We start from the raw sequence: 115,343 nt of genomic DNA, 5'->3' as shown, positions 1-115,343 counted from the left end.
GCATCCTCGTCGAGCGCTACAGCCCGCAGCGTCTGGGCCGCGAGTTCCGCGACCGCCTGCCGGAGCTGATCACCCAGGCGCCGGACATGCCGCGTCTGCTGCATGGCTGGCTCAAGCAGCAGGTCGAAGGCCGCCACGAACTGCGCATGCGTTCCGACGACCTGGCCGCGCTGACCGCGACGATGCAGGGCATGCAGAAACGCATGGTCGCCGCGATCCTCGGTGTCGGCCTGCTGATCGTCGCCGCAGTGCTGTATGCGCTGGAAGCGGGCGGTCCGAGTTTCGTCGGTCTGCCGGTGGCGACATGGGTCGCGGGCGTCGGTGGATTGTGGGCGCTACTGGCGGCCTGGCCGCGGCGCTCGCCGGTGTATCTGCGGGATTGAGTGCTCCGAAGCCCTCCCCCGTTCTACGGGGGAGGGTTGGGCGGGGGCAATCCGTCAGCGGCCGCGATATCGAATCGAGCAATAGATCGAGAGTCGCCTCGATCATTTCGATGCATGCGGACAGTTCGCCCCCTCCCAACCCTCCCCCGTAAACGGGGGAGGGCTCAAGAGCAGCGCATCAATCTTTGCGTTGCGCCCGGCACTCCGCCGCTCGCCCACCCAACCAGTCACGCTCCCGCGGATTCCGCGCCAGCGAGGCCGCACGTTCGAACGCCTCCGCCGCATCCCCATGCCGCCCGAGCTTCGCCAGCAGATCGCCGCGTACGCCCGGCAACAGGTGGTAACCGGCCAGCGCGGTGTCGCCGGCCAGCGCCTCGACCAGCGGCAGTGCGGCGGCCGGCCCCGCGGCCATGCCGATCGCCACCGCGCGGTTGAGGGCGACCACCGGCGAACCTGTCAGTGCCAGCAGTTGCCCGTACAGCGCGGCGATGCGTCCCCAGTCGGTGTCGCCGGCGGTCGGCGCGAGCGCGTGGCAGGCGGCGATCGCGGCCTGCAGCTCGTAGCCGCCGGGCGGCGCGTTGCCGCGCGCGGTCTGCGCCTGCGCCAGCGAGGCGAGGCCGGCATCGACCAGCCCGCGATCCCAGCGCGCACGGTCCTGGTCGGGCAGCAGCACGGGCTGCCCGTCCGCATCCACGCGCGCATCGAGCCGCGAGGCCTGCAGCGCCATCAGTGCGACCAGCGCATGCACGTCGGCCTCGCGCGGCATCAACATCGCCAGCACCCGCGTCAGTCGCAACGCTTCGGCGCACAGGTCCGGCCGTGCCCAGTCGTCGCCGCTGCTCGCGGCGTGGCCTTCGTTGAACACCAGATACAACACGTGCAGCACCGCCGACAGCCGCGCCGGCAACGCCGCGCGCTGCGGCACCTCGAACGGGGTGCCTGCCTTGGCGATGGATTTCTTGGCGCGGACGATGCGCTGGGCGATCGTTGCCTCCGGCACCAGAAAGGCACGCGCGATCTCGTCGGTGGTCAGGCCACCGATCAGGCGCAGCGTCAATGCGATTTGCGATTCGACGGTCAGCGCTGGATGGCAGGCCACGAACATCAGCCGCAGCACGTCGTCGCCGATCACATCGTCGAGTGCGTCCTGTGCGCGCGCATCGGATTCGCGCTGCGCCTGCTCGATCTCGCGTGCGAGTTCGGCGTGATGCGCATCGAGGCGCTGGCCGCGGCGCAGGCGGTCGATGCCGCGGTTACGCGCGGTCGTCATCAGCCACGCGCCTGGGTTGTCCGGCAGGCCGTCGCGCGGCCAGCGTTCGAGCGCGGCGAGCAGCGCGTCCTGCGCCAGTTCCTCGGCGAGGTCGAGATCGCGCACCACACGCATCAGGCCGCCAATGATCTTCGGCACTTCCTCGCGCCAAAGCGTTTCGATCGTGCGATGTAGGGCGGCTGTGTCCATGGGCGGCGATGACAGCACCCCGGCCGCCGCCGGGCAAGCCGCGCTGCGGCGCGGGCGTGCAAGGCGTTGCGGCGACGCGCACGGCACCGCACTCACGCCGCGGTGAACGCGGCCATGTCCATGTGCATCACTTCCCACAACTGTCCGTCGGGATCCTCGAAGGCGTGCTGGTACATGAAGCCGTGATCGACCGGCGCGGTCGGCACCGTGCCGCCGGCGGCGCGCGCCTTCGCGACGATCGCATCGACCGAGGCGCGGTCGGGCTGCGACAGCGCGATGATCGCGCCGACGTGTGCCGGCGCACCCAGCGGCTTGGCGGTGAAGGTCTGGAAGAACGGGCGGACCAGCAGCATGACGAAACTGTCCTCGCCGATGATCATCGCGGTGGCGTTTTCGTTGGTGAACCGGGGATCGAAGGCGAAGCCGAGCGCGGTGAAGAAACGCACGCTGCGGTCGAGATCTTCGACCGGCAGGTTCACGTAGATCTGGGGACGGTGCATGGCGGTGTGCCTGTGTAGTGGACGATGGGGGACGGCTCAGCAGCCCTGCTTCGAGCGCATCACCATCCAGCCGGTGCCGAAGCGGTCGACGACCATGCCGAAGCGGTGTGCGAAGAAGGTCTCGGCCATCGGCGCACGGACTTCACCGCCTTGCGACAGCGCGGCGAAGATGCGCTCGGCATCCGCGTCGCTGTCGACGCCCAGATTGACGAACGCATGGGGCGACGTTGGCAGCGGCGTGCCCGGCGGCACGTCGGAGGCCATCAGGAACTGGTCGCCGATCGCGAGATGGCCATACATGATGCGATCGGGCGCGGTGGCGTCGCTGTCGGGGCAGGGCGGCGCGTCGCCGTAGGGCATCAGCATCGGCTCGCCGCCCAGAAGCGCGGCGTAGGCGTGGAAGGCTTCGGCGCAGGTGCCGTCGAAATACAGGTAGGGATCGATGCGCATCGGATGTCCTCGAAAGGCCGCCGGCTGGCGGTGTTGCTGGAACGACGCACCAGTGCTCCGGAAATCGACATCGTCGTGATCCCGGAATGCAGACCTGCCCACACGGCGCGTTCCGGACCCGCCCGTTAAGCTGCCCGTCCAGTTCCGCACCGAGGAGACGCCGATGCGCCGCCCCCTTATGTTGCTGTTGCCGCTCGCCCTGGCCGCCTGTGGCGGGTCCACGCCGTCCGAAGACGGCGCCGCGCCGCCCACGCAGGCCGCCGCCGACGCGATTCCCGATGCCGCGCCCGCCGATCATGCGCAGACGCTCGAGGCGTACCACTGGCGTCTGGTCGATGCGACCGGAAACGGTGGTACGCGCATCGACGCGTTGCTCGACGGCGATGGCGCGCCGCTGCAGCTGGACTTCGCCGACAGCGGCATGAGTGTGTCCAACGCCTGCAACCGCATGGGTGCGAACGTCTCGCTCGATGACGATCGCCTGACCGTCGACCAGGTGATCTCCACGATGATGGCCTGCACCGACGCACAGCTGACCGCGCGCGAGCGCGAGATCGGCCAGCGTCTGCCCGGCACGCATCGCATCGCGTTGACCGGCGGCGAGCCACCGCGACTCACGTTGCAGCTCGACGATGGCGGCGTGCTTGCATTCGAGGGTGTGCCCACGCCGGCCACGCGCTATGGCGGCGACGGCGAGACGGTGTTTCTGGAGATCGCGCCCGAGCGCGTGGCCTGCAACCACTCGCTGATTCCGGATCAGCGCTGCCTGCAGACGCGCGAGGTGCAATACGACGACGAGGGCGTGCGCTCACCGGGCGACGCCGCGTGGGCGCCGCTGTACCAGGACATCGAGGGCTTCACCCACGAGGACGGCGTGCGCAACGTCGTGCGCGTGCAGCGCTTCGACGTGGCGGATCCGCCGGCCGATGCGCCGTCGCAGGCCTACGTGCTGGACATGGTGGTGGAGTCGGAGAACGTGGGTCGCTGAGCCCATCTGGGCGCCTGCCGTTGCTGACGACCGGCAGGCACACAGCGGCGCCGTGCCGGTGTCATCTGTACCCGCCGGACATTCCGGCAACCGTCATCCCCGCCTGCGCGGGGATGACGGTTCGATCAATGGATCAGACGTGCCGCGCGGTTGATCAGACCGCCGCAGCCTTCGGATGCAGCGCATAGCTGCCCCAGGTCGTGGTTTCGGCCAACACATGGCCCTGCACCGCGCGCAGCACGTCGCCGGCGGTGAAGCGCTCGGGCACGTCGAGTGTGGCGACATCAAGTGCGAACAGGCGGAAGAAATACCGGTGCGCGCGCAGGTCGTTCGGCGGCGGGTAGGGACCGTCGTAGCCGAACCAGTCGCCGGCCAGATCCGCATCGCCGGCGAACCAGCCGGTGTAGTCGTTGAGACCCTGGCGTGCGCCGTCGGGGCCGGGCGGATTGCGCTTGCCGCCCTTGGTCACGCCGTCACTGGCACTGCCTTCGGCGATCGTGCGCAGATCGGCCGGCAGATCGACCACCGCCCAGTGCACGAAGCTGCCGCGCGGGTGGTCGACCGGAATCTCGACGCCGGCCTTGCCCGCCAGTGACGGATCGGTCGGGGCGTCGGGATCGAGGCACAGCAGCGCGAACGATTGCGTGCCTGCGGGCACGTCGTCCCAGGCGAGATGCGGATTACGGTTGCTGCCGAAGCCGTCGGGCGCGCCGACGGCGAACGTCGCCGCGATCGGCTGACCGTGTTCGAAACTGTCGCTATGGAGTCGCATGATGTCTCCGCGGGTGGAAGGTCAGTCCTGACGGTAGCCCAGGCGCACCGCGACCGGTGTCAGCGTGGCGAACGGGCCGGCCAATGCCTCGCGATAGGCGAGCCAGCGACCGGCCGGAATGCGGTCGGGGCCCAGCAGTTCGCGCGGCGGGGTCGGGAACGCGGACACGCCGAGCGCCTCGGCGAACCGGGTGGCCAGGCGTTCGAGGTCCTCGCCAGGCGCATCGGTGCGCACGACCGTGTGCGGGAACAGGTCCTGCTCGATGATGTCGGCGATCTGCGACAGGTGCGCGGCCAGCCACTGGGCGGCGCTGTCGGCATCGGTGATGCGCAACGCCATCGGCGCGCCGAAGGCGAACCACTCCAGCAGCATGTCGCGCGGATCGCGCAATGCGAGCAGCAGTCGCGCGTGCGGCAGCTGCGGGCGCAGCGCCAGCAGCCAGGCGTTGTCCCAGAACGGAATCCAGTCGATGACCGCGCCGTTGGGGCCGATGCCGCGTGCAGGTAGCTGCGAAAGCCAGCCGACGACGACCTGCTCGGCAGTGAACGCGCCCTGCGCCAGGCGCGCGGGCACGTTGGTGTCCTGGAACGGATCCTGCACCGCGGTCGAAAACCGGTCGCCGCGGAATTCGGTCAGCGCGCGCTGCAGCACGTTGGCGATGCGATCGACCTGTGCGCCAGGCGCGCCGTAGAGGAACACCGCCGGTGCACGCGCGCCTTCGACGACGGTGCCCATCTCCGGCCAGCGCGCCGGTGGCGTGGTCGGTGCGGGGGGCGGACCCACCTGCGCGGTTGCTTCGGCAGTGCACGCGAGCCACGTGGCGATCGCATCGGCCGGCCGATCCGCCGCGTCCTGGGCCATGCCGATCCAGCGGCGCAGCAGCAAACGCGCCTGGGGGCTGGCGGCCGGCAGCAGGCCTTCGACGAACGTGACGGCTGCGGCGGGATCGCGCGCCAGCAGCCGTCTGAACAGCAGTTCGTTGGCGTTGCCGTGGCCGGGCTGCAGCGCGGTGATCCTGCGCGCGGTGACTTCCGATGTTTCGTGCGCGCCAGTGCCCGATTCCAGCGCGAGCTGCGCCTGAAGGGCCGGCAGATGGTCAGGACGCGCGGTGTTCCAGCGCGAGACGACCGTAGCCGCCGCCTCGCTGCCGAACGCTTCCATCGCCAGGCGCGCGATCCAGATGTGATCCCACTGCGCGTCCTGCTCAAGCGCGCCATCGAGCATGGCCTGCGTCTCCTCGGTGTTGCCGGTCGCCTCCCACAACAGCAGCAGGCCGTTAGTCGCGCGGCGCGAATCGGGGTGCGCCGCGAACGCGGCCTGCAGCAGCGGCCTCGCGCGGTCGAAGCGCTTGGCCTGTAGCTCGAGCTCGCCGGCGAACACCTGCAGCGAAGGCGTGGCGTGCGCGGGGTCGGCCAGCAGCACGGCGAGTTCGTCGGCCGCTTCGGCCGGGCGGCCCTGCTGCAGCACGATCTGCGCGAGCAGGCTGCGCAGTGGCGGATGGCCGTTCGTGTCGATCACGCGGCGGAACGCTTGCTCGGCGAATGCGAGGTGCCCTTTCGCGAGGTAGGCGAACGCCAAGGCGTTGAGCACCTGCAGATCGTCCGGCGCCCCCTTCGATGCCGTCGACAGCAACGTCAGCGCGCGGTCGTGGTCGCCGCGGCGCGAGGCCAGCACGCCTTCGAGCATCAGCGTCCACGGATGCTCCGGTGCGACGCGCGCGGCGAGTTTGGTCTGGCGCTCGGCATCGTCGAGATCGTTGCGGCCGATCGCCATCTGCGCCTGCACCACGTAGGCGCCGTACTGGTTGGGATCGAGCGCGATCGTCTGCGCCAGCGCGGCCTGCGCGCCGCCCAGGTCACGCGTGTCGAGCAGCATGCCGGCGCGCAGGAAGTGCAGCTCCGCGTCGTCGGGCATCTGCGCGATCGCCGCATCAATGGTCGACAGCGCGGTCTCGCGCTCACCGATCGCACGGAACGCGAGCGCAGCCGCGCTCAGCGTCCCGGTGTCCTTGTGCCCCTCGGCCAGCGCCTGGCGCGCGAGCGTGGCGGCTTCTGCATTCGCGCCGCGGCGCAGGGCTTGGTAGATCTGTTGCGACATGCTGGATATCCCGGCGCGAAGCCGACCAAAGGCAAGGCCGGGCATTGTAGCGGGCGGGGTGGGGCGGACTTGAAGCGCGGACCACGTGCGCGGCAAGCGACTGCTCGCGAGGGACGCCCGACGCCCCATCGCGCCAGCGCAGCCTGGCGCCCAGCTTGATCGTTGATCAGCAGTGGCGCGGGTCGGACCTCGCGAAGATCGCGATGGTGACCCGCCATTCGGCGGTCATTGGGCGCTTCCAGCCTGCGCTGGGACGGCGGATTGGGTCGAGCGTGTCACGGAGGCGAAAAGGCGAAGTGGTCCAGGAGAAAGTGCCGCCTGCACCCCACGACCCGATTGCGGGCGACGCGATCTACGCGGGATCAACCGCCCGACGCGCGCGTACTCGCGTGGATCGCCGTTGCCAGGCGGGTACGCTCCGACGAGGTCCGCGCGGCATCGGCGTGGGCATCGAGGCGCGCGGCGACCCAGCGCTCGGCGAAGCCGTCGAGATGGTGGTCGAGGAGGAAGCCGCAATGTCCGCCCCATCGGCTGATTTCCAGACGCGCATGCTCCGGCAGCGCCAGCGCGTGGAACGCATCGAGCGGAATCACCGGATCGTCGGCCGACATCAGGATGTCCACCGGCACCTGCAATGACGACAGGCGGTCGCCGATCACCGAGTAGCCGTCGAAGTAGTCATCGAGCGTGCCGAAATCGGTATGCGTGCGCACCAGCCAGTCGGTCAACTCGCGCATGCCGAGCTGCAGCGTGGCGTCGTCGAAGGCGAGGTGATCGGGGAACAGATCGCGCTTGCGCCGCAGCGAGGCGCGCCAGGTGCGCTCGAAGTGGCGGAGATAGAGCCGGTGACCGCGCTCCATCTGCAGCATCGTGCGCGCCGGGTCGATCACCGGACAGACCGCGGCGACGCCGGCCAGGTGCAGCCCCGCTGCGGGCGCCCGCAGCGCGAGGCGCAGCGCGAAATTGCCGCCCAGCGAGTAGCCGGCCGCGATCATCGGACGCGCGGCGAAACGCGCTGCAATGTCGACCGCCGCATGCACGACTTCGTCGATGCGGTTGGAGTGGAAGATCGCTTCGTTGAGATGGTGGCTGTCGCCGTGGTCGCGGAAATTCAGGCGGAACACCGCATAGCCGAGCGCCAGCATCTGCGCGGCGGTCTGACGCATGTAGCTTGACTCGCTGCTGCCTTCCCAGCCGTGCAGCAGCAGGACGAGCCCGCGCGGTTCGCGTCCCGGCACCAGGCTGTGCAGCCCGCGCAGACGCACGCCTTCGCCGCCGTCGACAAGATGCTCGGTGGTCATCGCGCCGGTGGCGGCGAGTGCCTGCGCGCCGCGGCGGCGTCGCCATTGGCTGCTGCCCAGCGCTGTCTGCAGATGCGGATTGCGCAGCCACAGCGGCGGTGCATAGTCGCTGCCACCCACGCGTATGTCGTCCGGGACGACAGGTGTGTGCGGTTCCGGCGACGGATGCATGGAATTCAAGCGCGTGCGTCCAGCGCTGCGACGATCCGCTCGCGCGAAACCTCGGCCAGATGCCGGCGACCTTCCGCGTTGCCGGGCAGGATCGGCTCGAGGAACATCACCTCGGCATCGCGCGCCGGCTCGCCGAGCAGACGCATGAAGTTGGCGAAGAAGGATTCGCGCGGACCGAAGGCGACGATCGCCTGCGCCGAGCCGTGGCGCCCGTAGCGCAGCGCGACCGGTTGCACTGCGACGTTCGCCTCCACGGCCGCCAGGAAGATGCGCGCATGGAACGGGCCCACCTGGTCTCCATCGCGCGTGCGTCCTTCCGGAAACACCGCGACCGGACGTCCGTCGCGCAGCCGCGCGACCATTTCATCGAGCACGCCGCCCAGCGATTCGGTACTGCCGCGCTGGTGGAAGATCGTCTCGCCGCGCGCGGCCAGCCAGCCGACCACCGGCCAGCCGGCGATCTCGCGCTTGGCGACAAACCCGACCATGCGCTGGCTGTGCAGGGCGACGATGTCGACCCAGCTCACGTGATTGGCCACGAACAACACCGCACCCGGCAGCGGTGTGCCGGTGCGCGAGAGACGGAATCCGAAGACCCACATCAAGCCACCCTGCCACCAGCGGGTCATGCGGTGATCGACGCGCTCGCCGCTGCGCAGCCTGCGACGGCCGATCGGTGGCAGCATCGACAGCAACAGGATCGGCAGATGGATGCACAGGTGCCACACCAGCACCGGCACGCGCACGCAATAACGCAACACGCGCGCCGGCATGTCGCCGGCGTCGGCGCGAATGGAAGAAGAACTCATCGGTGCACGATACCCAAACCCGGCGCCGCGCGCTGCGCGTGCAGGCTCACGGTTTGGGCACCACCGCGAGCGTGAGCCGCGAAATGCACACCAGCTTGCCTTTCGCATCTTCGATGCGGATCTCCCACACCTGGGTGCTGCGGCCGACGTGCAAGGGGCGCGCGGTGCCGGTCACCAGGCCGGCGCGCACGCCGCGCAGATGATTGGCGTTGATCTCGATGCCGACGACGCCGTGGCCGTCGGGCGCCGACAGACCGCCGGCGCTGCTGCCAAGCGTTTCGGCCAGCAGCGCGGATGCACCGCCGTGCAGCAGTCCGAACGGCTGATGGGTGCGGGCATCGACGGGCATCGTCGCGCGCAGATAATCGGGGCCGATTTCGGTGAAGACGATGCCCAGCGCGGCAATCGCCGTGTTGGCGGACATCGCGTTGAGCTGGTCGAGCGTCGTGTCGCTGCGGAACATGCGCAGAAGGCTCCGGGGGAAACCCGGCAGCTTAGGCCGTTGCGCGAGGCCGCGCAGCGCGACCGGCGGAATGGCGCGTCGCGATCACGGGCGTAACCGTCGCGGATTGGCGATAAGCAGTTGCCGCGGATCAGACAACGTGGAAGCGCGTCGGCATGGCGCTGTCGCGGACTTCGACGCGGAACGGGCTATCGGCGTGGCTGCGCGCGGCGCGGACCTGGGCATGAAAGCGCGCAGGCTGGGCGATGCAGGCCGGAACCGGGCCGTGTGTCTCGATGGAGCGGTGGGTGTGGATGCGCAACATGGCGGAACTCCTGAGGAATCGCGGGACGCTTCAGGCGCCGGAGCTGATCAGGTGATTGCGGATCAGGCGATGCGGAAGCGCGAGGGGCTGGCGGTGGTGACGTAGCTGCGCGGGGCGCCGTAGCTGCTGCTGGTGCCGTAGCCGGTACCGGTCTGGCGTGCGGGCCGGGTGGCGGCCGCGGGGACGAGATGGGCGGCGGCTTCGACGATGGCGTGCATGCGGGTCATGGCGGGTCTCCTGAGGGGTGTGGGTGGTGGATCAGGCGACGCGGAAGCGGGCCGGAACCGACGCGGTGGCATAGCTGCGGGGCGTGCCGTAACCGCTGCTGCGGCCGTAGCCAAGACCGAACTGGCGGGGCTGGCGAATCTCGACCGGCGGGGCGAGGTGGGCGGCGGCGTGGACGATGGCGTGCATACGGGACATGGCGGGACTCCTGGGACGTGTGGGCGGTGCGGAAGGGGTTAGACGATGCGGAAACGGGCGGGTGTGGATGCGCTGGCGTAGCTGCGCGGTGCGCCGTAGCTGCTGCTGCGGCCGTATCCGAGGCCGAACGGGCGGATGAGCGCGGCGTTGGCGGTGCGGGCGGCGGGGGTGGTCTGGGTCTGCATGGCGGTGTCCTCGGGGTTGGTGTGCTTTGGTGTGTTGGTAGACTACAACACCACTGTCCGATAACACCACGTGCAGGAAGTCATACCCCGCGAATTCATTAAGTCCGTTAACCAAACGTTCATGTTCGTAGCGCTCCCGCTTCCCGTTGTTGCAATCAGGACGTGGGGGGACCGCAGAACGTGACCGTGCAGACCGGTACGGCGCAGGCGCGCGCTGGCACAGGCCAGGCGCGCGTTTGGTCATTGGGACGCGGCGGCGGGTCCGCGAAGTCGCAGCGGATCGACACGCATGGCCGCCAGGCAGGGCACAGCGGCGCCGACCCCGCTGTCTCCGGCGCCGCGTGGCTGGAGGATCCCAGCGAGCACCTCAGAGAATCGGCACGAGCCCCGCGCCGAATGCGGTGAAGATCCGCGTCAGCAGGCTGCGGAAGCCCAGGCTCACTTCCGGAAAATCACCGACCGCCACATAGCATTCGCGGAAACCCGGCGCGTCCGGCGGCAGCGGCGCCGGACAATCGGGACCGGGCTGGAACTCGAAGCTGGTTGCGTAGCGGGTCGGCCACAGATCGAAGATCGGCAGCCGCTCCGACACCTTCGCCATCGAGTAATCGACGCCCGAGAACACAGGCGGCGGGTCCCGCCGCGCGATCGTCCAGGAATTCTCCGGCGACATGTCGCGCCGGATGCTCTCGGCCAGCCGCTGCGCGAAGCGCCCATCGTCGATGACCACGGCGCTTTCGGTATTGAGGTTGTCGCCGCGCGGGTCGAAGTTGTGCGTGCCGACCACACCGACGCGCGCGTCGATGACCAGCGACTTCGCGTGCAGGCCCATGCGCAGGCCGGTCCGGTTGAGCGGCACGCGCCGGTTCACGCCGATGCCGGCGTAGCGCAGCGCCGAATACTCGCGCGTCAGCGGTGGAGCACTGGCCGGACGCGAGGCGATGGCCTCTTCGCGGGTGTTCGCCACCCCTTCGGAACCACTCTCGTCGAGGTTGACGCTGCCGTCGGCGTTCCACGAGATGCCGACCGCGCCCGTCACCTCCAGATCGATCGGCGCGTCCTCCGGGAAGGGCTTGTACTCGTAGATCTGGAAGCCGAAGTCCCGCAGATGCCGGCGCTTGTACTTGTAGGACAGCGCGTAGGTGATGAACGAGTCGGTCGCCGCCAGGCTGTTGGTCGACACCACGACCTGGGGCGGGACAGCGCGCGCGCGCAGGTCGGAGAACATCTGCTCGGCCGGCTTGGACAGCACGAGGTAGGGCGTCTGCAGCAGCACTTCGTCCTGCGCCGATTCGATCAGCTCGCGCAACCGGGGGGTCGAGGCGCTTGCGGCCTCCGCCGCCTCGCGGTTGCGTCGATGCTTGGACGGCAGGTCGCCGATGAATTCGACCGGGCCGACCGGCAGCGCGGCGTCGACCAGGCGCTGGCGCACGAGTACCGCATCGCCGGCGTCTTCGAGGATCGCGGCCACTCGATCGGGGCGCTCGTAATCCTGGAACGAGACCGGCGGTACGCCGCTGCGCAGCAGCTGCCGGCCCACGTCGGCCAGCTGCTCGACCGGCGTGCTCAGGGGCGCGTGCCAGAACGCGACGAAGTTCTCCTCCATCGCTTCGACCACGGGCCCGGCAATCAGCACATCACGATCGCGGAAATTGAAGGTGTCGCTCCAGTCGAAATAGTCGTCCTGGTAGTTGCGGCCGCCGGTAATGCCGACCACGCCGTCGATCAGCAACGCCTTGCTGTGCATGCGCTGGTTGAGCCGGCGCCAGCAGCAGGCGGCGGCCAGCGCGTACTGCGGATAGCTGATGCGTGCACGTCCGAGCACGGGGTTGTAGATGCGCATCTCGAAATTGGTGTGCGCGCCGGCCAGCGCCGACAGCGTGTCCACCGTGCGCATCGCCGACAGCTGATCGACCAGGAGCCGCACCTGCACGCCGCGCCGCGCCGCCGACAGCAACTCCTCGAGCACGAGATGGCCCGCGTCGTCCTCGTCGAAGATGTAGGTCTGCACGTCGATGGTGCGCTGCGCGCCGCGGATCAGATCCAGCCGTGCGAGCAGCGCGTCCTGCCCATATTCCAGCAGCAGCGCGTAATGCTGCGGCGCAGCCGACGTACTGCGCGCCACGGCCTGCGTGCCGAGATCGCGCAACGGTGATGGCGCCGCGCAGGCGTCGGCGCGTGCGCACAGCACTTCGGTCGAGCGCGCTTCCACCGCGATATGCGCCGCCGCATCGCGCTTCGCGGGCGAGAGCGTGGTGCAGGCGGTGGTCGCCAGCGTCAATGCAAGCAGCAGGGCCCGGGTGATCGCCTGCATCAACGCGATTCCAGTGCGCGCATCCGCAGCGTGAACCGCACCTGGTCGGCGAGGGCGTAGCCCCAGCGGTCCATCGCGTACTGGCTGCGCCGTACATCGCCTTCGCCGACCACCTCGCAGTCCAAACCGGGTCGCGCGCATTCGGCGGCTGCGATCCGGAATGTTTCGCGGCGCTGCACGCCACGGATGCTCAGGATGCCGGTCATCTCGCCGCCATCGCGCGCCAGCGTGGCCGGGTAGGGATCGGAGACGAAGCGGACTTCCGGATAGCGCGCGACATCGAACACGCCGGGTCCGCGGGTAATGCGCGTATAGGCGCGACTGTCGATGATCTCGACGCTGTCGGCGTCCAGGATCAGCCGTACCTGATGGCGGCCGTCGGCAAGCACGGCGATGTCCCCGCGCCAGTCGTCGAAGCGGCCTTCGAGCTGTTGGCCCCAGCGGGTCTTGAGGCTGAATCCGATCTCAGAGCGCTTGGTATCGAGCGCCAGCGCTTGGCCGGGACCATCTGCGGACGCGAGCGCAGGCGCGATGCAGGCCGCCGACAGGCACACACCTGCCAGCGTACGCAGCAAGGCGCCGGCAGCAGGGGCCATGGTCAAAGCGGCGTTGGGCGATGCGGGCGCCGGTGCGCCTACGGCCACCAGAACGCCGACAGCTCGGCGACGGCAGGTTCGACAGCAGCGCCTATGGGCAAGGTCAGCACCGCGATGCCGGCCGGCGGCATGCCGCGGTACTCGCCGGTCTGGCCGCTGTGCAGCAGCGCGGCGAGGCGTTCCAGGCCGGGGTTGTGCCCGACCAGAAGCAGGCGGCCGGTGTCGCGATGCTCGTCTAGCAGCGTCGCCAGCGTGCCGGGCGTGGCCTCGTAGATCGCCTGGTCCAGACGCTGGTCGACGTAGCCGATCGCGCCGAGCACGGCCTCGAGCGTTTCGCGGGTGCGCCGCGCGGGCGAACACAGCACGCAATCGGGCACCAGATTCTTTTCGCGCAGCCAGCGACCCGCCGCCTCCGCTTCGGCCAGACCTTCGGCCGACAGGGGCCGGTCGATATCGGCTTGCCCGGGCAGGGCGGGATCGGCGTGGGCGTGGCGGAGCAGGATCAGTTCGCGCATGTGGAGTCGGCAGCCTCGTTTGGTGACTTCATGACGGGCGGCGCGTTCGGATGCGGTGAACGCGCCAGCGGGTCGCCTACTTCCGGACCCATTTCAGCAGCGGCGCCCAGTCGTCCTGATGGTCGCGCACCTGCGCCGAATGGTAATCGAACAGGCTCTTGCCCAGCCCGACCAGCATCACGTAGGCCTGGCTGTCGCGCAGCTGCGCGATGACGGGATACGGCCACTGCGCCAGCAGCGCGAGCGCCTGCTGCGAGGCATTGGTGTGCGGGCGCAGGCGGTTGGCGACCAGGCCTACGCGGGTCTGGCCGCGACGCACGCGCGGATGCTTGGCCAGCGTGTTGAGAAACCCCACGGTGGCATCGATGTCGAGCGCCGAAGGCAGCACCGGCACCACGATCGCATCGGCGATCTCCAGATACGCATCGAGATCGTCGGCCATCGCGCCGGCGGGCGCGTCGACCACCAGCCGCGTCACACCATCGGGGATCGACGCCAGCACCTTCTTGTGGCGCGCGCTGCCGTCGACCGGCAACACAGCGGCCTCGAGCCCGGCGCGGCGTTCGGCCCAGCGCGTGGACGACTGTTGCGGATCGGCATCGACCAGCACCGTCGACTCGCCAGCCAGTGCGGCATGCGCGGCGAGATGGGTGGCGATCGTGGTCTTGCCCACGCCCCCCTTGGAACTGGCCACCAGTACCGTCTTCATCGAACTCTCCGGGTCGCTTCGCGCATCGAGCGTACACCGCCCGTGCGACGCCCGCGACCGCAGGTGGCCATCGCGCGTTTAACATCGGCGTCCCTGACCGCGAGCGCGTCGCGCCCATGAGTGAACTGCAGGACCTGGCCGCGCTGATCCGCGCCAACACGCCGTTGATCGTCGTCGAGACGCCCGACGAGCCGCGCGCGGTCGAACTGTTCCGGCAGTCGCTGATGCAGGTCTGGCGCGCGCTGTACCGTTGGACGATCACCGAAGGCCTGCGCCGCCTGGATCTGGACGGCGAGTCGGCCACCGACACCGCGGCCGACGCCAGCAACACCCTGGCCGCGATCCGCGACGCCGACCAGCGCGGTATCTACCTGCTGCTCGATTTCCATCCCTACCTCGGCTACGCCGGCACCCAGCGCCAGCTGCGCGATCTGGTGCAGCGTCGCCACTGCCTGCCGCATGTGATCGTGCTGGTGGGCCACAAGGTGGAACTGCCGGCGGATCTGGAGACGATGGCGGTGCGCTTCCGCCCGCGCCTGCCCGACGCCGATGCGCTGCTGAAACTGGTGCGCGAGGAGGCGGCTGCCTATCAGCAGGAGCATGGCGGCCGCCGGGTGGAAGCGAACGCCGACGCAGTGCGGCAGATCGTGCGCAACCTGCAGGGCCTGTCGCTGGGCGATGCGCGCCGCATCACCCGGCAGCTGATCCATGCCGACGGCGTCCTCGACACCCACGACCTGCCGGCGCTGGCGAAACTCAAGTTCGAACTGCTCAACAAGAGTGGCCATCTGCACTACGAGTACGACACTGCGGCCTTCGCCGATGTCGCCGGCGCACGCCGGCTCAAGCGCTGGGTCGAGCAGCGCCGGCGCGTGTTCGTCGAAGGCGACGCGCCGCCGGGGCTCGATCCGCCCAAGGGCGTGCTGCTGCTCGGCGTGCAAGGCTGCGGCAAGTCGCTGCTGGCGAAAGCCATCGCCGGCGGCCTCCAGGTGCCGCTGGTGCGGCTGGATTTCGGCACGCTCTACGACAAGTACCACGGCGAGACCGAGCGCAACCTGCGCGAGGCGATCGGCTCGACCGAACAGCTCGCGCCGTGCGTGCTGTGGATCGACGAAATCGAGAAGGGCCTGGCCTCCAGCGGCGACAGCGATGGCGGCGTCTCGCGGCGCGTGCTCGGGTTCTTGCTGACGTGGATGGCCGAACGCAAGTCGAAGGTGTTTCTCGTCGCGACCGCGAACCAGGTCCACGACCTGCCGCCGGAACTGCTGCGCAAGGGCCGCTTCGACGAAACCTTCTTCGTCGACCTGCCCGGCGAGGACGTGCGCGCCGAGGTGTTCGCGGTGCACCTCGCGCGGCGCGGCTTCGACGTCGCGGCGTTCGACCTGCCAATGCTCGCGGTCGAGGCCGAAGGGTTCTCCGGCGCCGAGATCGAACAGGCCATCGTCGCCGCGCTCTATTCCGCGCATGCCGCCGGCGCGCCGCTGTCGCAGCCGATGGTCATCGAATCCCTGCGCGACACGCGCCCGCTGTCGGTGATGATGCGCGAGCAGGTCGACGCGCTGCGTAGCTGGGCGCGCGAGCGGACGGTGCCGGCGGATTGAACCCGCTACATTGATACATGGGTTCCATCGGCAGGAGGCCGGATGACCACACGACATATCAAATGCCGCGGCATGGCGGCGTGCCTGCTCCTGACGCTCGCCGCCTGCAGCCATCGAACCGCACAGGTCGCGCGCGCCATGGTGCTGCCGCCGATCGCGCAGGTGCACACCGTCGAATCCCATCAGCGGTTCCTGATGGCGGTCCCAACCCACGATCCCGATCCGCCGTTTCCAGCGGGCGCGCGTCTCGAGGGCGAGATGCGGCTATGCATCGGCTTCGTCGTCGACGCCGACGGTGTGGTCGAGAACATCGTCGCCGATCGTGACGGGGCGCGCTGCGCAGATCCTGCGGACGTCGCGGCCATTCCGTTTCTTGACGCAGTCACTACGACCCTGCGCAGCTGGCGTTACTTCGGCGCTGCAGTCTGCACGTTCCCTGCTGACATCGATCCGGATTCCGATCCCCGCTGCGCGGGCGCAGGCGTCGAGGTCCAAGCCGTGCCGATCCGCCTACGCTACGAGTTCGCGTTCTCATCGGAACGCGGTGGCCGTGTGTCGCGGAACGCGGCCCGCAGCACGTCGGACGAGTGAGTCAGCTTCCCAATGTCGCGGCGAGGCCGCCGCCCGTTCGATCGGACCGCAGACAGGGTGCATCGTCCGCATCCAATCTCTTCGTCCCCGTGGCGTCGCCGCGATGGCGACGCTGACCGTCGTGTGCGCTTGCCGGATTCGGCTGAACATGGGATGCGGAACGATTCCAGCGGTGCGGATCGATGCCTCAGCGCGGCGGCTGCCAGCCGGCCGGCGGTTCCAACGCAATGCCGGCCTCCTGCAGCGCGCGCGCGATGAGGTCGGCTTCGCTGCGGATCGACGGGTCGGCGAGCAGGCGCACGAACTGCCCGGCGCCGTCACGGGGCAGGGCGTCATTGGCGCGGCCCCACTCGAGCATCTGCCAGTCGAACGCGCGGCGACGCGCCTGTACGTCGGCACGCTCGGCCTGCGTGGTCGCGAGGCGTTCGAGCAGGGCCAGGCCGAGCATCGTGCCGAGCTGGGTGTCCGAACCGTTCGCCATGATCCCGGCGATGTGCCGACAGTCGCGCGCGCGGGTCGCATTGGTGCCCATCGTGTCCGCATTGCATCCCTGCATCAGCGGGTCCAGACCCGGGAATGCGACGGCGGCCCACAGGCCCATCGCGATGATCGCGGCATGTTCGGTCGGCACGAATTCGCCCGTTTCGGCGAATGCGGCGCGTTCTGCGGGCGTCGGTGGCGTGCGCAGCAATGCGGCCTGCATCCAGCGCACCTGTTCGAGCATGCCCAGCTCGAACCGCGTGGCGACGCGCGCATCGGCGAGCAGCGCATCGACGCCGCCGCCACGTACCAGCAGCGGCGCGAGATTCTGCGGATCGGCGCCGAGCCAGCGTTGTGCGGCGCGCAGCCGGGTCGCTTCTTCCGCGCCGTAGGCCAGTAGTGCATTGGCGAGCACATCGGTGCCCGCGCGCGCCGCAGCATCGCGACGCCACGCGGCGGCCTGCGCGTCGGGCGCGACCGGCTGCGAAGGGGCGTTGGTCTCGGGCTGCTCCGGATTCGCATCCGCCAGTCCGCGCAGCACCGCGGCGAATGCCAAGTCGCGTGGCTGCCCGGTGGCGGCGAGCGCCGCGGCGCTGCGTTGCGACCAGCTGCGCCAGGCGGCCTGATCGGTGGCGGACGCCGGCTGCGCGACAGGCGCATCGTCGAAACGCGAATACGGCGTCTGCGCCTGTGCAAAAGGAAGCAGCAGGGCGAGGGCACATGCGGCCACGAGGGCGAGACGGATCATGCGAAGGCCTGGCAGTGACGAGAGGGCCAGCATACCGACGCCGGTCGTGTGTCCTCGTCGGCTCTACGGAAATCCGGACGGCGCCGGCGCAGCCATGGCGGCGACCCGCATCCGGGGCGGCTGCCCCCGCCACGCGTGCCGCCGCGTCACGGCCCTCAGTGCATCGCGCGCAAGGATGGGGTCTCCATCACGCTTACCGCAGTCCGGCGGCACTGGATCCGCCGCGTGTGCAGGTCGGGACACCGGTGGGCGCGGTACGACCACGCTTCTCTCGTCGGCATCTCCGAAGCGCGTGGAATCCATCCGCATCCGCCGCGCCCATCGACGCGGCGGATGTGCAGGTCACGCGGAGCGCCTCAGTAGCCCGCGGCCTGCCCGTCCTTGCGCGATTCGCTGGCGCCGACCCAGCCGCCTTCCGGGTTGACCATGATCGCCTGGTAGCCGCCGTAGGGGCCGTGGGCGAAGCGCACCGAGTGGCCCTTCTGCATCAGCGCGCGCACGGTCTCGTACGGAAACCCGCTTTCCAGATCCAGCTCGCCGCCGTCTGACATTGCGGTGTTCTGGCCGGTCGGCTCGGTCGAGCCGTCGTGCTGGATGCGCGGGGCGTCGCCGGCTTCCTGCAGGTTCATGCCGAAGTCGATCATGTTGAGCAGGATTTGCACATGGCCCTGCGGCTGCATCGCGCCGCCCATGACGCCGAACGCCAGCCACGGCTTGCCGTCCTTGGTCGCGAACGCGGGGATGATGGTGTGGAAGGGCCGCTTGCCGGGCTCGAACGTATTGGGATGGCCGGGCTTGAGCACGAACTGCTCGCCGCGGTCCTGCAGGATGAAACCCAGGCCGGGCGGTGCCATACCGCTGCCCATGCCCCGGTAGTTGGACTGGATCAACGAGACCATCATGCCGTCGGCGTCCGCGGTGGTCAGGTAGATCGTGTCGCCCTCGTCGAGCTGCGCCGGCGTGCCCGGCTGCACTTCGCGCAGCGCGGTGTCCATCGAGATCAGCGCGCCGCGCTCGCGGGCGTAGTCCTTGGAGATCAGCCGCTCGACCGGCGCCGGATGGAATTCCGGGTCGGCGTACCAGCGCGCGCGGTCGGCGAACGCGAGCTTCTTGGCCTCGGTGAACAGATGCACGTGCTCGGGACTGCCGAAGCCGTAGGACGCGAGGTCGTAGGGTTCGAGCAGGTTGAGGATCTGCAGCGCGGCGATGCCCTGGCCGCTCGGCGGCAGTTCCCACAGCTCGACGCCGCGGTAGCTGGTCGACACCGGTTCGACCCAGTTGCCGGTATGCGCGGCCATGTCCTCATACGACAGGAAGCCGTCGTTGGCGGCGAAGTAGTCGCCGATCACCCGCGCGATGTCGCCCTTGTAGAACGCGTCGCGGCCGCCGTCTGCGAGCGCCTGCAGGGTGTCGGCGAGGTTGGGGTTGCGCCAGGTCTCGCCCTTGCGCGGCGCGCGGGTGCCGTCGACGGTGAACTGTTCGCTGAAGCCCGGCCACTTGGCCAGCCGTGGCACCGAGCGGTCCCAGTAGTACGCGATCACTTCGTGCACGGGGTGGCCTTCGCGCGCATAGCGGATCGTCGGCGCGAGGTTCTGCGCCATCGTGCGCTTGCCGAACCGGCCGTGCAGCGCGAACCAGCCGTCGACGGTGCCCGGCACGGTGACCGGCAGCGGGCCGTGCGGCGGAATGTCGGTCAGGCCGCGGCGCTCGAACTCGGCCAGGGTGAGCGAGCGCGGCGAGCGACCCGAGCCGTCGTAGCCGTGCAGCCTCTGCGTCTTCGGATCCCAGACGATTGCGAACAGGTCGCCGCCGATGCCGTTGCCGGTCGGCTCCATCAGACCGAGCGCAGCATTCGCGGCAATCGCCGCATCGACCGCACTGCCGCCCGCCTTCATCGTGTCGAGCGCGATCTGGGTCGCCAGCGGGTGCGAGGTCGCGGCCATCGCATGCGGCGCGTAGACCTCGCTGCGGGTCGCGAACGGCTGACCGGTGATGCGGTCGGCGAGGGCGGGCAGCGCCGGAACGGCGACCAGCAGCAGGACGGACAGCAGGCGGAGGCGCCCGGCAGGGACGGATCGAGGCATCGGGATTTCCGGGACGAGACAGGCGGACACGATACCGGCTGGACGGGACGCGTTGTCGCAACCGGTGACGATGCGGCTGCCTGGGACATGGTGGGGATCAGTCTTGCTGCAGGCGCGCGATCGACGGTGTCCGGGCACGCTCCATCGCGCGCGAGCGCGCGCCCACAGACATCCCGCGCAGCGATGCGCTAACGCGTCGCCTGTTTCTTCGCCGCGCGTCTGGCCGGCTTCGCGGCGGGCTCGAGTTGCCGGACCTTGCTGGCGACGGCGCCTTCTTCGCCATGCAGCGTCAGCAGCGATTCCATGAGCTGCTCGTCGGCGCTCGAGCACACGCCGAGCAGCAGCACCTCGTCGCACCCTTCCGCGGCGATGTAGGCATGGCCCATGTTCGAGTCGATGTACACACCTTCGCCGGTCTCGAGCACGATCGGATCGTAGAACTCGGTATGCACTTCCATGCGGCCTTCGAGGACGTGGATGTACTCCTCGCCGGAGTGGTGCACCAGCGCGCCGAACTCGGCGATGGTCTTGGCGCGCACGCGGGTCAGCACCGGAATCATGCGTTTGCGGCGCAGTTCCGGGCACAGGTAGTAGTAGTCGTAGTTCGGCGTGGTGATGCGGATCGCATCGTCGACGCGGCCGATGCTGCGGCGCGCGGTGACCGGCGGTTCGGGCGCCTCGTCCTGTTCGGCGAACAGCTCCGACATGCGCAGCTGCAGGCGCTGGCTGAGCTGCAGCAGCTTGTCGTAGGTCAGCGTCAGCCGGTCGTGCTCGACCTTCGACAGCGTCGACAGCGGGATGCCCGAATGTTCGCTCATCTGCTTGAGCGTCCAGCCTTTGCGCGCGCGCAGCGAGCGCAGCAGGCGGCCGATGGTGGGGTGTTGCGCTGTCATCCGGGTCGGGTCCGTTCGTGTGCTTTTCGGGATCATCATCGCCCCAGCGGGCGACGTGTGGAAAGGCGCGGCGGCACGCGCCGTCCGATCCTCCGTCGCTTTATGGGGACTTCCGGCACGGTTGACAATTCTCTGATTGGGATCATTATCGCCAATCAGGACAAAACCGGGGCAGTGCGATGCGCGTGATTCCAACCTTCCTGTTCGCCGGGCTGCTTGCGGCCGGCGTGGCATTCGCGGCGACGCAGGATGCGGCGATCACGCCCGCCCCCGTGGCCGCGCCGCTGACACCTGCCGCCCCGGTCGACGCCCCCGTGGCCGACGCGCAGCCACCTGTCGCCCCTGGCGGCGCACCCGTGCTGAGTGCCGCGGATGCCGAAGCCTGGATGGACGGCTTCCTGCCCTACGCGCTAGCCGCCGGCGACATCGCCGGCGCCGTCGTCGTGGTGGTCAAGGACGGCGAGGTGCTGCTGGAAAAGGGCTATGGCTACGCCGACGTCGCCGCACGCACGCCGGTCGACCCGGCCGCCACGCTGTTCCGACCGGGCTCGGTGTCCAAGCTCTTCACCTGGACGGCGGTGATGCAGCTGGTCGAGCAGGGCAAGCTCGACCTCGACGCCGACGTCAACCAGTACCTCGACTTCGAAATCCCGGCGCGCGACGGCACGCCGGTCACGCTGCGCCAGGCGATGACCCACACCACCGGCTTCGAAGAACAGGTCCGCGCGCTGATCACCGCCGACCCCGACGAGATCACGCCGCTGGGCGCCGCGCTGAAACACTGGACGCCCGAACGCATCCATGTGCCGGGCGCCACGCCGGCCTACTCGAATTACGCGACCGCGCTGGCCGGTTACATCGTCGAGCGCGTGTCGGGCGAATCGTTCGACGACTACATCGAACGCCACATCTTCCAGCCGCTCGGCATGACCCGTTCGAGCTTCCGCCAGCCGCTGCCCGCGCCGCTGCTGGCGGCCATGTCGATGGGCTATTCGAAGGCCTCCGACGGCGAGGCCAAGCCCTACGAATTCATCAGTCTCGCGCCTGCCGGCAGCCTGGCGGCCACCGGCGCCGACATGGGGCGCTTCATGATCGCGCACCTGCAGGACGGCGCATTCGGTGACGCGCGCATCCTCGGCGCGGATACCGCGCGCCAGATGCATTCCACCGGCCAGGCCTCGATCGGCCCGCTCAACCGCATGATGCTCGGCTTCTACGAAACCTCGGTCAACGGCCATCGCGCGATCTCGCACGGCGGCGACACGCAGTGGTTCCACAGCGATCTGCAGCTGTTCCTCGACGACGGCATCGGTCTGTTCGTGTCGATGAACAGTTCGGGCCGCGACGGCGCGACCGGTCACATCCGCTACGCACTGTCGCGCGGTTTCGCCGACCGCTATCTGCCGGGCACGCCCGGGCAGACGCCCGGCGTGCCGGAGGCGGACGCCAAGGCGCACGCCCAGCAGATCGCCGGCACCTACACCAGCAGCCGCCGGCCGGACAGCAACTTCCTGTCGCTGGCCAACGTACTGGGACCGGTCAAGGTGGTCGCCAACGAGGACGGCACGATCACCGTGGCGATGGCCACGGGCGCAGCCGGCGCACCGAAGCAGTGGCGCGAAGTGGCGCCGTACGTGTGGCAGGACCGCGACAGCACGGACCGCCTCGCGGCCGATGTCGTCGACGGCCAGGTGGTGCGGTTCACCATGGAGCCGTACGCGCCGATCATGGTGTTCGAGCGCATCTCGGCGTGGCGCGCGCTGGCGATGCCGCTGCTGGTTGCGAGCCTCGTCGTGCTGCTCCTGACCGTCGTCGCATGGCCGGTTTCCGCCCTGGTGCGGCGCTACTACGGCGCGCCCTACCGGCTGGCCGGCACCGATGCCCGCGCGCATCGCCTGGTGCGGATCGCCGCGCTGCTGGTGTTGCTGGCGATGGGCGCGGCCCTGGCGCTCGTGGTCGGCATGCTGAGCAACCTCGCGATGACCAGCCCGGATACCGATGGCCTGATCATCGCCGTGCGCCTGTTCGCCACCGTGGTACTGCCGCTCGGCGCGGCGGTCGCGGTCTGGAATGCGTGGCAGGTGCTGCGCGGCAGGCGCCGGGTGCTGGCCAAGCTGTGGGCCTTGCTGCTGGCGTTGGCCTGCCTGTTCCTGCTGTGGATCGGTATCGCCCAGCACGTCATCGGCTTCGGCGCGAACTACTGACGACCCGATGCACCGGCGGCATCAGTCGCCGGTGCATTCGCCCCTGTCCCGAAGAGGAACACGCGTGACTGCCCAGCCGGTCGAACTCGAGCTGCACAACGAACCCCTGCCCCTGTCGGCGCCGTTCCGGATTGCCGGACACGTGTTCTCGGCGATGCCGGCCACCGTGGTGACCCTGCGCGTCGGCGCGCACGTCGGACGCGGCGAAGCCGCCGGCGTGTATTACACGCACGATCATCCCGACACGATGCTGGCCACGCTCGAGGCGATGCGGCCCCGCATCGAGGCGGGGCTCGATCGCGAGACGCTACGCACGCTGTTGCCCGCCGGCGGCGCACGCAATGCACTCGACGCCGCGTTGTGGGAACTCGAATCGCAGCAGGCCGGCACGCCGGTCTGGCGACTTGCAGGTCTCGACGGCGTGCGCCCGCTGCTCACGACATTCACCGTCGGCGCCGACGATCCCGCGGTCATGGCCGATCACGCCGCGGCGTATACCCAGGCGCGCGCACTGAAGCTGAAACTGACCGGCGACGCGGACCTCGACGCGGCGCGCGTATGCGCAGTGCGTGCGCGCTGCCCGGCGGCGTGGATCGGCGTCGACGCCAACCAGGGCTACGACGGCGCGTCGTTGCCCGCCCTGATGCCGGCGCTGCTGGAAGCGGGCGTGGCGCTGCTGGAGCAGCCTTGCGTTCGCGGCCGCGAGCACGAACTCGACGGCATCACGCGCGCACTGCCGTTCGCCGCCGACGAAAGCATCCTCGATCTCGCCGAACTCGAAGCGCGTCACCACCACTTCGACGTCATCAACATCAAGCTCGACAAGTGCGGTGGCCTGACCGAGGGGCTGCTGATGGCGCGCCGCGCGCGCGAACTCGGCAAGCAGGTCATGGTCGGCAACATGTGCGGCACCAGCCTGGCGGCCGCGCCTGCGTTCGTGCTCGGCCAGTTCTGCGACGTCGTGGATCTCGACGGGCCGATCTTCCTCAGACAGGATCGCGCGCCGTCAGTGCGCTATACCGACGGCCATATCTGGTGCGGCGACGAGGTCTGGGGGCCGTCGGCCGCATGACGCCCCTGGGCGCCACATCGCTGGTTCCCGCCGACAACACGTTCGCGCTGCTCGCGGTGTTCTTCGGGATCACCGCGATCGGCGCGCTGCTCGAAAAGACCCGGTTCGGCCGTCGCGTATCCGGGGTGATGCTGGTGATCGCGATCGCGATCGCACTGGCCCATTTTCGGATCATCCCGGCCGCCGCGCCGGTCTACGGTGCCATCTGGACCTACCTGGTGCCGCTGGCGATCGCGCTGTTCCTGCTGCGGGCCGATCTGGTCAGCATCGTGGTCGAAGGCGGGCGCACGCTGGTCGCGTTCCTGTTCGGGGCGGTCGGCGTGGCGGCCGGCGCCTGGCTGGGCGCGCAGCTGCTCGACCTGGGGCCGTTCGAAGCGCAGTACGCGGCCGTGTTCAGCGCGACCTATGTCGGCGGCTCGCTGAACTTCGCCGCGGTCGCCGAAGCCATCGGCTTTCGCGACCCGAGTGCACTGGCCGCGGGCGTGGCGATCGACAACGTGGTCGGGCTGGGCTATCTGCTGATGGTGGGGGCGGCCGCGTCGTGGCCACTCTTCAGCCGGCACTTCGCCTGGCGCGCGCATCGCCTGACCGACGTGGGCGACCAGGCCGATGCAGTGGAACGCGTCCCCACCGTCATCGACCTGTCGCTGGCACTGGGCTTGGCTGCCCTGGCCTGCGCAGCGGGGACCGCGATCGCCGACGCGCTGGGACAACCGGCCTACGCCATCCTCTACATCACCCTGCTGATGGTCGCGATCGCCACGCTGGGCCGGCGCTGGCTGCGTTCGATCGCAGGGCCCGAGCTCGCCGCGACACTCTTCATGTACCTGTTCTTCGCCCTGCTCGGCGCAGGCGCCGACATCGGCGCGATGCTGGGTGCGGCGCCGGCCCTGTTCGCGTACGTGCTGATCATCTTCGCGGTCCACGTGGTCTTTATCCTCGTGGGCGCGCGGCTGTGCCGGCTCAACCATGCCGAGATCGTCATCGCGTCCTCGGCCTGCATCGGCGGTCCGCCGATCGCGATCGCGTTCGCAGTGCTGTTCGGCTGGCGGCGGCTGGCGGTGCCGGCCGTGGCCACGGGCGTGCTGGGGTATGTGCTCGGAAACTTCGTGGGGATCGGCCTGTTCGAAGCGCTGGTGCGATGAGCGGCCGTCGATGTGGCACGGCCCGCGGATGCGCGGGCGACAGGTTCGCGGACAGCCGGAAATGTCCGCATCGGATTCCTGGAGACCGACGATGTATCGACTGACCCCTGTCCTGCTGGCGTCCGCGTGTGCGCTCGCGCTTGCCGGCTGTAGCACGACGCCAGCGTCCGAGACGCCGTCAGACCACTACGACCTGCTGATCCGCAACGGCCTGGTCTACGACGGCAGTGGCGCACCGCCGCAACGCGTCGACGTGGCCGTGCGTGGCGAACGGATCGCGGCGCTGCTGCCGCCGGGCAGCACTGCGGCCGCCGACGCGACGCTCGACGCGCAGGGTCGCGCGGTCTCCCCGGGTTTCATCAACACCCTGAGCTGGGCGACCGAATCGCTCATCGTCGACGGCCGCGGCATCAGCGATACGAAGCAGGGCATCACGCTGGAAATCTTCGGCGAGGGCTGGTCGATGGGCCCGGTCAACGCGCGCATGAAGGCCGACGCGCTCAAGCAGCAAGGCGACCTCCGCTACGACATGCCGTGGACCTCGTTCGGCGGCTACCTCGAGTTCCTCGAGCAGCGCGGCGTCACGCCGAACGTGGCCTCGTTCGTCGGCGCCACCACGGTGCGCATCCACGAACTCGGCGAGGACAATGTCACGCCGACGCCCGCGCAGCTCGCCGGCATGCAGGACGTGGTGCGCAAGGCGATGCGCGAAGGCGCGCTCGGCGTCGGCAGTTCCCTGATCTATCCCCCGGCGACGTTCGCCGACACCGCCGAATTGATCGCGCTGGCGCAGGCCGCCGCGGAATCCGGTGGTGGCTACGTCTCGCACATGCGCAGCGAGGCGGACCGCTTCCTCGAGGCGCTCGACGAAACCATCGCCATCGCGCGCGCCACCGGGCAACGCGCCGGCGTCTACCACCTCAAGGCCGCGGGCGAGAAGAACTGGCCAAAGATGGCGCAGGCCATCGCCCGCATCGAGGCTGCGCGCGCCGAGGGCCTGCAGGTCAGCGCCGACATGTACGCCTACACCGCCGGTGGCACCGGCCTGACCGCGAGCCTGCCGCCGTGGGTGCAGGCGGGCGGCCACGATGCGATGGTCGCGCGTCTGCGCGACCCCGCGGTCCGCGCACGCGTGCTCGCGGACATGCGCGCGCCCGGTGTCGACTGGGAGAACCTGCGGCTGCTGGCGGGCTCCGACGAGCGCCTGCGGCTGCTCGACTTCCGCAGCGCGGCGCTCAAGCCGCTGAGCGGCCGCACCCTGGCCGACGTGGCGCGCGAACGCGGCACCTCGCCGGAGGACACCGCGATCGACCTGATCATCGAAGACGATTCCCGGATCGGCACGGCGTATTTCCTGATGAGCGAGGAGAACGTCGAGCTCGGCCTGAAACAGCCGTGGGTCAGCCTGGGATCGGACGCCGAATCGTCGGCGTCCGAAGGTGTGTTCCTGAAATCCAGCACCCATCCGCGCGCCTACGGCAACGTCGCCCGCTTCCTGGGGCACTACGTGCGCGACCGCGGGCTGATGCCGCTGGAAGAAGGGATCCACCGCCTGACCGGACTGCCCGCGGCGAACTGGAAGCTGGAGCAGCGCGGCTGTCTGCAGCCCGGCTGCTATGCCGATATCGTGGTGTTCGACCCGGCGACGATCATCGACCACGCCACCTACGACGCGCCGCAGCGCTACGCGACCGGCGTCGACGAGGTGTTCGTCAACGGCGTGCAGGTGCTGCGCGATGGCGAGCACACCGGCGCCACGCCCGGACGCGTCGTGCGGGGTCCGGGCTGGCAGCCATCGGCGATCCCTGCAACCGAGTGACACGACCGGGCGGCACGCACTGCGAGCCGTTCTCCAACCGTGTTGACAATTCTCTGATTGGGATCATGATCCCTGATCAGGATAATCGTCTGGGGAGACAACCGATGCACGCGTTCCGATCCGCACGTCCGTGGTTCCGCTCACCGTTGTCTCTCGCCATCGCCAGCACGCTGGCCTGCGCCGCCACGGCGCCCCTGCTGGCGCAGGACAGCACCGACACCTCGTCGTCGCCACGGGCCACCAATGCCGTGACCCTCGATTCGGTCGTCGTCACCGCCAACAAGCGCGTCGAGAACGTCCGCGACGTCGGCGCCTCGATCAGCGTCATCGGCGAGCGCCAGCTGGAGAACATGGGCGCCAGTTCGCTGTCCGATTACGCGGCGCTCATTCCCGGCATGCAGGTGCAGAACGGCGGCAGCCCCGGACTGAGCACGGTCTCGCTGCGAGGCATCTCGGCCCTGTCATCCGGCGCCACTGTCGCCACTTACATCGACGAGGTGCCGGTCGGTTCCAGCGGCATCTACCAGGGCGCCAGCGGCCTGATGCTGGACCTGCTGCCCTACGACATCAGTCGCGTCGAGGTGCTGCGCGGTCCGCAGGGCACGCTGTACGGCGCGGGTGCGATCGGAGGCCTGCTCAAGTACGTGACCCGTGCGCCGGACCTGACCCATGCCGAGGCCCGCGTCGGCTTCGGAGTGCGATCGGTCTCTGACGGCGGTGAGGGCTGGAACGGACGCTTCGGCATCAGCCTGCCGCTGCAGGAGGACCGGCTCGGGCTGCGCATGAGCTTCGCGCGCAACGGGCTGCCGGGCTACACCGACAACGCCATCGACGGCCGACGGGACATCAACGAGGGCGAGCAGGTCGGCGGGCGCATGGCGCTGTCGTGGGACGGCGACGTCGCCGATATCGATCTCTCGGTCCTGCACCAGCGCATCAATGCGGACGACCGTGCGCAGGTCGCGCTCGACCCCGGCAGCTACGCGCCGCTGGGCGGCGAGTTCGAAGGCAGGACGTGGCAGCCACAGCCCTTCACCAAGGAACTGACGCTGGCGTCGCTGAGCGTGGTCTGGGACCTGGGCTGGGGCGATTTCGTCTCCGCGACCGGTTGGTCGGAGACCAGGACGCTGGACCAGATCGACAGCACCGTGCAGTTCGGCGAAGTCGCCGACCTGCTGCTAGGCTTTCCGGAACCGGGCAGTTCGAACGTGCGCTACACGTTCGATCTCGACAAGATCACCCAGGAGTTCCGCTTCACCTCCCGGACCGGCGGACGCTTCGAGTGGATGGCAGGCGCGTTCTATACCAAGGAAGACGCGCAGCAGAACCAGGTCGCGTGGCTGGGTCAGCGCGATGGCTCGCCGCTGCCGGCGCCGTTCGACACGGCATTCGGCACTCTGGCGGTGATCGGCCTGCCGAGCACGTACGAGGAAGTGGCGGTGTTCGCCAATGCGTCATGGCGGTTCGGTGAGCGCTTCAAGATCGATGCCGGACTGCGCCAGGCGCGCAACGATCAGTGGTTCAGTCAGAACGTCAGCGAAGGCATCCTCGCGCCGATCGGAGATGCACCCGGCGAATCGACCGAAGACGTGTTCACCTGGAGCTTGAGCCCGCAGTTCAAGCTGGCCGAGGACAAGATGCTGTACGCGCGCTTCGCCACCGGCTACCAGCCCGGTGGCCCCAACGTCGCACTGCCTGGTATCCCGCCGAGCGTCGATTCCTCGATGCTGGCCAGCTACGAGGTCGGGCTGAAGTCGCAGTCCGCCGATCGCCGTTTCCAGGCCGACGTGTCCGCGTTCCGGATCGAGTGGGACGACATCCAGGTGGCGTCGTCGTTCAACGGCATCGGTGGCCTCGTCAACGGCGGCGAAGCGACCAGCGAGGGCGTGGAACTGGCCTCGCAGTTCCGCGCCACCGAGGCGCTGACGCTCGGCGTCAATGCGGCCTACACCAGTGCGCGCGTCGAGAATGATTTCGAGCCGACGACCATTCCGCAGGGCGATTTCGATGTCGTCCTCAATACCGGGCTGGCCGGCGACCGCATGCCCTATGTGCCGACGCTGTCATGGGCGGCGACCGCCGAGTACGCGTTCATGACCGCGCAGGGCCTGTCCGGTCAGGTGGGCGGGGTGCTGCGCTTCACCGGGGACCGGCTCAACGACACCACCGAGCGCCAGCGCATCACCGCCCCGGGCGATCCGTCCACGGTGTTGCAGGAGGACGTGACCGCGCCGCTGCGGCTCGACAGCTACCGCGCCCTCGACCTCTACGCCGGTGTCGGGCGGGAGCGCTGGGAGCTGCGCGCCTACGTCAGCAATGTCACCGGCGAGGGCGGCTTCTCGTCGATGACGCCGGCGGCCGGCGCGCTCAGCGGCACGGTCGCGTACCTGGCGGCGGTGCCGATCCAGCCGCGGACGTTCGGCGTCGAATTCGACGTCCGGTTCTGAGCTGATCGGACCCGGCCCCATGTCCATTGCCGCCGCCGTGCCGCACGCCCCCGAGGCGTTGCCGCAGCCGTATCTGCTGTTTCTCGGGGACATCGTCGAACCCGGCTATGCGAAGACCGCGTTCGGTCTGCGCGACTGGGCGCCCGAGCGTTGTATCGGTGAGTTCGCCTGTGCGGGCGCGACTGTCAGCACCGGCCTGCCGCGGCTGACGCCCTTGCAGGCCCGCGCGCTGGGCGCGCGCGCGATGGTCATCGGCGTCGCCAACCCAGGCGGGCGGATCCCGCCGGCCTGGGTGCCATCGCTGCTCGACGCGCTGCAGGCCGGCCTGGATCTCGTCGGCGGCATGCACGCCCGGCTGGCCGGCATCGACGTGCTGCGCCACGCGGCGGTCGCGCATGGACGGCGCCTGATCGACGTGCGCGAACCGCCTTCGGAACTGCCGGTCGCCAGCGGCCGCAAGCGCACCGGCAAGCGTCTGCTCACCGTGGGCACCGACTGCGCCCTGGGCAAGAAATACACCGCCCTGTCGCTGGCGCGCGCGTTTCGCGAACGCGGCCTCGACGCCACGTTCCGCGCCAGTGGACAGACCGGCATCCTGATCGCCGGTGCGGGTGTGCCGATGGACGCGGTGATCGCGGACTTCGCAGCCGGCGCCGCGGAATTCCTGTCGCCCGATGCCGATCCGGCGCACTGGGATGTCGTCGAGGGCCAGGGCTCGCTGTCGCATCCGGCCTATGCGGGCGTGTCGCTGTCGCTGTTGCACGGCAGCCAGCCGGACGTCATCGTCGTCTGCCACGCAGTCGGACGCGAACGCATGCTCGGCCATGCGCATTACCTGGTGCCGTCGATCGAGGAGACCATCGACCTCGCGCTGCGGTTGGGCGCCCGCACCAATCCCGCGATCCGCTGCGCGGGCGTGAGTCTCAACACCGCGGCGCTCGAAGATGCAGCAGCGCAGGCAGCGATCGCATCCACCGCTGCCCGTCTGGGCCTGCCGGTCGCCGATCCGGTCCGCGGCGGCGCGGCCTTCGAACGGCTGGTCGACGCCTGTCTCGCATGACGTCCCAGGCCAGCTGGTTCCAGCGCTATCTGCTGCCGGGCTTCGTGTTCCAGGCGGCGGTAATCGCGGGCGGTTATGCCACCGGACGCGAACTGGTCGAGTTCTTCCTGCCGGCCGGTCCCTGGGGCGGCCTGCTCGGCATGACGGTCAGCATGCTGGTGTGGAGCGCGGTGCTGATGGTCAGCTTCGAGCTGGCCCGCGTCGCCCGCGCCTGGGACTACCGCGCGTTCTTCAAGGTGCTGCTGGGCCGCGGCTGGTTCGCGTTCGAGATCGGCTACGTGCTGCTGATGCTGGTGATCCTGGCAGTCATGGGCGCGGCCGCCGGCGAGATCGCCTTCAGCCTGTTCGGCCTGCCGAAGCTGGCCGGTTCGCTGGCGATGATCGCCGCCACCGGCGCGCTGCTGTTCTACGGCAGCGCCGCGATCGAGAAATTCCTGGTCGCCTCGGTCGGCTATCTGTATCTGGTCTACGTGGTGTTCGTGATCTGGGCGGTGGTGGCGTTCGGCGACCGCATCGGGACGAACTTCGCGTCGGTGCCGGTCGAGGCCGGTTGGTTCAAGGCCGGCGTGACCTACGCCGGCTACAACGTCGCCACCATTCCCGCGGTGCTGTTCTGCGTGCGCCACTTCGGCCGTCGCCGCGAGGCGCTCACCGCCGGCGCGCTGGCCGGACCGCTGGGCATGCTGCCGGGCGTGGTGTTCTACATCGCGATGATGGGCTACTACCACGAGATCGGCGCCGAGGCCCTGCCGTCGGCCTTCCTGCTGGCGAAGCTGCAGGCGCCGTGGTTCGAATGGGTGTTCCAGCTCGCGGTGATGCTGACCCTGGTGGACACCGGCGTCGCCCTGCTGCACGCCCTCAACGAACGCGTGGCCAATGCTTGGTCGGAGCGGCAGCGGCCGATGCCGCGCGCGCTGCGTCCGGCGCTCGCGGTCGGCGTCATGCTGATCGCGGTGTATGCCGCCACGGCCGTCGGCCTGGTCGACCTGATCGCCAAGGGCTACGGCACGTTGACCTGGTATTTCCTGGCGATTTACGTATTGCCGCTGATGACCTGGGGCGTGTGGCTGCTGTGCCGCCGCAGGTCCACCGAAGCCGCGCCCCAGCCTTGAACGACACGTCCGCGAGGACGGGAGACGCTGTCATGCCGAACCACCTGCCGGCCATCGCCGCGGCGCTTCTGTCGCTGTTCGCGATCACTGCCGTCGCCGCACCGCCTGCCGGCTTCGATGCGCGCGTCGAAGCCGCGATGCAATCCCGCGACGTGCCGGGCATGGCGATCGCGATCGTCGAAGACGGCGAGATCGTGCACGCCAAAGGCTATGGCGTGCGCCGGCTCGGTGCGCCCGAACGCGTGGACGCCGACACCATCTTCCCGACCGGCTCCACCGGCAAGGCGGTGACGGCGGCGGCACTCGCGATTCTCGTCGACGACGGCAAACTGGGGTGGGACGACCGCGTCATCGACCACCTGCCCGATTTCCGCATGTACGACCCCTGGGTCACGCGCGAGATGACCGTGCGCGATCTGCTGCTGCATCGCAGCGGCCTGGGGCTCGGCGCGGGCGACCTGCTGTTCATCCCGCGCACCTCGCGCAGCCGCGCCGACATCGTGCGGGCGCTGCGGCACATCCGGCCGGCCACGAGTTTCCGCAGCGGTTACGCCTACGACAACATCCTCTACATCGTCGCTGGCGAAGTGGTGGCAGCGGTCAGCGGACAGGATTGGGAAACCTTCGTGCGCGAACGCATTTTCGTGCCGCTGCAGATGCGCACCGCGACCAGTCACGAGGACGACCGCTTCGCGACCGCGAACCGCGCCCAGCCGCATGCGCGTCTGGATCCACGCCTGCGCGGCCTCGGTCCGCAGCAGCTGCTGCCGGAACGCGAAGGCCTGGGCCAGGTCGGCGCCGCAGCAGGCGGGCTGTCCTGGAGCGCGCAGGATTTCGCCCGCTGGCTGCAGGTGCAGCTCGCGCTCGGCGCACTGCCCGACGATCGCGGCCGGCTGTACAGCGAAGCCTCGGCGCACGAGATGTGGAGCCCGCAGGTGCCGGTGCCGATCCGCCCCTACCCGGCGCCGATCACCGACATCACGCCGCAGTTCTCCGGCTATGCGCTGGGCTGGAACGTGCAGGACTACCGCGGCATCAAAGTGGTCCAGCACGGCGGCGCGGTGTTCGGCGTGCTGGCGTTCACCGTGCTGGTGCCCGAGCGCAACCTCGGCATCTCGCTGCAGATCAATTCCGAGGACGTCGACGTCCTGCGGGGGCTGGGCTACGAACTCCTCGACCATTACCTCGGCTTCGAACCCCGCGACTGGGTCGCGGCATTCGTCACCTGGAACCAGGCGCGCCTCGCCGACGGCCTGGCCGCGCTGGACGCGACGGGCGCGCAGGCGCGCACGACGTCGCGCCCGTCGCTGCCGCCCGCCGGCTATGCCGGCACCTATGCCGACGCCTGGTATGGGCCGATCGCGATCACCGAAGTAGGCCGCACACTGCGGATCGACTTCCGCCAGACCCCCGGCATGCAGGGCACGCTGACCCACTGGCAGTACGACACCTTCCGGGTCGACTGGGACGATGCGGCGATCGAACCGGCCTCCGTCGCCTTCGTCCTGGATGCAGACGGCAAGGTCGCGCAGATCCGCATGCAGGCGGTCTCGCCGACCGCGGATTTCAGCTACGACTATCACGACCTGCTGTTCGAACCGCAGGCGGTCAATTAACGCTGCGCATCGGGTGGTGGCTTCTCCTACCCACGCACGCGGCCCGGGCCGACCGTCGCCTGGGGCGGCATCACGCTCGACGTACTCGCTGCGTCACCGGATGATGGCCCATGATCGATGCCTGACGCACCACGTCGCGTTTGTGTGGGACAAGACGCAAGACAAGGCAAGCGCACTGGCCGGAGACGAGAGGGCATCGGACGAACGCCCATGTCGATCCGTGACTTGCGAACCACTGTTTCCAGGAAGGAAATGCCTGATGTACATCCGCAACTTGTTCGTGATGTCCGCTCTGCTGGTTTCGTTGAATGCGTGCGCCGATCCGCACCCCGGCGGTACACGATCGCTTTCTGAAACCAGCGATAGGCAATCGCTTGAGCCAAGGGCGACCATGGGCATGGACCTTGAATGCGGTGGCGCAAGTTTTGTTCTTCTCGGCAGCGGCGAGAACGCTCGCGTCGAGGCGTCGGGCACGAGCTCCATGACGTTGCCGGCGCCGCGGGGGATGCAGGGATTCGTCCCGGTGGGCATGGGATGCGCGACATCCGCGAGCGGTCAGCAGTATCTGGTCGTGCAGTACGGCGAGACGCCGTTCGGATGCAAGGTGTGCGAATGGTTCTTCATCTACGACACCCAAGGTGCCCCGATGAACTACGCCGTGCCGCCAACGCGTGGATCCGGCGAAACGCTTGAAGCCAACAACGACGGGTACGAGCGTCTTCTGTCTGAACTCGGTCTGCGCCACCCGCAGATCGAGTACCCCGAATCCAATCCCAGATGATTTCAGGCTATGCCGGGTCCGACCAGGAAGGTCGCCGAACCCGATCTTGCGCTGCCGGAACGGTGGGTGCACCGATTCGACAAGGAAGGAGTTACACGGATGACTGCCCCGATCTACGAAGATTTTATTCAGCCTAAAGGCGCCGCGTACCGGGTATCCCAGCTCAAGGGATGGAGCCACTATCTCGAGCCGATCAGCGATGATCCGGCACGACTGTCCGGCAATTCCCGGATATGGGGCGACGCAACCCCGGACGTGCAATCGCGGGTAATCGACTCACTTGTCGAAGCGGCGCGCGAGGCGGGGCTCGATGCACGGAACACCGCGCACGTGCTCGCCATTGCGCGAATCGAATCCGGCTTCAATCCCGACGCGGCCGCTGGCACCACATCTGCGTCCGGGCTGGGTCAGTTCGTCGACAAGACCGGCCTGTCCTACGGACTCAACGAAAGCAACCGCTTCGACGTCGATGCGCAGGCCAGCGCGTTGGTTGCGCATTTCATCGACAACCGGGCCCTGGCGGAACGTCGCGGACAAGGCGAAGCTTACATCTACCAAGTACCACCACGATGGGCCGACTCTGGATTACGGCGGTCTCGCGCTGTCCCGCGAGAAGGTGCTGCCCCTGCTCGAAAGCTATACCCGGTTCGTGGAGGAACGGTTCGGCTTTGAGCGTGCGAACGGATCCAGCCCGGGGTCGAAAGAGGGTGTTTCGCGCGTCGGACCGGAATCGCCAGCGTCCGCTGCGCTGCTGCGCGAGGGCCAGCGCGGCCCCGGCGTCGCTGACCTGCAGGTCTCCTTGGCAGCGCTCGGTTTCAGAGACGCGCGTGATGCGCCGGCGCAGGCAGATGGAAATTTCGGCCCGCGGACCGCGGAAGCCGTGCGGGCATTCCAGCAGTCGCATGGTCTCCAGGCCGATGGCATCGTAGGACCGCAGACGCGCGAAGCGCTCGATCGGGCGCAGCAGTCTCAAGATCAAGCGTTGCGCAGTCCCGGCGCCGTCCCGACATCTCCAGTTGAGAGTTTGCTGTCGGCAGCGCGCAGCGGTGACACAGCCGCATTGCAAACGGCGCTCGACAGTTTCACCGCCACCCGCTTCGGACAGATGTTCCAGCAGGCGAGGGACCAAGCTTCGCAGGAACTGGAACGCAACGCGCAGTTGGACGTCCAATCGCAGTGTGGTCCCGAGCGCTGAAGTCCAAGCCGCGCACTGAATGCGAGGCCACTCCACGCTCGGGTTCTCCCCAGCTGTTTGCCCGTGCCGGATGTGCTTACCGTCTACGCATCGGTGTTGCGGAGACGGGTCATGAGTTTCAACGTGCAGTCGGCAAGCGCTTCGCAGTCAAATTTTCAGGCTCTTTCGCCGCCTGAAGCGCTGCGCGCACAGCCGCAGGGCGCGCTGCCCAGGCCGACCGGCAGCTACCAACTCGAACCCGCCTATCACCCGCAACTCGGTGCGTTGTTCGCCGCTGGCGGTAATGCCGCGAATGCAGCCTCGTTCGACAGCCAGGTGCGCGGACAGGAGGCCAAGGCAATCGATCTGGACCTGATGCAGATCTCGTCCGCGGTCTACGACCCGACCGTGCAGCAGGTCGGTGACTGGAGCCGGGTCAGCGATGCGGACCTGATGGCTGCGGGTATCGATCCGGCGTTGCTGGAGAATCCGGAAAGTGGATTCCGTGCCGGCATCTACACTGATGGTGACGGCAACCACGTCCTGGCCTTTGCCGGGTCGAACGATGTGAAGGACTGGACCGCGGCCAACTTCCGCCAGGGTCTGGGCTGGGAGTCCGAGCAGTACGACGAGGCGGTGCAGCTGGCGCAGCTGGCCTCCGCCGCCTACGGCGACGATCTGGCGATCACCGGACACTCGCTCGGCGGTGGCTTGGCCGCGACCGCAGCGATGGCCGTCGATGGGGCCGCGGTGACCTTCAATGCCTCCGGTGTGCACGACCGCACCATCGAAGCGCTGGGCCTGGATCCCGGAACCGCCAAGGCCGACGCCGCAGACGGTCAGATCCGCCGCTACAACGTCGACGGCGAAGCCCTGACCCAGGCCCAGCAGGACATCTGGGGGATCAACAGCATTCCCGATGCGCCCGGTCACGAGATCGTGCTGGACGATCCTTCCCCGCTGACCGGTTTCGACCGCTTCAATCCGATTTCGATCGTCTCCCACAGCATCGCCAAACACATGCAGGACGTGGTGATCGAGGCGCTGTCGCAGCAGCTGCCGTGGGCGAACTGATCTGATCCGTGTCGACGGGATGCCCGCGGCGGCTGTGTGAGAATGCGGTCATGCGCGCCGCAGTCCTGAGCCTGTTGCTGATGTTGTCCGGCGCTGCCTGCAGTGGAGACGCAATGGACGCTCGAGCCGCTTTTACCGATGCCCGCGCGGCTGCGCTGGCCGATGCCGTTGCGGCCGACGATGCCGTTGCCGTGCGCACCCAGGTGCAGACTGGCGCCGATCCCAACGCACGCGGCGACAAGGGCGTGAATCTGTTGCAGATCGCGATGCTGGCGCAGGCCAAGGACGCGCTGAAGGCATTGCTCGATGCCGGCGCCGATCCCAATGCGCCCGGTCTCGGCGGCGCGACAGCGGTGCACGGGGCCGCGATCGCCGACGATCCGCAATACCTGCAGATCGTGCTCGACCGTCGCGGCGATCCCGATGCCCGACATGGCGAAACGAACGCGACGCCGTTGGCCGGCGCGACTGGCCCGCGAACAGATGCGCAGTTCCGCATGCTGCTTGCCGCCGGCGCCGATCCGGGCGCCGCCGACCGCACCGGCAACACGCCGCTGCACAAGGCCGCGATGATCAACGCAGGGGACCACGTGCTGGCCCTGCTCGACGCCGGCGCCGATCCGCTGGCGAAGAACACCCAGGGCGCCACGTTCCAGCAGTTCTTCTTCAAAACACCCGATGCGCGCCTCAACGACACGGCCCGCGCGAAGCGTGAAGAGGTTGTGGCATGGCTGCAGGCGCATCAGGTGCGGCTCGAGGCCGGCACCGACTGAGCGTGCGGCGGCTCATGGTCCACCGCCCGCCGCTGAGCGACTTCGCTGACTGAGCTCGCGAACGACCGAGGTGCTGCTCGGGTCGACGCGGTCGAGACGGTCGCCGTCTCCAGGGCCCTGCACCTTGCCCCGGGACCGATACGTGTCGCGTCTGCGCGAAGGCGCGGTTTTCGCCGTGGCGCCGTCTCGAAATGATTGGAAGGGTTTGAAAATTCTCGTCACTCCCGCGAAGGCGGGAGTCCAAGGACGTGTGCGCGGACGCTACGAATGTCCTTGGATTGACCCGCCATCCGCCTGTTGAAAACCATATCCGCCGTCGCGGGAATGACGAGGTATCGTTCCGCGACCAGCTGATACAGCGCATCGACAGAGTGCAGACGCCGCCGAATCAAAACGTCGCAAGCGCGCCGGGCGCCCTCCCAGGTCGACCGGCCGGCACCTCCGCCCTAGGACCGGCCCTAGATGGCAGCCGCCCACACGCACGCTAGCTTGGAGTCCTCGAAGAGCTTGGGTGGAACACGGTCATGTCCCTGACCATTGGCGATGGCATCGGTGGCGTCCAGGACACCTGGCGTCCGCAACAGACGCCTTTCCAGTCCTACAGCCCACCGCTGCCCCCGCCGCAGAGCGGTAGCTACCGTCCGGACACCAGTTATCACCCGCAGGTCCAGGCGCCCGGCACCGCGCCCGCGCAGGGCCAAGGGCAGGGTGGCGCCAGCCCCTACGCGATTCCTGCCGGCAGCACGCTCGACGAAGTGGCCAGCGGCACCCAGGCGCAGCCGTTCGACGTCACGTTGTCGCAGCTGGCGACTGCCGTCTATGGCACCCGCGGCGCGCCGCCCCCGGGCTGGGACGCGGTCAGCGACCAGCAGCTGATGGACCAGGGCGTCGCCGATCCGCAGGCCTGGCGTCTGCAGTACCTCGGCGCCAACGACGCGGTGCCGGCCAACGATCAGGAATTCCGTGCCGAAGTCTATACCGACGGGGCCGGCAACTATGTGCTGTCATATCGCGGTACTGCCGAGGGTGGTCCGGACTGGGAGAACAATTTCCGCCAGGGCCTTGGCTACGAAACCAATGACGGCGACAAGTTCAGCGTCACCGCGGTCAATACCGCGCGTGAGTTCGCGAACGTGTTCGGCGACAACGGCGCCAATTCCTCGAACCTCGCAATTACCGGCCATTCGCAGGGCGGTGGCCTGGCGAGTGTCGGTTCGCTGGTCAGTGGCATCCCGGCGGTCACGTTCGACGCGTCGGGCATCCATCCCAATACGCTCGACCGCATGGGCATCGATCCGCAGGCCGCGCGCGACAGCGCCGAGGGTGGCCAGATCCGCGCCTATTCGCTGTCCAGTGATGCGCTGACCAACGCGCAGGACAGCTGGGTGACCGGCGTCGTCGCGCCGGATGCGCTGGGCACGCAGATCGTGGTCGACCCGGCGGCGGCCGATGCGAACAGCATGTTCTCCAACTACGGACCGACTGAAGGCTTCTCGCAGTCGCAGAGTGATGCGATCAACACCGGTGTGGAGATTGCCCGGCATCCGCTGACCGGCGCGGTGATGCCACTGGCGGGTCTCATCGGCGACCTCGCCTACGCCGGCATAAGCCACAGCCCCAATGCGTTGACCGCCGGCATGATCGAAGCACAGCCGTGGCAGGCCGGCTACCAGAATCCATCGTCCACCGGCCGCGATCTGCAGAACCTGCTGCCCGATGCGACCAAGGACGACTACGCGCGCAACGTGCATGACTTCGCCACCGACATCGACAACGTGGCCGCCAACGAATTCGCCAATGGCCAATACGTGCAGGGCGGCGTCAGCCTGGCCGGTGACTTCGCCGAGGGGGCATTCAATTCCGCCGGCGACACCATCGACGGTTATGCCGACCAGTTGGCCGGCGTGGTCGACCGCAATATCGGTGGCTGGGGCGGCGATCTGCTTTCGGGTGCGATCGACCGCGCGGGCGATGTCGCCGAATTCAGCACCGATGTGGCAGGCCAGGTGACCGAGACGCTCGCCGACGGCGCGGGTTGGGTGGCCCAGGGCGCGGCGAACTTCGTCGGTGGCCTGTTCGGTCGCTGAGGCTCACGGACTGCGCATCTGCCGTGCGTATGATCGGGCGCTGACATGATCCGCCTCCGCGCCCTGTCTTCGACCGTCCTTCTTCTCTGCGCCGCAGGGTGTGCACAGCCGTCCATGAGCAACGACGCATTCAATACGCCGACAACGGCGCAACTGGCCGATGCCGTCCGCCGCGGCGATGTTGCCGAAATCCGCCGCCAGCTCGAGCACGTGGCCCCCGATACGCCGGGCAGTGATGGTGAAACGCTGTTGATGGAAGCGATCCGTCAGCGCCGCGGGCCCAGCGTGGAGGCGCTGCTCGAAGGCGGTGCCGATCCCAACCGCGTCAACGCGCGTGGCGATACGCCGGTGCATGCGGCCGCATTCTCCGGCGATCCGGCGATCCTGCGCGCGGTGATCGCCAAGGGCGGCGATGCCGACGCGGCCAACCGGCATACCGGTGCCACGCCGCTGATGCAGGCCCTGCTGTCGCCGACCGCCGGCCAGGCCGAGGTGCTGCTCGATGCCGGCGCCGATCCGAATCTCGCCGACCGCAATGGCGACACGCCGCTGCATGTCGCCGGTCGCACCAATGGCGGCGCGGCGATCCTCGCGTTGCTGCGCAAGGGTGCCCGACCGCAGACGGAAAACTCGCGCGGCGTGACGTTTCAGCACGAGTACTTCGGTTTCCCCGCGCACCTGCTCAATGAACGCGCCCGCGCCGAGCGGCGCGAGCTCGTCGCCTGGCTCAAGGCCAACGGCGTACCGCTGGAAGCGAACGTCGCCGCGACGTACTGAGCCGCTGCGGCCCTGAACGACCGGGGGGCTACCTAGGGTCCGCACCAGCTGTCCGGCGCCGTCCGGGCCGCCTATCGTCGAGGCTATCGTTTCCGTAGGTGCGCGCCATGAGCCTGTCCCCGGTATCCGGCAACAGCAACCCGGTCGATCCGTTCCGCGATATCGCGCTCGATCCCGCGCTGCAGACCTCCGCAGTCCTGCAACCGCGCAGCCCTGCGAACGTCGACACCAGTGCCGGCTTCCCGCGCGGCGATGGCAGCTTCGCCGATTCGGTCCGCGGCACCGATCCGCAACCCGAACAGGATCTGCAGTTCGCGTTGATGGCCAACGACAGCTACACGCTGACCGGCCCCGAGGGCGTGACCGGCACTGCGGCCGAAGCCGATCTGCAGGCCGCCGGCTGGAACCGTCTGCAGCCCAGCGCCGACGGCACGCATCTGGTCGATGCACAGGGCAACCAGATTCCGATCTCGCCGGACGCGCTGCATGACGCGCAGACCGGCTTCGACGCCGCGATCTACCAGAATGCCGACGGCCAGTACGTGGTCGCCTATCGCGGCACCGACAGCTGGGGTCTGGGTGCGGGCGGCGATTCGCGCGCGAATGGTGGCCAGGGCCTCGGCATGGAGACGGCGCAGTATTCGCAGGCGATGGAGCTGGCGAACCTCGCGGTCGATACCTTCGGCGAGGGCAATGTCGCGATCACCGGCCACTCGCTGGGTGGCGGGCTGGCCTCGGCTGCAATGCTGGCGACCGACGTGCCGGGCGTGACCTTCAATTCGTCCGGCCTGAGCAACAACACGCTGGCCGGCCTGGGCTTCAATCCCAACGCCGCACGTGGCGAGATCGCCGACAGCGGCCAGATCCGCCGCTACGTCGTCGATGGCGATCCGTTGACCCTCGCCCAGCAGGATCTGCCGATCGCCGTGCTGCCGATTTCGCCGCCGAACGCGGTCGGCACCGAGCTGCGCGTCGCGCCGCCCGAAGGTATGGGCCGCTTCGACATGCTGGGGCTGCACGGCGGTGGCGGTGACAATCCGTCCTACGTCGAAGCACTGCGCCAGAATGAAGCACAGGCGCCGGTCGACCGCTCGGGCACCAATCTGGGTCTGGCGCTGGGCACGATCGAGAACATCGGCGAGCACAATCTCAACCAGCTCGGTTCGCTGGCCAATGGCATCGGAGGGCTGTATTCCGATGGCCGCTCGACCGTGACTGAAGCCGTCAGCGGCATCACCGACGCGGTGCAGAACGACTACGGCAACGGTCGCTATGTCGGTGGCACCTTCAGCATCGCCGGCGATGTGGTCGACGGCGTGGTCGGCCTCGGCGGCGATGCGATCTCCAACACGCTGGGCACCGCGGGCGATGTGGTGGAAAACGTCGCCAACCTCGGCGGCAGCGTGCTGCGTGACCTCGGCGACCGCACCGGTTTCGATGCGCCGTTCGACGCGGTCGCGAGCGGCGTGGAGTGGACCGGTCGCGCGGTCGACAACGTGGCCGATACCGTCGGCGACGGTGCGCAGTGGGGTCTGGACAAGATCGGCGATGGTGCCGAATGGGTCATCGATCGCGCGGGTGACGGTGCCCAATGGGTGGGTGACCGCGTGGGTGATGCCGCCAGCTGGACCGGCGACCGCCTGGCAGACGGCGCGCGCTGGGCCGGCGAAAACCTCAACCCGGTCAACTGGTTCCGCTGAGTGCCGCGATGCCGGGCTGCGTGTGCGCCCGGCATCCCCGCACCCTGTCACGACGCCCGACCCCCTGTCGGGCTAGGCTGACGGCTTGTACCGCTTCGGAGGCCTCGACATGATGGGTGTCGCTTCGATCGCGCCATTTCCGCAGTGGCGGATCATCGCCTGCATCGTGTTGGCGCTCGCTGCCAGCAGCGCCTGCGCCAGACAAGGAACAAGCATGACCCAGGACCACGCCTCCGATCCCGCCGCCTCCGCACTGTCGCGCGCTGCGAGCGCGGGTGATGCCGCAGAGATCCGCCGCCTGATCGCCGATGGTGCCAATCCCAACGCCAAGGACACCCAGGGTTCGCCACTGCTGCAGGCCGCGATCCTGCGTGGCGACCGCCGCGCGTTCCAGGCCTTGCTCGATGCCGGCGCGGACGCGACCACCGGCGCGGCCAACGGCAACACCGCCGTGCACGTGGCCGCGATGCAGGACGATGCCGATTATCTGAAAACGCTGCTGGCCGGCGGCGCGTCGCCCGACACGCCCAATACCAAGAACGGTGAGACGCCGTTGTTCAACGCGCTCGAAGCGCGCAACGACGACACCATCCGCCTGCTGCTGGAAGCCGGTGCGCGCGCCGATGCGACCGACGCGTTCGGTGCGACCCTGCTGCACAAGGCGGCGCGCATCAACGCGACCGGCTGGGTGGTGCGCTTCCTCGAAGCCGGCGCCGATCCCACCGCTCGCGACCGTGTGGGTGTGACCTTCCAGCCTTCGTTCTTCCGCGCGCGCGACGCGGTGCTGTCAGCGGACGCGAAGCGCGACCGCGAGACCGTGCGCGAGTGGCTAGTCGCGCGGCGGATTCCGGTGGAAGACAAACACTGATCGAAGAAGCGCAGTGAGCGCACGGGCGCGTTCGGCGAGCAGGTTTGTCTGGATGAACCCGCGATTGCGACGCCTCGCAGACATCAGCACCGTCATCCCGGCGCAGGCCGGGATCCAGTGCCTTTTGCGACCGCAGGGTGCAGTGGGAACTCAACTGCGGCCCCGTCAATGACCGAGGTGAAAATCGAGAGGGCTGGATAAGCCGCGCTTCGCGCCATCGAGACGCAGTTGCAGCCCACGCCCGGATAGCGATGGATCGCGCGTTCCGTGCAGTCAGGCGCCCGCCGGATTCACCACGCTCGAGTCACGGCCACGCTGGCGGCGCCGCCTGCCACGCGGCGAATACCTCCGCCAGCGTCGCGCGCTCGGCAGCCGTCCAGTCGGGCAGCAGCGTCGGATAGCGTGCGGGGTCGGACCAGAGGGTCGGCTCGGTTCGCACGGCAGCCGCGTACCAGCGCACCGCCTCTTCGCGGCGGTCGTTCGACCACAGCGCCAGTGCGAGCGTCGGCGGCGCCCACGAAGGACGCACCAGCCGGCCCTCCAGCGCCTGCCGCCATTGATCGAGCGCTTCCTGATGGTGGCCGCTGCGATACAGATCCCAACCGTAGTTCCAATGCACCGTGCTGCGCTGGTTCGAACGCACCGACAGCGAAGCAAGCGCCTGCGCATACATCGCGCGGCCGGTGTCCTCGCGACCACTGCGCATCAGCGCCTGCGCCAGCTGCGCGCGCGCCTGGTCCGCATTGCGGGCGTTGCGGTCGATCAGCTGCATCAGCCGCGCATGTGTCTGGTCGTCATCGCCGGTAATCGCGACGACCGGTGACGCGGTGCGCGTGTCGTCGTCGAAATAGAACTCGGCCGGCGCCGGCAGCGTCTGCGCGCCAACGTTCAACGCGAACAGCAGGCCCAGGCCGCACAGGCCGGAACGCAGGTATTCCATATTCATTTCCCCCGTATGTCTTTGCTGTGTCGTGCCGAAGACCCGACATCCCCGCGCCGATTGTAGCCATGACGTGCGGTCAACCGCCGCGACCGGTTTCACGGATGGGGCCGCCGCGGTGGGTAGACGGATGATCCCGGCGTGGCGAGTCGCCGGTTGTCGCTGGATTCCTTGCAGTGATCGCAGCGCTCGAAGCGCGTGCGTGCCGCTACCGGTCGAGCGCAACGCGCGCGGCGCTGGAGCGACGCCAGACCAGGCAGCGGTTGTTCGACGGCATCTCGATGTCGTCCTGCAACCGCAGCCCGATGCCCGATGCCAGCGCATCGACCGCTTCGAAATCCCGGATGCCCGATCGCGGATCGCGGGCCTTGAGCCAGCCGTCGAATTCGCGGTTGCTGTCGCTGGTGTATGCGCCGCCGACATTGAAGGGGCCGTAGATCACCAGCGTCGCATCGTCGGCAAGCGCGTGAGCGAGCCCGGCGAAGCAGGCCTCGACCTCCGCCCAGCTCATGATGTGCAGGGTGTTCGCGGTGAACACGGCATCGAACCGGCTGTCGGCTGCGGTTGAGGCCGGCCAGGTGGGCTGCGTGACGTCGAGCATCACCGGCGCTGGTGTATTGGGCAGGCCCGCCTCGTCGAGCCACAGCGCGATGCCCGGCAGATGCGCCTCGCGTTCCGAGGTCTGCCAGCGCAGCCATGGCATCGCGCCGGCAAAATACACCGCGTGCTGGCCGGTGCCGCTGCCGATCTCCAACACATGCTGACGGTGCTCGAACCGTTCGCGCAGCACCTCGAGAATCGGTGCGCGGTTGCGGTCGCACGAGGGCGCGAAGGGTTTGTCGCGTGGCAGCGGACGCGTCGTCATGCGCGACACGATACGGCACGCCGGGCGCGCATTCGTCAGTCGGGGATCCCGTCGTCTTCCCAGCGGCCGCCACGCCGCAAGCGGATCGGGCCGACGATCGGCGCGTCCGGATCGAGTACTGCGTCCGACTGGGTGATTCGCACCACGCCATCCAACGCAAGCGCTTTCGCAACGCGTCGTACATCCGCCATCGCGTCACGCCAAGCAGGGCTGGTGTGCAGGCGGCGCGCGACTTCGGAGGGACAGATCGACGCCCCGGACGCGCGTTCGCTCAGTAGTGCGCGGATCTCCGAGGCGATGCGGACATCGTCCAGGGTCACCGGCTCAGGCCGGCTGCAACAGCCGCAGGCCGAAGCGATCGTTTCCGTCGTTCCAGCCATGGGTGACCCGAAGTCCGGCCCGCGCGGCCAGCGCGGAGAACGAGGCATCGGTGTACTTCTGGCTGATCTCGACGTGCATCACCTCACCTGCGCCGAAATCGAAGGCGTGTTCGCCAATCCGCACGGTCTGCGCGCATTCGCTGACCAGCATCGTCTCGATCCGCATCCGGTCGCGTGCATACACCGCACGGTGGCGAAAACCATCGATCTCGAAATCGCTGCCGATCTCACGGTTGAGCCGCGTCAGCAGGTTGAGCGTGAACGCGGCGGTGACACCGGCCTGGTCGTTGTAGGCGGCTTCGATGATCGCCGGGTCCTTGTCGAGATCGATACCGATCAGGGCGCATCCGTCGTCGCCCATCGTGTCGCGCATCGAGCGGAGCAGACGGATGGCCTCGTCGTCGGAAAAATTGCCGAGCGTCGATCCCGGAAAAAACACCAGCGTGCGCTGTGCCTGCCGGTCGGCGCGGGGCAGCGACACCGGGCGGGTGAAGTCCGCGCATACCGGCAGCATCTGCACGTCGGAAAACTCCTGGCCGAGACGGGTGACGCTGTCCATTAACGCGGTACGCGAGATTTCGATCGGCGTATACGCGACCGGCGCCTCCAGCCCTTCAAGCAGCAGTTCGGTCTTGCGCCCGCTGCCGCTGCCGAATTCCACCACGTGCACGCCATCGCCGACGGCCTGCGCGATGGACGCCATCTGCGCTTCCATCAAGGCCAGTTCGATACGGGTGAGGTAGTACTCCGGTTGGCGCGTGATCGCTTCGAACAGGCGCGAGCCTTCCGCATCGTAGAAGTACTTCGACGGCAGGGTCTTCGGCGCTGCGGACAGGCCGGCGATCGCGTCGGCGGCGATATCGTCGGGCCGCGGGCGCAGGTCGGTCAGGGCGGCCTGTGCGCGAGCGCGGGCGATGGCGGCATTCATGCGGAATCCTTGGCCAGGCGCAAACCGGCGAACTGCCATCGCGCATCGGAGGGAAAGAAGTTGCGGTAGCTGGCGCGCACATGGTCGGCGGAGGTCGCGCAGCTGCCGCCGCGAAGCACCCACTGCGCGTCCATGAATTTCCCGTTGTACTCGCCCAGCGTGCCCGGCCACGGCCGATAGCCGGGATACGCGGTGTAGGCGCTGGAGGTCCATTCCCAGACATCGCCGAACATCTGCTGCAGGCCGGTGGACTCGGTCGCCGGCGAACAGGGATGCAGCCGGCCGCTGTCGACGAAGTTGCCGGCCACCGGCAGCGCGGCCGCCGCCTGTTCCCATTCGAACTCGGTCGGCAGGCGCGCGCCCGCCCAGCGCGCGAAGGCGTCCGCTTCGTAATAGCTCAGATGACAGACGGGGGCCTCGGGGTCGAGCGGGCGCCACCCCCCCAGCGTGAACTCGGTATCGCAGTCCTGGCTCCAGTACAACGGCCGTGTCCAGCCACGCGCGCGCACCATGTCCCAGCCGGCGCTGAGCCAGACGCCCGCCGTGCGATATCCGCCAGCATCGACGAACGCGCGGAACTCGGCGTTGTTGACCGGCCGGCTCGCCAGCGCATGCGCCGGGACCAGCACACGGTGCCGTGGTGATTCGTTGTCGTAGGCGAAACCGTCGCAACCGGGCCACACGGGATGACCGGCTTCGATGATCGTCTCCTGCCGCGCGATCCAGTTGAGTGCGGACGCGCTGCCGCCCGCGCCGGCCAGGTCGTCGCGATAGGCGGGGTGGAGCGGGTTGCTGAAGAACGCATGCTTGATGTCGGTGAGCAGCAGTTCCTGATGCTGCTGTTCGTGCTGCAGACCGAGTTCGACGACGTCGAGCAGCCGCGTGTCGAGATCACCGCGCTGCAAACGGTCGCGCATGCGCGATTCGACCGCGTCACGGTAATCGAACACCTGCGCGAGAGTGGGGCGGGACAGCACACCGCGCTGCGGCCGCGCATGCATCGGCCCCGCGCTCTGGTAGTAGCTGTTGAACAGGTAATCCCAGGCGGGATCGAAGGGCGTATACGGCGCCCCATCAGCGACTACGAAGCGTTCGAAAAACCAGGTCGTGTGCGCAAGATGCCATTTCGTCGGGCTGGCATCTTCCATGCTCTGGACCATCGCGTCCTCGGGCCCGATCGGCGCCGCGAGCGTCGCGCTCCGCTTGCGTACGGCATCGAAACGCTGCGCGAGCCAGCGGCATCGCGCGTCGACATCGCCAACTCCAGAGGAGGGCGGAACAGGATCATGCAGCAGCATCCGCGAAGTCTTGGCTGCATTGCGTGACGATGCTGTCGTCGTCGCGCTGCAGGCGCCTGACACGTCAAGCCCATGCAACATTCGTGAACTGGTGGCGCGAATGCGCTTGCACATAACGGAATTTCTACGGACTGAATGACACCGGCGATACACCCATCCGCCCACACTGCGGCTCAACATCCATGAAGGAGTTCTTCGATGCGACGTATCGCTCTCCCGCTGGTGGCCGCGATGGCCTTCGCGTTCACCGCCTGCAGCAACGACCCGCCGCCGCCGGATGTGACGCCGACCGATCCGGCGCCGATGAACGATCCTGCCGCGCCGCCGGTTGATCCCGCCACGGATCCGATGAATCCGACGCCGACCGATCCCATGACGCCGCCGCCGACGGATCCGACCATGCCGCCGCCGACCGATCCGATGACCACGCCGCCAGCGACGCCGCCGATCGAAGGCGACGGCACGACCTCGAGCGGCACCTGATCAATGCGCGTTCCCTCGAATCTGCTCTGCCAGTGAGACCGGTTCGACGTTTCTGACGTCGGCGCCCCCCGGCGCACTCTCTCTCCGACCGGCCTCCGTTGCCGTCCGCCTCCTCCAGGGCGGGCGGCTTTTCTTTGGCTGTCGGGATGGTCGAACCAAGCGTCGCGCTGTTCCAGCCACGATCCCGCAATCCGGTGGTGGCTCGCCAGCGTCGCTGACCGGTCCGCCGCATTGCTACCTGGACAGCGGCCAGGGCATGCCGCGATACGTCGCCATGTGCGCCAGCCTGAGCAGTGCATGATCCTCGTGCGTGTCGCCATGTGCATGGACCTCGCGATAGGCCGTCATGTCATAGCGTTCGCGGACGCGCCGGACTTTCTCCTCCGCGGCGCACTGCGCGCCGGCGTAACGACCGGTCATTTGACCGTCCCGCGCTTCCATGGATGAGCACACGAGTTCGACGCCCTGCGCTTCGCACCACGGCGCCAGATAGACATCGAAACCGGCGGACACCACGACCACGGTATCGCCACGTGCGCGATGGGCATCGATGCGCGCCTGCATCTCCGGCCTCACCAGCGGTGGCAGGACGGTGGCAGCGAAACGCCGGCCTGCAGCTTCGACATCGGGCTGTGGCAGACCGCCGAACGCATAGCGGACGAGCAGGGTGCGCAGTCCAGATACCGGCAGCAGATTGAGCTTGTAGGCCATGACCGGGAGCGCAAACAGTAGTTTGCCCAAGCGTAAGCGTCGCGGCGGGGTGGCGTAGCGCAGGAAATCCGGCAGTGTCTCGCGCGTGGTGATCGTGCCGTCGAAATCGAACAGCGCCAGCACCGGTCGCGTGTCCGACGTGTCAGCGGCGCTCATGCGATCGACAACGCGGCCTGTGCGAGCAATGCGACCACGCAAGCGAGCGCACCGAACCACGCAAGGCTGCGCAGCCAGGCGAGATCCGCGACGTAGGCGACGCCATGCAGCACGCGCAGTGCGACGAAAGCGACCGCCAGCATCGCGATGCGGTCATGGACCACGCCGGCCAGCTGTGCGAGCACCACGCCTGCCGCGAACGGTGCGAAGGCCTCCAGTGCATTGAGATGCGCGTTGTAGGCGCGCTTCAATCGCGGGTGCGTCTGTTGCGCAATCCAGCCACGCGGATCCCGATTGTTGTAGCGCGGCACCGATGCCTTCGCGAGTGCGACCCAGCAGTAGGGCAGCAGCGCAGCGATCAGCACACACCAGTAGGCGGTGGACAAGGTCATCGGGTCGTTCCTTGAGTTCCGGTCGATGGCTTATCGCATGCAGACGCGGGTCGTGTCTGCGTGCGCGAGGTGAGACGGATCGAGCCCTTCCCCGCTTGGCGGGGAAGGGCTTAGAGCAAAAAAGGCGGCGACATCGCTGTCGCCGCCCTCGTATCACGTACTTGCAAACGCTGCCTTACGGCGCCCCATCCGCCTCACTGCGCATCTGGTCGCGCGCGGCCTTGAACGGGTTGCCCTCGTACCAGTTCGGCCACTGGCCGTCGTCGGCCAGCGTACGGCCCACGCCGTACAGCGCTTCGAGATCCTGCACCACGCCTTCGAGGTTCCAGTCCGGGTTGTACTCGTCGCTGGGCTGGTGATAACGCTTGGCGTAATCGTCGGTCGCGGCCTTGCCACCGGCGGTGCCGCCGTCGACGAGATCGTTGCCGCCCTTCGCATACAGCGCCGGCACGCCGGCCTTGGCGAAGTTGAAGTGATCGGAGCGGAAGTAGAAACCGCCGGCCGTGTTGCCTTCCTCGACCAGGGTGCGGTTCTGCTGGTCGGCGTAGGTCTTGAGGATGTCCTCGAGTTCCGAGTTGCCCTTGCCGGTGACCACGAAGTCACGCGACGGACCGGCCACGCTCATCGCATCGAGGTTGATCACGCCGACTGTCTGCGCCAGGCCGATGCTCGGCTGCGCCACGTAGTACTTGCTGCCCAGCAGACCCGACTCCTCGAGCGTGACCGCCAGGAACACCAGCGAGCGCTTCGGCTTGGGTTCGGTGGTGGCGAACTTCTCGGCGATCTCGATGATGCCGGCCACGCCGGTCGCGTTGTCGATCGCGCCGTTGTAGATCGTGTCGCCCTCACCCTCGTGCTTGCCGAGGTGATCCCAGTGCGCGAGATAGAGGATCGCCTCGTCCGGCGCCTCGCTGCCCGGCAGGATGCCGATCACGTTGCGCGAGCTCTTCTCGGCGATCGTGCTCTTGAGATCGAAACCGACCGTCGCGTTGAGCGGCACCGGCTTGAAGCCGCGCGTGTTGGCCGCCTTGATCTGTTCGTCGAGATCGAGGCCGGCGTCGGCGAACAGCTGCTTCGCGACGTCGCCGGTGATCCAGCCCTGCGCCGGCAGGCGCGGTTCCGGATCGTCCTCTGCGCGCAGGTCGAACTGCGCGCCCGACCAGGAATTCTTCACCACGTCCCAGCCGTACGAGGCGCCTGGCGTGTCGTGGATGATCAGCGCAGCCACAGCGCCCTTGCGCGCGGCTTCCTCGAACTTGTACGTCCATCGACCGTAGTAGGTCATCTTCTCGCCGTCGAACAGCGTCGCGTCGTTGGCGTGGAAGCCCGGGTCGTTGACCAGCATGACGACGGTCTTGCCCTTGAGGTCGAGGCCCGCGTAGTCGTTCCAGTTCTGCTCCGGCGCATCGACGCCGTAACCGACGAACACCAGTTCGCTGTCGGCGACGTTGATCTCAGCTTGGCCGGTGCGCGTGCCGATCACCATCTCGTCGCCGAACTTCAGATCGCGCGTCCCGGCGCTGTTGCTCAGGCGCAGCACGGTCGACGGATCGGCGGTGGTCTCGACCATCGGCACCGTCTGGTACCAGTCGTTGTTGTCGCCGCCCGGCTGCAGGCCGATGCGCTCGAACTGGGCCTTGATGTATTCGACCGTCTTGTCTTCACCGGCGGTGCCGGGCGCGCGGCCTTCGAACTCGTCGGACGCCAGCACGCGCACCATCTCGCCGAAATCGCCAGCGGTGATGTCGGGCGAGAACGTATGGGCAGCCTGCGCATCGGGCGGCGTGGCGGCATCCGGTGTGGCGGTCTTGTCGCCACACGCGGCGAGCACCAGCGCAGCCGGCAAGGCCAGCAGCAGAAGGGGTTTGCGCATCCTGGAATCTCCGGAAAATCGTGGAGGCCGCACTATACGTGCGTTCAGGGGGTGATGCTTTTAAGCGGCTGTTGCGCGCCTGAGTAGTGCTGCGCGATGCAGGCTGCGAGTAGAGCGCAACAGCTCCTACCGCGCGATAGATGAGCCCCTCTCCCCTTGGGGAGAGGCGGCACGCCGGCGAGCCATCGGCTTACGTGTCGACGAACGCCCTCGCGTCAGGGCGAGGGCAGGGGCGCGGAGCGAGGGGTTGGGGTTAGGGTGCTTCGGGGCTCTGCTGAGTAAAGCCTCAACCCTCACCCGAAGCGCTGTGCGCTTCGACCTCTCCCGGAGGGAGAGGTGCTTGATCGATGCGATCTGACACATCTCGACTCCAGTACACCTTAGGCCGCGCGCTACATGGAGCCCCTGTTCCAAAGAGAGAGGGGGCCGACTGCGACGACGCTTCATTCCTAATTCCCTCTCCCTCCGGGAGAGGGGTTGGGGTGAGGGTGCTTTGGGATCGATGCCGAGCAAAGCCTCAACCGTCACCCGAAGCGCTACGCGCTTCGACCCCGGATCAGGTCCGGGGCAGGCTCTCTCCCGGAGGGAGAGGTGTTCAACCGCACCGACGCTTCAGTCGATCCCTGCGGTCCGTGAAACCCCGCGACTTCAATCGCGGCCGCAACGAACGCGCCGATCCATCAATTGGCGCCCTTACTCCTGCGGCGCCCGCGCGCTGTCGTAGGGCACTGCGGTCGCGCCACTGATCGCACCGGTCTTGGCGCTGGTGTGCACATACAGCGTGACTTCGCGCTTGAACTCCAGCGGGCCGTCGACGATCGCGTCGGGACCGATGATCACACGCGGGTTGCGACGGCTGATCGTCACCGGAAACCAGTTCGACGACGGCTTGTCGACCACCAGCTTGCCGCGCACGTGCGAGCCGGTGCCGATGGTGACGTCGCCATTGACCGTTTTCACATCGCCGGTGACTTCGGTGCCGACCACGCCGATCGCGCCATTGACCGTCGAGACGTTGCCGTCGATACGACCGCCACGGTCGACGAACACGCCGCCGCTGACGCTTTCGACGTTGCCGCCGAGCTGGGCGTCGGTGCCGACGCGAATGCCACCATTGACCGTGGTCAGCGACTTGGCCTGCGCACGCGCGCCGATCTGGATGCCGCCGTTGACGGTTTCCATGTCCTCGACCTGGATGCCATCGCCGGCGCGGATGCCGCCGTTGACGGTTTCCACGTCGCGCGCCTTGGCACCGTCGCCGATGCGGATGCCGCCGTTGACCGTGCTCAGGTCACGATAGGTCTGCCCGGCTTCGGCCTCGACGCCGCCATTGACCTTGGAGATGTCCGCCTGCGCGAAGACGGCACCGCTCGACAGCGCGAGCGCGGCGGCGAGCAGCAGGGGGGCGGAGCGCAAACGCGCATGGGCTGGGAACATGGCCGTGACCTCGTGAATGAAAGGGCGGGCGCAAACCCGTCGACAGGTAGCTTGCCCCCGCTTCGCTACAATCGCATCTGTCTTTGGTCACTGGGTCGATCGTCGTGCCGCACGCTGCCAGCTCTCCCCGTCCGCGCCCCGTCGTCCTGCTGATCCTCGATGGCTGGGGGCACCGTGACGATCCGCGCGACAACGCCCTGGCGCTCGCCGACATTCCCAACTGGCGCCGCCTGCTGGCCGAGCACCCGACCACGCTGATCCACACCGAGGGCCGTTACGTCGGCCTGCCGGACGGGCAGATGGGCAATTCCGAAGTCGGCCACATGAATATCGGCGCCGGGCGCATCGTCTACCAGGACCTGACCCGCATCGACGCGGCGATCGAGGACGGCAGCTTCTTCGACAACGCCGAACTGCTGGCCGCCTGCGACGCGGTGCGCACGAACGGCTGCACGCTGCACGTCATGGGCCTGCTGTCGCCCGGCGGCGTGCACAGCCACGAAGCGCATCTGGCCGCGATGATCGACCTCGCCGCCAAACGCGGCGTCGCCCGCGTCGCCGTGCATGCGTTCACCGACGGCCGCGACATGCCCCCGCGTTCGGCCGAACCCAGCCTGCGCGCGCTGCAGGACCACTGCGCCGTGCTTGGCAATGCGCACGTCGCCAGCGTGTCCGGCCGTTACTACGCGATGGACCGCGACAATCGCTGGGAGCGCGTGCGTCTGGCCTGGGATGCGATCGTCGACGCGACATCGCCGCACCACGCGCCCGATGCGGTCGCCGCTCTGCAGGCCGCGTATGCGCGAGACGAGAACGACGAGTTCGTGTTGCCGACCGTCATCGACGGCGCCACGCCGATGGCCGATGGCGACGCCGTCGTCTTCATGAATTTCCGCGCCGACCGCGCACGCCAGCTGACCGCTGCGTTCGTCGATCCCGCGTTCGCAGGATTCGAGGCGCGCCGCCCGCAGCTCGCGCGCTTCGTCTGCCTCACCGAATACGACGCGCGCCTGCCCGCCCCGCTCGCATTCGCGCCGGACAACCTGCCGAACACGCTCGGCGAAGTGCTCGGCGCGAACGGCATGACCCAGTTGCGCATCGCCGAAACCGAGAAGTACGCGCACGTGACGTTCTTCATGAGCGGCGGCCGCGAGGATCCCTATCCGGGCGAGGACCGCATCCTGGTGCCGAGCCCCAAGGTCGCCACCTACGATCTGCAGCCGGAAATGAGCGCGCCCGAAGTCTGCGCGAAGCTCGTGCAGGCCGTGCGCGACCAGCGCTTCGACGTGGTGATCTGCAACTTCGCCAATCCGGACATGGTCGGCCACACCGGCGTGCTGGCCGCGGCGATCAAGGCCGTGGAAACGGTAGACAAGGCGGTCGGCGAAATCGTCGCGGCCGTACGCGAACAGGGCGGTGAACTGCTCGTCACTGCTGACCACGGCAATGTCGAAATGATGCGCGACCCGGAAACCGGCGAGCCGCATACCTCGCACACCGTCGGCCCGGTGGATCTGATCTACGTCGGCAGCCGCGACGTGCCGCTGCGCGGCGGTGGCGCACTGCGCGATCTGGCGCCCACAATCCTCGATCTGATCGGGGTCGAACAGCCGGCCGAGATGACCGGCCGCAGCCTGCTGCAGGCCGCCGGCTGAACATGGCCCGTGGCCGCGCGCTGCTGCTGGTCGCGCTGCTCGTCGCGGCGCTGCCGGTGCTTGAGGCTGCGGCGCAGAACAGCCGCGAGACCGAGCGCCGGCTCGAGCGCGTGCGCAAGGAACTGCGCGACGTCGCCGCGGAGCGTCGCCGTCTTGAAGGCCAGCGCGGCGAAGCGGCGCGCGAGCTGCGCGCGGCTGACGAACAGGTGTCGACCTCCGCGCGCGCGCTTCGCGAAACACGGATCAAGCTTGCCGAAGAACAGCTCGCGCTGGAGAAACTGCAGGCGCGCCGGGTCGAACTCGAATCCACGGTCGAAACGCGCCGAGAAGAACTCGCCGCCCTCGTGCGCGCCGCCTACACCGTCGGCGACGAGGCCGCGCTCAAGCTGATGCTCGCGCAGGATCGCGTGGCCGATGCCGGCCGTCTGCTGACCTATCACCGCTATCTGCAGCAGCAGCGCAGCACGCGGATTTCCGAACTGCGCGCGGAGATGGGCGAACTCGACGGCATCGAGGCCGCGATCCAGGACCGCCGCGCCGCGCTCGAAGCCGCGCAGGTCGAACAACGCGCGCAGCTGGCCAAGGTCGAAAGCGATCGCAGTCAGCGCGCCGAAGCGGTCAAGGGCCTCGAATCGCGTTTCAGCGACCGCAGCGCCCGCGAGAAAGCGCTGGGCCGCGATGCGCGTTCGCTCGAACGCGTGCTCACCCAGCTGCGTGAGGCGGCACGCCGTGCTGAGGCCGAACGCCGCGCCGCGGCTGCGGCCGCACGCGAACGTGAAGCGCGCGAAGCCCGCGAAGCGACGGCCGCGGGACGTCCGCGCCCAGCGCCGCGCCCCCCCACCCAGGTCGCCCGCACCAGTGCACCGCAGGTCGGTGGACTCGGCTGGCCGGTCAGCGGCAGCCTGCTCACTGCCTACGGCGGCAAGCTGCCCGACGGCCGCAGCAGCACCGGCATCCTGATCGGTGCACCGGCCGGCACGGCGGTCAAAGCCGTCGCCGACGGCACCGTGGTCTTCGCCGAATGGATGACCGGCTACGGCATGCTGCTGATCGTCGACCACGGCAACGGCTACATGAGCCTCTACGCGCACAACGACGGCCTGCTCAAGAGCGTCGGCAACACGGTGCGCCGCGGCGACACCGTCTCCAGCGTCGGCAGCTCCGGCGGCCAGGGCCGCAGCGGCCTGTACTTCGAGCTGCGCCAGAACGGCGCGCCGGTGAATCCGACGACGTGGTTGCAGCGGCGCTGATTCAGGGTTGAGTGCCGGAAGCTGAAAGCGCCCTCACCCCAACCCCTCTCCCAGCGGGAGAGGGGCTAAAGGCCCGGCGCTCGCACTGTACGAGCCCCTCTCCCTTTGGAGTGAGGCGGCGCGCTGGCGAGCCATTGGCTCGCGCGTCGACGAACGCCCTCGCGTCAGCGCGAGGGCTGGGGTGCGGAGCGGGGGTTGAGGTGAAGGCAGACGCTCGCTGAGACCTGTTTCGGAGCCCGGCGACAGACCCCGCCGCGGCAATCCCCCACAGCTCGATCCCGCCTCCCCCGAGCGAACCCACACCCACGCACCTCAACACTGCAGCCGGATCCCCCGGAGTCCGGCGCATGCATTCCACGCTCGCCAAACTTCAGTTCGCGCGCCAACTCCGCCGCGAATCCACCGATGCCGAACGCCTGCTGTGGTTCCACCTGCGCGATCGACGCCTCGGGGCGAAGTTCAGAAGGCAGCAACCCCTCGGTCCTTTCATCGTCGACTTTCTCAGTGTCGAGGCTAGGCTGATCGTCGAAGTTGACGGCTCCCAGCATCACGAAGCGGCGGATGCCGGCCGTACACGTTTTCTGGAACGCCGCGGCTATCGCGTGCTGCGCTTCTGGAATCACGATGTTCTGGTGCGTACGGAATCCGTGCTCGAAGTCATCCTCGCGAACGTCGCCCTCACCCCAACCCCTCTCCCAGCGGGAGAGGGGCTCAACCGAACCTCCAAATTGCGTTGAGATATCCGTCAGCAGACGCGCTGCAGCGGCCCGCGCGCGAAATCGAGCCCCTCTCCCCTTGGGAGAGGGGTTGGGGTGAGGGCAGCCGATCGCAGTCTTCACACACCGGACGACTTCAAAACGCTCGTCCACGCCCCCACCACCCCACACACCCGCAGAACTGAACATCCTCGCCCGCCTTTAACGCATTCACACACCCTGCCCGCATAATCGATCGACGCGCGACCGCGCGTGTCGCCCGCCTTTCCCCGGAGTCCTGCATGCGCGTGAGTTCACTGACGCTGGCCCTGTCCCTGCTGTTGTCGCCAGCCGCGTTCGCGCAGACTCCGCCGCCCGTCGAGGCGCCAGCCGAGATCCCTAGCGACGCGTCGGAACCCACGCCGCCCGCGAACGCGCCGACCGATCCGCCCTCGGCTGCGGACGACGCCGAAATCCCAGTCGCCGCCAGCGACGATCCCGGCGCCATGGAGCAGGCCTCCAACCGTGTCCCGTTGCAGGAGATCCGCCGTTACGTCGGCGTCTTCAACGCCGTGCGCGAGGCGTATGTGGAGCCGGTTGAAGACCGCAAGCTGATGTCATCCGCAATCCGCGGCCTGCTGCTCGATCTCGACCCGCACAGCGTCTACATGGAGAAGGACACCGCCACCGCGTTCGACGAAGGCACCGAGGGCGCGTACGACGGCATCGGCGTCGAGGTGATGTACCTAGGCGACGGCAGCATGCGCGTCATCGCACCGATCGACGGCACGCCCGCCGAGAAGGCCGGCATCCGCGCGGGCGATGTCATCGTCAGCGTCGATGGCCGCACGCTGACGCCGTCCGACAACAACGGCGCTGGTCCACTGCGCGGTGCGCCTGGGACATCGGTGATGCTCGGCGTGCTGCGCGATGGCGAAACCGCACCGCTGGAGATCCGTGTCGACCGCGAGACCATCCGGGTGGTCAGCGTGCGCGGCCGCATGCTCGAGCCCGGCTACGGCTACATCCGCCTGAGCCAGTTCCAGATGGACACCGCCGCCGACTTCAGCCGCATCGTCGGTGAACTCAAGCAGCAGGCCGGCGGAAGCCTGCGCGGCCTGGTCATCGACCTGCGCAGCAACCCCGGCGGCCTGCTGACCTCCGCGGTCCAGATTGCCGACGACCTTCTCGACAGCGGCAAGATCGTCAGCACCCGCGGCCGCATCCCGATCAGCGATGCCGAATTCAGCGCTACCCCTGGCGATCTGCTGGACGGCGCGCCGGTGATCGCGCTGGTGGACGTGGGCTCGGCCAGCGCTTCCGAAGTGTTGGCTGGCGCCCTGCGCGACAACAACCGCGCCCGCGTCATCGGCAGCCGCACCTTCGGCAAGGGATCGGTGCAGACCGTGCTGCCGCTCGACAACGGCGACTCGGTGAAGCTCACCACCGCCCGCTACTACACGCCGAGCGGTCGCTCCATCCAGGCCCGCGGCATTGACCCCGACACCACCCTGCGCCCCGAGGGCGCGGAGTCGGCCGATCCCAACGCCCCACGCGCCGCCACCGTCTACACCGAAGCCAACCTGCCGGGCCACCTGCAGGGCGATGAAGAAGACGGCTCCACCGGCGGTGAGGCCTTGCCCGGCGACGGCCCGATCAACGCCGCACTGGCCGAACTGAAAAAGCCGTGGGTGCCGACCGCCCAGGTCCACGCGGAGGACGCACCGCCTGCGGTGGCGCCAGCGCAGGCAACCGAGGCCGCGCCTGCAACAGCCCCCGCGCCGGCAACACAGCCCGCACCGTCGACCGAGCCTGCACCGGAAACGGAGCCCACTGTCGACCCCGCGCCGGAGGCAGAGCCAGCCAGTCCGCCTGACACCTCGACCGATCCGGACGCGCCCGCAACAGAGCCCGCTGCGGCGCCTGAAGCAGTCGAGCCGCCATCACCGACGCGCTGATCGCGATTGCAAAAGCGCGCCGTCGCCCCGGCGCATGCCGGGGCCCAGCGACGCGGCCCAGACGTATTTCACACAGAGAAAGACGACGGACATACGTCCCCGGTCGCCCCAGCGCATGCCGGGGCCCGCCCTGTCGACGTTGATTGAGCGCTGGCCCCAGCAATCACAAACCGACAAAGCGAGAAAAGAACCGGAACTGCTGGATTGCGCCCGACGGCGGGCACCGGATCCTTGAACAAGCGCCCCACCGGGCCCGATCACATCGACGGATGGATCGACCGCGCGCCGCCGCAATCACTGCGCAGGCTCCCCTAGCGACGTGTGACGCCGGGCCAACAGACCTACGGAAAATCCCTGCTGCGAAATGCCCTCGACCGCGGGAAATTCACCGCGCCGAACATCGCAGAAATGGTGCGCCTGGAGGGATTCGAACCCCCGACCAATGGCTTCGGAAGCCACTACTCTATCCGGCTGAGCTACAGGCGCATCGGACACGCCGAGCCGTCGGAACGGGCAGGGCGGTCGCGCATTGTATCGAAACCGGGCATCAGCAGACAGCCACCCCTGCGTATAACGTGCCGAGGCGTAGATCCACCTCCGAGGGCCGCACGGCGAGCGGAGTGCAGAGGTTGCACGCCGGCGCGTCAGTCCCCACCGAATAGGTCGCGGCTGTAGATCTTGTCTCCAACGTCGCGGATCTCTTCGGTCATCCGGTTCGCGAGAATCAGGTCGGCCTGCTGCTTGAACTCGGCGATATCAGTGACAACGCGTGACCTGAAGAAGTCCGGTGTATCGAGTACGGGCTCGTAGACGATCACCTCGATGCCCTTCGCCTTGATCCGCTTCATGACGCCCTGGATGGCGGAGGCGCGGAAGTTGTCGCTGCCGGCTTTCATCACCAGGCGGTAGATGCCGACGACCTTCGGGTTGCGACGCACGATGTCGGCGGCAATGAAATCCTTGCGTGTGGTGTTGGCCGAGACGATCGCCTGGATCAGGTTCTGCGGCACCGCGTCGTAGTTCGCGAGCAGCTGGCGCGTGTCCTTCGGCAGGCAGTAGCCGCCGTAGCCGAAGGAAGGATTGTTGTAGTGATTGCCGATCCGCGGATCGAGGCAGACGCCTTCGATGATCTGACGCGTATCCAGGCCGTGCGTGCAGGCGTAGCTGTCGAGCTCGTTGAAATAGGCGACGCGCATCGCGAGATACGTGTTCGCGAAGAGCTTGATGGCTTCTGCCTCGGTCGATTCGGTGAACATCACCGGCACATCGGATCTGTGCGCGCCTTCGCGCATGAGTTCCGCAAACACGGTGGCGCGTTCCGACCGCTCACCGACGACGATGCGGCTCGGGTAGAGGTTGTCGTGCAGTGCCCGACCTTCGCGCAGGAACTCGGGCGAAAAGATGATGCTGTCCGTTCCGAACATCGCGCGGACGCGCTCCGTGTAACCGACGGGTACGGTCGACTTGATGACCATGGTGGCGTCCGGCTCGATCGCCAGGACGTTGGCGATGACGGCCTCCACGGATCGCGTGTTGAAGGTGTTGGTCGTCGAGTCGTAGTTGGTGGGGGTGGCGATAACTACGTACCGCGCGCCCTTGAACGCTTCAGCCGGGATCAGCGTCGCCCGGAAGTCCAGGTCCTCCCGGGCGAGGTACGCACTGACCTCGGCATCGTCCAATGGAGACCTGCGCTGGTTGAGCATGTCGACACGCATCGGGTCGATGTCCAATGCGACCACCGAATGCTGCTGCGCCAGCAACAGGGCGTTGGAGAGGCCGACGTAGCCGGTGCCCGCAATGGCGATCCGCATGCGCGTGTCCGTTGAGGCTCGCGGTCGATGCTAGGCAGGCAATGTGTCGGCTTCGCGACCAGGTGTGCCAGATGCGGACCGGATCGCCCTCGCTCAAGCGACGAGTATCGGGTGGGCCTACAGCCTGCAGTGATCACCATCCCCGCAGGTCTTGTCAGTGCGCACCGGGCTCTGCCGCCCGGTGCCACTGATATTCTTCCGCCATGCACGACTACGAACGCTTCGCCGAACCCACGGTCCCCCGCTGGCGTGAGCGTCTGCGGCAGTACTGGGCGCTGGTGCGCGGGGATCGGCCGATCGGGTGGTTGCTGCTGTTGTGGCCGACATGGTGGGCCTTGTGGATTGCAGCTGCCGGCGTGCCGCCGTTGTGGACGCTATTCGTGTTCAGTGCCGGTGTCTGGCTGACACGCTCGGCCGGGTGCGTGATCAACGATTACGCCGACCGTTGGCTGGATCCGCATGTCGAACGCACCAAGGACCGGCCGCTCGCCAGCGGCGCGGTGCGTGGGCGCGAGGCCTTGTTGTTGTTCGCGGCGCTGATGCTGGTTGCGTTCGCGCTGGTGCTGACGATGAACCGGCTCACCATCGCGATGAGCGTCGTCGGCGTCTTCCTCGCGGCGAGCTATCCGTATCTCAAGCGTCACACCTATCTGCCGCAGGTGTATCTGGGCATCTCGTTCGGCTGGGCGATTCCGATGGCGTTCGCGGCCGTGCAGGGCGCGGTGCCGCCGATCGGTTGGGTGCTGTTTGTCGCCAACATCTTCTGGACCACGGGCTACGACACCTGGTACGCGATGGTCGATCGCGAGGACGACATCCGCGCCGGGTCGAAGTCGACGGCGATCCTGTTCGGCGATCTTGATCTGGTGGCGCAGGGCGTTCTCTATGCGCTGGCGTTTGCCGCGCTCGCTCTCGTGGGCCGCGAAGCGGCGCTGGGACCGAATTACTGGCTCGGCCTCGGATTGGCCGCGCTGCTCGTCATGTGGGAGTTCATTGTTGCCCGGCACCGCGAGCGCGACGCCTGCTTTCGCGTGTTCCTGCACAACCACTGGGTCGGCATGACGATCTTCGCCGGCATTGCCGCGCATTACGCGCTGCCGCCGGTAACGGCGCTGATGCGCTGAGTGGACCTCTGGACACGTTCCCCGAGGGACGTGACCGCGCCGTCATTCGACCGGTGTGTTCGTCAGCGTGTCCACCATCGCCTGCGCCTGTTGCGCCGAGGCCGTCTGCACCTGGAAACGCTGTCCGACCGGCGCGCCGATGGTCGGCGCCGACACCAAGTGTTCACCGATGACGATGCCCAGCACCTTGCCGACGTTCGCTTCAGTCAGATCCCGCAGCCCTGCGCTGCCGTCCGAGGTCAGCGCAACGTCCACGGTTGGCGTGGCATCCGAATTGACGCTGAGCGATTGGATCTCCGCGCCCGGAATGGTCAGCGCATGCACGAGGTGCACTGTCCTGTCGTCGGATGTCGTCCAGGCGCGCTCGCCAGGCACGGGCGTGTGCGGCGTGCCGGGCTGCACTGGGTCGTATGCGCCGACGTGGAATTCGATGTCGCGGTAGCGCGGGCCATCGGCAACGGGCGTCGCATTCGAGCACGCCGCGATTGCCAGTGTCGCGATGATCAGCAGGGCGCGGAACGCGAGTGAGGGCATGGCGGATTCCTGTGGAAAGTGGAAGGGGATTCAACGGACCCGCGCGCAGACCCACGCATCGACGCGGGCGACTCCGGCGCGCCGCAACGCATGCGCCGCGGCGTGCAGCGTGGCACCAGTGGTCATCACATCGTCGACCAGCACCACATGCGCGGTCGGCGACGTCAGGCCATGCACTGCGAACGCATGACGCAGATTGCGTCGGCGGGCCTTTGCATCAAGCCGCGACTGCGGCGCCGTGGCCCGCACCCGATGCAGCAGGTCGTCGCGTAACGGCAGCGCATGTCGACGCGCCAGGATGCGCGCGAGTTCCAGGGCCTGATCGTAACCGCGCTCCCGCAGTCGCGCGATGTGCAACGGCACCGGGATGAGTGCATCAGGGCGGGTCGCAGTTGACGTCGCGTGCGCAAGACAGTCGCCCAGCAGCGCGCCGGCAGCGAGATCGCGGTGGAACTTGAAACGCGGCAGCAGCCGGTCGACGGGAAAGCCGTAATCGAAGGCGGCAATCACCGCATCCAGTGGCGGCGGTCGACGCAGACAGGCACCGCAGAGCGGGTCATTCGTGGGCAACGGCTGTGCGCAGCGGGCACAGGCATGCGGCATCCACGGCAACGCCGCGGTGCACGGCAGACAGAGGTCGCGGCCCGCCGCGCCCGGCTCGCGGCAGACCAGGCAGCGACCGGGCAGGGCGCCGTGTAGCAGGTTGCGCAGCCATCGCCGCCACCCGCCGTCAACCGGGCCGGATGGATTCTGGTTGACAGCGTCGGGCATGCTTTCCAGACTGCCGGGCTTGTCCCGCCGTCACCGTCGGTAGATCGCCATGTCCGTTGTCAGCCACGCCCGCGAAGCCGCCGGCCAGCCCATTCCCCTTCGCCACGACTGGTCGCGCAGCGAGATCGAAGCGCTGTTCGCGCTGCCGATGCCCGAGCTGCTGTTCCGCGCTGCCAGCGTGCACCGCCAGCATTTCGACCCGGCGGAGGTCCAGGTCAGCACGCTGTTGTCGGTCAAGACCGGCGGCTGCCCCGAGGACTGCAGCTACTGCCCCCAGGCGCAGCGCTACCACACCGGCGTGCAGGCGACGAAGCTGATGGAGACCGACGCGGTGCTGGAGAAGGCGCGTCAGGCCAAGGCCGCGGGCGCCACGCGCTTCTGCATGGGCGCGGCCTGGCGCTCGCCCAAGGATCGCGATGTGCCGAAGGTCGCAGCGATGATCCGCGAGGTGAAAGCGCTGGGTCTGGAGACCTGCGCGACGCTCGGCATGCTGACCGGCGACCAGGCGCGCGCGCTGAAAGACGCCGGCCTCGACTACTACAACCACAATCTGGACACCGATCCCGAGTTCTACGATTCCATCATCCAGACCCGTGAGATCCAGGACCGTCTGACCACGCTCGAACACGTGCGCGATGCGGGCCTCAAGACCTGCTGCGGCGGCATCGTCGGCATGGGCGAAACCGGGCGCCAGCGCGCCGGTCTGCTGCGCACGCTGGCGAACCTGCCATCGCATCCGGACTCGGTGCCGATCAACCGTCTGGTGCAGGTTGAAGGCACGCCGCTGCACGGCACCGAGGAAATCGACCCGTTCGACTTCGTCCGCACGATCGCGGTCGCGCGCATCCTGATGCCGCGCTCGATGGTGCGGCTGTCGGCCGGCCGTCAGGACATGAGCGACGAACTGCAGGCGATGTGTTTCCTCGCCGGCGCCAATTCGATCTTCTACGGCGAGCAGCTGCTGACCACCGGCAACCCGGATACCGAACGCGACATGGCACTGTTCGCGCGCCTGGGCCTGCGGCCGATGCAGGTGCACGTGGATGCCGAGCATCACGATCACCCCGGCACGGCCCACGTCGACATCATCGAACTGCCGCAGCATCCGCGGAGCTTCGCTGCATGATCCCGTGGTTCGCCTGGGCCTACCTGGTGCTGCTGGCGCTGGTGGGGCTGAGCGGATTCGCGCTGACCGTGCGCGATGGCCAGTCGAAGCTGCTGGCCATCGCCCGGTTGGCCGCTGTCGGCGTCCTGATGTGGGGCGTCGTTCTGTTCTTCCGCGACGCAGTCGCGCATGTGCTGTTCGCCGGCGCGCTGTTCGTGGCGGTGCTGCTGCTCGCGCACAAGAGCGTGTCCGATGCGCAGGACGCCACGCGCATGCAGCTCGACCGCTCGGCCCGCATCGGCGTGGCGATAAACGGTCTGGTCGTGTTGCCCGCGATCGCGATGGGCGCGCTGGCGATCTGGGCCGGCCGTGGCGCCTGAGCGGCCCGATCTGCGCACGCGTGCGCGGGACGCGCGCGAAGCCCGCACGCTGGCGCAGGCGCGTCGCGTGCGGCGCACGGTCGCGCGTCGCGACGGCTTACGTTGCGAAATCCTCGACGGCTCGGGCGCAGGGCGCTGGCTGCTGAACTTCTGCGGCAACGACTACCTCGGCCTCGCGTCGCACTTCCAGGTCTCCGGCGCGCTGCAGGACGCCGCCGCGCTGCATGGCACCGGCAGCGGCGGCTCGCATCTGGTCAGCGGTCATCACGCCCTGCACGACGCGCTGGAACGCGAGATCGCCGACTGGTTGCAGGTGCCGGCGGCGCTGCTGCTGGGCAGTGGCTTCACTGCGAACCTCGCCGTGCTGCAGGGCCTGCTCGGCGACGGCGATGCCTGCGTGCAGGATCGCCTGAACCACGCCAGCTTGATCGACGCCGCGCGGCTGGCCGGCTGTCGCTTGCGCCGCTATCCGCACGCCGATGCACAGGGCGCGTTGCGCCAGTTGCGCACCTTGCCCAATGGCGCGGCAGTGCTCGCGACAGATGGGGTCTTCAGCATGGACGGCGATGTCGCGCCGCTGCGCGAACTGGCGATCGTCGCGCGCGTGCAGCAGGCACTGTTCTACGTCGACGATGCGCACGGCATCGGCGTACTCGGGCCCGAGGGGCGCGGCAGCGTGGCCGATGCACGGCTCGGCATCGACGCGGTGCCGTTGCAGCTGGTCACGCTGGGCAAGGCGCTCGGCGGCTGCGGCGCGGTACTGGCCGGCGATGCGGATCTGATCGGCCATCTCGCCGAGACCGCACGGCCCTACATCTACACGACTGCATTGCCACCCGCGGTCGCCGGCGCCGCGCTGGCCGCGGTGCGGATCGCACGCCATGAACACTGGCGCCGCGAACGCCTGGCCGCGCTGGTGCAGCGCTTCCGCATGCGCGCGCAGCATCGTGGTCTGGACCTGATGCCGTCCGATACGCCCATCCAGCCGCTGCGCTGCGGCGACAACGCGACCGCGCTGGCGATGTCGCGCGAACTGGATGCGGCGGGTTTCTGGGTCGCGGCCATCCGCCCACCCACCGTGCCCGAAGGCCAGGCGCGCCTACGCGTGACTCTGAGCGCCGCGCACGCCGATGCCGATGTCGATGCGCTGGTCGATGCACTCGCCGCCGCGCGCGATGCGCTGCCGCCCGTGCCTGCGGTCACGCGGGCCATCTCCACGCCATGACCGACCCGCAACACGACGCCCGCCGCGCACTGCTCGCGGTCGGGATCGCCCTCGTTTCCGCGCTGTTCTTCACCCTGACCTACGTGCTCAATCGCGCGAGTGCGAGCGGCGGTGGCCATTGGGCGTGGACGGCGTGTCTGCGCTACTTCATCACCCTGCCGCTGTTGCTGCCGTTGATGCCGCTGCAGGGCGGGGCGGGGCCGGTGCTGCGCGCAATCGCCGCGCATCCGTGTGCATGGCTGCGCTGCAGCGCGATCGGCTTTCTGCTGTTCTATTGCATGCTCTCGTTCGCGGCATCCAGCGGTCCTGCGTGGCTGGTCGCCGGCAGTTTCCAGTTCACCGTGATCGCCGGCATGTTGTGCGCGCCGCTGCTGTATCGCGATGCGCGCCGGCGTATTCCGCCCGCGGCGCTCGGCATCGCCGCGGCGATTCTCGTCGGCGTGCTGCTGATGCAGTTCGGTCACGGCGGTCCCGGTCTGGATGCCGCCGGCTGGATCGCATTGGCCTGCGTGCTGACCGCAGCGGTGGCATACCCACTCGGCAATCGCCTGTTGCTGCTGCATCTCGAACGTACCGGTGAAGATCTCAACGCGACCCAGCGCGTGTTCGGACTCACGCTCGCCAGCCAGCCGCTGTGGCTGCTGGTCGCGGCGTTCGCCTGGCATGAAGCCGGCACGCCGTCGATGTCGCAGGTGTGGCTGGCGGCGGGCGTGGCGCTGAGCGCGGGCGTGATCGCGACCATCCTGTTCTTCCAGGCGACCGGCATGGTCCGCAACAACCCGGTGGCGCTGGGCGCGGCCGAGGCGATGCAGGCCGCCGAGCTGCTGTTTGCGGCGCTGCTCGGTGCGCTGTTCCTGCAGGAGGCGTGGCCGCAGGGGCGCGCGTTGATTGGTGCGGTGGTGGTGACGCTGGGCATCGTGGCATTCGCGATCGTCGTCGCACGACCCGCGGCCGGCAGTGCGCGTCGCATCAAGGCATTGCGTGGAGACAAGGGCGCATGAACACATTGGACAATCCGCATGGCCTGCACATCGAAGTGGCGGGCGAGGGCGCGCCGCTGGTGCTGCTGCATGGCTGGGCGATGCACGGCGGCGTCTTCGCGCCCTTGGTCGAACGCCTGCGTGCGCAGCGCACCTTGTATCTGGTCGATCTGCCGGGCCATGGCCTGAGCCGTGACAGCACGTTGCCGCTGGCGATCGCGCCGGTCGTCGACGCACTGGTCGACCTGCTGCCGCCCGCGCCCTGGCTCGGCTGGTCGCTCGGCGGACTGTTCGCCTTGCACGCGGCAGCGCTGCATCCCGATCGCGTACCCGCGCTCGTCATGCTGTGCGCCAGCCCGCGCTTCGTGCGTGGCAACGACTGGTCGCACGGCATGTCACCGGAGGTCTTCCGCGACTTCGCCACCGGCCTGCGCAGTGATTACCGCGGCACGCTGGACCGCTTCATCGCGCTGGAAGCCTTCGGTTCCGACGATGCCCGCGGCGAACTGCGCGCGCTGCGCGCCGAGGTGTTCGCGCGCGGCGAGCCGGCCGGGCACGTGCTTGCCGACGGCCTCGGTCTGCTCGAAACCGTGGACCTGCGTGCGCGGCTGTCGACCCTCGCAGTGCCGAGTCTGTGGATGTCCGGTCGACGCGATCGTCTAGTCGATCCGCGCGCGATGCAGGCCGCCGCCGCGCAGGCACCCGAAGCCGTCGCCCAGACCATCGACCATGCCGGCCACGCGCCATTCCTGACCCACGCCGACGCGGTCGCCGCGCGGCTGCACGAGTTCCTCATCGCACCATGAAACCGATCTTCGATCCCCGCCAGGTCCGCCGTGCGTTCTCGCGCGCGTCGACGAGCTACGCCGCCACCGCCGCGCTGCAACGCGACGTGGAAGCGCAGTTGCTGGAATCGCTCGAGTATCTCGACGACCGCGTGCCGGGCGTCGTGCTCGACGTCGGCAGCGGCCCGGCGCATGCGGCGCTCGCCATGCGCCAGCGTTGGCCGAAATCGCGCATCGTCGCGGTCGATCTCTCCCTGTCGATGCTGCAGCAGGCGCCCGTGCGCACGGGTTGGCGCGACCGTCTCGGCCTGCAGAAGCCCGTCGACCGCGTCTGCGCCGACCTGCGCCTGCTGCCCTTCGCCGACAACAGCGTCGACGTGCTGTTCTCCAATCTGTGCCTGCAATGGGTGGAAGACCTGCCGTCGGCGTTCGCCGGCTTCCGCCGCGTGCTCAAGCCCGATGGCCTGCTGCTGGTGTCGACCTTCGGGCCACAGACGCTGATCGAACTGCGCGAGTCCTTCGGCGTCGCCGATGCGCAGCCGCATGTCAGCCCGTTCGCGTCGATCGCCGAATTCGGCGATGCGCTGATGCGCGCAGGCTTCCGCAATCCCGTCGTCGACCGCGACGTGGCCGTGCACTGGCATCCGAACATGACCGCCTTGATGCGCGAGCAGCGCGCGATCGGCGCGACCAACGCACTCGCCGATCGCCGCCGCGCCCTCACCGGCCGCGCCCGCTTCGCCGCCGCCGCCGCGCACTACGAACAGTTCCGCACGCCCGAAGGCCTACCCGCGAGCTGGGAGTGGATCACCGCGATGGCCTGGTCGCCGCCGCACGGCGCGCCGATCCGAGAAGGTGCGGAAGAACTGGCGCGCTTCGATGCTGGGTCGATTCCGGTGCGGCGACGCAGGAGCGATTGAGGGCCGCCGTTACGATCACCGGCGCCCCTTGGCTGCGCTACATCCGCACGCTGAACGACACGAACGCCGTCCGGCCCGGCGCGGGCGAGAACATCGGCTGGGCGTCGTCCCAGAAAAAGCTGTCGTACCAGGCGTAGGCGTACTCGCGCCCGGTTACGTTCTTGATCTGGACGTCGACCCGCATGCGTGGATTGAGCTGGTACTTCGCGCTCAGGTCGAGCACCGCGAACTTGCCGAACTTTTCGGTCACGTTGCGCTCTTCGAGGTAGTAATCCCCCTGCGCGCGCGCCTGCAGACCGAGCGCGAGTGCGTCGCTGGCCTGGTAGTCCACGCCGAGGTTGCTGATCGTGCGCGGCGTCGCGGCAACCTCGTTGCCTTCGATCGACAGCCCGGCCGCGCGGCCGTCGCGTTCGATCTTCGCTTCCTGATAGGCGTGCGAGGCCCACAGCGTCCAGTCCTCGCCCAGACGCGCGTCGAACTGCGCATCCACGCCGCGGCGGCGTGTCTTGCCCAGCACCACGGTCGTGCCGGTGGCCGGCATGTTGGAGACTTCGTTCTCCGCATCCTGCTGCCACACCGCGATACGCGCCTGGCTGCCGGCGAATGGACTGAACTTGACGCCCGTTTCCATCCCGGTGTTGGTCGAGGGACGCATCCCCATCTGGCCGGGCGTGAGGTAGGCGGGCGCGGTGGAGCCGGTGAGCACCTGGAACGTGCGGCCCCAGTTGGCGTAGACATTGGTGTCGGGCGACAGCGCATAGACCACGCTGAGTTTGGGCTGGCCGATGGTGCCGTAGTCCTGCAGTGGTGCACGCACGCCGCCCGGCAGCTGCGTGGCGCCATCGAAGCGGTCCACGCGGTAGGCGGGCACGATCTTCAGCGCATCGACCGGCTGGTAGATCGCCTGCACGTAGCCGCCGACGTTGTCGAAGGTGTGGAAGTCGTCGTTCTGCACGCGGGCCGGCGGCGCGTTGAAATCGGTCGGCTCGACATAGTTGAAGCGCTCGCGGACATAGCCGTTGTGCTGCTGCTCGTAGTTGGCGCCGCTCTCGAGGGTGAGTGTGTCGCTGGCCACCCAGGTCAGCGTGGCGAGCATGCCGGTCTGTTTTTCGTCCCAGACGCGGCGCTGCCGCGGCGCGTTGCCGGTGGGCAGGTCGCTGAAGGTGACCCGGCGGTCGTCCTCGTAGCGGCTGTAGTAGAACTTGGTTCCGAACGCGACGTTGTCCGCGAGCTTGAGATCCATGTGCAGGCCGATCTGGCGCATGTCTCGGTCGTCGCCATCGTTCGCGTTGCGCCGCTCGGAGCGGCGCCGGTCGGCGGCCAGTTCCCCGGCGGTCATGAAGCCGGGCTCCTCGGCTTTCTGCTTGTAGGCGCGCGCAGTCAGGCCGATGCGCATGCCGTCGTCGAGGCTGCCGTAGAACCACTTGCCACCCAGCGAATACTTCTCGGACGCGTCGTGATCGCGATACCCGTCCGATGCCTGCACGCCGATGAAGTAGTTCTGCGCGAAGTCGCCGTGTTCGCGTCCCACCGCGATCTGCGCCTCGCGCGTGTCGAAGCTGCCGTAGGTCAGTCGCGCATCGGTGTAGTCGCCGCCCTGGCGCGTGCCGAAGTTGATGTTGCCGCCGATGTTGTGCAGGCCGTAACGCGGATCGTTGGTGCCGCGCACGACTTCGATGTAGTCGATCTCCAGCGGGAACAGCATGTCGATGAAGCGCTGGTTGCCGCTGTTGACGTTGCTCGGAATGCCGTCGATCAGCGTCTTGATCGCGTTGAGATAGCCCTCGCCATTGAACGCGCGGAAGCTGACCTTGCCGGACTCGGCGCCCTGGCGCGTTTCGGTGAGCTGCATGCCGGGCATCTGCCCCAGCAGTTCCCAGCTTTGCGTCACCGTCTTGTCTTCAATCTGTTCGGCGCCGAGCACATCGACCGAAGTCAGGACTTCGTGGGCGGTCAGCTGGCCGCGGGTCTGGTGCACGTGCACGGTGCCCATCGTGGTTGCAGCGTTCTGGGACTGTGCCTGGACGGTGGAGGCGGCGAGGACGGCGAGAACGCCGACGGCGAGCGAGTGGACTTTCATGGGGATGGGACTCGTGGGGAAACCGGCGCAGTGCGCCAGCGAAAGGGGGCAGGCAGGTGCGGGTCAGCGCGACCCGGGCGGGAACGTGGGCGCCTTCCCGTAGTCGTCCGCAGTGAACGGACGATCGTGGAAGAGGTAGCCGTAATAGAAGTGCCGCAGTTGTGCGTGGTAGGCGCGGATGCGGTCCTGATAAGCGAGATGGGCGGCCATATCGGTGCCCGCCCATCGCGTCAGCAGCGCCTGCATGCCCACGGGCGGCAGCAGCCAGCCGAGACGGCTGGCCGCGGCCGAGCGGCGTTCGATGCCGCCGCGGTAGGCGGCGGCCTGTGCGGCGACGCTGTCGTCGCCATTCTGGTGAAAGGCGAGGTACCACTTGTAATGGAAGTCGTCGCCCAGGGGCGATGAGTCCTGCCACTGTGGATAGTTCGCGTAGAAACGCTGCATCGTGTCGTCGCGCGGAATATCCCAGGCTTGGTTCACGGCTTCGCGCTGGGCGCGGGCGATCTCGGCGCCCTGCTCCACCGGGATCGCCCGTTCGATCGCCACATGCGAAAGCGCCGGCAGCACCAGCGCGATCGCCGCCCACACGGTGACCAGCGTCGCTGCATTGGTCGACGACGATCTGCCGCGCCACGCGACGAGCAGCGCCACGCCGATCCAGAACGCGGTGTAGCCGACGGTCAGCGCGGCGACGGCTGCGATCAGGCCGGCCGACACGCCCTGCTGCAGCGCGACGACGATGAAGGGCGGCAACACGCATGCCAGCAGGGCGCCGCCGCGGACGACCACGCGTCGCGCGTAGATGCGCCCAAGCGGAGACGGCATTGCGCGCAGCATCCGTTCGCGACCGGATTCGGCTTCCGCCGAACGCAAATCGTGGAACAGCACGATGACGAACACCGGCAACAGGAACGTCAGCAGAAACGCGAAGTCGAAACGGCCGGCCAGTGCGAGCTCGGGATTGAAGGTGTCGCCATCGTGGATCTGCGCCTCCAGCCCCAGTGCGCGGATGCGGAGGATGTAGGGCGTGACATCGCGCATGCCCACGGCCGCGAATGCGAGTGGCGACGGCGCGTTCCAGGTGGGATGGAAGGTGTAGTAGGCGGCATTGCCCGCATCGGTCGAGTCGCCGTGCCCGGCGATGACGGCGGCCAGATCGGTCTGCTGGAGTGCGGGAATGCGGGCGATCGCCTCGCGCTGGCTGTCCATGCGCTGGACGCCCGACACCAGACTCGCGACGACCAGCAGCGCCAGCAGTGCGAGACCGGCCACGGCGACGCGCGCGCGCAACAGCAGCCGTATCTCATAGCGCCAGATGTTCATCGGGCGCCTCCGAGCCGGCGTGTCGCCAGCGCCAGCAGACCGCACGCGGCCAGCAACCACGTCAGCAGGACCGCAGCGGCAGGCAGCATCGCCCGCAGCAGGTGCGACGCGGACCCGGGCACGAACACGAATTCCGGAATGTCCTTCCAGCGCGCGCTGTCCACGCGCTTGCGCCGGTCCGCGTCGGCATCCCTGGCGGTGTCGTCGGCGTAGCGCACGCCGTCGGCCTGCAACTGGTTGAGTTGCTGCACCATCGTGTAGCGGTGCGCCTCGGCCTGTTCGAGGAAGCGCAGATGCGAGGACAGGTCGGTCGCGGCGGCGGCCATCGAGAGCTGGCGCAACCCAATCGCGGGGCTGAGTACGCCGAACAGCGCGACACGCCCGTTCTGCCGGTGCTGGATCGTCGCGCTGCGTTCCGCGTAGGCATCGAAGAGTCCCGAGGTCAGGCGCTCGCCCTCGACGGCGACCAGGCCCCGGTAGTTCACCGGCAGGTCTTCGATGCGGTCGACGCCGTAGCGCTCGAGCACGCTGCGCTTGAAGTCGGAGAAGTAGGGATCCCCGGGATCGTGGCTGTCGCCGATCTTGCGAAGGTCGGCGGCGATGCCGACGTCTGTCTGCAGACGGTCGGGCAGCGGGAACGCCGCATAGGCGGCATCCGTCGCCAGACGCGGCACCAGCAGCGCGGCGACGGCCCAGATGCCGACCAGCGCAAGCAGGGCATCGCGACGGCGACCGGACAGGGCCGACAGCGCGGCGATCAAGACACACCACAGGGAGAGGTACGCGGCGTACGCCAGCACCAGTCCGACCGCCACCGGCGCCGATGCACCGGGCTTGGCCGCCATGAGCGCCAGTCCGACGCAGGCCGGCAGCATGAAGAGCCCCGCGATGAGCGCCAGCGCGGCGAGCTTGCCGGCGACGATGTCGCGCAGTCGCGCGCCCTGCAGCATCAGTTGCCGCAAGGTGCCGCGTTCGCGCTCCTGCGCGAGTACGCCGTGGCCCAGGACGATCAGCACCAGCGGCGCGAGGATCTGCAGCACGAACGCAGGGGTGAGCTGGCCGAACCGCGTCAGTACCGAGCCCTGCATCACGTCGCCGAAATTCGCGGTGTTCTGGCGATGGCCCTCCAGGAACATGCTGCTGCCGGTGAACGGGTCGACGCCGGCATCGAAGGCGGCGAGCGCCGAGGGCAGGCGGTAGACGAAGTGGCCGTAATGGACCACCCGGTGCGGGTGCCGATCGGGTTGCGCTTCGAACGCCGCCTGCGCGGCCAGCTGCTGGCGCTCCCGGTACTCCGCCGCGCTGGACATGTGGTGCAGCGACACCACCGTGGCGACCGTGGCCAGCATCGTCAGCAGCGCGATGCCGGCAGTGGCGGTGCGGGTGCGCGCCATCGCACGCAATTCGTTGCGCATCACGGCAAGCACGACACTCATGCCGCGCGGACCCGTCCGGAGAAATGCGCATGCAGCGCCGGCAGGTCGAACTGCGCGCGCGCGACCTCGTGGACGATGCGTCCGTGATCCAGCACGCCGATGCGATCGGCCACTTCGACCGCACCGAGCAGATCGTGGGTCACCATCAGCACCGTCGCGCCGCGTGCGCGGACCGATTCGAGCAGGACGTGGAAGTCGGCGCTGGCGCCCGGGTCGAGGCCGGAGGTGGGCTCGTCGAGCAGCAGCAGCGGCACTTCGCGCATCGATGCGATGGCAATCGCCACTTTCTGGCGCATGCCCTTGGAGAACCCCGCCAGCCGCTGCGTCCATGCCGACTCCTGCAGCCCGGCCGCGTGCAGGGCATCGCGGATCGCGGCCGCGTCGGTGCGCCTGCCTGCGAGCGACAGCAGGTAGTCGGCGTTCTCGAGCGCGGAGAGGTGGTCGTAGAGCGCCACGTTCTCGGGCAGATAAGCCAGGCGGGCGCGGGCCTGTTCGGGCGAGGCGGCGGGGTCGATGCCGGCGACGCGCACCGTGCCCGACGAGGGCGCGAGGAAGCCCAGCAGCACGGACAGCGTGGTGGACTTGCCGGCGCCGTTGCCGCCCAGCAGCGCGTAGATGGTGCCGGGCTCGACCTGCAGATCGAGCTCGGACAACACCGGCCTGCCGGAGAAGGCCACGGAGAGCGCGCGGATGTCGACGACAGCGGTGGAAGACGTCAAGGCGAAGCCCTCGAAAACGGGCGCGCACTTTATCATGTAATAACATTACATTTCTGCCAGCCGAGCCGGTTGTTTGGCTGCGGGCGGGACCGCCCCGGCCGGCTTGGTGGCGCCGCTATCGGCTCACAGCCACGCCCCATTCGACCCGGTCGGTTATGCTGCAACGCAACAATTGCCACTTGCGCCCGTGTCCGCCATCCACGTCAAACCGTCCCAGCCCGATCCCCACGACGCAGCCGAAGCCGCCGCTGCCGTCGCCGTCGCCGCACCGGAGGCGTCCCCGCAGCGGCATACGCTGGTCGAGGACGTGCAGGGGCTGGTGCTGGCCAGCCTCGTCGGCGCCCTGGGCATGTCGATCCTGGCCACAGGGGGCCTGCTGGTCGGCGGCATTGCCGGGGTATCGCTGCTGGTGCACTACGCAACCGGCTGGAACTTCGGTCTGCTGTTCGTGCTGATCAACCTGCCGTTCTACTGGATCGCGGTGCGGCGCATGGGCTGGGAGTTCACCCTCAAGACGTTCCTCGCCGTCGGCGTGACCGGCTTCGTCGCCGACGCCATTCCGCGCTGGGCGCCGTTCGAGTCGATGAGTCCGGCGTTCTCGGCGATCTTCGGCGGTGCGCTGGTCGGCATGGGCATCCTGTCCTTCATCCGCCATCGCGCGAGCCTCGGCGGGGTGGGCATCGTCGTCGTCTGGTTGCAGCGCAGCCGCGGCTGGAGCGCGGGCAAGTTGCAGATGGGGTTCGACACCGTGCTGATGCTGGTCGCGCTCGCGATCGTGCCGCCGGTGCAGGTCCTGTATTCGGCGCTCGGCGTGCTGGTGCTCAACCTCGTGCTCCTGTTCAACCACCGGCCCGGACGCTACATGGGCGCGTGATGCGCACCGCGCGCGTTGCCAAGGGTGCGTGGCGCGGATCGATGCCGCTGCATCGCGCGCCCGATGGATGTTCAGGCGTGCGCCCCTAGACTCGCTCGAATCGACCCTGCCGGTCCATGGAAGCCCTGCGATGCGCCGAATCGTGATCACGCCCCTGCTGTGTCTCGCCCTCGCCGCACCGGGCATCGCGTCCGCCCAGCAGTATGAGATCGACCTATCGCGTCTCGACCCGGCCGCAGTGCTGTCGACCGGCAGCGACGTGTTGCGACGTGCGTCCTCACAGTCGGTCGACGAGCTGTTCCAGGCCGTGCTGCACGCCTCCCGCGAGCCGAAGGAATCACGCGCGCTGTGCGCGCTGTTCGAACCCGATGCACGTCGCGATCTCGCGGCGTTCCAGCGCACCGTGGACACGCTGGGTCCGGCCAGTCGCAACCGCTTCGCAAACGCCTTCACCAACGTTGCAGTGAGTGGCCTGCAGGGCCAGCCGCAGACCTACGATCCTGCAGTCGCGCAGCAGGTACTTCGATCCGCGGCGATCACCGCCACGCTGCTGCACGACGGTTTCATGCTCGGCCTGACCTCGACCGACACGGATGAGGCCAGTCGTCAGGCGCGCTGCCGCTCGTTCCGGCAGGTGGTCGACGTGCTCAAGGACCAGCCGCAACCGCAACGCGTGCTGGCGACGCGTTGGCTGCTCAACGAGGGATTGACCCTGGTGGCGGACGAGCAGCGGCCGGCCGGTTGAATCCAGGCGTCGTGACATGCGCGGCCGGCGTCACCGTGCAGCCGATCCCGAACGCGTAGATTGACCACTCTCCGCAGCAGGCCTGTTGAGGCGCTTGGGTTCGAAGCGTCGTGGGGCTGGGCCTGACTGCATTCCACGCTGATCCGGCTTGTCCGGCCTTGATGGCCGGTCTGATCGATCGTGCCCGCGTCGTCGCGGGTATTCGCGTTCGTGCACGGCCTTTAGAAGGCGGCTGCATCATGCAGGACCCAACCCCCTCCACGTCCCGTCCCAGGCGGGCACGTTCGCCGAAGCAGGTGGTGAACGATCTGCTCACCCAGCTGCGGCTGCGCGACCTTGCCGATGCGCGGACGTTCGAATGGACGGTCGATGTGCGCGGTATGACCGACGAGGCGCTTGCGCGGACGCTCGCGCTGCTGGCGCAGCAAGGTTATGCGGCCGAATACACACCGAACGACATCCCCGGTTTCGCGCACTTCATCCTGCGCTGGTGAAGCGCGTCGCGACGCTCAGCCGACCTGCGTCAGCCAGTCTTCGAGGTTGTAGTAGTTCGTGACGCGCGCGATGCGACCGTCGCGGATGTCGAAGAATGCCCGCCCGGCAATACGTAACGCTGGCCATTCGCCGGCGGCAGCCCGGTGTCGTCGGCGACGTATTCACCATGCACCACGTACTCGGCGGCGGCGCGCGCGCCGTCGACTGACGCCATCACAACGATGTCCGCCAGCCGTTCGCGATAACTCGCGTCCATGCGTTGTATGAAAGCGACGAACGCGTCGCGTCCGGTTTCCCGTGCCCCCTGGTTGAGGTCGTGCACGACGTCATCGGTCAGCAGCGCGAGCATCGCGGCGCGGTCGCCGGCATTGAACGCGGCGTAGTAGTCGTGCACCAGCTGCAGCGCGGTGGCCTGCGCGGTCTCGGTCATCAGGGACGTCTCTGTCGGGCCGCGTCCCACAGGTCGCGATGGAAGAAGTACACCTCGCGCAGCAGGAACTCGCGCTGGGTGCGGAACGTGCGGAAGCGGGTGGACGGCGTGGGCGAACCGAGGGCGTCGATCCCCAGCCGCTTGCTGGCGCGCAGTGCGCGGGCCATGTGCAGTGGATCGCTGACGATGATCACGCGGTGCAGGTCGTGGTCCTGCAGCAGGCGCCGGGTTTCGACCAGATTCTCGAGCGTCGTACGCGAGCGCGATTCGATCAGGATCGCCGCCTCGGGGATGTCCTGGCGCAGCGCGTAGCGGCGCGCGACCTGCGATTCGGAGAAGCGCGCCTTCGCGCCGCCGTAGCCACCGGTGAAGATCAGGGTCTTCGCATGACCGGCGCGATAGAGATCGAGACCATGATCGATACGCGCCTCGAACACCGGCGACGGTTGCGCATCGTAGGCGGCAGCGCCGAGTACGACGATGGCGTCGGCCGGGCCGGCCTCGTCGCGATTGCCGACGTGCATGATCCACGCCGCCACGCCCAGCAGCCAGATGGCCAGCAGCAACACCAGCCAGAACACGAGACGGAAGAAGCGGCGCATGGGGCCGCGTTTGCGTGTCATGGCAGATGCGCGCCCGTCATGACTGCCACGGCAGGCGATCCGGATCGACGTTGCCGCCGCTGAGCACCAGGCCGACGCGCAGACCGGCGAACCGCGAACGGTTCGCGAGCACCGCCGCCAGCGTGATCGCCGACGACGGCTCGACCAGCTGCTTCATGTGGACCGCGATCCGCCGCATGGCCGCGACGGTGTCGGCGTCCTCGACGTCGATGACCTCGACCGGCGTGCCGTCGGCACTGCGATGCGCGTGCAGGATCGCGAAGTTCGGCTCGCCCAGCAGGCCGCGCAACCCGTCGCAGACCGTCCTGGGCACGAGATCGCCGACGCGCGCGCCGGCCTGCAGCGAGCGCAGGGTGTCGTCGGCACCGCGCGGTTCGGCCAGCACCAGGCGGGTGGCCGGTGAGGCGTATTGCAGCGCCAGCGCCGTGCCCGATGCCAGCCCGCCGCCGCCGACCGGCACCACCAGCACATCGAGCGGGCCCGCCGCATGCAGCAACTCCAGCGCCGCGGTGCCCTGACCGGCGATCACGTCGCGATGCGTGTATGGGTGGATCAGCGTCGCGCCGGTCTGCACGCGCAATCGTTCGCAGGCTGCCTCGCGGGCGGCGAGCGTCGGCGCGCAGTGGTGCAGGACGGCGCCATAGCCGGCGATCGCCGCGAGTTTCGCTGCGACCGCGCCGTCGGGCACCACGACGTGGCAGACCAGGCTGCGGGCTGCGGCGGCAAGCGCCAGTGCAGCGCCATGATTGCCCGAGGAATGGGTCACGACGCCGCGCGCGGCGGCTTCATCGCCCAGCGACCAGACCGCATTGCTGGCGCCGCGGAACTTGAATGCGCCCGCGCGCTGCAAATGTTCAGCCTTGAAATGCAGTTCGCAGCCCGCGGCAGCATCGAGCGTGCGGGCCCGCAGCACCGGCGTCAGATGTGCGTGGCCGGCAATGCGCGCGGATGCGGCCAGCACATCGTCCGGCGTCGGCAGGGAAATCGGATCCGTCATGCCGCAAGCGTAACGGAGCGCTCGACGGGATTCACGAACGGACCGCAGGATGAAGCGACCCGCAGGCGATTGGAACGCTTAAGGGCCGATTCAATGCCGCGGGTGGATGGTGGACTCCTGATCGACAGGGGTGGACCGACATGATCCGCAAGGCTTTTCTGCTCGTTGCCTGCATGACGCTGGCGGGTTGTGCCACCTACGGCTATCGCGGCGGCAGCGGCGACTACTACTACGGCTCGCCCGGGACCACCTATCGCCACTACGGTGCGCCCTACGGCAGCCTCGGTTACGGGCGCGGTTACGGCTTGTATGGCGGCGCGGGATATGGCGTGCCTTACGGCCGCTACGACGCCTGGAATCGCTATCCCTACGGCTACGGCGGTGGTTATTACCGCCCGCCACCGGTGATCGTGCGACCGGTGTATCCGGGCCGTCCGGGTGGTCATCGGCCGGGTCGTCCACCCTACGAGCATGCCCGTCCCGAGCGGCCGGACCGGCCCGGGCGTCCGGGCTGGGGGGATGGCCGGCCGGATCGTCCCGGTATCGGTCGTCCAGACCGCCCGGATCGCCCGGGGATCGGCCGACCTGATCGGCCGGATCGTCCCGGCGTCGGCCGGCCCGGTAGACCGGGTGCCGGTGTCGGAGATCGCCCGCCGGGCCGCGGTGACGCGGATCGTCCCGGCCGCCCCGGCGGCGGCTGGGGTGGACGCCCGCCTCGCGGTGAGGGACAGGCACGCCCCGATTCGCGCCCCGGCGGCCAGCGCCCGGGACGTCCTGAAGGCCAGTCGCGTCCCGCGATCCAGCGTCCGCCACAGGCGACGCCTGTCAGCCGTCCGCCGGTCCGGACCGAGTCCCGTCCAAGCCCCCGCAGTGAAAGAAGGACTCCGGTCACACACCGGGAAGTGGAGCCAATTTAAGGCTTGCACTGGGTGAGACGCGGGAGGAAGCTTGCCCCTGAGTGACCGGTCGCGTCGGTTTCCGACGTAAACGTCACACCAGTTGTCGACTCCCGGCGGGGAATACCGGATCCCCCCTGTTCCGTCTCCGCCGGGTGTCGGCTCTTGATCCGCGCTGCCACAGCGCCGGCCACGAGCCTAAAAAGATGGGGCCGGATGTCCCCCGACATCCGGCCCCGTGCTTCCCCGCAGCGTACTTGGCCAGCCCTGTTCCAATTCCGGCCGCGCCCCCCTTTCAGACGCTTGCCGCCGCGGGTGCGCCGTAAAGCACGCAGAAACTGTGCCAACTCTGGCGCACTGACTGCCGCGCGCGACGAACTCGCGGATAATCCTCGCCATGTCCAACGACTTCCACAGCTACGACGTCATCGTCGTCGGCGGCGGCCACGCCGGCACCGAAGCTGCGCTCGCGTCCGCGCGCGCCGGCGCCCGCACGCTGCTGCTGACCCACAACGTCGAGACCATCGGCGTGATGAGCTGCAACCCGGCGATCGGCGGTATCGGCAAGGGTCACCTGGTCCGCGAGATCGACGCGCTCGGCGGCGTGATGGCCCGCGCGGCCGACGCTGCGGGCATCCAGTGGCGCCGGCTCAACGCATCCAAGGGTCCGGCCGTGCGCGCAACGCGCTGCCAGGCCGACCGCAATCTGTATCGCGCGTTCGTGCGCCGCGCCGTCGAGGCGCAGCCGAACCTGACGATCTTCCAGTCCGCGGTCGATGACCTGGTCATCGAGGGCGATGCCGTGCGCGGCGTCATCACCCAGACCGGCCTGCGTTTCGACGCGCCGGCCGTGGTGCTCACCGCGGGTACGTTTCTCGCCGGGCGGATCCACATCGGCGAGGCCCAGTCCGCGGGTGGGCGCGCAGGCGATCCGCCTGCAGCGACCCTCGCGGCCCGCTTGCGCGAGCGCCCGTTCGTTGTCGACCGTCTGAAGACCGGCACGCCGCCGCGCATCGACGGCCGCACGCTCGACTACGCCGCGATGACGATCCAGCCCGGTGACGATCCGCGCCCTGTATTTTCCTTCATGGGCACGCGCGACGATCATCCGCGCCAGGTGCCGTGCTGGATCACCCGCACCACCGAACGCACGCACGAGATCATCCGTGGCGCGCTGCACCGCTCGCCGATGTACTCGGGCCAGATCGAAGGCATCGGCCCGCGTTACTGCCCGTCGATCGAAGACAAGGTGGTGCGCTTCGCCGACAAGGACAGCCATCAGATCTTCGTCGAGCCCGAAGGTCTCGATGTCGCCGAGATCTATCCCAACGGCATCTCGACATCGCTGCCGTTCGATGTGCAGCTCGCGCTGGTGCGCAGCATCGTCGGCTTCGAGAACGCGCATATCACCCGCGCCGGCTACGCGATCGAATACGACTTCTTCGACCCGCGCGGGCTGAAACACACGCTGGAGACACGCGCGGTCGCGGGCCTGTATTTCGCCGGCCAGATCAACGGCACCACCGGCTACGAGGAAGCCGCGGCGCAGGGACTGCTCGCTGGCGTCAACGCCGCGCGCCAGGTGCGTGGCCTCGATGCCTGGAGCCCGCGCCGCGACCAGGCCTACATCGGCGTGCTGGTCGACGACCTGATCACGCATGGCACCAAAGAGCCCTACCGCATGTTCACCAGCCGCGCCGAATACCGGCTGCAGCTGCGCGAGGACAACGCGGATCTGCGGCTGACCGAAGCCGGGCGCATGCTTGGCCTCGTCGACGACGCGCGCTGGGCGCGCTTTGACGCCAAGCGCGAAGCCGTCGAGCGCGAAACCGCGCGCCTGCGTGGCCTGTGGGCGTCACCGCAGAATGCGATCGGCCGCGACGCGGTGGCGACACTGGGCATCGAACTGCGCCGCGAAAGCAACGGCATCGACCTGTTGCGTCGTCCCGAACTCGGCTACGCCGAGCTGATGCGCGTCGAGGCGATCGGCCCGGGTGTCGAAGAAGCCGATGTGGCCGAACAGGTGGAGATCGAGGCCAAATATTCCGGCTATCTGGAGCGCCAGCGCGTCGAGATCGAACGCCAGCAGCGCCAGGAAACTACCGCGATTGCCGAGAGCTTCGACTACGCACAGGTCCGCGGGCTGTCTGCCGAACTCGCGCAGAAGCTCACGCAGGTGCGGCCGCTGACCGTCGGCCAGGCCCAGCGCATTCCGGGCATGACGCCTGCCGCGATTTCGCTGCTGCTGGTGCATCTGGAACGCGCGCGGCGCACGCGCGCGGCCTGAGTGCACGAAACGGCGTCAACGACGCGGTGATGCGTGCACATTGGCGATCGCAGTCGCGTCGCCGTACGCGAGCACACCGCGATCATCCGGTGTTCCGCACCGCTGTGGTCTGGTACGAACTTCGACTGCGCAGGGCGACAGGAATGACGAACAGACCCGTACTTTTCGGCGCGTGCATCTCCGCCATTCTCGGCATCGCGTACTGGGCGGCGGTGTCCGGGATGTTGGGCGGCGGCGAACCCTGGGATGCCGACGCGTTCTGGACGCTGGTGTATCCGGGCGCGCTGCTGCTGTCCGCAATCCTCGGCGTCGCGATGCCCATGCGGGCCTGGCTCTGGGGCCTGATCGCCGTCTTCGTCCAGGTGCTGGTCGTGATCGCGGTATCGGGCGCGGCTCCATTGCTGCTGGCAGGCGTGCTGTATGCGGCGGTGCTGTCGATTCCGGCAGCGCTGGTCTCCGGTGCCGCCGGTTGGATCCGGCGCCGCATGCACGGCGTGGCGCCTCACTGAGGCAACGTGCGCTTTCGCCAGCGATGCTCAGGGGACGCGCAACGCCACCGACTCCGCTTCATTCAGACGGGCTGTTGGCTGCATGCGCGCGCGCATCGGCAGCCCGAACAGCGGACGCAGCCAACCGATGCGGCGGATCAGCAGTTCGTGGATCAACACGCAACCGGTAATGGTGATCGCGAGGACCAGCAGCGGTTCCCACAGCGCCCCGAGGTGCAACGGGATCAACCAGTAGGCAGCGAGCACGATCAGGCTCTGGTGCAGGATGTACCAGGGATACACCGCTTCGCTGGCGTAGCGCAGCCACGTGGAGGGCCGGTCTAACAGTCGCGCGCTCCATGCCAACAACGCGAGGAGTGCGGTCCACCAGTAGACGGTCTGGATAACCCGCACCACCGTACGCCAAGCGTCCAGCGGCATCAGTTCGAGATAGGCAGCGTCGGGAAGCCAGGCGCCCATCGCCCGTAGCCCGAGATACAGCGCACCAGAACCTACAGCGAGCCAAAGCAGCCGGACGCGCTTGTGGAGCAGCGCCGACCAAAACGGATCGCTGCGCGCGACGAGCAGGCCGAACGCGAACACCACGAAGTACCGCGCGTGGTTGAACCAGTCGCCGACCAGCGCATGCGTCGACGGAAACCGGGGATCGAGCACCCACAGTGCGAACAGGTACCACAGCGGCGGCACCGTCCACAGCAGCCAGCGGCCGCGCGTCGTCAGCCAGCCGGCGAAACGCCCGCCGCCGATCGCGCGCAACACCGCCAAGGCCAGCAACACGAGCAGCGTGTAGAGCCAGAGGTACGGCAGATACCAGAGATGATTCCAGGTGAAGCCGTACTCGGCACCGGTGAACGTGCCGGCCGGCCACGGCCGCAGCTGCAGGTAACGCAGCAGGGAGCTACCGAAGCCGGCGTCGTACGTTCCGAGCATCCGCGCTTCGCACCAGGCCTGCACCGGCACGATCAGGGCGATGCCGAACGCCAGCGGCAACAACAGGCGCCAACTTCGGTTGCCGATCAGACGCGCAGGTGACTTCCGTATCAGCACCAGCCCCAGCGCGATGCCCGCCAGCAGGAACAGCAGCGACATCCGCCAGCGGTTGACCAGCACCATCGGCCATTCGACCCAGGCCAGCAGTGTCGGGCTCTTGATGTGGAAGCCCCAGTCGACCACGTAGACCATGCCCACGTGATAGAGAATCAGCAGGGCGAATGCGATCACGCGCAGTGCGTCGATGTCATGGCGTCGGTTCATGCAAAGCCGGGTACTTGAGAAGCCGCCACAGTGCCGGGGCGCAGGGCCGCGCAGTACGTGCGGGGGCCTCGTGGCGCGGGTCAAGGGACGAACCGTATGCCGACAGGGACGAATGGGACGGGCCAGCCCGCCGCCGCTGCCTAGAATGCGGGCATGCCCGAACGTCCCGCCACGCCGCACACAGGCGCAGAGCGCTATCTCGCCATCCGCCGACCGGTCGAGGTCGGTTACTGGCTCATCACCTATCTGCTGTCCGGCGTGGGCAACAGCGTGACCACATGGATGGACGTCGAGCGCCTCGGCCTGGATTACGCCGCATGGGAAGTGGCGAGCTGGGAGGGCGGCAGCGCCATCGCGCTGCTGATGCTGGTGCCGGCGATGGTGTGGTTCACCGCGCGCTGGCCGGTGCACCTGGACAACTGGCGGCGACGCCTGCCGCTGTACGCGGCGGCAAGCGTGGTCTGGTCGATGCTGCACGTCGCATTGATGGTGGCCATCCGCAAGCTGGTCTACGCCTGGCACGGTGGCACGTATGTCTTCGGCGATGCCTTCGTCTACGAGTACCTGAAGGACGCGCGCACCTTTCTTGGCATCGTCGTGGTGCTACATGGGTATCGCCTGCTGGTGCGGCGTCTGCAGGGCGAAGCCTCACTGTTGGCGGCGCCTGACGATGACAGCGCGCCGGTGGAACCGGTCGAGCGACCCTCCCGCTTCCTGGTCCGCAAGCTCGGACGCGAATTCCTGGTGGCCGCCGACGATATCGAATGGATCCAGGCCGCGGGCAACTACGCCAACCTGCACGTGCGCGGCAAGGTCTATCCGCTGCGCAGCACGCTGGCCGAACTCGAGTCACGCCTGGACGCCACGCGCTTCCTGCGCGTGCATCGCAGCCACCTAGTCAACGCCGACCGGATCGCGTCGATCGAGTCACTCGACAGCGGCGATGCGCGCATCCACCTGCACGACGGCACCATCGTGCCCTGCAGCCGACGTCATCGCGAACCGCTGCGTCTGGCGATGGCGCGCTAGGAAGCGTCAATCCCGCGGATGTGCCGCGATGTCCTCATGCAGGATGCGGCGCAGTTCGAGGATCGCCGGAGCCGTCTCCTGCACACTGTGGCCGGAGACGACGACCTTCTCCGATACCGCATCGTCGAGGTGTGCGCTGGGGTAGGGCACGAGGCCGTCGTTGGACTGCGCGAGCGGCACGGTGGGATCGCGCTGGGCGATGATCGTGTGAAGCTTCACCTGCGGCGCGCGCGGGAGTTCGGCGGCGGCGCGGACGAAGGGATCGCTGGCGCTGAGGTTGTCGATGCTGTTGGGAATGCGACCCGTGCGGCCGTCGGGCGTCTGCGCGCTGCCGGCGACTGTCTGCAGCACATCGTCGAAACTTTCCAGGAAGGTCAGCGGCAGGCGCACGAGGCGCGAGATCCAGCGGCCCGCGCGCGTGCCGGCGATGTCGGTGCCGCGATGCGGCGCGGCGATGAAGACCGCGCGTTCGATCTGCGGCATCGGCTCGAAGCGCAGGAACGGTGACAGCCGGCGCTGCACGCGACGCAGATCCGACGGCGCGATCTCGCGATCGGCCATCACCGCATCCCACAGCGCATCGCCCGATGACGACACCATCAGCCGCGCGATGACGCCGCCCATGCTGTGGCCGACGACGACCATGTCCTGCGAGGCGTGTGCGCTGCGGTCGGGATCGAAATGCGCGAGTGCCTCGTTCACCGTCCCACGGATCTGCGCATGGTTGAGCGCGATCGGCATGTTGGTCGGGTAGTAGACCTGCCAGATCTGGAAGTTCTGCCGCAGCATCTCATCGCCGAGCACCTCGTTGGCGACATTGACCCAGGCCTCCGGACTGCTCGCCAGTCCGTGCAGCATCAGCAGGATCCGGCGGTCGGGATCGTAGGGCTGCATCATGTACAGATGCGGCCGATCGATGCCGTGGTCGCGGCCGAACAGCGTGCGCAGCGACTGTGTGGCGAAGCCGGAACGCGCCAGCCACAGGCCGTAGCCGGCGGTGAAGTTCGCGGCCAGCGGCACTTTCTGGCCGTGCATCTGCGCGACGCTGTCGACGTAAGGGTCGTGCACGCTGAGCGCGACCTCGCGCGTGGACATCAACTGCGCCAGATCTGTGGCGGCGAAGCGCAGCAGTACGGTCATCGCCGGCGAAGGCATTTCGCTGTAATCGCGCCGTGGTGGGCGCTGGCGCCGTTGCGCACCGGGTGATGCGTCGCCCGATGCATCGGGCACGACGATCGTCGTCACCGGATCGGGTTGCATCACCGCGACGAGTTCGGCGCCGAAGCCATCGCGCCGGTACACGCTGCGCAGGCCGGCGAACTGCAGCGACGACGCCGGGATGAGCTCCTCCGGCAGGTCCACACCATCGGGCAGGCGCACACCGTCCAGCGTGGTGCGGACCGTCCAGCCGGCCAGCGCCAGCGCTTCGCCCTCGGCGCCTGGCGCGCCCGCGTATCGCGCGAACAGCGCGGTCGCCGCTTCTTGGGTCGCGAGGTTGTAGTAGTCGCGCACCTGGGTCTGCCGGTCTTCGAATGCCCGCTCGCCGGGTGTGCGCGCGCTGAAGAACAGGTAGGCATAGGCGTGACGTGCAACCTCGAACCAGGCGTCGAGCTGCCCATCGGACGGTGGTGCATTGCGCCCGGGCGCAAGCGATAGCGCCCGCTGCACCCACATTTCGGTCAGCGCGGCCATGCGGCGCTCTGCGTCGACGGCGTGCACCGCGTCGAGCGCCTGCAGGCAGTCGTTCTGCGGTCGCATGCACATGCGCTCGTCGAGTCCGGCGACGCGCAGCATCTCGCGCGTCGCGGCGCTGAGTTCGCCGGTAGTGAGGATGTCGCCGCGCTTGATCGCAATGTACTCGCCAGGCGCAATCGATTTCACGTCGACCATCGCCAGCGAACAGCCGGCAAGCGCGAGCACCAGCAGGAGGGTTGTAGCGCTGCGGATCCATCCTGGAATGGGCTGCATGGTCATCGGGTTTCGGACTCCGGAATGCCGGGCACGCCGCGCCGGATCGCGCGGGAAAAGTCGGGATCGCGGTCGGCATCGCGCGCGCGGTCGGTGATGCGGCCGGCCGCTTCTAGCCGTGCGAACGGCCCCTGGCCGGCGAGCCCGCCGTGCGCATGCGTGTACTGCCCGAACCAGCCCGACAGCAGCAGGCGGATATCGAGCGGCAGGCCCGGCGCGATGTGCCGGGCGATGTCGAAGACGATCGTCGTGCAGTTGCTGGTCACGGTGTTGTAGAAACGCGGCGCCTGCTGCAGCGTGCCGGCCTCATCGACGTAGGCGAGAAACAGCGTGCGCAGCTGTTCGCGCGGAATCGCCAGCCGGTACAGGTACACGTCCTCGTCGCGCACGTTGCTGCGCACCCGCACGATGTCGCGCTCGTCGGCGGCGATCAGCACCGCCTCGAACTGTTTGAAGAAACCGCCGATCGCCGAGAACGATTCGTGGCGCTCCTTGCGGATCTCCAGCGAGAACACCACGCGGCTGCCATCGTCGAAGCCGAACGACACCAGCGTGTGCGCGATCGCCGGGCCCATCCAGTACGACATCACCAGATCGGCGGATGCCAGTCGATCGAGATCGTAGCGGCGCGTCTCCCATCGCGGCACCGGATCACCGTTGCGGGTCCAGTCGAAGTTGCGCACATTGCGCAGGGTCACGCGGCTGCCTTCGACGTCGGCATCCAGCAGGCGCGCGACGTCATCCGACCAGTCGCGGTCCTGCATCGGCAGCACGGTCTGCCACCAACCCAGCAGTACCAGTGTGGCGACCAGGCCGGCGCCCAGGACACGACCGCGTCGCGGCTGCGGCAGGCGGCCCGCCAGTGCCAGCAGCATCGCGACGCCGAGCACGCTCCACAGGGGCAGCCACAGCCAGCGCAGCGGCGCCTGGTACCACAGCGCGCCGATGCCCGACAGCACGAACACGCCCACTGCCATGCACAGCAGCACACGCAGAGCACGACGCAGTGCGACGCGTGCCGCGGCCATCAGGGCACCGTCCCCGGCCCGCACGGAGCGGTGTGGCGCATGGGTAGGCAGTGGCGGTGTATCGGCATGCGGCGATTGTGGTGCAGGACGGCGCGGGGTCGGTAGCTGCGCCCGTCACCTGCGGCGCTGTAGAACGTCGGCAACGCAGTTGACGGGATCATCCGCATGGCCAGGAAGAAAACCCTCAAGCTGGCGACGTTCAATGTCAATGGCATCGGGACGCGCCTGCCCAACCTGCTCGAATGGCTGGCGCACGAGACCCCCGACATCGTCGCGCTGCAGGAGCTCAAGGCCACCGACGAGGCCTTCCCGGCCGCGGAGATCGAAGCGGCCGGCTACGGCGCCATCTGGCATGGGCAACGTGCCTGGAACGGCGTCGCGCTGCTCGGGCGCGGCGTGGAACCGGTGGAGAGCCGACGCGGCTTGCCGGGCGATCTGGACGATGCGCAGAGTCGCTACATCGAGGCGGCGGTGCACGGTATCATCGTCGGCGCGCTGTACCTGCCCAACGGCAATCCGCAGCCGGGACCGAAGTTCGACTACAAGCTCGCGTGGATGCAGCGCCTGCAGCGGCATGCGAAGACGCTCGTCGATCTGGAGCATCCCGCCGCGCTGGTCGGCGACTTCAACGTCATTCCCACCGACAACGACGTCTATGACGCGAAGGCCTGGAAGAAGGACGCGCTGATCCAGCCAGAGGTGCGGCAGGCCTATTTCGATCTGCTCGCGCAGGGCTGGACTGATGCGCTGGCCGAGGTGTTCGGTGACGAGCAGGTGTTCACCTTCTGGGACCATTTCCGCCAGCACGCCGAGCGCGACCGCGGCCTGCGCATCGACCATCTGCTGCTCAACCCCGTGCTCGCTGGCGGTCTGGAGTCGGTCGGCGTGGACCGCTGGGTCCGCCTGCAGCCGCGCGCCAGCGACCACGCGCCCACATGGGTCGAACTGCGCCGGTAATCGACATCGATACTGGCGCAGGCCGCAGGTCCGCGCCTCGATGATCGCAAGCGGCATCGGACGCGCTTTGTGTATGCGCCCGCGTCACGCCCCAGCGGACCGCGGCCTGTATGACGGGTGGGTGGCCACCTTCGGACACATCGAGGGGCAGGCCATGCAAACGTCCAGGAACGACAACGGTGTCGTGCTGATCGTGGAAGACGACGCCAGGCTGGCATTGCTGACCGGGGAATGGCTGGTGCGCCGCGGGTACGCCATCGATTACGCCCGTGACGGCATCGAAGCACTCAATCGTGTGGCCGCCCAGCGTTACGACGCGATCCTGCTGGATGTCACGCTGCCCCGGTTGGGGGGCATCGAAGTGTGCCGGCAGTTGCGCGCGGCCGCGCATACGGTCACGCCAATTCTGATGCTGTCCGCACTGACGACGCTGGAGGCCAAGCTGGCCGGCCTGGACGCGGGCGCCGACGATTAACTGACCAAGCCGTTCGCGCCCGCGGAACTCGGCGCGCGCCTCGACGCCCTGCTGCGGCGTAGCCGCGCGGAAGTGGGCCAGACGGTCATCGCACTCGACGATCTGCGCGTGGATCCAGGCTCCGGACGCGTGACCCGCGGTGGCCGCGCGCTGCCGGTGCTGCCGATGGGCCTGAAGATCCTGGCGACGCTGATGCGGCATCACCCGCGCGTGGTCAAGCGCGCGGAACTGCAATCCGCGATCTGGGGCTCGCGACTGCCGAAGTCGGATGCACTGCGCAGCCACATGTACCAGCTGCGGCGCACGCTCAACGACGGGTTCGACGAGCCGCTGATCGTGACGCTGCCGGGCACCGGCTTTCGGTTCCGCGCGCCGCGACCGGACGAGCCACTCCAGGTCTGACGCGTCGTCAGGTCAGGTGCCGGGTCCGAACGAACGCCTGCACGAGGCTGCGTTGCCCGGCCGATGACACGCAGCCGCGCATACTGCGCCGATGACGAGTTCCGACCGCAAGAACGCGCCTGCCGCGCGCAACGCCCACGCCCTGTCCCTGGTCGCACGTGGCCGCGCGCACTCGCTGGAAGCCCGGCTGTCGATCTCGACCGGCGGCCTGCTCGCGGTCGGCGCGCTGGTGTCGGGCATCCTGCTCGGCGTCACCGCGATCATCGTCGCGTCGACGCGGTAGCTGCCGGACGGCACCACGCCCCGCGACCTGTAAGCACGGGCGGGCGATTGCCTGCACCACCATCAGCACGTCTGCGACGCCCGGACGATGTGTCCGCGAGTCAGCGCCCGCGTGCGCGTGCGAACGCGTCGGCCAGTGCGTTGTTGCTCCGCGCGGCCGCGGTCTGCGGTGGTTTCCCGCCGGGGCGTCCGCCGCGCGGACCGCCAGGACCACGCGATGCGTTGCGATCCTCCCGCGAATCGCGCGCCGGCTTCTCGCCCGGCACATCATCGAGCCGCCGCGTCAGTGCGATGCGCTTGCGCAGCACGTCGACCTCCAGCACCTTCACCTTAACGATGTCACCGGCCTTGACCACGTCGCGCGGATCCTTGACGAAGGTGTCCGACAGCGCCGAGATGTGCACCAGGCCATCCTGGTGCACGCCGATGTCGACGAACGCACCGAACGCGGCGACGTTGCTGACCACGCCTTCGAGGATCATGCCGACCTGCAGGTCCTTGATGTCCTCGACGCCGTCGGCGAACTGCGCGGCCTTGAACTCCGGACGCGGATCGCGGCCCGGCTTCTCGAGTTCCTTCAGGATGTCGCGCACCGTCGGCACGCCGAACGTCGCGTCGGTGAACTGCTCGGGCTTGAGCGAGCGCACGAACGCGCCGTCACCGATGAGCTGCCTCACGTCGCGACCGCTGCTGCCGGCGATGCGCTCGACCACCGGATAGGCTTCCGGATGCACCGACGAGGCGTCTAGCGGTTCGTCGCCGTCGGCGATGCGCAGAAAGCCCGCGCACTGCTCGAAGGTCTTCTCGCCCAGACGCGGCACCTTGAGCAAATCCTTGCGGCGCTTGAACGGTCCGTTCGCATCGCGATGCACGACGATGTTCTCGGCCACGCCACTCGACAGGCCTGCCACGCGCGCAAGCAACGCGCCCGATGCGGTGTTGACGTGCACGCCGACCGCGTTCACGCAGTCCTCGACGCGCGCATCCAGTGCGCGGGCCAGGCGGTACTGGTCGACATCGTGCTGGTACTGGCCGACGCCAATCGCCTTGGGATCGATCTTGACCAGCTCGGCCAGCGGATCCTGCAGGCGCCGCGCGATCGACACGGCGCCGCGGATCGACACGTCGAGGTTCGGGAATTCCTTCGCAGCCGTTTCCGACGCCGAATACACCGACGCACCTGCCTCGCTGACGACGATCTTCTGCAGTTTGAGCTCCGGCGCCAGCTTGATGACATCGGCGGCGAGGCGATCGGTTTCGCGCGAGGCCGTGCCGTTGCCGATCGCGATCAACTGCACGCCGTGCTGCGCGCACAACGTGCGCAGCGTGTGCACCGACTGGTCCCACTGCTTGCGCGGCTCGTGCGGATAGATCGTGTCGGTCGCGACGAGCTTGCCGGTCGCATCGACCACCGCGATCTTGCAGCCGGTGCGGATGCCCGGATCGAGACCGAGCACGGTCTTCGGGCCGGCGGGCGCCGCCAGCAGCAGGTCCTTGAGGTTGTCGCCGAAGACGTTGATCGCTTCGGCCTCGGCCTTCTCGCGCGCCTTGCCGAACAGGTCGATCATCAGGTGCAGGTGGATCTTCGCGCGCCATGCGAGGCGACAGACGTTGAGCAGCCAGGCGTCGGCATTGCGACCCTGCGCGGCGATGCCGGCATGGCGCGCGATGCGGCCTTCGGCATAGGCGTTGCCCTGTTCCGGATCGGCGCCGGGCTCGAGCTCCAGGGTCAGGAACTCTTCGCGGCGGCCGCGGAACAGCGCGAGCAGGCGATGCGAGGGAATCTTCGCCAGTGGTTCGGCGTGGTCGAAGTAATCGCGGAACTTCTCGCCCGCGGTTTCCTTGCCGGCGGCCACCTTGGCGCGGATCACGCCGTTGGCGTCCAGCCAGTCGCGCAGCTCGCCGAGCAGCGTCGCGTCCTCGCCCCACCGCTCCATCAGAATCGCGCGCGCGCCTTCCAGTGCAGCCTTCGCATCGGCGACGCCTTTCTCCGCGTCGACGAAGCCGGCGGCGAATGTGTCCGGCACCAGCGTCGGATCGGCCAGCAGGCCATCGGCCAGCGGCTCCAGTCCGGCCTCGCGCGCGATCTGCGCGCGCGTGCGGCGTTTCTGCTTGTACGGCAGATACAGATCTTCCAGTCGCGCCTTGCTGTCGGCGGCTTCGATATCGGCGCGCAGCTCGGGGTTGAGCTTGCCCTGCTCGTCGATGCTGGAGAGGATCGCCGCGCGGCGGTCTTCGAGTTCGCGCAAGTAAGACAGGCGCACTTCGAGATCGCGCAGCTGGGTGTCGTCGAGCCCGCCGGTGACTTCCTTGCGGTAGCGCGCGATGAACGGCACGGTCGCACCTTCATCCAGCAGCGCAATCGCGGCGATCGCCTGCGCGGGCTGCGCGCCGATCTCGGCGGCGATGGTGTCGGCAATTCTATGGGCGAGGGCGGCATCAGGCTTGGACATGGGTTCCACACGGGCTCGCGGCAGCAGCGCCGCGCGGCGATTGTGGCAACCCGCTCCGGTCGGCGGTACCCGTTGACAGATGCACCGGTTGGCACTCCGTAGGCGCGCACGCACTTGCGCGCAATGAAGCTGTCACGGTCACATCATTCGCGCGCCCACAGGCAGGCGGACGTGCCGTTACGGCCGCCGGCGCCAGGGCAACGGAATCTGGAACAGCATCAGCGCGATCCACGCCAGGCGGCTGGAGCCGCTTTCGCGCGTGGCCGGCAGCGGCGCGTCCGCCTCGGGATCGTCCTCGGCGCCGAGCTGGAATTCGCCGGCATCGAGCCGCCGGATGAGGTCCTGCGCCTGTTCGAACTGGTCGTCGCGCACGTGCAACTTCACCCCGCCGATCGCCAGCCGCCACTCCCAGTTCGCCAGCGCCATGTTAGCGTCGCCCAGATGCACGTCGATGCCCTCTGCCTGCAGCAGGCCGCAGGCGATCTGCGCTTCGATCGGGTCGGCGTAACGGGCGACGATGACGCTCATGGGCGGGTGTGTGGACGCGCGTACATGCGCGGAAGGGTAACCTTGCGCACTGAATCCGACGCTCACGTGGAGCCTGGTGCATGTCTGCTTTCGATCGTCCCGCACGCCTCTCGCGCCTGCGCAACGTCCTCGCGGTGTCGACCGCTGCACTGCTGCTCGCAGCCTGTGGCAGCGACGCGCCCGAGCAGGCGGCCGCGCGCACCGCGACCACCGATGTGACCGCGCCGAGCGAGATCGTCGACTGGGCATTGCCGGAAACCGGCGCCGGCTCCGCGTCGCCAGATCTCGTTGCCGGCCCGGACGGCGTGCTGATGCTGAGCTGGGTGAACTCGCGCGAAGGCCGCCGGCACGTGTTCCAGTTCTCGCGCTTCGATCCCGCGCAGCAGCGCTGGCGCAATGCGCCGACGACGATCGCGATCGGCAACCGCATGTTCGTCAACTGGGCCGACACGCCGCACGTGCAGGCCACCGCCGATGGCGCGCTGTGGGCGCACTGGCTGCAGAAGAACGGCGACGCGCCGTATGCCTACGACATTGCACTTGTGCGTTCTCGCGACGGCGGCGCGAACTGGGGTGCCTACACCGTGCCGCACGATGACGGCACGCAGACCGAGCACGGCTTCGTGTCGATGTGGCCGCAGGGCGACGGCATCGGCATCGCGTGGCTCGATGGTCGCAACACGGTGGGCGCGAGTCACGAAGGCCACGATTCGCCGGCAGGGCATGCCTCGCCTGGCGAAGGTCGGCCGATGACGCTGCGCGCTGCGAGCTTCGACGCGACGCTGCGCAAGACCGGCGAGCAGGAAATCGATGCCAGCGTCTGCGACTGCTGTCAGACCGCCGCGGCGGTCACCGCGCAGGGTCCGGTGCTGGTCTATCGCGGACGCAGCGACGGCGAAGTGCGCGACATCATGGTCACGCGCCGCGAGGGCGACGCCTGGACGACGCCGATGGCCGTGCACGCCGACAACTGGGTGATGCCGGCCTGCCCGGTCAATGGCCCGGATGTGGCGGCCGTGGACAGCGCCGTCGTCGTGGCGTGGTACAGCGCGCAGACCGGCACGCCGCAGGTGCAGATCGCCCGCAGCGACGATGCCGGCACGACGTTCGCGGCGCCGGTCGTGCTCGACAGCGACACTGCCGTGCAGGGACGCGTCGCCGTCGCGCTCGACGGCCAGCAGGCTTGGGCGATGTGGCTGCGCGAGGATGCAGCCGGTGCGCAGTCGCTGTGGCTGTCGCGCCGCAGCCCGGATCTGGCGACCGAGTACGAACGCATCGAGGTCGCGCGCCCGCAGGGCCGCGGTCGCGGCACCGGTTTCCCACAGCTCCAGGTTGTCGACGGGCAGGCGTATGTCGTGTGGACCGATGTCGTCGACGGCGCACCGACACTGCGCGGCGTGCGTGTGTTGCGCTGACGCAAGCCAGGCTGCGCAACGGCGACGCGCCGGTTGCGCAAGCAGATGTGCCTGCTTGCGTGCGGTAGCGCACATGGCAACGGACCGGGGTGCGATTTCGGCGTAGCGCCAGACGCAGGCGCCGCATGAACGCGGTCGACTCGCGCTGCTGTCACCCGCGCGGGCGCACGGTAGGCACAGACCGTCTTCTGGATCTTCCGTGCCTTCTTCCTTCCCTTCGCCGCAGCCTGTGGCGACGACTGCGTGTGCGCATGCGCTGGACGTGTTCGTCCGCGATGCGATGGCGCGCCATCCCACACTGCCGCTGCCGGGCCATGGCGACACGCTGACCCGCTGGCGTCGTCTGGCGGAGATCGCGGCGCAGGACGTCTGCGGCATCAAGGTGCTCGAGGCGCATTACGACGCGCTGGCGATCCTGACCGAGCTGGGTGCGCCGGAACGCGCGCTCGAGGGCGCGTTGCTGCATGCCGTGTGGGCGGCGGAGCCGCCGGACGCGCGTCTGGAGTTCACGCCGGGCGTGGACGGCATCGGCACCCTCAACGGCATCAAGGCCTGGTGCTCGGGCGCGGACCTTGTCGACGCGGCGCTGGTCACCGCGCATGACGGCGACACGCGCGTCCTCGTGCAGATCATGCGCGATGCGCCGGGCATCACGCCGGTGCCCGGGCACTGGCAGGCGGTCGGCATGGCGCGTGTCGAGAGCGGACGCCTGTCGTTCCAGAACGTCGCAGCGGTGCAGATCGGCGCGGCCGGCGACTACCTCGCGCGGCCCGGCTTCTGGCACGGCGGCGGTGGCATCGCCGCGTGCTGGTTCGGCGCCGCGACCGCGATTGCCGAGACGCTGCGCCGCGATGCGCGCGCGGCCAACAGTCCGCATGCGATGGCGCACCTCGGCGCGATCGACATGGCGCTGTCCGCGGCCGCGAGTCTGCTGCGCGACACCGCGACCGCGATCGACCTCGAACCCGATGCGCCCCACGCCACGGCGATCACCCGCGTGCGCAGCGTGGTGGAACGCGCAGCCACCGACGTCGTCGACCGTGTCGGACGCGCGCTCGGCCCGGGTCCACTGTGCGAAGACGGTGCCCATGCGCAGCGCTGCGCGGACCTGACCACCTTCCTCCGGCAGAGCCACGCCGAGCGCGACTGGGCGGCACTGGGCGCAGCGGCGCAAGGCCGGGAGGCGACGTGGCAGCTGTGAGTCTGGAATCGCAGCACGATGCGCCGCGGATTGCGGGTGACGGTGTGCCGGAATCGGCGTGGCGGCGCTCTGCATGGCTGGCTGCGCTGCCTGCGCAGTCCGCCTCGGACTGGCTGGCCGGCGTCGCCCGGTTGGTGATCGTATCGCCGCATCCCGACGACGAAGCGCTGGGCTGTGGCGGATTGATCGCCACCGCATGCGCGATCGGCCTGCCGGTGCGTGTCGTTTCGGTGACCGATGGCGAAGCGTGCTATCCGGATTCGCCGGTGTGGCCGGCGCAACGTCTGCGCATCGTGCGTCGACGGGAGCTCGAATGTGCGCTGGCGATCCTCGGCGTCGAGATCGATGGGATCGACACGCTGGACATCGGCGACGGCCGCGTCAGCGAACGCGAATCCGCACTCGTCCGGGCGCTCGCACCGGTGTTGCACACGGGTGACCGCGTCCTGACGACCTGGCGCGGCGACGGGCATCCCGATCACGAAGCCACGGCGCGCGCGGTCGAACGTGCCGCGGCGGAGCGGGGTGCGAGGGTGGTGCAGTTTCCGGTCTGGGCGTGGCACTGGCTGTCGCCGGATGTGCCGGTCTCGCCGCTGCCGGGCGCGCAGCGTCTCGTGCTGACGCCTGCAGCGTGCCGCGCCAAGGCCGCCGCACTCGGATGTTTCGTCTCCCAGCTGCACGACGACAGGCCCGGCATGCCGGCCCCGATCCTGCCGCCGCACGTGCTCGAACGCTTCGATCGCGATTTCGAAGTGGTGCTGCCATGAGCGCCGCCACGCCCAGCGAATATTTCGACGCGATCTACGCGCACGACGATCCCTTCGGGTATCGCGAGCGCTGGTACGAAGCGCGGAAGCGTGCGCTGCTGCTCGCGAGCCTGCCGGCGCAGCGCTTCGGACGCGTCTGGGAGATCGGCTGCTCGAACGGCGAACTGACCGCCGAGCTGGCGACGCGTTGCGATCAGCTGATCGCGACCGATCTCAATGCACGTGCAGTCGCGCTCGCCACCGCGCGCACGCAGATGCACGACCACGTCGACGTGCGCCAGGCGCGCCATCCCGACACCTGGCCCGATGGCCTGTTCGATCTCGTGGTCTTCAGCGAAGTGGGCTATTACCTCGACGTCGACACGTTGACGCGCATGGCGCGGCGATTGAAGTCCAGCCTGCGCGGGGACGGCGTACTGGTGGCCTGCCACTGGCTCGCTCCGTTCCCGCAGGCGCCGCAATCCGGTCGCGACGTGCACCGCCTGCTGCGCCGCGAACTCGGCATGCAGCGCATGTTCGGCTACGGCGATGCCGACGTGCGACTCGACGGCTGGGCCCTGCACGGCGCGTCGGTCGCGCAGCGGGCGGGCCTGAGATGATCGGCGTCGTCATTCCCGCGCACAACGAGGAAGCCTGCATCGCCGCATGCCTGGCATCGGTGCAGATCGCCGCGCACTGCGAGGCGCTCGGCGGAGAAGATGTGGTCATCGTCGTTGCCCTGGACCGCTGCAGCGACCGCACGGCCGCGATCGTCGCCGCGTGCGGCGTGCGCAACGTGGTGGTGCACGACGGCAACGTCGGCCTCGCCCGCGCTGCCGGCGCGGCGTTCGTGATCGGGCTGGGCGCGCGCTGGGTCGCGTGTACCGATGCGGATTCGCGCGTGCCGCGCGACTGGCTGGCCTGCCAGATCGCCTGCGCCGCCGATGCGTTCTGCGGCATCGTCACCGTCGACGACTGGCTCGACTACGACGACACCGTGCGCACGCAGTTCGGCACGGTCGAAGAACAGCACGACGGCCATCCGCATGTGCACGGCGCGAACATGGGATTCAGCGTGGCGATGTACCTGCGCTGCGGTGGCTTCCCGCCGCTGTCCGCGCACGAGGATGTGGCGATGGTCGATGCACTGCATCGGGCCGGCGCGCGCATCGCGCGGCGTGCGTCACCCGTCGTGATCACCAGTGCGCGGCGCGTGGCGCGGGCGCATGGCGGTTTCGCCGATTACCTGCTCGCGCTCGAGGCGCGCACGCGCGCGATCGTGTCTCCGCTGCTCGAGACCGCTGTCCCCGATTTCGATGTGGACTCCGGCCCCCATGCCGCCTGAAGTCGTCGGCTGGGCCGCCTCCGCCGTGCTGCTGGCGACGCTGATCCGGCAGATCGCGACGCAGCTGCGCGACGGCAGTGCGCAGGGCGTGTCGCACTGGTTGTTCGTGGGCCAGATCACCGCCTCGGTCGGCTTCGTGACCTACAGCGCGCTGGTCGGAGACTGGGTCTTCATCGTCACCAATGCCTGCATTCTTGCGACTGCGATCGTCGGCCAGGTGCTGACGTCCCGGCGCAGGCGCGCGGCACCCGAGGATTGATGCCCGGTGCAGATTGCGTGGTGACGGGAGTCCCGATGAACGATCCGCGCAGTCGTACGTCGCATCCGGAGTCGAGTGCAGATGACCCCGTAGGATTCACGCCTGATCGATCCCGCGCACCCGAAGATCGACGCTGATGATCGCGGAGACATGCATGAGTACCTACACGCTGCAATACGACATGGGCCTGCGCTTCTGGGTGCTCACCGACACGCAGGGCCAGACGCTGGCGACGTATCTGAGCCGCGCGACCGCGCTGCGCGATGAAGTGGTACGGGGGGTGATCGAACGCGGCTGCATCCTGCGGATCCGCAATGCGGATGGCAGTTACGAGCCGGTCGATTCACCAGCAGCGCTGGCCCCAGAGGCGGTCGCCGGCTTGAGCGGGCCCGTGCTGGCGACTGGTGCTGCAGCCGCCTGACCGCGACGCCGGATGACGCAAACGAAGAAGGGTGCCGCGAGGCACCCTTCTTCTTGTTTCGAGTATCTGGAAAGCCGGGACGCGCCGGTTGGCGGCGCCCCGGCCGACATGCCGGCTCAGGCCAGCATGCGCACCTTCTTCTCGCGGTCCCACTGCCGGGTCTTCGCCTGGGTGATGAAGCCCTTGGCATCGCCGGCATCGAGCACGCCCGCATCCTTGGCGATGCCGCCGGCCTTGAGGACCGCCTGGGCGCCGTCGTCGGCGGCGATGGCCTTCAGGTGTCCGAACGCATCCCGCACCCAGTCGACCGCGGCCGCTTCGCGCGACAGTTGCTTGCCGGCATCCGCCGACAGCACCACGGCGACCGCATCGAACACGGTCGACGGCGTGCCGGCGAGCTGGCCATCGGCCGGCATCCGCTTGCCGTCGGAGAGCTTGGCGCCGCCGAGCTTCGGCGCGACGATCTTGACCATCGCGCCCGCGCTTTCCGCGGCCTTGCGCAGCGCCTTGACCGTGGCGGCATCGGAGCCGTCGTGGACCAGGATGCCGACACAGCGGCCCTGCAGCGTGTCGCGCATGCGATCGATGATGCGCAGCGCGGGCGAGACCGCCATGTCCTGCGGCTGCACGCGCGCCTCGGGCGCCGGCGGCAGCGCATCCATGCCGAGACCGTCGGCCACGCGCTGGGCGAGCGTCGGATCGACATGACGCAGATGGCCGACGATGGCCTCGCGCACGTGCGCCGTCTCGACCTTCGACAGTTCGAACACCAGCGCGCTCGCCATGTGCGCCTGCTCGATCGCGCTCTGGCTGCGGAAGAACAGGCGCGCCTGGCTGTAGTGGTCGGCGAAGCTGTCCGGCCGCACGCGACCCTTGACGCCGTCATCGACGGTCGCGTGGTGGCGATACCCGGCCTCGCGCGACGCACGCGGGCTGTCGCCCTGCAGTGAGCTCGGCTCGTAATTCACCCGGCCCTTGGGCACCTGCATCTGCATGTGGCCGTCGCGCTGGTTGTTGGCGAACGGACACTTCGGCGCATTGACCGGGATCTGGTGGAAATTCGGGCCACCCAGGCGCGAGAGCTGCGTATCGAGATACGAGAACAGGCGACCCTGCAGCAGTGGATCGTTGCTGAAGTCGATGCCGGGCACGATGTTCGCCGGGCAGTAGGCCACCTGCTCGGTCTCGGCGAAGAAGTTGTCCGGCCAGCGGTCCAGTGTCATGCGGCCGATGACCTGCAGCGGCACCAGTTCCTCGGGAATCAGCTTGGTCGCATCGAGATGGTCGAACGGGAACGCGTCGGCCTCTTCCTCGGTGAACAGCTGCACCGCGAGATCCCATGCCGGGAAATCACCGGCCTGGATCGCCTCGAACAGGTCGCGGCGATGGAAGTCGTTGTCGGCGGCCTGCAGTTTCAGCGCTTCGTCCCACACCGTGGACTGGATGCCCAGCGTCGGGCGCCAGTGGAACTTCACGAAGGTGCTGTTGCCGTCCGCGTCGAGGAGGCGGAACGAATGCACGCCGAAGCCTTCGATCGTGCGCAGCGAGCGCGGGATCGTGCGGTCGCTCATCGCCCACATGATCATGTGCATCGATTCTGGGGTCAGCGAGATGAAGTCCCAGAAGGTGTCGTGCGCGCTGGCGGCCTGCGGAAAACCGCGGTCGGGCTCCATCTTCACCGAGTGCACCACGTCCGGGAACTTCATCGCGTCCTGGATGAAGAACACCGGGATGTTGTTGCCGACCAGATCCCAGTTGCCTTCCTGGGTATAGAACTTCACCGAGAATCCGCGCACGTCGCGCGGCGTGTCGACCGAGCCGGCGCCGCCGGCGACCGTGGAGAAGCGGGTGAACACCGGCGTCTTCGTGCCGACCTCGGTGAGGATGCGCGCGGTGGTGTACTGCGAGAGCGACTTCGTCAGCTCGAACGTGCCGTGCGCCGCGGTGCCGCGGGCGTGCACGATGCGCTCGGGGATGCGCTCGTGATCGAAGTGGGTGATCTTCTCGCGGAGGATGAAATCCTCCAGCAGCGCCGGGCCGCGCGGACCGCCGGACTTCAGCGAATTCTGGTTGTCGGCGACCGGGATGCCCTGGTTCGTCGTCAGTTGCGGGTGGGTGCCGCCGGCCTGCTGCTGCAGTTCGTCGCCTTCGCCGCGCAGATCGGTGGCCTCGCGTGCAGGTGTCTTGCCGGTCGTCGGCGGTTTGCGGGACGTGGCGGGGGCTGGCGTCTTGCTGGCCATGGGTCGGGCTCCGGGGGATGATCACGCAGCGTGGGCGCATCCTCGTGAGCGCACCGTGCACTGGGCGCATTCGGATTCGACGACGGTCCCGCAACGCGCGCAGCGGATAATCATCGCTATGACTGCCAAGACCCCGGATCCTGTCGCACACGCCATCGCCGATTGTGTGCGCGTACGCGGCGCGCGCGAACACAATCTCAAGGACGTCGATGTCGACATCCCGCGCGATGCCCTGGTGGTGTTTACCGGCGTGTCCGGTTCGGGCAAGTCCTCGCTGGCCTTCGGGACGCTGTTCGCCGAAGCGCAGCGGCGCTATCTCGATTCGATCTCGCCGTATGCGCGTCGGCTGATCGACCAGGCCGGCGTGCCGCAGGTGGACTCGATCGAGGGCCTGCCGCCGGCAGTCGCACTGCAGCAGGCGCGCGGCACACCGACCGCACGCTCGTCGGTCGGCAGCCTGACCACGATCTCCAATTCCCTGCGCATGCTGTACTCGCGCGCCGGCGACTATCCGCGCGGGCAGGCGATCATCTATGCCGACGGCTTCTCGCCGAATACGCCGGCGGGCGCCTGCCCGACCTGCCATGGCCTGGGGCGCATCTACGACGCCACCGAAGCCTCGATGGTCCCCGACCGCTCGCTGACCATCCGCGAGCGCGCCGTCGCCGCGTGGCCTGGCGCGTGGCATGGACAGAACCAGCGCGACATCCTGACCACGCGCGGCATCGACGTGGACGTGCCGTGGTCCAAATTGCCGAAGAAGACCCGCGACTGGATCCTGTTCACCGACGAGCAGCCGGTGGAGCCGGTGTATCCCGGCTTCGATCTCGACGAGGTCAAGGACGCACTGAAGCGAAAGACCGAACCGGCCTACATGGGCACCTTCACCAGTGCGCGCCGGCACGTGCTGCACACCTTCGCCAACACCCAGAGCCCGCAGCAGAAAAAGCGCGCGGCGCAGTATCTGGTCAGCGCGGCGTGCCCGGAATGCGACGGCAAGCGACTGCGACGCGAGGCGCTGTCGGTGACCTTCGCCGGTCTCGACATCGCCGCGTTCTCGCAGCGTCCGCTCGATGCGCTCGCCGACCTGCTGGCACCGGCCGCGGCCGGCAGGACCCACGCGAAGGCGCATCCCGAACAGGCATTGGCCGCGCAGCGCATCGCCCAGGACCTGCTGGCGCGGCTCAAGGTGCTGCGGGATCTCGGCCTCGGCTATCTGACCCTCGCCCGCGCGACGCCGACGCTGTCACCCGGCGAACTGCAGCGCCTGCGCCTGGGCACGCAGATCCGCTCGCAGCTGTTCGGCGTGGTCTACGTCATGGACGAACCCTCCGCCGGCCTGCATCCGGCCGACACCCAGGCGCTGCTGCGTGCGCTCGACCAGTTGCGCGCCGCCGGCAATTCGCTGTTCGTCGTCGAGCACGAGATCGAGGTGATCCGCCATGCGGACTGGATCGTCGATGTCGGGCCGGCGGCCGGCCAGCACGGCGGACAGGTGCTCTACAGCGGGCCGCTCGCCGGGCTGTCGAAGATCGAGGCCTCGTCGACGCGGCGCTATCTCGACGATGACGCCGCATCGATCGCACACACCCCGCGTACGCCGGACGGCTGGCTGCAGTTGCGCGGCATCCGTCGCCACAACGTGCGCGATCTCGACGTCGACATTCCGCTCGGCGTGTTCACCACCGTCACCGGCGTCAGCGGCTCGGGCAAGTCGTCCCTGGTCAGCCAGGCACTGGTCGAACTGCTGGGTGCACATCTGGGCCAGGCAAGTGGCGACGAAGACACGCCACTCGATCCGCTCGAGCGTGGCGTCGAGGTGCCGCTGGACGGACGCATCGCGGGCGGCGCGGAGGCGATCAGACGACTGGTGCGCGTGGACCAGAAACCGATCGGCCGCACGCCGCGTTCGAATCTGGCGACCTACACCGGCCTGTTCGACCACGTGCGCAAACGCTTTGCCGATACGCCGGCCGCGAAGCGCCGGCGCTACGACGCCGGGCGCTTTTCGTTCAACGTCGCGAAGGGCCGCTGCGCGACCTGCGATGGCGAAGGCTTCGTCAGCGTGGAACTGCTGTTCATGCCCAGCGTCTATGCGCCATGCCCGAGCTGTCATGGCAGCCGTTACGACGCGAAGACGTTGGAGGTCACGCTGCGCGGCAAGCACATCGCCGACGTGCTCGCGATGACGGTGACCGAGGCGGCGGATTTCTTCGCCGACGACGCGGCGATCGTGCGTCCGCTGCAGGTGCTGCTCGAAGTGGGTCTGGGCTATCTGCGACTGGGCCAGCCGGCGACCGAACTGTCGGGCGGCGAAGCGCAACGCATCAAGCTCGCCAGCGAACTGCAACGCGCGCAGCGTCGCGGCACGGTGTACGTGCTCGACGAGCCGACCACCGGCCTGCATCCGAAAGATGTCGACACGCTGATGCGCCAGCTCGGCGGGCTGGTGGACGCGGGCAGTACCGTCGTCGTCGTCGAGCACGACATGCGTGTCGCCGCGGCGAGTGACTGGCTGATCGACATGGGACCGGGCGCGGGCGATGCGGGCGGCCAGGTCGTGGCCGCGGGCGTGCCTGCCGATGTCGCGAAGTCGACGACCAGTCGGACCGCGCCGTTTCTGCGGCAGGCCTTGGGCGGCGCCCTGTAGGAGCGCGCTCGCGCGCGAGGCCGTCCCGGTAAAGCCCGTCGCGCGCGAGCGCGCTCCTACAACGCCTATTCGAGCTTTCCCGCGACAGACGCCGGACTCTGCGCTAGCGTGAGCGCGCCGCAACTGCGGCGGGAGGATGACGATGACGGGATGTGTACGCATGCGACGACATGGGTTTGCAGTGCTCTTGATGACCGCGTTCGCGACGACGCAGGCCGCAACGCCGGAGGACGTCCGCCCATCGCCACCGGCTTCGGGGCATGCGCCGGTGCTCGCGATCCACGGCGGCGCGGGTGTCGAACGTGGCGACCTGGACGCGGCCGGTCTCGCCGAGGCGCGCGCCGCATTGGAGACCGCATTGCGCGCCGGCCACGCGCAGCTGCAGGCGGGTGCGCCGGCGATGGACGCGGTCGAGGCCGCGATCACGGTGCTGGAGGATGCGCCGAGTTTCAACGCCGGCAAGGGCGCCGTGTTCACGCATGAGGGCCGCAACGAGCTCGACGCCGCGGTGATGGATGGCGCCACTGGCCAGGCCGGTGCGATCGCTGGCGTGACCCGTGTGCGCAATCCGATCCTGCTCGCCGATGCGGTGATGACGTCCTCGCCGCACGTAATGATGGTGGGCGAGGGTGCCGAGGCCTTCGCGCAGACGCAGGACATCGCGTTGGTCGATCCGGCGTACTTCCGCACCGAGCGGCGCTGGCAGCAGTTGCAGCGTGCACTGGAGGCCGAACGCAGGTCGCAGCCGCAAGCGTCGGTGCTAACCGGCGATGCGCGGCCGTATTTCGGCACCGTCGGCGCGGTCGCCCTCGACGGCGACGGCCGGCTGGCCGCAGGAACGTCCACCGGCGGCATGACCAACAAGCGCTACAACCGCGTTGGTGATGCGCCGCTGATCGGCGCCGGCACCTGGGCCGATGCGCAGTGCGCGGTGTCGGGCACCGGTTGGGGCGAGTACTACATCCGCGCCGCCGCCGCGCACGAGATCTGCGCCCGCGTGCGCCTGCGCGGCGACGACATCCGCGAGGCGGCGGATGCGGTCATCGATCGCGAAATTCCTGCTGCCGGTGGCAATGGCGGGGCGATCGCGCTCGATGCCGATGGCCGCGTCGCGTTTCCGTTCAACACGCCCGGCATGTACCGAGGGTGGATCGGCGCCGACGGCGTGCCGCATGTCGCGGTGTTCCGTGAGGATGAGATTGCATTGCCGGATGGGCGTTGATTCTTCTGGGCACGTAGACATGCGCCTTCCCCCGCATGCGGGGAGGACTTCAACCATTGGCGCGGATGGGCTGTCGCACGTGGCGGTGTTCCATGAAGACGAGATCGCGTCGCCGAGAGGGCATTGATTTTTCTGTTCGCATGGATCTACTCCTTCCCCCGCTTGCGGGGGAAGGCTGGGATGGGGGCAAATGATCCGGTCGTGGTGCAAGCGAACGCGCGCAACAAGCCTCGCCTGATTCAAGTTGCACGCGCTCTGACGACTCGCCCCCACCCAACCCTCCCCCGCATGCGGGGAGGGCCTCAGCTACCGGCGCGGATAGCGTGTTGCACGTGGTGGCGCTCCACGACGAAACGACAGCGTGACCGGGCGTTCGTCTGTTGAAAGCCGCTGACGAAGAACCGATTCGAACTACCGCTCGTGCCGCCAGTTCACCGAGCCGCGGTTCTCCAGCGTGCTCGACTCGATTTCCGCGTCGAAGCCCGCGCGCAGCAGGTACTTCAGCGTCAGCACCTGGCCGGTGCCCAGCAGCGACACGCCGAAGCCGACGTAAAGCCGCGGCGAGAGCTGCTTGCCGAAACCGAGCACGCTGCCGCCGAGCGCGCGCGACTGGCTGATGCCGGCATTGTCCAGGCCGATGCGGCTGCCGAGCTGACCGGCGACCAGATTGCCACCGGCGTTGAGCGCGGCTGCGGCGGCGTCGATCTGCTGGCCCTCGTCGCTGGTCAGGCTCGACGCCGACCGGCCCAGGGCGAGATACGACAATGCCTGCGATGCGTCGCTCGACGGATTGGTCCACACATTGACCTGCGGCACCGAGGCGCGCCCGCTGACATCGATGCCGGCGGTGATGTCCTCGGCGTCGATGCGGCGTTCGGCGCGTACGTCGAGCATCGGGTCGGAGACCGGGCCGTTGTTGAAGACCAGGTTGCCGCGCGTGACCCGCAGTTCCTGGCCATAGGCCTTGTAGCGCCCGTCGACCGCGAGACGGCCGTTGCCGGTCATTTCGCGACCGGGCACCGCGCGCACGCGGAGCTCGCCCTTCATGCGCCCGTCGAAACCGAAGCCGCGCAGGCCGACGTTGTCGCCGACGGTCAGGGTGAGGTCGAGCTCCAGCGCGGATGCGGTGGTGTTCTCTTCCGGGTCGACCGGATCGAGCACGACGACATCGGGTGACACCGACACGCCTTCGCTCAGGCCTTCCAAGTCCAGCAGCGCGACATCGACGAAGACCTTGCCGGTGACGTTGAGCGGCTGCAGCGCGGCGTAGCGCACGGTGATGTCGGGCGACGCGATGATGTGCATGTCACTGGTGTCCGACACCAGCACGTCGGTGCCGCGGATGGTGAGCACGACCGGCGTGCCTTCGCCCTGCCAGCCGATACCGCCGCCGATATTCAGCGTGCCGGTCCCCGAGCGCACGCTGCCGGCGATGCGCGCAGTGCCGTCGGGCAGCGCGTCGAGGTTGATGTTGCCGTCCTCGAGCGCGATCGCCAGCGACGGGATCTCGGTCGAGAAATCGGCCAGACGCGCCTGGCCGCCGATCGTCGGCTGCGATCGCGTGCCACCGAAGGTCACGTCGGCCGTCAGACGTCCGCTCGGCTCGACGATGTCGGGCGAGAACAGCTCGACGAAGGTCAGGTCCTCGACATTGGCGACCAGCGAACCCGACAGCGGCGAGTACGCATCCCAGCCGTTGGTCACCTGCGCCTGCACGCGACCGACTTCGTTGAGCGTGGTCGACAGCGTCGCGCTGAGCCGGTTCGCGTCGAACTCGGCGTCGAGACGGAAATCGTCGTAGGTCACCACGTCGTTGCGCGCGCGCTCGGACGTGCGCACGCCGCCCGTGGCCGAGCGGATGCTCGCGCTGCCGACGAAGCCATTGCCGACCGGCCGCGCGCTGCCTTCGAGCGCGATCTCGCCGCGCAGCACGAACGGACGTCCGCCGTCCTGCTCGGGCAGATACGGCGTGGCCAGTGCGAGCGGCAGGCCCGTGCCGTTGACCGAGACGCCCTGACGCGGCCAGTCGGCGCTCGCGCACAGCGAGCCGCCGCCGCTGGAGGCGAAGCAGCTCTCGCTCAGCGTGTAGCGCGTGCCGATCTGCTGGAACTGTGCCGGCGACTGCAGCGCCCAACTCGCCCCGGTGGCAGGCGCGAGGCGCAGGTTCGCCAGCGTGCCCTGCCAGTTGCCGTTGCGGCTTTCCGCGTTGCCCGACAGATCGACAGTGCCGATCTCGCCGCGCGCGCTGGCCTCGAGCTGGAGTCTCTCGACCGCGCCACGCGCCGCAAAGCGCACTTCGTCGAGCGCGACGCCTGCATTGACCCCGGTCGCCACGACATCCAGCGCACCGGCATCGCCGCGCCACGGCAGGGTGCCCTGGATGCGCGCGCTGGCGGCGGCGTAGTCGCCGTAGCGCAGGGCGGTGCCGGTCAGATCGGCAGCGATGTCGGGCGCGGTGCGCGCGCCGGTCACGCGCACGGTGCCGCGCAGCACGCCGCCGGTGTCGGGCAGGAAATCGGCCAGCTGCAGCGGCGCCAGCGTCGCGTCGATATCGAGGCGGTCGGTCACGGTCGCGGTCGCGTCGACCCGGCTGTCGCCGAGCGTCAGCGCGACATCGCCTTCGAAATCGGTACGGCCCGCTTCACCGGCATCGGACGCCGGGCCGTGCATCGCGAACGTCGCGCGGCCGTCGAGCCGGCGGCCGCGCAGCGTGCCACCCAGATCGCTGGCATCCACCGCGACCTCCAGTCCACCGTCGTCACGCGTGTTGCCGGTCGTCGCGAACGTGCCGTTGATCGCGCCCTTCCAGTCGCGGGCGAAGTAGCCGGGGTCGAAGCCGGCCAGCGTCGCATCGAGATCCCACTGCAGTGCCGGCGCCCAGGCGACATCGCCGGTGGCGTCGAGCGTGCCGGTCGGCATCGTCACGCGCGCCGTCTGCAGGCGCATGCGCTCCGCATCGCCGCGGCCGTCGAAATCCACGTTCGCGCGCAGGCCGTCGCGGTCGACGCTGGCCTTGCCGATCGCGGCCCACGCGGCCGTGCTGCCGGCGATGCCGAGATCCGCGTCGGCAATGATGGGCGGTGCGGGTTCGGCGGCGTCGGGGTCGGCGCCGAACTGCAGGCCACGCGCATTGGTCGCGAAGCGGAAACGCACGTCGCCCGGCTCGGCCACGTCGGCGAAGCCGCGCAGCGTGACCCGGCCATCGAAGATGTCGACGACCAGCGGATCGAGATCGAGGCGCTGGTCTTCCAGTGTCACCTTCGACGGCTGCAACACGACGCGGATCGGATCCGCATCGCGTTCGCCCCAGGTCACGTCGCCCTGGAGTTCGGCCGCGCCGCCCTCACCGTCAGCACGGATGTCGAACGCCAGCGGTGTGCCGGGCTCACCGCTGCCCATCAGCAGCGCAGGATCCAGGCGTGTGGTGTCGGCGCGCAGCGCCCAGCCGGGGTTCTCGCGGCCACGCAGGGTCAGCACCGCCTTCAACGGCTCCGGCACGTGACCGACCACGGCGATATCCAGACGCGACAGGTCGCCGCGCGCCACCAAGCCGATGCGCGGGCGCGTGCGCGCCGGCGGCGCGGGCATCAATGCGCTGGCGGTGATGTCCATGCGGTAGTCATCGTCGGGCGCATAGACGCCGTGCGCGGTGAACACGCCGCGGTCACTGTCGACGACGAGGTGGGTGAGATTGAGTTCGCCCTGCTGCGCGTCGAGGCCACCGCGCACGCTGCGGATGTCGATCAGCGACTCGCCCGCCTGCTCGACGCGAAAGCCGTCGATGCGGATCGTATCGGCCTGCAGCGACAGCGGCAGATCGATGCGCGGCAGCGAATCGGGCCAGCGCGGCAGCTCGAACGGAGTATCGACCGACGGCGGCATCGACAGCACCGCATTGTCGATATCGAGTACGTCGAGCCGCAGGTTGCGACCGACCAGCGGCATCACCGCGGGGTCGATGGTGACGCGTTCGGCTTCGAACACCAGCACGCGCGGCTCGTCGCACTGGCCGTAGGGCACCGGCTGCTCTTCGACGTCGGGGCAGCTGCGCTGCACGTAACGCACGTCGTACATCGTCAACGGGCCGGAGGCCGGGCCTTCGGCCGCGCGCCATGTGAGTTCGGTGCCGGCGGGCAGTCGCGAGGCGACCTGGCTGAGCAGGAAATCGCGGCCGCCGAACGTGGTCAGCAGCCACCACACGACGATGATCAGCAGCACGATCAAAGCGGCGATGCCGATCGCACTGCGGATCGCGAGCTTGCGCGCCCGCGCACGACGACGCGCGCGCAGTTCGGCGATGCGCGCCTCGCGCTCTTCGGGGGTCAGATCACTGGGCAGGCGGCGACGACCAAACACCATGTCAGAACTCCGCGCCGATCGACAGGCCGATCGTGAATGACGAATCGGGGTTGTCGAGACCGCGCGCGATATCGAGTTTCAGCGGGCCCACCGGGGATTTGTACCGGGCGCCGATGCCCACGCCCGTGCGCCACTCCGGCGAGCCGCCGTCGAAGGCGTCGCCGCTGTCGACGAACACGGCTGCGCCGATGGTCTCGGTGAAATAACGCTCGAATTCCACACTCGCGGTGACCAGGTTCTTCGCGCCGACCGAATAGCGGCCGAAATCGGTGTCGATGCGCGGGCTGACCTCGCGGAAGTTGTAGCCGCGGATGCTGCGGTCGCCACCGGCGTAGAACCGCAGGCTGGGGGGCATCGCGACCAGTGCATCGGTGAAGGTGTGGCCGATCTCGCCGCGCACGATCAGGCGATTGGATTCGCCGATGCCGCGGAACCAGCTCGCGCGGGCGTGGATCTGCCCGAACGAGGCATCCGACCCCACGCCTTCGAGGCCGCCACGCAGCATCAGCGAACCGCCGATGCCGCTGGTCGGGAACAGGCGATCGTCGACGTCGATGTACTCGGCGCGCAGCGAGGGATAGGCGAACGTCGCGTAGCGGTACTGCTGCGGCGCCAGCGCGCCGTCGCCATCGTCCGCCTCGCGGAACAGCCAGCGCTCGCGCAGCACGTGCACCGAGGCGATCAGGGCCAGGAATTCGTTGTACTGGCCACTGCGACTGCCGACGAGTTCGACGCGGCGGCTGTCGATGTAATCGGTCTGTTCGTCTGCGAACTGCAGACTGGTCGTGTACCAGCCGTCGAGCCAGGCAAACGCGGGAATGCGGTACTGCAGCGTGGCGGTCTTGCGTCGCTGCGCGTAGTCCACCTGGGCGAGTGCCTTGTGCCCGCGCATGTTCACGTAGCGACGCTCCACGCCGAGGCGCACGCCGGCGCCGCTGTCGGTGCCGTAGCTCACGCCCGAGGTGTAGATGCTGCGCTTGGCTGGCGTCAGGGTGACCTTGACCGGCACTTCGCGGTTCTCGTTGGCCTGGTCGACCTGCGGCTGGATGTCGATGTCGGAAAAATAGTCCAGGCGCCCGAGCGAGGACCGCAGGCGATCGATACGGCCCTGATGGTAGTAGCTGCCTTCCTGCCAGTAGATCAGGCGCTCGAGGAGGTCGTCGTTGACGATCTGCTCGGGCGTCTGTTCGAACGTGGTCGGGCCCATGTTGTAGCGATCGCCACTGTTCCAGACCACGTCGATATCGGCGGCGAGATCCGCGCGCGTGACCTCGACCCGGCGGGATGCGAACTCGGCGTCGAAATAGCCGCGCTCGGTCAGCCGGCGGCTCAACTGGTTGCGGCTGGATTCGTAGTCGGGGTGACTGAACACCGCGCCTTCGCTCGGGACGAAGCGGGCGATGTCGCGGGCCAGATACCGGTCCTGGCCACCTTCGCCGATGATCGCGATGTCGCTGTTGCGCACGCGCACGGGCTGGCCGGGATCGACGACCACGCGGATCGCGAGTACGTCGCCTTCACGATCGCGCTGTACGTCGATCGTGGGCGAGTAGTAGCCGAAAGGTTCCAGCGCCTTGCGGGTCTCGCGCTCGGCCTCGCGCAACAGATAGGCCATGCGCCGCCCGGAGATGTCGCGGCCGATGGCGTCATACAGCGCCAGCGAGACGCGCACGTTGTCGGTCATCTCCTCGTCGAGACCGACGATGTCGACGCGCTCGACACGCGCAGCGTGCGACGCGGCCGACGCACACAGGAGGAGGACGGCGGCGAGATACACAGGGACGCGAGGCATCGCGCGAGGATACCGGAGTGGCGTCAAGGGTCGATTAACGGGGGCGTCGCGAGAGGTCTCTTCGATCGCTCAGAACAATCTGCTCGTCATTCCCGCGCAGGCGGGAATCCAGCGCCTTTAACGACGATGCACTCGATAGTCGGCAGTCGTTACAGAATTTTTCGCACTCGAAGTCACTGGATTCCCACCTGCGCGGGAATGACGGTCTGTGAGGACATCGGCTCGCCGGCGCCGCGCACCCAGCCCGACTTGTTCAGCTCGACAGATGTTCGATCGCCGCGACGCTGCCCAGCCGTTCGGACAGACGCTTGAGCAATGCGAGCCGGTTGGCGCGCAGCGCGGCATCGTCGGCATTGACCATCACACTGTCGAAGAACGCATCGACCTGTGGCCGCAGGCGTGCCAGATGTGTCAGCACCGACACATAGTCGCCGTGTGCGAGTGCGTGACCCGTTTCGGCATGCACCGCTTCCACAGCTTCGGCCAGCGCGGCTTCGGCCGGCTCGCGCAGCAGCGATGGATCGACGTCGCCCGGAATCTCGATGTCGGCCTTGCGCAGGATGTTGCGGATGCGCTTGTCGGCGGCGGCGAGGGCTGCGGCTTCGGGCAGCGCGGCGAAGGTGCCGATCGCATCGATGCGGCGGTCGAGGTCGTAGAGCGACTTCGGTTGCAGCGCGGCGACGGCGTTGAACTGCTGCACTGTGACGCTCTTGTCGGCGTAGTAGCCCTTCAGGCGGTCGAGGATGAAGTCGTAGAGATCGACGCGCAGCGTCTCGGTGTTTCGATCCGCATGAGGCTGGACGGCTGCCGGCAGCGCAGTGATTGCAACGTCGATCATGCCGAGGAGGTCCACATCGAACCCACTCTCGATCAATGTCCGCGCCAGCCCCAGCGCATTGCGCCTCAATGCGAACGCATCCTTGTTGCCCGTCGGCTTCAGCCCCGCAGCGAAACCACCGCCCAGCGTGTCGAGACGCTCGGCGATCGCCAACACCTTGCCCAGCGGTGACAGCGCGATATCGTCGCCGGCGAAACGCGGCTGCCAGGCTTCGTCGAGTGCATTCGCGAGCGCAGCCCGATCGTCGTCGGACAGGCCGGCGAGCGCTGCGTCCTGCTTGGCGTAGTAACGACCGGCGATGCCCTGCAGTTCCGGAAACTCGTTGACCATGCGCGACTGCAGATCCGCCTTCGACAGCAGCGCAGCCTGCTTCGCGAGTGCGGCGTCCACACCGACCTGCGGCGCGATGATTTCGGCCAATGCGGCGACGCGCACGGTCTTGGCGGCGACGCTGCCCAGCTTGGCCTGGTAGGTCACGGTGCGGAGGCCGTCGTTCATCGCCGACAGACCCTGCTTGAGGTCTTCGTCGAAGAAGAACTTGGCATCGGCGAAGCGCGGACGGATCACGCGCTCGTAGCCCTTGGCCACTTCGGCCTCGTCCTTCGACACGATGTTGGCGATGCCGATGAAATGTTCGGTCAGCCTGCCGTCGCGTAGAACCGGGAAGAACTTCTGGTTCGCTTCCATGGTCGCGATCAGCGCTTCCTGCGGCACGGCGAGGAACTCGGCCTCGAAGGTGCAGGGCACCGCCTTGGGCCATTCGACCAGGCACACGACCTGTTCGAGATTGTCTGCCTCGATGCGCGCATCGCCGCCGACGGCGCGCGCGGCGTCCTCGACTTCGCGCACGATCTCCGCGCGACGCGCATCGGCATCGACGATGACCTTCGCATTGCGCAGCGCGTCGACGTAGTCGCCCGGCGTCGCAATCTCGAGCGCGGCGTCGTGCATGAAGCGATGGCCGCGACTGCTGCGGCCGCTGCGCACGCCGAACAGTTCGGTGTCGACGACCGTCCCGCCGTGCAGCAGCACCAGCCAGTGCACCGGCCGCGCGAATGCGTAGCTGTGGGCACCCCAGCGCATCGGCTTGGGAATCGGCATCGCCGCGATCGCCTCGCGTAGCACGTCCGGCAGCAGCGCCGCCGTCGCCGCACCCGGCGTCACCGCGCGATGCACGAACCGCTCACCCTTGGCGTCGCTGGTCTTCTCGAGCGCGGTCCAGTCGATGCCGGCCTTCGCAGCGAAGCCCTGCAACGCCTTCGTCGGATTGCCGTCGGCATCGAGCGCGATATTGAGATACGGGCCCAGTACTTCCGAGCGCTGCTCGGGCTGCTCGCTCGCGACACCCGGCAGCAGCACGGCGAGACGGCGCGGCGTGTACAGCGGCTTCGCGCCTGTGCGCTCCACCGCGACACCACGCTTGTCCAGCGCCGCGATCACGCCGTCGAAGAACGCCTGCGCCAGGCCGGGCAGGGCCTTGACCGGCAGTTCTTCGGTGCCGAGTTCGATCAGGAGGGGGTGCATGTCAGTCATGGCGACAACCTGTTCCAGTGCTGTAACCCCTCTCCCTTCGGGAGAGGGGTTGGGGTGAGGGCGCTTTCGCGCAGCCTCATCCGCAGAATCGAATGGATGAGCACTTGCGGCTCAAGCTGATTCCGGTGCGCGCTTCAGCCCCGGAAATCCCAGCGCTTCGCGCTGCGCGTAATAGGCCTTGGCCACGCCCTGCGCCAGCGTGCGTACGCGCAGGATGTAGCGCTGGCGTTCGGTCACGCTGATCGCGCGGCGCGCGTCGAGCATGTTGAAACTGTGGCTGGCCTTCGTCACCTGCTCGTAGGCCGGCAGCGGCAGGCCCAGCTCGACCAGCTTCAGTGCTTCGGCCTCGCATTCGTCGAAGCGGCGGAACAGCACGTCGACGTTCGCGTGTTCGAAGTTGTAGGCGCTCTGCTCGACTTCGTTCTGGTGGTAGACGTCGCCGTAGGTCACCGGCGTGCCGTCGGGACCGTGCGTCCACACCAGGTCGTAGACGTTGTCGCAGTTCTGCAGGTACATGCACAGGCGCTCGAGACCATAGGTGATCTCGCCGAGCACCGGCTTGCACTCGAGGCCGCCGGCCTGCTGGAAATAGGTGAACTGGGTGACTTCCATGCCGTTGAGCCAGACTTCCCAGCCCAGGCCCCAGGCGCCGAGCGTCGGCGATTCCCAGTTGTCCTCGACCAGGCGCAGGTCGTGCACTTCGGGATCGATGCCGAGCGCCTTCAACGAGTCGAAATACAGCTCGACGATGTTGTCCGGGTTCGGCTTCATCGCCACCTGGTACTGGTAGTAGCGCTGCAGGCGGTTGGGGTTGTCGCCGTAGCGGCCGTCGGTCGGGCGGCGGCTCGGCTGCACGTAGGCGGCGTTCCACGGCTCGGGGCCGAGCGCGCGCAGGAACGTGGCCGGATGGAAAGTCCCCGCGCCGACCTCGAGGTCCAGCGGCTGGATCAGCACGCAGCCCTGTCTGGCCCAGTAGGTGTTGAGCGTGAGGATCAGCTCCTGGAACGTCGGTCCGGTCATCGGAGAATCGCGTCTGCGGCGGCGCGCTAGTATAGCGGGCCGCATCGAGGCGCCCGCCGTACCGTGCGCCATGGAGGACCCGGCTTGAACGATCCGCGCATGCCGCAGTATCCGACCGGCCCACGTCCGCCTGCCGAATTCGGCGGACGTCTGCCGCCGGGCCGCCTGACCCTCGAACCCGTGATCGACGCGCTGCTGGCCGACGGCCTGCTGGCGCCGGTCGACGCCGACCGCGCACGTGTGGGCGGGCGCAACACGCGCGGTCTCGATGCGGTGCATCCGCTGGTGCTGCTCGCGAATCTCAAGCTGCCGTCGGCGCGCCGACCCGGCACCGAGCTTGGTCTCGAAGCGCTGACCGAATGGCTGGCGCAGGCCACGGGCCACGTCTATCTGCGCATCGATCCGACCAAGATCGCCGTCGGCGACGTCACCGACCTGTTCTCCCACGCCTACGCCAAGCGCCACCGCATCCTGCCGGTCGAGGTCACGCCCGATCGCGCGCGCATCGCGACCAGCGAACCGATGGCGCTCGACTGGCTGACCGACATCCAGCGCCTGCTGCGGCGCGAGATCGATCTGGTCATCGCCAATCCGCTCGACCTGCATCGCTACACGATGGAGTTCTTCGGCGTCACGCGGTCGATCCGCGGCGCCAAGGACGGTCGCGAGACCAGCAGCAACGCGCCGACGTTCGAGCAACTGGTCGAACTGGGCCGCTCGGGCGACGTCAATGCCGACGACCACCACATCGTCCACATCGTCGACTGGCTGCTGCAGTACGCCTACGAGCAGCGCGCTTCCGACATCCATCTCGAACCGCGCCGTGACGTGGGCCGCGTGCGCTTCCGCATCGACGGCGTGCTGCACAAGGTCTTCGAGATGCCGCCGCCGGTGATGACCGCCGCCGTCAGCCGCATCAAGGTGTTGGGCCGCATGGATCTGGCCGAACGCAGGCGCCCGCAGGACGGGCGCATCAAGACGCGTTCGCCCGGTGGCCGCGAGGTGGAAATGCGTCTGTCGACGATGCCGACCGCCTTCGGCGAGAAGGTCGTGATGCGCATCTTCGACCCCGATACCGCGTTCAAGCCGATCGAACACCTCGGCTTCGATGCCGGCGAGGCGGCGGCGTGGAACGATCTCGTGGCGCGCCCGCACGGCATCGTGCTGGTCACCGGCCCGACCGGTTCCGGCAAGACGACCACGCTGTACTCGACGCTGAAGAAGCTGGCGTCCGACGACGTCAATGTCTGCACGGTCGAAGACCCGATCGAAATGGTCTCGGTCGAACTCAACCAGATGCAGGTGCACAACGCGATCGACCTGACGTTCGCGCAGGGCGTGCGCACCCTGCTGCGTCAGGACCCCGACATCATCATGATCGGCGAGATCCGCGACCTCGACACCGCGCAGATGGCGGTGCAGGCCTCGCTGACCGGTCACCTGGTGCTGTCGACGCTGCACACCAACGACGCGCCGTCGGCGATCACCCGCCTGCTCGATCTCGGCCTGCCGCATTACCTGATCGCGTCCACGCTCAACGGTGTGCTCGCGCAGCGTCTGGTGCGCACGCTGTGTACGCATTGCAAGCAGCCGCAGCCGGTCGATCCGGAAGCCTGGCGCGCGCTGCTCGGCCCCGACAGCGACGTGCCGCCGCCGGACACCGCCTGCGGACCGGTCGGGTGTCTGGAGTGCCGCAACACCGGTTATTTCGGCCGCGTGGGCATCTACGAACTGATGCCGGTCACGCCCGCGCTGCGCGCGAAGATCCAGCCGGACATGGCGCTGTCGGGCTTCAGCCGGACCGCCGTCGGCGAAGGCCTGCGCACGCTGCGCATGGCCGGCGCCGAAAAGGTCGCGCAGGGCGTGACCACCGTGGAAGAAGTGATGACGGTGCTGCCGCCGCGGGAGTAGGCGAATCAGAACGCGCGCTTCGCTGAGTGCGCGGTCGCGAGATGCACTGTGTAAGTGGATATCGCATTGCGTGTTCGCGACGGCGCGATCGGTGCCGCCTCCAAGTCGATATCACCGGTCTCGGATGATTGCTCCTTCCCCCGTGACGCGGGGCATTGCGCCCTTTACGGGTGGAAGGTCGGGATGGGGGCAAACGTCCCGACCGCATGAAGTTCTGTGCGCAAGGACAGGGTGAACCCCGCAGCGCCGACTTGCAGTGCGTCTGGAGCTTCGCCCCCTCCCAACCCTCCCCCGCGAAGCAGGGGAGGGCTTCAGCCGACTACGCGCCGCTCCGCTTGCAGCGATATCCGACGTGGGTGGACTGACACGAACGCGAACACCCGCGCCCACCCGCCCCGATCCGATACGCTGCGCCGTTCTCCCGCTCCGGCTGCTCCTACGATGTCCTTCGACCGCTGCTTCCTGATCGTCGAAACCGGCCGCCCCCTGCCTTCGATGCGCCGCTACGGCGGCTTCCCGCACTGGATCCGCGTCGCGGCCGGCCTGTCGGAGGGTGACGCGGTGGTGGTCGATGTCGAGCACGGGGCCGCGTTGCCGGACGCGGGCGATTTCTCCGGCGTCATCGTCACCGGCTCCGGCGCGATGGTCACCGACCGCGCCGACTGGAGCGAACGCAGCGCCACCTGGCTGCGCGACGCGGCGCACGCCGGCGTGCCGCTGTTCGGCATCTGCTACGGCCACCAGTTGCTCGCCCATGCACTGGGCGGCGAGGTCGGTGAGAACCCGCGTGGTCGCGAGATGGGCACGTACGACATCCAGACCACCGACGCGGCGTCTGATGACCCGCTGTTCGCCGCCGGCGGCACCCGCTTCGCGTCCCAGACCACGCACCTGCAGAGCGTCCTGCGCCTGCCCGACGGTGCGACCCTGCTGGCGCATTCCGAGTTGGAACCGCACCATGCGTTCCGCTGGGGCGATCGGGCCTGGGGTGTCCAGTTCCACCCGGAGTTCAGCGCCACCCACATGCGCGGCTACATCCGCGCGCGCTCGGGGCCGCTGTACCAGGAAGGCCTCGACCCGGTCGCGCTGGTCGCGGCGGTGCGCGCTGCGCCGGAAGCGCGGGCGGTGTTGCAGCGATTCGTGAGGTTGGCGCGCGCGCTGCCGCGCGACTGATTTCTTGCCGTCATGCCCGCGCAGGCGGGCATCCATTGCTTTGCTGCGCGGTGGCAGTGGCAGTGGCAGTGGCGGCGGTTGCCGTTGCCGTGGCTGTTGCTGCGGCTTCTGCTCTTGCTTCCGCTTTTTACGTCAATCGAGCCGTAGAGCGAGCCGAGCATCGCAGGGCGGCGGGGTCGAAGAGCAGCCCATGTCTGAGCGCAGCGAGTTTGGGCTGCGTGCCCCGT

The 115,343-nt window shown here is 68.5% G+C and carries 98 protein-coding genes, 1 tRNA gene and 4 pseudogenes (1 of these 103 running past the window's edge); 54 read left to right on the top strand and 49 right to left on the bottom strand.

Annotated elements, in window-relative coordinates:
- Positions 1-383: the final stretch of a ubiquinone biosynthesis regulatory protein kinase UbiB gene (gene ubiB / locus J2W68_RS13475; protein ID WP_310236701.1), read on the top strand. 1,306 nt of this gene lie to the left of the window's left edge; only the last 383 of its 1,689 coding nucleotides appear in the window; its start codon lies off the left edge, out of view; the stop codon is at positions 381-383.
- A 178-nt stretch (positions 384-561) separates the two neighbouring features.
- Here ubiB and J2W68_RS13470 read toward each other — a convergent pair whose 3' ends face one another.
- The 3 genes from J2W68_RS13470 to J2W68_RS13460 all read right to left on the bottom strand — a co-directional run bounded on the left by J2W68_RS13470 (position 562) and on the right by J2W68_RS13460 (position 2,792).
- Positions 562-1,842: an RNA polymerase sigma factor gene (locus tag J2W68_RS13470; protein WP_310236699.1), complete on the bottom strand. Its 1,281-nt coding sequence runs from the start codon at positions 1,840-1,842 to the stop codon at positions 562-564.
- Positions 1,843-1,934: 92 nt separating this feature from the next.
- Positions 1,935-2,342 carry a VOC family protein gene (locus J2W68_RS13465; protein WP_310236697.1) on the bottom strand — a complete coding sequence of 136 codons (408 nt, stop codon included), beginning with the start codon at positions 2,340-2,342 and terminating at the stop codon, positions 1,935-1,937.
- Between the two features lie 36 nt (positions 2,343-2,378).
- Positions 2,379-2,792 (bottom strand): VOC family protein, encoded by a 414-nt coding sequence (locus J2W68_RS13460; RefSeq protein ID WP_310236696.1) that lies wholly within the window; start codon positions 2,790-2,792, stop codon positions 2,379-2,381.
- A 163-nt stretch (positions 2,793-2,955) separates the two neighbouring features.
- Between J2W68_RS13460 and J2W68_RS13455 the strand changes: the two genes are divergently transcribed.
- A complete protein-coding gene (locus J2W68_RS13455) occupies positions 2,956-3,780 on the top strand; it encodes an META and DUF4377 domain-containing protein (RefSeq protein ID WP_310236694.1) in 825 nt (274 codons plus the stop codon).
- A gap of 154 nt (positions 3,781-3,934) precedes the next feature.
- Here J2W68_RS13455 and J2W68_RS13450 read toward each other — a convergent pair whose 3' ends face one another.
- From J2W68_RS13450 to J2W68_RS13390, 13 genes are all read right to left on the bottom strand, one after another.
- The gene (locus J2W68_RS13450; protein ID WP_310236692.1) at positions 3,935-4,552 is read right to left on the bottom strand and encodes a YbhB/YbcL family Raf kinase inhibitor-like protein; all 618 of its coding nucleotides are present in this window, start codon (positions 4,550-4,552) and stop codon (positions 3,935-3,937) included.
- A 21-nt stretch (positions 4,553-4,573) separates the two neighbouring features.
- A complete protein-coding gene (locus J2W68_RS13445) occupies positions 4,574-6,649 on the bottom strand; it encodes a tetratricopeptide repeat protein (RefSeq protein WP_310236691.1) in 2,076 nt (691 codons plus the stop codon).
- 362 nt (positions 6,650-7,011) lie between these two features.
- Positions 7,012-8,070 carry a YheT family hydrolase gene (locus J2W68_RS13440; RefSeq protein WP_310236741.1) on the bottom strand — a complete coding sequence of 353 codons (1,059 nt, stop codon included), beginning with the start codon at positions 8,068-8,070 and terminating at the stop codon, positions 7,012-7,014.
- Between the two features lie 56 nt (positions 8,071-8,126).
- On the bottom strand, positions 8,127-8,930 hold the full coding sequence (locus J2W68_RS13435; RefSeq protein ID WP_310236689.1) for a lysophospholipid acyltransferase family protein: 804 nt from the start codon (positions 8,928-8,930) through the stop codon (positions 8,127-8,129).
- 46 nt (positions 8,931-8,976) lie between these two features.
- Entirely contained in the window at positions 8,977-9,393 is a 417-nt protein-coding gene (locus J2W68_RS13430; protein ID WP_310147354.1) for a hotdog fold thioesterase, read from the bottom strand.
- A gap of 130 nt (positions 9,394-9,523) precedes the next feature.
- Positions 9,524-9,697 (bottom strand): hypothetical protein, encoded by a 174-nt coding sequence (locus J2W68_RS13425; protein WP_310236687.1) that lies wholly within the window; start codon positions 9,695-9,697, stop codon positions 9,524-9,526.
- 62 nt (positions 9,698-9,759) lie between these two features.
- Complete coding sequence (locus J2W68_RS13420) at positions 9,760-9,924, bottom strand: hypothetical protein (RefSeq protein ID WP_310147350.1); 165 nt, start codon at positions 9,922-9,924, stop codon at positions 9,760-9,762.
- A gap of 31 nt (positions 9,925-9,955) precedes the next feature.
- A complete protein-coding gene (locus tag J2W68_RS13415; RefSeq protein ID WP_310236685.1) occupies positions 9,956-10,120 on the bottom strand; it encodes a hypothetical protein in 165 nt (54 codons plus the stop codon).
- A gap of 38 nt (positions 10,121-10,158) precedes the next feature.
- Positions 10,159-10,305, bottom strand: a complete 147-nt coding sequence (locus tag J2W68_RS13410; RefSeq protein ID WP_310147346.1) for a hypothetical protein — start codon at positions 10,303-10,305, stop codon at positions 10,159-10,161.
- A 367-nt stretch (positions 10,306-10,672) separates the two neighbouring features.
- Entirely contained in the window at positions 10,673-12,619 is a 1,947-nt protein-coding gene (locus J2W68_RS13405; RefSeq protein ID WP_310236683.1) for a phospholipase D family protein, read from the bottom strand.
- A complete protein-coding gene (locus tag J2W68_RS13400; RefSeq protein WP_310236681.1) occupies positions 12,619-13,215 on the bottom strand; it encodes a YceI family protein in 597 nt (198 codons plus the stop codon). Before J2W68_RS13400 ends, J2W68_RS13405 begins: the two co-directional genes overlap by 1 nt.
- Before the next feature lie 38 nt (positions 13,216-13,253).
- Entirely contained in the window at positions 13,254-13,730 is a 477-nt protein-coding gene (locus J2W68_RS13395) for a SixA phosphatase family protein (RefSeq protein ID WP_310147340.1), read from the bottom strand.
- Between the two features lie 76 nt (positions 13,731-13,806).
- On the bottom strand, positions 13,807-14,439 hold the full coding sequence (locus tag J2W68_RS13390) for a ParA family protein (RefSeq protein WP_310236679.1): 633 nt from the start codon (positions 14,437-14,439) through the stop codon (positions 13,807-13,809).
- A 116-nt stretch (positions 14,440-14,555) separates the two neighbouring features.
- Here J2W68_RS13390 and J2W68_RS13385 point away from each other — a divergent pair, with 116 nt between their 5' ends.
- Together J2W68_RS13385 and J2W68_RS13380 are read left to right on the top strand one after the other, a co-directional pair.
- Positions 14,556-16,040 (top strand): AAA family ATPase, encoded by a 1,485-nt coding sequence (locus J2W68_RS13385; protein WP_310236677.1) that lies wholly within the window; start codon positions 14,556-14,558, stop codon positions 16,038-16,040.
- A 42-nt stretch (positions 16,041-16,082) separates the two neighbouring features.
- Positions 16,083-16,631 carry a hypothetical protein gene (locus tag J2W68_RS13380; RefSeq protein WP_310236676.1) on the top strand — a complete coding sequence of 183 codons (549 nt, stop codon included), beginning with the start codon at positions 16,083-16,085 and terminating at the stop codon, positions 16,629-16,631.
- Between the two features lie 187 nt (positions 16,632-16,818).
- Here J2W68_RS13380 and J2W68_RS13375 read toward each other — a convergent pair whose 3' ends face one another.
- From J2W68_RS13375 to J2W68_RS13365, 3 genes are all read right to left on the bottom strand, one after another.
- Positions 16,819-17,859, bottom strand: coding sequence for a hypothetical protein (locus tag J2W68_RS13375; RefSeq protein ID WP_310236675.1), 1,041 nt, complete (start codon positions 17,857-17,859; stop codon positions 16,819-16,821).
- 356 nt (positions 17,860-18,215) lie between these two features.
- Entirely contained in the window at positions 18,216-19,943 is a 1,728-nt protein-coding gene (gene ggt / locus J2W68_RS13370; protein WP_310236674.1) for a gamma-glutamyltransferase, read from the bottom strand.
- Between the two features lie 188 nt (positions 19,944-20,131).
- Positions 20,132-20,836 carry a helix-turn-helix domain-containing protein gene (locus tag J2W68_RS13365; RefSeq protein WP_310236673.1) on the bottom strand — a complete coding sequence of 235 codons (705 nt, stop codon included), beginning with the start codon at positions 20,834-20,836 and terminating at the stop codon, positions 20,132-20,134.
- 179 nt (positions 20,837-21,015) lie between these two features.
- Between J2W68_RS13365 and J2W68_RS13360 the strand changes: the two genes are divergently transcribed.
- The 17 genes from J2W68_RS13360 (at position 21,016) to J2W68_RS13280 (ending at position 42,545) form a co-directional block, all read left to right on the top strand.
- Positions 21,016-23,040 carry a serine hydrolase gene (locus J2W68_RS13360; RefSeq protein ID WP_310236665.1) on the top strand — a complete coding sequence of 675 codons (2,025 nt, stop codon included), beginning with the start codon at positions 21,016-21,018 and terminating at the stop codon, positions 23,038-23,040.
- A 64-nt stretch (positions 23,041-23,104) separates the two neighbouring features.
- Positions 23,105-24,112, top strand: a complete 1,008-nt coding sequence (locus J2W68_RS13355) for a dipeptide epimerase (RefSeq protein WP_310236664.1) — start codon at positions 23,105-23,107, stop codon at positions 24,110-24,112.
- Complete coding sequence (locus J2W68_RS13350) at positions 24,109-25,257, top strand: DUF819 domain-containing protein (protein ID WP_310236662.1); 1,149 nt, start codon at positions 24,109-24,111, stop codon at positions 25,255-25,257. The genes J2W68_RS13355 and J2W68_RS13350 overlap by 4 nt, the downstream gene beginning before the upstream one ends.
- A 91-nt stretch (positions 25,258-25,348) precedes the next feature.
- Positions 25,349-27,076 carry an N-acyl-D-amino-acid deacylase family protein gene (locus tag J2W68_RS13345; protein WP_310236660.1) on the top strand — a complete coding sequence of 576 codons (1,728 nt, stop codon included), beginning with the start codon at positions 25,349-25,351 and terminating at the stop codon, positions 27,074-27,076.
- A gap of 104 nt (positions 27,077-27,180) precedes the next feature.
- Positions 27,181-29,523: a TonB-dependent receptor gene (locus J2W68_RS13340; protein ID WP_310236658.1), complete on the top strand. Its 2,343-nt coding sequence runs from the start codon at positions 27,181-27,183 to the stop codon at positions 29,521-29,523.
- A 19-nt stretch (positions 29,524-29,542) separates the two neighbouring features.
- Positions 29,543-30,583, top strand: coding sequence for a DUF1611 domain-containing protein (locus J2W68_RS13335; protein WP_310236656.1), 1,041 nt, complete (start codon positions 29,543-29,545; stop codon positions 30,581-30,583).
- Complete coding sequence (locus J2W68_RS13330; protein WP_310236654.1) at positions 30,580-31,695, top strand: YkvI family membrane protein; 1,116 nt, start codon at positions 30,580-30,582, stop codon at positions 31,693-31,695. The genes J2W68_RS13335 and J2W68_RS13330 overlap by 4 nt, the downstream gene beginning before the upstream one ends.
- 32 nt (positions 31,696-31,727) lie before the next feature.
- Positions 31,728-33,311, top strand: coding sequence for a serine hydrolase (locus J2W68_RS13325; RefSeq protein ID WP_310236652.1), 1,584 nt, complete (start codon positions 31,728-31,730; stop codon positions 33,309-33,311).
- Positions 33,312-33,570: 259 nt separating this feature from the next.
- Positions 33,571-34,092, top strand: coding sequence for a hypothetical protein (locus J2W68_RS13320; RefSeq protein ID WP_310236650.1), 522 nt, complete (start codon positions 33,571-33,573; stop codon positions 34,090-34,092).
- Positions 34,093-34,191: 99 nt separating this feature from the next.
- Positions 34,192-34,764, top strand: a complete 573-nt coding sequence (locus tag J2W68_RS13315) for a transglycosylase SLT domain-containing protein (RefSeq protein ID WP_310236649.1) — start codon at positions 34,192-34,194, stop codon at positions 34,762-34,764.
- On the top strand, positions 34,709-35,287 hold the full coding sequence (locus tag J2W68_RS13310) for a peptidoglycan-binding domain-containing protein (protein WP_310236646.1): 579 nt from the start codon (positions 34,709-34,711) through the stop codon (positions 35,285-35,287). The genes J2W68_RS13315 and J2W68_RS13310 overlap by 56 nt, the downstream gene beginning before the upstream one ends.
- 111 nt (positions 35,288-35,398) lie before the next feature.
- Positions 35,399-36,340, top strand: a complete 942-nt coding sequence (locus tag J2W68_RS13305; RefSeq protein ID WP_310236643.1) for a hypothetical protein — start codon at positions 35,399-35,401, stop codon at positions 36,338-36,340.
- 113 nt (positions 36,341-36,453) lie between these two features.
- Positions 36,454-37,113, top strand: coding sequence for an ankyrin repeat domain-containing protein (locus J2W68_RS13300; RefSeq protein WP_310236642.1), 660 nt, complete (start codon positions 36,454-36,456; stop codon positions 37,111-37,113).
- A gap of 524 nt (positions 37,114-37,637) precedes the next feature.
- On the top strand, positions 37,638-39,200 hold the full coding sequence (locus J2W68_RS13295; protein ID WP_310236640.1) for a hypothetical protein: 1,563 nt from the start codon (positions 37,638-37,640) through the stop codon (positions 39,198-39,200).
- Positions 39,201-39,314: 114 nt separating this feature from the next.
- Positions 39,315-39,977: an ankyrin repeat domain-containing protein gene (locus J2W68_RS13290; protein ID WP_310236638.1), complete on the top strand. Its 663-nt coding sequence runs from the start codon at positions 39,315-39,317 to the stop codon at positions 39,975-39,977.
- 107 nt (positions 39,978-40,084) lie between these two features.
- Positions 40,085-41,677 carry an Mbeg1-like protein gene (locus J2W68_RS13285; protein WP_310236636.1) on the top strand — a complete coding sequence of 531 codons (1,593 nt, stop codon included), beginning with the start codon at positions 40,085-40,087 and terminating at the stop codon, positions 41,675-41,677.
- Between the two features lie 214 nt (positions 41,678-41,891).
- A complete protein-coding gene (locus J2W68_RS13280; RefSeq protein WP_310236634.1) occupies positions 41,892-42,545 on the top strand; it encodes an ankyrin repeat domain-containing protein in 654 nt (217 codons plus the stop codon).
- Between the two features lie 304 nt (positions 42,546-42,849).
- Here J2W68_RS13280 and J2W68_RS13275 read toward each other — a convergent pair whose 3' ends face one another.
- The 5 genes from J2W68_RS13275 to egtB all read right to left on the bottom strand — a co-directional run bounded on the left by J2W68_RS13275 (position 42,850) and on the right by egtB (position 46,956).
- Positions 42,850-43,491 (bottom strand): tetratricopeptide repeat protein, encoded by a 642-nt coding sequence (locus tag J2W68_RS13275; protein ID WP_310236632.1) that lies wholly within the window; start codon positions 43,489-43,491, stop codon positions 42,850-42,852.
- Positions 43,492-43,693: 202 nt separating this feature from the next.
- The gene (locus J2W68_RS13270) at positions 43,694-44,350 is read right to left on the bottom strand and encodes a DUF938 domain-containing protein (protein ID WP_310236631.1); all 657 of its coding nucleotides are present in this window, start codon (positions 44,348-44,350) and stop codon (positions 43,694-43,696) included.
- 35 nt (positions 44,351-44,385) lie between these two features.
- Positions 44,386-44,670, bottom strand: a complete 285-nt coding sequence (locus J2W68_RS13265; protein ID WP_310236629.1) for a DUF3253 domain-containing protein — start codon at positions 44,668-44,670, stop codon at positions 44,386-44,388.
- 4 nt (positions 44,671-44,674) lie between these two features.
- Positions 44,675-45,658: an L-histidine N(alpha)-methyltransferase gene (gene egtD / locus J2W68_RS13260; RefSeq protein ID WP_310236627.1), complete on the bottom strand. Its 984-nt coding sequence runs from the start codon at positions 45,656-45,658 to the stop codon at positions 44,675-44,677.
- Positions 45,655-46,956: an ergothioneine biosynthesis protein EgtB gene (gene egtB, locus J2W68_RS13255; protein ID WP_310236625.1), complete on the bottom strand. Its 1,302-nt coding sequence runs from the start codon at positions 46,954-46,956 to the stop codon at positions 45,655-45,657. Before egtB ends, egtD begins: the two co-directional genes overlap by 4 nt.
- A gap of 198 nt (positions 46,957-47,154) precedes the next feature.
- On the opposite strand from egtB, the gene J2W68_RS13250 reads away from it, so the two are divergent.
- Positions 47,155-47,439, top strand: coding sequence for a hypothetical protein (locus J2W68_RS13250; RefSeq protein WP_310236624.1), 285 nt, complete (start codon positions 47,155-47,157; stop codon positions 47,437-47,439).
- Between the two features lie 234 nt (positions 47,440-47,673).
- On the opposite strand, the gene J2W68_RS13245 is transcribed toward J2W68_RS13250, so the two are convergent.
- The 4 genes from J2W68_RS13245 to J2W68_RS13230 form a co-directional block, all read right to left on the bottom strand.
- Positions 47,674-48,306: an HAD family hydrolase gene (locus J2W68_RS13245; protein ID WP_310236622.1), complete on the bottom strand. Its 633-nt coding sequence runs from the start codon at positions 48,304-48,306 to the stop codon at positions 47,674-47,676.
- Positions 48,303-48,698 (bottom strand): MAPEG family protein, encoded by a 396-nt coding sequence (locus J2W68_RS13240; protein ID WP_310236620.1) that lies wholly within the window; start codon positions 48,696-48,698, stop codon positions 48,303-48,305. The genes J2W68_RS13245 and J2W68_RS13240 overlap by 4 nt, the downstream gene beginning before the upstream one ends.
- Before the next feature lie 175 nt (positions 48,699-48,873).
- Positions 48,874-50,571, bottom strand: a complete 1,698-nt coding sequence (locus J2W68_RS13235; protein WP_310236618.1) for a M28 family metallopeptidase — start codon at positions 50,569-50,571, stop codon at positions 48,874-48,876.
- A gap of 693 nt (positions 50,572-51,264) precedes the next feature.
- A complete protein-coding gene (locus tag J2W68_RS13230) occupies positions 51,265-52,008 on the bottom strand; it encodes a hypothetical protein (protein WP_310236616.1) in 744 nt (247 codons plus the stop codon).
- 104 nt (positions 52,009-52,112) lie between these two features.
- On the opposite strand from J2W68_RS13230, the gene gpmI reads away from it, so the two are divergent.
- The 4 genes from gpmI (at position 52,113) to J2W68_RS13210 (ending at position 57,566) form a co-directional block, all read left to right on the top strand.
- The gene (gene gpmI / locus J2W68_RS13225; RefSeq protein WP_310236614.1) at positions 52,113-53,663 is read left to right on the top strand and encodes a 2,3-bisphosphoglycerate-independent phosphoglycerate mutase; all 1,551 of its coding nucleotides are present in this window, start codon (positions 52,113-52,115) and stop codon (positions 53,661-53,663) included.
- Positions 53,664-53,665: 2 nt separating this feature from the next.
- Positions 53,666-54,913: a murein hydrolase activator EnvC family protein gene (locus tag J2W68_RS13220; RefSeq protein ID WP_310236612.1), complete on the top strand. Its 1,248-nt coding sequence runs from the start codon at positions 53,666-53,668 to the stop codon at positions 54,911-54,913.
- A 347-nt stretch (positions 54,914-55,260) separates the two neighbouring features.
- Positions 55,261-55,650: an endonuclease domain-containing protein gene (locus tag J2W68_RS13215; protein ID WP_310236610.1), complete on the top strand. Its 390-nt coding sequence runs from the start codon at positions 55,261-55,263 to the stop codon at positions 55,648-55,650.
- Between the two features lie 260 nt (positions 55,651-55,910).
- Positions 55,911-57,566, top strand: coding sequence for a S41 family peptidase (locus J2W68_RS13210; protein ID WP_310236608.1), 1,656 nt, complete (start codon positions 55,911-55,913; stop codon positions 57,564-57,566).
- 409 nt (positions 57,567-57,975) lie between these two features.
- On the opposite strand, the gene J2W68_RS13205 is transcribed toward J2W68_RS13210, so the two are convergent.
- Both J2W68_RS13205 and J2W68_RS13200 read right to left on the bottom strand, forming a co-directional pair.
- A tRNA-Arg gene (locus J2W68_RS13205) sits at positions 57,976-58,052 on the bottom strand.
- A gap of 158 nt (positions 58,053-58,210) precedes the next feature.
- Positions 58,211-59,377 carry a nucleotide sugar dehydrogenase gene (locus J2W68_RS13200; RefSeq protein WP_310236607.1) on the bottom strand — a complete coding sequence of 389 codons (1,167 nt, stop codon included), beginning with the start codon at positions 59,375-59,377 and terminating at the stop codon, positions 58,211-58,213.
- A gap of 203 nt (positions 59,378-59,580) precedes the next feature.
- Here J2W68_RS13200 and ubiA point away from each other — a divergent pair, with 203 nt between their 5' ends.
- The gene (ubiA, locus tag J2W68_RS13195; RefSeq protein WP_310236605.1) at positions 59,581-60,501 is read left to right on the top strand and encodes a 4-hydroxybenzoate octaprenyltransferase; all 921 of its coding nucleotides are present in this window, start codon (positions 59,581-59,583) and stop codon (positions 60,499-60,501) included.
- Positions 60,502-60,543: 42 nt separating this feature from the next.
- Here ubiA and J2W68_RS13190 read toward each other — a convergent pair whose 3' ends face one another.
- Together J2W68_RS13190 and J2W68_RS13185 are read right to left on the bottom strand one after the other, a co-directional pair.
- Positions 60,544-61,035: a SecDF P1 head subdomain-containing protein gene (locus tag J2W68_RS13190; protein ID WP_310236604.1), complete on the bottom strand. Its 492-nt coding sequence runs from the start codon at positions 61,033-61,035 to the stop codon at positions 60,544-60,546.
- A gap of 30 nt (positions 61,036-61,065) precedes the next feature.
- Positions 61,066-61,806: a ComF family protein gene (locus tag J2W68_RS13185; RefSeq protein ID WP_310236602.1), complete on the bottom strand. Its 741-nt coding sequence runs from the start codon at positions 61,804-61,806 to the stop codon at positions 61,066-61,068.
- 49 nt (positions 61,807-61,855) lie between these two features.
- Between J2W68_RS13185 and bioB the strand changes: the two genes are divergently transcribed.
- From bioB to bioC, 6 genes are read left to right on the top strand one after another with little or no spacing between them, the layout of a single operon-like run.
- Positions 61,856-62,932 (top strand): biotin synthase BioB, encoded by a 1,077-nt coding sequence (gene bioB, locus J2W68_RS13180; RefSeq protein ID WP_310236600.1) that lies wholly within the window; start codon positions 61,856-61,858, stop codon positions 62,930-62,932.
- On the top strand, positions 62,929-63,291 hold the full coding sequence (locus J2W68_RS13175) for a hypothetical protein (protein ID WP_310236598.1): 363 nt from the start codon (positions 62,929-62,931) through the stop codon (positions 63,289-63,291). Before bioB ends, J2W68_RS13175 begins: the two co-directional genes overlap by 4 nt.
- Positions 63,281-64,516: an 8-amino-7-oxononanoate synthase gene (gene bioF / locus J2W68_RS13170; protein ID WP_430539737.1), complete on the top strand. Its 1,236-nt coding sequence runs from the start codon at positions 63,281-63,283 to the stop codon at positions 64,514-64,516. Before J2W68_RS13175 ends, bioF begins: the two co-directional genes overlap by 11 nt.
- Entirely contained in the window at positions 64,513-65,517 is a 1,005-nt protein-coding gene (locus tag J2W68_RS13165) for a multidrug resistance efflux transporter family protein (protein WP_310236596.1), read from the top strand. Before bioF ends, J2W68_RS13165 begins: the two co-directional genes overlap by 4 nt.
- A 23-nt stretch (positions 65,518-65,540) precedes the next feature.
- Positions 65,541-66,302 carry a pimeloyl-ACP methyl ester esterase BioH gene (gene bioH, locus J2W68_RS13160; protein ID WP_310236737.1) on the top strand — a complete coding sequence of 254 codons (762 nt, stop codon included), beginning with the start codon at positions 65,541-65,543 and terminating at the stop codon, positions 66,300-66,302.
- Entirely contained in the window at positions 66,299-67,201 is a 903-nt protein-coding gene (bioC, locus tag J2W68_RS13155) for a malonyl-ACP O-methyltransferase BioC (RefSeq protein WP_310236594.1), read from the top strand. The genes bioH and bioC overlap by 4 nt, the downstream gene beginning before the upstream one ends.
- 37 nt (positions 67,202-67,238) lie before the next feature.
- Here the strand turns inward: bioC and J2W68_RS13150 are convergent, their stop codons facing one another.
- The 4 genes from J2W68_RS13150 to J2W68_RS13135 form a co-directional block, all read right to left on the bottom strand.
- A complete protein-coding gene (locus tag J2W68_RS13150; RefSeq protein ID WP_310236592.1) occupies positions 67,239-69,281 on the bottom strand; it encodes a TonB-dependent receptor in 2,043 nt (680 codons plus the stop codon).
- Between the two features lie 63 nt (positions 69,282-69,344).
- Entirely contained in the window at positions 69,345-70,604 is a 1,260-nt protein-coding gene (locus J2W68_RS13145; RefSeq protein ID WP_310236590.1) for an ABC transporter permease, read from the bottom strand.
- Positions 70,601-72,040, bottom strand: a complete 1,440-nt coding sequence (locus J2W68_RS13140) for a DUF3526 domain-containing protein (RefSeq protein ID WP_310236588.1) — start codon at positions 72,038-72,040, stop codon at positions 70,601-70,603. Before J2W68_RS13140 ends, J2W68_RS13145 begins: the two co-directional genes overlap by 4 nt.
- Entirely contained in the window at positions 72,037-72,795 is a 759-nt protein-coding gene (locus J2W68_RS13135) for an ABC transporter ATP-binding protein (protein ID WP_430539736.1), read from the bottom strand. Before J2W68_RS13135 ends, J2W68_RS13140 begins: the two co-directional genes overlap by 4 nt.
- Positions 72,796-72,946: 151 nt before the next feature.
- Here J2W68_RS13135 and J2W68_RS13130 point away from each other — a divergent pair, with 151 nt between their 5' ends.
- The 3 genes from J2W68_RS13130 to J2W68_RS13120 all read left to right on the top strand — a co-directional run bounded on the left by J2W68_RS13130 (position 72,947) and on the right by J2W68_RS13120 (position 74,872).
- The gene (locus J2W68_RS13130) at positions 72,947-73,633 is read left to right on the top strand and encodes a YitT family protein (protein ID WP_310236587.1); all 687 of its coding nucleotides are present in this window, start codon (positions 72,947-72,949) and stop codon (positions 73,631-73,633) included.
- A 130-nt stretch (positions 73,634-73,763) separates the two neighbouring features.
- Positions 73,764-74,378, top strand: coding sequence for a hypothetical protein (locus J2W68_RS13125; protein WP_310236586.1), 615 nt, complete (start codon positions 73,764-73,766; stop codon positions 74,376-74,378).
- Positions 74,379-74,539: 161 nt separating this feature from the next.
- Positions 74,540-74,872 carry a hypothetical protein gene (locus tag J2W68_RS13120; protein ID WP_310236584.1) on the top strand — a complete coding sequence of 111 codons (333 nt, stop codon included), beginning with the start codon at positions 74,540-74,542 and terminating at the stop codon, positions 74,870-74,872.
- Positions 74,873-74,887: 15 nt separating this feature from the next.
- On the opposite strand, the pseudogene J2W68_RS13115 reads toward J2W68_RS13120, so the two are convergent.
- The 3 genes and pseudogenes from J2W68_RS13115 to J2W68_RS13105 all read right to left on the bottom strand — a co-directional run bounded on the left by J2W68_RS13115 (position 74,888) and on the right by J2W68_RS13105 (position 76,923).
- Positions 74,888-75,303: pseudogene (locus tag J2W68_RS13115) on the bottom strand (ketosteroid isomerase-related protein).
- A complete protein-coding gene (locus J2W68_RS13110) occupies positions 75,303-75,926 on the bottom strand; it encodes a YdcF family protein (RefSeq protein WP_430539735.1) in 624 nt (207 codons plus the stop codon). Before J2W68_RS13110 ends, J2W68_RS13115 begins: the two are co-directional and overlap by 1 nt.
- 16 nt (positions 75,927-75,942) lie before the next feature.
- Entirely contained in the window at positions 75,943-76,923 is a 981-nt protein-coding gene (locus J2W68_RS13105) for a pyridoxal-phosphate dependent enzyme (protein ID WP_310236580.1), read from the bottom strand.
- A 1,293-nt stretch (positions 76,924-78,216) separates the two neighbouring features.
- Between J2W68_RS13105 and mnmG the strand changes: the two genes are divergently transcribed.
- Both mnmG and J2W68_RS13095 read left to right on the top strand, forming a co-directional pair.
- On the top strand, positions 78,217-80,106 hold the full coding sequence (gene mnmG / locus J2W68_RS13100) for a tRNA uridine-5-carboxymethylaminomethyl(34) synthesis enzyme MnmG (protein WP_310236578.1): 1,890 nt from the start codon (positions 78,217-78,219) through the stop codon (positions 80,104-80,106).
- A gap of 89 nt (positions 80,107-80,195) precedes the next feature.
- Positions 80,196-80,615 carry a hypothetical protein gene (locus J2W68_RS13095; protein WP_310236576.1) on the top strand — a complete coding sequence of 140 codons (420 nt, stop codon included), beginning with the start codon at positions 80,196-80,198 and terminating at the stop codon, positions 80,613-80,615.
- 27 nt (positions 80,616-80,642) lie between these two features.
- On the opposite strand, the gene J2W68_RS13090 is transcribed toward J2W68_RS13095, so the two are convergent.
- Positions 80,643-81,869, bottom strand: a complete 1,227-nt coding sequence (locus J2W68_RS13090) for an acyltransferase family protein (RefSeq protein ID WP_310236575.1) — start codon at positions 81,867-81,869, stop codon at positions 80,643-80,645.
- 153 nt (positions 81,870-82,022) lie between these two features.
- Between J2W68_RS13090 and J2W68_RS13085 the strand changes: the two genes are divergently transcribed.
- Positions 82,023-82,898 (top strand): LytTR family DNA-binding domain-containing protein, encoded by an 876-nt coding sequence (locus J2W68_RS13085; protein ID WP_310236573.1) that lies wholly within the window; start codon positions 82,023-82,025, stop codon positions 82,896-82,898.
- 6 nt (positions 82,899-82,904) lie between these two features.
- Here the strand turns inward: J2W68_RS13085 and J2W68_RS13080 are convergent, their stop codons facing one another.
- A complete protein-coding gene (locus tag J2W68_RS13080; RefSeq protein WP_310236571.1) occupies positions 82,905-84,872 on the bottom strand; it encodes an esterase/lipase family protein in 1,968 nt (655 codons plus the stop codon).
- The gene (locus J2W68_RS13075; RefSeq protein WP_430539739.1) at positions 84,869-85,897 is read right to left on the bottom strand and encodes a DUF4105 domain-containing protein; all 1,029 of its coding nucleotides are present in this window, start codon (positions 85,895-85,897) and stop codon (positions 84,869-84,871) included. The genes J2W68_RS13080 and J2W68_RS13075 overlap by 4 nt, the downstream gene beginning before the upstream one ends.
- Before the next feature lie 162 nt (positions 85,898-86,059).
- On the opposite strand from J2W68_RS13075, the gene xth reads away from it, so the two are divergent.
- The 3 genes and pseudogenes from xth to J2W68_RS13060 all read left to right on the top strand — a co-directional run bounded on the left by xth (position 86,060) and on the right by J2W68_RS13060 (position 88,011).
- Positions 86,060-86,851 carry an exodeoxyribonuclease III gene (gene xth / locus J2W68_RS13070; RefSeq protein ID WP_310236568.1) on the top strand — a complete coding sequence of 264 codons (792 nt, stop codon included), beginning with the start codon at positions 86,060-86,062 and terminating at the stop codon, positions 86,849-86,851.
- A 154-nt stretch (positions 86,852-87,005) separates the two neighbouring features.
- Positions 87,006-87,728, top strand: a pseudogene (locus J2W68_RS13065) (response regulator transcription factor).
- A gap of 91 nt (positions 87,729-87,819) precedes the next feature.
- Positions 87,820-88,011 (top strand): hypothetical protein, encoded by a 192-nt coding sequence (locus tag J2W68_RS13060; protein WP_310236566.1) that lies wholly within the window; start codon positions 87,820-87,822, stop codon positions 88,009-88,011.
- A gap of 100 nt (positions 88,012-88,111) precedes the next feature.
- Here the strand turns inward: J2W68_RS13060 and J2W68_RS13055 are convergent, their stop codons facing one another.
- Both J2W68_RS13055 and J2W68_RS13050 read right to left on the bottom strand, forming a co-directional pair.
- Entirely contained in the window at positions 88,112-90,463 is a 2,352-nt protein-coding gene (locus J2W68_RS13055; protein WP_310236565.1) for a Tex family protein, read from the bottom strand.
- Between the two features lie 177 nt (positions 90,464-90,640).
- Positions 90,641-90,991 carry a DUF2007 domain-containing protein gene (locus J2W68_RS13050; protein ID WP_310236563.1) on the bottom strand — a complete coding sequence of 117 codons (351 nt, stop codon included), beginning with the start codon at positions 90,989-90,991 and terminating at the stop codon, positions 90,641-90,643.
- Between the two features lie 80 nt (positions 90,992-91,071).
- On the opposite strand from J2W68_RS13050, the gene J2W68_RS13045 reads away from it, so the two are divergent.
- The 7 genes from J2W68_RS13045 (at position 91,072) to J2W68_RS13015 (ending at position 96,378) form a co-directional block, all read left to right on the top strand.
- Positions 91,072-92,406, top strand: coding sequence for a sialidase family protein (locus tag J2W68_RS13045; RefSeq protein WP_310236561.1), 1,335 nt, complete (start codon positions 91,072-91,074; stop codon positions 92,404-92,406).
- Positions 92,407-92,686: 280 nt separating this feature from the next.
- Complete coding sequence (locus J2W68_RS13040) at positions 92,687-93,607, top strand: acyl-CoA dehydrogenase (RefSeq protein ID WP_430539738.1); 921 nt, start codon at positions 92,687-92,689, stop codon at positions 93,605-93,607.
- Entirely contained in the window at positions 93,595-94,374 is a 780-nt protein-coding gene (locus J2W68_RS13035; RefSeq protein WP_310236557.1) for a PIG-L deacetylase family protein, read from the top strand. Before J2W68_RS13040 ends, J2W68_RS13035 begins: the two co-directional genes overlap by 13 nt.
- A complete protein-coding gene (locus tag J2W68_RS13030; RefSeq protein ID WP_310236556.1) occupies positions 94,371-94,973 on the top strand; it encodes a class I SAM-dependent methyltransferase in 603 nt (200 codons plus the stop codon). The genes J2W68_RS13035 and J2W68_RS13030 overlap by 4 nt, the downstream gene beginning before the upstream one ends.
- Positions 94,970-95,698, top strand: a complete 729-nt coding sequence (locus J2W68_RS13025) for a glycosyltransferase (RefSeq protein WP_310236554.1) — start codon at positions 94,970-94,972, stop codon at positions 95,696-95,698. Before J2W68_RS13030 ends, J2W68_RS13025 begins: the two co-directional genes overlap by 4 nt.
- Complete coding sequence (locus tag J2W68_RS13020) at positions 95,688-95,957, top strand: hypothetical protein (RefSeq protein ID WP_310236552.1); 270 nt, start codon at positions 95,688-95,690, stop codon at positions 95,955-95,957. Before J2W68_RS13025 ends, J2W68_RS13020 begins: the two co-directional genes overlap by 11 nt.
- A gap of 154 nt (positions 95,958-96,111) precedes the next feature.
- Positions 96,112-96,378, top strand: a complete 267-nt coding sequence (locus J2W68_RS13015; RefSeq protein ID WP_310236550.1) for a hypothetical protein — start codon at positions 96,112-96,114, stop codon at positions 96,376-96,378.
- Between the two features lie 116 nt (positions 96,379-96,494).
- On the opposite strand, the gene J2W68_RS13010 is transcribed toward J2W68_RS13015, so the two are convergent.
- A complete protein-coding gene (locus J2W68_RS13010; RefSeq protein ID WP_310236548.1) occupies positions 96,495-98,618 on the bottom strand; it encodes a catalase in 2,124 nt (707 codons plus the stop codon).
- A gap of 118 nt (positions 98,619-98,736) precedes the next feature.
- Here J2W68_RS13010 and J2W68_RS13005 point away from each other — a divergent pair, with 118 nt between their 5' ends.
- On the top strand, positions 98,737-101,268 hold the full coding sequence (locus J2W68_RS13005) for an excinuclease ABC subunit UvrA (protein ID WP_310236546.1): 2,532 nt from the start codon (positions 98,737-98,739) through the stop codon (positions 101,266-101,268).
- Between the two features lie 190 nt (positions 101,269-101,458).
- Positions 101,459-102,490: an isoaspartyl peptidase/L-asparaginase family protein gene (locus tag J2W68_RS13000; protein WP_310236544.1), complete on the top strand. Its 1,032-nt coding sequence runs from the start codon at positions 101,459-101,461 to the stop codon at positions 102,488-102,490.
- Between the two features lie 411 nt (positions 102,491-102,901).
- Here J2W68_RS13000 and J2W68_RS12995 read toward each other — a convergent pair whose 3' ends face one another.
- From J2W68_RS12995 to glyQ, 4 genes are all read right to left on the bottom strand, one after another.
- The gene (locus tag J2W68_RS12995; RefSeq protein WP_310236542.1) at positions 102,902-106,849 is read right to left on the bottom strand and encodes a translocation/assembly module TamB domain-containing protein; all 3,948 of its coding nucleotides are present in this window, start codon (positions 106,847-106,849) and stop codon (positions 102,902-102,904) included.
- Between the two features lies 1 nt (position 106,850).
- Positions 106,851-108,641, bottom strand: a complete 1,791-nt coding sequence (locus J2W68_RS12990) for an autotransporter assembly complex protein TamA (RefSeq protein ID WP_310236540.1) — start codon at positions 108,639-108,641, stop codon at positions 106,851-106,853.
- 253 nt (positions 108,642-108,894) lie between these two features.
- Positions 108,895-111,012, bottom strand: coding sequence for a glycine--tRNA ligase subunit beta (gene glyS, locus J2W68_RS12985; protein ID WP_310236538.1), 2,118 nt, complete (start codon positions 111,010-111,012; stop codon positions 108,895-108,897).
- Between the two features lie 111 nt (positions 111,013-111,123).
- A complete protein-coding gene (glyQ, locus tag J2W68_RS12980) occupies positions 111,124-112,032 on the bottom strand; it encodes a glycine--tRNA ligase subunit alpha (protein ID WP_310236536.1) in 909 nt (302 codons plus the stop codon).
- Between the two features lie 99 nt (positions 112,033-112,131).
- Here glyQ and J2W68_RS12975 point away from each other — a divergent pair.
- The 3 genes and pseudogenes from J2W68_RS12975 to J2W68_RS12970 all read left to right on the top strand — a co-directional run.
- Positions 112,132-113,626 (top strand): annotated as a pseudogene (locus tag J2W68_RS12975) (GspE/PulE family protein); the annotation flags it as partial.
- Positions 113,627-113,700: 74 nt separating this feature from the next.
- Positions 113,701-113,943 (top strand): annotated as a pseudogene (locus J2W68_RS18030) (type II/IV secretion system protein); the annotation flags it as partial.
- 441 nt (positions 113,944-114,384) lie between these two features.
- Entirely contained in the window at positions 114,385-115,116 is a 732-nt protein-coding gene (locus J2W68_RS12970; protein ID WP_310236534.1) for a glutamine amidotransferase, read from the top strand.
- Positions 115,117-115,343 lie beyond the last annotated feature (227 nt).

The organism is Luteimonas terrae, from assembly GCF_031457535.1.
GTDB lineage: Bacteria > Pseudomonadota > Gammaproteobacteria > Xanthomonadales > Xanthomonadaceae > Luteimonas > Luteimonas terrae_A.
The sequence above is the reverse complement of the archived record's forward strand: the minus strand, read 5'-3'. Positions and strand labels throughout refer to the sequence as shown.

Bases quoted from the DNA above. Each gene is read 5' to 3' on its own strand.
- J2W68_RS13470 (WP_310236699.1), bottom strand. From the start codon at position 1,842: ATGGACACAGCCGCCCTACATCGCACGATCGAAACGCTTTGGCGCGAG.
- J2W68_RS13465 (WP_310236697.1), bottom strand. From the start codon at position 2,342: ATGCACCGTCCCCAGATCTACGTGAACCTGCCGGTCGAAGATCTCGAC.
- J2W68_RS13460 (WP_310236696.1), bottom strand. From the start codon at position 2,792: ATGCGCATCGATCCCTACCTGTATTTCGACGGCACCTGCGCCGAAGCC.
- J2W68_RS13455 (WP_310236694.1), top strand. From the start codon at position 2,956: ATGCGCCGCCCCCTTATGTTGCTGTTGCCGCTCGCCCTGGCCGCCTGT.
- J2W68_RS13450 (WP_310236692.1), bottom strand. From the start codon at position 4,552: ATGCGACTCCATAGCGACAGTTTCGAACACGGTCAGCCGATCGCGGCG.
- J2W68_RS13445 (WP_310236691.1), bottom strand. From the start codon at position 6,649: ATGTCGCAACAGATCTACCAAGCCCTGCGCCGCGGCGCGAATGCAGAA.
- J2W68_RS13435 (WP_310236689.1), bottom strand. From the start codon at position 8,930: ATGAGTTCTTCTTCCATTCGCGCCGACGCCGGCGACATGCCGGCGCGC.
- J2W68_RS13430 (WP_310147354.1), bottom strand. From the start codon at position 9,393: ATGTTCCGCAGCGACACGACGCTCGACCAGCTCAACGCGATGTCCGCC.
- J2W68_RS13425 (WP_310236687.1), bottom strand. From the start codon at position 9,697: ATGTTGCGCATCCACACCCACCGCTCCATCGAGACACACGGCCCGGTT.
- J2W68_RS13420 (WP_310147350.1), bottom strand. From the start codon at position 9,924: ATGACCCGCATGCACGCCATCGTCGAAGCCGCCGCCCATCTCGTCCCC.
- J2W68_RS13415 (WP_310236685.1), bottom strand. From the start codon at position 10,120: ATGTCCCGTATGCACGCCATCGTCCACGCCGCCGCCCACCTCGCCCCG.
- J2W68_RS13410 (WP_310147346.1), bottom strand. From the start codon at position 10,305: ATGCAGACCCAGACCACCCCCGCCGCCCGCACCGCCAACGCCGCGCTC.
- J2W68_RS13405 (WP_310236683.1), bottom strand. From the start codon at position 12,619: ATGCAGGCGATCACCCGGGCCCTGCTGCTTGCATTGACGCTGGCGACC.
- J2W68_RS13400 (WP_310236681.1), bottom strand. From the start codon at position 13,215: ATGGCCCCTGCTGCCGGCGCCTTGCTGCGTACGCTGGCAGGTGTGTGC.
- J2W68_RS13395 (WP_310147340.1), bottom strand. From the start codon at position 13,730: ATGCGCGAACTGATCCTGCTCCGCCACGCCCACGCCGATCCCGCCCTG.
- J2W68_RS13390 (WP_310236679.1), bottom strand. From the start codon at position 14,439: ATGAAGACGGTACTGGTGGCCAGTTCCAAGGGGGGCGTGGGCAAGACC.
- J2W68_RS13385 (WP_310236677.1), top strand. From the start codon at position 14,556: ATGAGTGAACTGCAGGACCTGGCCGCGCTGATCCGCGCCAACACGCCG.
- J2W68_RS13380 (WP_310236676.1), top strand. From the start codon at position 16,083: ATGACCACACGACATATCAAATGCCGCGGCATGGCGGCGTGCCTGCTC.
- J2W68_RS13375 (WP_310236675.1), bottom strand. From the start codon at position 17,859: ATGATCCGTCTCGCCCTCGTGGCCGCATGTGCCCTCGCCCTGCTGCTT.
- ggt (WP_310236674.1), bottom strand. From the start codon at position 19,943: ATGCCTCGATCCGTCCCTGCCGGGCGCCTCCGCCTGCTGTCCGTCCTG.
- J2W68_RS13365 (WP_310236673.1), bottom strand. From the start codon at position 20,836: ATGACAGCGCAACACCCCACCATCGGCCGCCTGCTGCGCTCGCTGCGC.
- J2W68_RS13360 (WP_310236665.1), top strand. From the start codon at position 21,016: ATGCGCGTGATTCCAACCTTCCTGTTCGCCGGGCTGCTTGCGGCCGGC.
- J2W68_RS13350 (WP_310236662.1), top strand. From the start codon at position 24,109: ATGACGCCCCTGGGCGCCACATCGCTGGTTCCCGCCGACAACACGTTC.
- J2W68_RS13345 (WP_310236660.1), top strand. From the start codon at position 25,349: ATGTATCGACTGACCCCTGTCCTGCTGGCGTCCGCGTGTGCGCTCGCG.
- J2W68_RS13340 (WP_310236658.1), top strand. From the start codon at position 27,181: ATGCACGCGTTCCGATCCGCACGTCCGTGGTTCCGCTCACCGTTGTCT.
- J2W68_RS13335 (WP_310236656.1), top strand. From the start codon at position 29,543: ATGTCCATTGCCGCCGCCGTGCCGCACGCCCCCGAGGCGTTGCCGCAG.
- J2W68_RS13330 (WP_310236654.1), top strand. From the start codon at position 30,580: ATGACGTCCCAGGCCAGCTGGTTCCAGCGCTATCTGCTGCCGGGCTTC.
- J2W68_RS13325 (WP_310236652.1), top strand. From the start codon at position 31,728: ATGCCGAACCACCTGCCGGCCATCGCCGCGGCGCTTCTGTCGCTGTTC.
- J2W68_RS13320 (WP_310236650.1), top strand. From the start codon at position 33,571: ATGTACATCCGCAACTTGTTCGTGATGTCCGCTCTGCTGGTTTCGTTG.
- J2W68_RS13315 (WP_310236649.1), top strand. From the start codon at position 34,192: ATGACTGCCCCGATCTACGAAGATTTTATTCAGCCTAAAGGCGCCGCG.
- J2W68_RS13305 (WP_310236643.1), top strand. From the start codon at position 35,399: ATGAGTTTCAACGTGCAGTCGGCAAGCGCTTCGCAGTCAAATTTTCAG.
- J2W68_RS13300 (WP_310236642.1), top strand. From the start codon at position 36,454: ATGGACGCTCGAGCCGCTTTTACCGATGCCCGCGCGGCTGCGCTGGCC.
- J2W68_RS13295 (WP_310236640.1), top strand. From the start codon at position 37,638: ATGTCCCTGACCATTGGCGATGGCATCGGTGGCGTCCAGGACACCTGG.
- J2W68_RS13290 (WP_310236638.1), top strand. From the start codon at position 39,315: ATGAGCAACGACGCATTCAATACGCCGACAACGGCGCAACTGGCCGAT.
- J2W68_RS13285 (WP_310236636.1), top strand. From the start codon at position 40,085: ATGAGCCTGTCCCCGGTATCCGGCAACAGCAACCCGGTCGATCCGTTC.
- J2W68_RS13280 (WP_310236634.1), top strand. From the start codon at position 41,892: ATGACCCAGGACCACGCCTCCGATCCCGCCGCCTCCGCACTGTCGCGC.
- J2W68_RS13275 (WP_310236632.1), bottom strand. From the start codon at position 43,491: ATGAATATGGAATACCTGCGTTCCGGCCTGTGCGGCCTGGGCCTGCTG.
- J2W68_RS13270 (WP_310236631.1), bottom strand. From the start codon at position 44,350: ATGACGACGCGTCCGCTGCCACGCGACAAACCCTTCGCGCCCTCGTGC.
- egtD (WP_310236627.1), bottom strand. From the start codon at position 45,658: ATGAATGCCGCCATCGCCCGCGCTCGCGCACAGGCCGCCCTGACCGAC.
- egtB (WP_310236625.1), bottom strand. From the start codon at position 46,956: ATGCTGCTGCATGATCCTGTTCCGCCCTCCTCTGGAGTTGGCGATGTC.
- J2W68_RS13250 (WP_310236624.1), top strand. From the start codon at position 47,155: ATGCGACGTATCGCTCTCCCGCTGGTGGCCGCGATGGCCTTCGCGTTC.
- J2W68_RS13245 (WP_310236622.1), bottom strand. From the start codon at position 48,306: ATGAGCGCCGCTGACACGTCGGACACGCGACCGGTGCTGGCGCTGTTC.
- J2W68_RS13240 (WP_310236620.1), bottom strand. From the start codon at position 48,698: ATGACCTTGTCCACCGCCTACTGGTGTGTGCTGATCGCTGCGCTGCTG.
- J2W68_RS13235 (WP_310236618.1), bottom strand. From the start codon at position 50,571: ATGCGCAAACCCCTTCTGCTGCTGGCCTTGCCGGCTGCGCTGGTGCTC.
- J2W68_RS13230 (WP_310236616.1), bottom strand. From the start codon at position 52,008: ATGTTCCCAGCCCATGCGCGTTTGCGCTCCGCCCCCCTGCTGCTCGCC.
- J2W68_RS13220 (WP_310236612.1), top strand. From the start codon at position 53,666: ATGGCCCGTGGCCGCGCGCTGCTGCTGGTCGCGCTGCTCGTCGCGGCG.
- J2W68_RS13215 (WP_310236610.1), top strand. From the start codon at position 55,261: ATGCATTCCACGCTCGCCAAACTTCAGTTCGCGCGCCAACTCCGCCGC.
- J2W68_RS13210 (WP_310236608.1), top strand. From the start codon at position 55,911: ATGCGCGTGAGTTCACTGACGCTGGCCCTGTCCCTGCTGTTGTCGCCA.
- J2W68_RS13200 (WP_310236607.1), bottom strand. From the start codon at position 59,377: ATGCGGATCGCCATTGCGGGCACCGGCTACGTCGGCCTCTCCAACGCC.
- ubiA (WP_310236605.1), top strand. From the start codon at position 59,581: ATGCACGACTACGAACGCTTCGCCGAACCCACGGTCCCCCGCTGGCGT.
- J2W68_RS13190 (WP_310236604.1), bottom strand. From the start codon at position 61,035: ATGCCCTCACTCGCGTTCCGCGCCCTGCTGATCATCGCGACACTGGCA.
- J2W68_RS13185 (WP_310236602.1), bottom strand. From the start codon at position 61,806: ATGCCCGACGCTGTCAACCAGAATCCATCCGGCCCGGTTGACGGCGGG.
- bioB (WP_310236600.1), top strand. From the start codon at position 61,856: ATGTCCGTTGTCAGCCACGCCCGCGAAGCCGCCGGCCAGCCCATTCCC.
- J2W68_RS13175 (WP_310236598.1), top strand. From the start codon at position 62,929: ATGATCCCGTGGTTCGCCTGGGCCTACCTGGTGCTGCTGGCGCTGGTG.
- J2W68_RS13165 (WP_310236596.1), top strand. From the start codon at position 64,513: ATGACCGACCCGCAACACGACGCCCGCCGCGCACTGCTCGCGGTCGGG.
- bioC (WP_310236594.1), top strand. From the start codon at position 66,299: ATGAAACCGATCTTCGATCCCCGCCAGGTCCGCCGTGCGTTCTCGCGC.
- J2W68_RS13150 (WP_310236592.1), bottom strand. From the start codon at position 69,281: ATGAAAGTCCACTCGCTCGCCGTCGGCGTTCTCGCCGTCCTCGCCGCC.
- J2W68_RS13145 (WP_310236590.1), bottom strand. From the start codon at position 70,604: ATGAACATCTGGCGCTATGAGATACGGCTGCTGTTGCGCGCGCGCGTC.
- J2W68_RS13140 (WP_310236588.1), bottom strand. From the start codon at position 72,040: ATGAGTGTCGTGCTTGCCGTGATGCGCAACGAATTGCGTGCGATGGCG.
- J2W68_RS13135 (WP_430539736.1), bottom strand. From the start codon at position 72,795: ATGATAAAGTGCGCGCCCGTTTTCGAGGGCTTCGCCTTGACGTCTTCC.
- J2W68_RS13125 (WP_310236586.1), top strand. From the start codon at position 73,764: ATGCGCCGAATCGTGATCACGCCCCTGCTGTGTCTCGCCCTCGCCGCA.
- J2W68_RS13120 (WP_310236584.1), top strand. From the start codon at position 74,540: ATGGCCGGTCTGATCGATCGTGCCCGCGTCGTCGCGGGTATTCGCGTT.
- J2W68_RS13110 (WP_430539735.1), bottom strand. From the start codon at position 75,926: ATGACACGCAAACGCGGCCCCATGCGCCGCTTCTTCCGTCTCGTGTTC.
- J2W68_RS13105 (WP_310236580.1), bottom strand. From the start codon at position 76,923: ATGACGGATCCGATTTCCCTGCCGACGCCGGACGATGTGCTGGCCGCA.
- mnmG (WP_310236578.1), top strand. From the start codon at position 78,217: ATGTCCAACGACTTCCACAGCTACGACGTCATCGTCGTCGGCGGCGGC.
- J2W68_RS13090 (WP_310236575.1), bottom strand. From the start codon at position 81,869: ATGAACCGACGCCATGACATCGACGCACTGCGCGTGATCGCATTCGCC.
- J2W68_RS13085 (WP_310236573.1), top strand. From the start codon at position 82,023: ATGCCCGAACGTCCCGCCACGCCGCACACAGGCGCAGAGCGCTATCTC.
- J2W68_RS13080 (WP_310236571.1), bottom strand. From the start codon at position 84,872: ATGACCATGCAGCCCATTCCAGGATGGATCCGCAGCGCTACAACCCTC.
- xth (WP_310236568.1), top strand. From the start codon at position 86,060: ATGGCCAGGAAGAAAACCCTCAAGCTGGCGACGTTCAATGTCAATGGC.
- J2W68_RS13060 (WP_310236566.1), top strand. From the start codon at position 87,820: ATGACGAGTTCCGACCGCAAGAACGCGCCTGCCGCGCGCAACGCCCAC.
- J2W68_RS13055 (WP_310236565.1), bottom strand. From the start codon at position 90,463: ATGTCCAAGCCTGATGCCGCCCTCGCCCATAGAATTGCCGACACCATC.
- J2W68_RS13050 (WP_310236563.1), bottom strand. From the start codon at position 90,991: ATGAGCGTCATCGTCGCCCGTTACGCCGACCCGATCGAAGCGCAGATC.
- J2W68_RS13045 (WP_310236561.1), top strand. From the start codon at position 91,072: ATGTCTGCTTTCGATCGTCCCGCACGCCTCTCGCGCCTGCGCAACGTC.
- J2W68_RS13040 (WP_430539738.1), top strand. From the start codon at position 92,687: ATGGCGCGCCATCCCACACTGCCGCTGCCGGGCCATGGCGACACGCTG.
- J2W68_RS13030 (WP_310236556.1), top strand. From the start codon at position 94,371: ATGAGCGCCGCCACGCCCAGCGAATATTTCGACGCGATCTACGCGCAC.
- J2W68_RS13025 (WP_310236554.1), top strand. From the start codon at position 94,970: ATGATCGGCGTCGTCATTCCCGCGCACAACGAGGAAGCCTGCATCGCC.
- J2W68_RS13020 (WP_310236552.1), top strand. From the start codon at position 95,688: ATGCCGCCTGAAGTCGTCGGCTGGGCCGCCTCCGCCGTGCTGCTGGCG.
- J2W68_RS13015 (WP_310236550.1), top strand. From the start codon at position 96,112: ATGAGTACCTACACGCTGCAATACGACATGGGCCTGCGCTTCTGGGTG.
- J2W68_RS13010 (WP_310236548.1), bottom strand. From the start codon at position 98,618: ATGGCCAGCAAGACGCCAGCCCCCGCCACGTCCCGCAAACCGCCGACG.
- J2W68_RS13005 (WP_310236546.1), top strand. From the start codon at position 98,737: ATGACTGCCAAGACCCCGGATCCTGTCGCACACGCCATCGCCGATTGT.
- J2W68_RS13000 (WP_310236544.1), top strand. From the start codon at position 101,459: ATGACCGCGTTCGCGACGACGCAGGCCGCAACGCCGGAGGACGTCCGC.
- J2W68_RS12995 (WP_310236542.1), bottom strand. From the start codon at position 106,849: ATGGTGTTTGGTCGTCGCCGCCTGCCCAGTGATCTGACCCCCGAAGAG.
- J2W68_RS12990 (WP_310236540.1), bottom strand. From the start codon at position 108,641: ATGCCTCGCGTCCCTGTGTATCTCGCCGCCGTCCTCCTCCTGTGTGCG.
- glyS (WP_310236538.1), bottom strand. From the start codon at position 111,012: ATGACTGACATGCACCCCCTCCTGATCGAACTCGGCACCGAAGAACTG.
- glyQ (WP_310236536.1), bottom strand. From the start codon at position 112,032: ATGACCGGACCGACGTTCCAGGAGCTGATCCTCACGCTCAACACCTAC.
- J2W68_RS12970 (WP_310236534.1), top strand. From the start codon at position 114,385: ATGTCCTTCGACCGCTGCTTCCTGATCGTCGAAACCGGCCGCCCCCTG.